General features: G+C 71.7%; 97 protein-coding genes, 1 tRNA gene and 2 pseudogenes (1 of these 100 only partly in view). 61 read left to right on the top strand and 39 right to left on the bottom strand.

The features are described from left to right. Positions 1–265: 265 nt before the first annotated feature. A pseudogene (locus tag ABZS37_RS11170) lies at positions 266–889 on the bottom strand (SAM-dependent methyltransferase); the annotation flags it as partial. Between the two features lie 304 nt (positions 890–1,193). On the opposite strand from ABZS37_RS11170, the gene ABZS37_RS11165 reads away from it, so the two are divergent. The 6 genes from ABZS37_RS11165 to nadC all read left to right on the top strand — a co-directional run bounded on the left by ABZS37_RS11165 (position 1,194) and on the right by nadC (position 7,172). Further along, positions 1,194–2,168 (top strand): Rossmann-like and DUF2520 domain-containing protein, encoded by a 975-nt coding sequence (locus ABZS37_RS11165; RefSeq protein ID WP_355167801.1) that lies wholly within the window; start codon positions 1,194–1,196, stop codon positions 2,166–2,168. Continuing rightward, on the top strand, positions 2,165–3,013 hold the full coding sequence (gene panC, locus ABZS37_RS11160) for a pantoate--beta-alanine ligase (protein ID WP_355167799.1): 849 nt from the start codon (positions 2,165–2,167) through the stop codon (positions 3,011–3,013). The genes ABZS37_RS11165 and panC overlap by 4 nt, the downstream gene beginning before the upstream one ends. A 44-nt stretch (positions 3,014–3,057) precedes the next feature. Next, the gene (gene panD, locus ABZS37_RS11155; RefSeq protein WP_355167797.1) at positions 3,058–3,486 is read left to right on the top strand and encodes an aspartate 1-decarboxylase; all 429 of its coding nucleotides are present in this window, start codon (positions 3,058–3,060) and stop codon (positions 3,484–3,486) included. A gap of 96 nt (positions 3,487–3,582) precedes the next feature. Further along, a complete protein-coding gene (locus ABZS37_RS11150) occupies positions 3,583–4,476 on the top strand; it encodes a septum formation family protein (protein ID WP_355167795.1) in 894 nt (297 codons plus the stop codon). Positions 4,477–4,584: 108 nt separating this feature from the next. Then, on the top strand, positions 4,585–6,279 hold the full coding sequence (locus ABZS37_RS11145) for an L-aspartate oxidase (protein ID WP_355167793.1): 1,695 nt from the start codon (positions 4,585–4,587) through the stop codon (positions 6,277–6,279). Then, positions 6,276–7,172, top strand: a complete 897-nt coding sequence (nadC, locus tag ABZS37_RS11140) for a carboxylating nicotinate-nucleotide diphosphorylase (protein WP_354994567.1) — start codon at positions 6,276–6,278, stop codon at positions 7,170–7,172. Before ABZS37_RS11145 ends, nadC begins: the two co-directional genes overlap by 4 nt. 19 nt (positions 7,173–7,191) lie before the next feature. On the opposite strand, the gene ABZS37_RS11135 is transcribed toward nadC, so the two are convergent. Then, entirely contained in the window at positions 7,192–8,283 is a 1,092-nt protein-coding gene (locus ABZS37_RS11135; RefSeq protein WP_355167791.1) for a hypothetical protein, read from the bottom strand. A 118-nt stretch (positions 8,284–8,401) separates the two neighbouring features. On the opposite strand from ABZS37_RS11135, the gene ABZS37_RS11130 reads away from it, so the two are divergent. Then, positions 8,402–9,160, top strand: a complete 759-nt coding sequence (locus tag ABZS37_RS11130; RefSeq protein ID WP_354994565.1) for a type III pantothenate kinase — start codon at positions 8,402–8,404, stop codon at positions 9,158–9,160. Between the two features lie 37 nt (positions 9,161–9,197). Here ABZS37_RS11130 and ABZS37_RS11125 read toward each other — a convergent pair whose 3' ends face one another. Beyond that, positions 9,198–9,947 (bottom strand): class I SAM-dependent methyltransferase, encoded by a 750-nt coding sequence (locus ABZS37_RS11125; protein WP_355167789.1) that lies wholly within the window; start codon positions 9,945–9,947, stop codon positions 9,198–9,200. An 88-nt stretch (positions 9,948–10,035) separates the two neighbouring features. On the opposite strand from ABZS37_RS11125, the gene lysS reads away from it, so the two are divergent. The 3 genes from lysS (at position 10,036) to ABZS37_RS11110 (ending at position 15,080) form a co-directional block, all read left to right on the top strand. After that, complete coding sequence (lysS, locus tag ABZS37_RS11120) at positions 10,036–11,544, top strand: lysine--tRNA ligase (RefSeq protein WP_355167787.1); 1,509 nt, start codon at positions 10,036–10,038, stop codon at positions 11,542–11,544. Positions 11,545–11,655: 111 nt separating this feature from the next. Then, a complete protein-coding gene (locus ABZS37_RS11115; RefSeq protein ID WP_354994562.1) occupies positions 11,656–12,000 on the top strand; it encodes an Lsr2 family protein in 345 nt (114 codons plus the stop codon). Between the two features lie 548 nt (positions 12,001–12,548). Continuing rightward, the gene (locus tag ABZS37_RS11110; protein ID WP_355167785.1) at positions 12,549–15,080 is read left to right on the top strand and encodes an ATP-dependent Clp protease ATP-binding subunit; all 2,532 of its coding nucleotides are present in this window, start codon (positions 12,549–12,551) and stop codon (positions 15,078–15,080) included. A gap of 214 nt (positions 15,081–15,294) precedes the next feature. On the opposite strand, the gene ABZS37_RS11105 is transcribed toward ABZS37_RS11110, so the two are convergent. Beyond that, positions 15,295–16,206, bottom strand: a complete 912-nt coding sequence (locus tag ABZS37_RS11105; protein WP_355167783.1) for an A/G-specific adenine glycosylase — start codon at positions 16,204–16,206, stop codon at positions 15,295–15,297. 96 nt (positions 16,207–16,302) lie between these two features. On the opposite strand from ABZS37_RS11105, the gene ABZS37_RS11100 reads away from it, so the two are divergent. The 3 genes from ABZS37_RS11100 to ABZS37_RS11090 all read left to right on the top strand — a co-directional run bounded on the left by ABZS37_RS11100 (position 16,303) and on the right by ABZS37_RS11090 (position 18,243). Beyond that, positions 16,303–16,815, top strand: coding sequence for an ACT domain-containing protein (locus ABZS37_RS11100; RefSeq protein WP_355167781.1), 513 nt, complete (start codon positions 16,303–16,305; stop codon positions 16,813–16,815). Further along, entirely contained in the window at positions 16,812–17,396 is a 585-nt protein-coding gene (locus tag ABZS37_RS11095; RefSeq protein ID WP_355167779.1) for a peptide deformylase, read from the top strand. Before ABZS37_RS11100 ends, ABZS37_RS11095 begins: the two co-directional genes overlap by 4 nt. A gap of 118 nt (positions 17,397–17,514) precedes the next feature. Then, the gene (locus tag ABZS37_RS11090; protein WP_355167777.1) at positions 17,515–18,243 is read left to right on the top strand and encodes a hypothetical protein; all 729 of its coding nucleotides are present in this window, start codon (positions 17,515–17,517) and stop codon (positions 18,241–18,243) included. Positions 18,244–18,249: 6 nt separating this feature from the next. Here the strand turns inward: ABZS37_RS11090 and disA are convergent, their stop codons facing one another. The 4 genes from disA to ABZS37_RS11070 form a co-directional block, all read right to left on the bottom strand. Next, on the bottom strand, positions 18,250–19,434 hold the full coding sequence (gene disA, locus ABZS37_RS11085; RefSeq protein ID WP_272613959.1) for a DNA integrity scanning diadenylate cyclase DisA: 1,185 nt from the start codon (positions 19,432–19,434) through the stop codon (positions 18,250–18,252). A 131-nt stretch (positions 19,435–19,565) separates the two neighbouring features. Beyond that, positions 19,566–21,023: a DNA repair protein RadA gene (gene radA / locus ABZS37_RS11080; protein ID WP_355167775.1), complete on the bottom strand. Its 1,458-nt coding sequence runs from the start codon at positions 21,021–21,023 to the stop codon at positions 19,566–19,568. An 85-nt stretch (positions 21,024–21,108) separates the two neighbouring features. Beyond that, entirely contained in the window at positions 21,109–21,861 is a 753-nt protein-coding gene (locus ABZS37_RS11075; protein WP_355167773.1) for a hypothetical protein, read from the bottom strand. Positions 21,862–22,001: 140 nt separating this feature from the next. Next, on the bottom strand, positions 22,002–22,841 hold the full coding sequence (locus tag ABZS37_RS11070) for a UbiA family prenyltransferase (RefSeq protein ID WP_355167771.1): 840 nt from the start codon (positions 22,839–22,841) through the stop codon (positions 22,002–22,004). Positions 22,842–22,887: 46 nt separating this feature from the next. Here ABZS37_RS11070 and ABZS37_RS11065 point away from each other — a divergent pair, with 46 nt between their 5' ends. From ABZS37_RS11065 to ABZS37_RS11050, 4 genes are all read left to right on the top strand, one after another. Further along, positions 22,888–23,661 carry a methyltransferase domain-containing protein gene (locus ABZS37_RS11065; RefSeq protein ID WP_355167769.1) on the top strand — a complete coding sequence of 258 codons (774 nt, stop codon included), beginning with the start codon at positions 22,888–22,890 and terminating at the stop codon, positions 23,659–23,661. 41 nt (positions 23,662–23,702) lie between these two features. After that, positions 23,703–24,869 (top strand): acyl-CoA dehydrogenase family protein, encoded by a 1,167-nt coding sequence (locus ABZS37_RS11060; RefSeq protein ID WP_355167767.1) that lies wholly within the window; start codon positions 23,703–23,705, stop codon positions 24,867–24,869. 94 nt (positions 24,870–24,963) lie between these two features. Further along, entirely contained in the window at positions 24,964–26,013 is a 1,050-nt protein-coding gene (locus ABZS37_RS11055) for a type III polyketide synthase (protein WP_355167765.1), read from the top strand. 24 nt (positions 26,014–26,037) lie between these two features. Then, positions 26,038–26,682 carry a hypothetical protein gene (locus ABZS37_RS11050; RefSeq protein ID WP_355167763.1) on the top strand — a complete coding sequence of 215 codons (645 nt, stop codon included), beginning with the start codon at positions 26,038–26,040 and terminating at the stop codon, positions 26,680–26,682. 130 nt (positions 26,683–26,812) lie between these two features. Here ABZS37_RS11050 and ABZS37_RS11045 read toward each other — a convergent pair whose 3' ends face one another. Continuing rightward, the gene (locus ABZS37_RS11045; RefSeq protein ID WP_355167761.1) at positions 26,813–27,505 is read right to left on the bottom strand and encodes a hypothetical protein; all 693 of its coding nucleotides are present in this window, start codon (positions 27,503–27,505) and stop codon (positions 26,813–26,815) included. 328 nt (positions 27,506–27,833) lie between these two features. Between ABZS37_RS11045 and ABZS37_RS11040 the strand changes: the two genes are divergently transcribed. The 4 genes from ABZS37_RS11040 to ABZS37_RS11025 are packed head-to-tail and all read left to right on the top strand — an operon-like array spanning position 27,834 to position 30,609. Next, on the top strand, positions 27,834–28,319 hold the full coding sequence (locus tag ABZS37_RS11040) for a CarD family transcriptional regulator (RefSeq protein WP_272613946.1): 486 nt from the start codon (positions 27,834–27,836) through the stop codon (positions 28,317–28,319). A 56-nt stretch (positions 28,320–28,375) separates the two neighbouring features. Next, entirely contained in the window at positions 28,376–29,071 is a 696-nt protein-coding gene (gene ispD, locus ABZS37_RS11035) for a 2-C-methyl-D-erythritol 4-phosphate cytidylyltransferase (protein WP_355167759.1), read from the top strand. Positions 29,072–29,084: 13 nt separating this feature from the next. After that, positions 29,085–29,570 (top strand): 2-C-methyl-D-erythritol 2,4-cyclodiphosphate synthase, encoded by a 486-nt coding sequence (gene ispF / locus ABZS37_RS11030; RefSeq protein ID WP_355167824.1) that lies wholly within the window; start codon positions 29,085–29,087, stop codon positions 29,568–29,570. 10 nt (positions 29,571–29,580) lie between these two features. Further along, positions 29,581–30,609 (top strand): tetratricopeptide repeat protein, encoded by a 1,029-nt coding sequence (locus tag ABZS37_RS11025; protein WP_355167757.1) that lies wholly within the window; start codon positions 29,581–29,583, stop codon positions 30,607–30,609. Here the strand turns inward: ABZS37_RS11025 and ABZS37_RS11020 are convergent. Beyond that, positions 30,606–31,772, bottom strand: coding sequence for a cupin domain-containing protein (locus ABZS37_RS11020; RefSeq protein WP_355167755.1), 1,167 nt, complete (start codon positions 31,770–31,772; stop codon positions 30,606–30,608). The two genes, ABZS37_RS11025 and ABZS37_RS11020, sit on opposite strands and share 4 nt — an antisense overlap. A gap of 94 nt (positions 31,773–31,866) precedes the next feature. Between ABZS37_RS11020 and ABZS37_RS11015 the strand changes: the two genes are divergently transcribed. The 6 genes from ABZS37_RS11015 to ABZS37_RS10990 all read left to right on the top strand — a co-directional run bounded on the left by ABZS37_RS11015 (position 31,867) and on the right by ABZS37_RS10990 (position 36,957). Beyond that, a complete protein-coding gene (locus ABZS37_RS11015; protein ID WP_355167753.1) occupies positions 31,867–32,736 on the top strand; it encodes a hypothetical protein in 870 nt (289 codons plus the stop codon). Next, on the top strand, positions 32,733–33,929 hold the full coding sequence (gene fahA / locus ABZS37_RS11010) for a fumarylacetoacetase (protein ID WP_355167751.1): 1,197 nt from the start codon (positions 32,733–32,735) through the stop codon (positions 33,927–33,929). Before ABZS37_RS11015 ends, fahA begins: the two co-directional genes overlap by 4 nt. Positions 33,930–34,311: 382 nt before the next feature. Further along, positions 34,312–34,521, top strand: coding sequence for a DUF397 domain-containing protein (locus tag ABZS37_RS11005; protein WP_355167749.1), 210 nt, complete (start codon positions 34,312–34,314; stop codon positions 34,519–34,521). Between the two features lie 143 nt (positions 34,522–34,664). Beyond that, positions 34,665–35,147: an SRPBCC family protein gene (locus ABZS37_RS11000; RefSeq protein ID WP_355167747.1), complete on the top strand. Its 483-nt coding sequence runs from the start codon at positions 34,665–34,667 to the stop codon at positions 35,145–35,147. Between the two features lie 101 nt (positions 35,148–35,248). Further along, a complete protein-coding gene (locus ABZS37_RS10995) occupies positions 35,249–36,505 on the top strand; it encodes a PQQ-binding-like beta-propeller repeat protein (protein ID WP_355167745.1) in 1,257 nt (418 codons plus the stop codon). Between the two features lie 101 nt (positions 36,506–36,606). Next, positions 36,607–36,957 (top strand): LPXTG cell wall anchor domain-containing protein, encoded by a 351-nt coding sequence (locus ABZS37_RS10990; RefSeq protein WP_355167743.1) that lies wholly within the window; start codon positions 36,607–36,609, stop codon positions 36,955–36,957. A 959-nt stretch (positions 36,958–37,916) separates the two neighbouring features. Here ABZS37_RS10990 and ABZS37_RS10985 read toward each other — a convergent pair. From ABZS37_RS10985 to hppD, 5 genes are all read right to left on the bottom strand, one after another. Continuing rightward, positions 37,917–38,471, bottom strand: a complete 555-nt coding sequence (locus ABZS37_RS10985) for a hypothetical protein (protein WP_355167741.1) — start codon at positions 38,469–38,471, stop codon at positions 37,917–37,919. Positions 38,472–38,613: 142 nt separating this feature from the next. After that, positions 38,614–39,717 (bottom strand): histidinol-phosphate transaminase, encoded by a 1,104-nt coding sequence (hisC, locus tag ABZS37_RS10980; RefSeq protein WP_355167739.1) that lies wholly within the window; start codon positions 39,715–39,717, stop codon positions 38,614–38,616. Further along, positions 39,714–40,694, bottom strand: a complete 981-nt coding sequence (locus ABZS37_RS10975; RefSeq protein WP_355167737.1) for an RDD family protein — start codon at positions 40,692–40,694, stop codon at positions 39,714–39,716. The genes hisC and ABZS37_RS10975 overlap by 4 nt, the downstream gene beginning before the upstream one ends. A gap of 76 nt (positions 40,695–40,770) precedes the next feature. Continuing rightward, positions 40,771–41,493, bottom strand: coding sequence for an RDD family protein (locus ABZS37_RS10970; protein WP_355167735.1), 723 nt, complete (start codon positions 41,491–41,493; stop codon positions 40,771–40,773). An 11-nt stretch (positions 41,494–41,504) separates the two neighbouring features. After that, complete coding sequence (gene hppD, locus ABZS37_RS10965; protein ID WP_355167733.1) at positions 41,505–42,710, bottom strand: 4-hydroxyphenylpyruvate dioxygenase; 1,206 nt, start codon at positions 42,708–42,710, stop codon at positions 41,505–41,507. Positions 42,711–42,846: 136 nt separating this feature from the next. Between hppD and ABZS37_RS10960 the strand changes: the two genes are divergently transcribed. From ABZS37_RS10960 to ABZS37_RS10940, 5 genes are all read left to right on the top strand, one after another. Next, on the top strand, positions 42,847–43,353 hold the full coding sequence (locus ABZS37_RS10960; RefSeq protein ID WP_355167731.1) for an Lrp/AsnC family transcriptional regulator: 507 nt from the start codon (positions 42,847–42,849) through the stop codon (positions 43,351–43,353). A gap of 114 nt (positions 43,354–43,467) precedes the next feature. Then, positions 43,468–44,877, top strand: a complete 1,410-nt coding sequence (locus tag ABZS37_RS10955; RefSeq protein WP_355167822.1) for a PQQ-binding-like beta-propeller repeat protein — start codon at positions 43,468–43,470, stop codon at positions 44,875–44,877. A gap of 124 nt (positions 44,878–45,001) precedes the next feature. Then, entirely contained in the window at positions 45,002–46,669 is a 1,668-nt protein-coding gene (locus ABZS37_RS10950) for a fumarate hydratase (RefSeq protein ID WP_354994534.1), read from the top strand. A gap of 259 nt (positions 46,670–46,928) precedes the next feature. Then, on the top strand, positions 46,929–49,910 hold the full coding sequence (locus ABZS37_RS10945; RefSeq protein ID WP_355167729.1) for a BTAD domain-containing putative transcriptional regulator: 2,982 nt from the start codon (positions 46,929–46,931) through the stop codon (positions 49,908–49,910). Between the two features lie 35 nt (positions 49,911–49,945). Continuing rightward, positions 49,946–51,355: a class II fumarate hydratase gene (locus tag ABZS37_RS10940; protein WP_355167727.1), complete on the top strand. Its 1,410-nt coding sequence runs from the start codon at positions 49,946–49,948 to the stop codon at positions 51,353–51,355. A 5-nt stretch (positions 51,356–51,360) separates the two neighbouring features. Here ABZS37_RS10940 and ABZS37_RS10935 read toward each other — a convergent pair. Beyond that, a pseudogene (locus tag ABZS37_RS10935) lies at positions 51,361–51,597 on the bottom strand (hypothetical protein); the annotation flags it as partial. Between the two features lie 240 nt (positions 51,598–51,837). Between ABZS37_RS10935 and ABZS37_RS10930 the strand changes: the two are divergent. The 3 genes from ABZS37_RS10930 to ABZS37_RS10920 all read left to right on the top strand — a co-directional run bounded on the left by ABZS37_RS10930 (position 51,838) and on the right by ABZS37_RS10920 (position 53,478). Continuing rightward, a complete protein-coding gene (locus ABZS37_RS10930) occupies positions 51,838–52,533 on the top strand; it encodes a DUF5753 domain-containing protein (protein ID WP_355167725.1) in 696 nt (231 codons plus the stop codon). Further along, positions 52,524–52,706 (top strand): DUF397 domain-containing protein, encoded by a 183-nt coding sequence (locus ABZS37_RS10925; RefSeq protein WP_355167723.1) that lies wholly within the window; start codon positions 52,524–52,526, stop codon positions 52,704–52,706. The genes ABZS37_RS10930 and ABZS37_RS10925 overlap by 10 nt, the downstream gene beginning before the upstream one ends. A gap of 172 nt (positions 52,707–52,878) precedes the next feature. Further along, the gene (locus ABZS37_RS10920) at positions 52,879–53,478 is read left to right on the top strand and encodes a GNAT family N-acetyltransferase (protein WP_355167721.1); all 600 of its coding nucleotides are present in this window, start codon (positions 52,879–52,881) and stop codon (positions 53,476–53,478) included. Here ABZS37_RS10920 and ABZS37_RS10915 read toward each other — a convergent pair. Then, positions 53,445–53,990, bottom strand: a complete 546-nt coding sequence (locus tag ABZS37_RS10915; RefSeq protein ID WP_355167719.1) for a CGNR zinc finger domain-containing protein — start codon at positions 53,988–53,990, stop codon at positions 53,445–53,447. The genes ABZS37_RS10920 and ABZS37_RS10915 overlap by 34 nt on opposite strands. An 85-nt stretch (positions 53,991–54,075) precedes the next feature. Between ABZS37_RS10915 and ABZS37_RS10910 the strand changes: the two genes are divergently transcribed. From ABZS37_RS10910 to ABZS37_RS10900, 3 genes are all read left to right on the top strand, one after another. Next, complete coding sequence (locus ABZS37_RS10910) at positions 54,076–55,041, top strand: DMT family transporter (RefSeq protein WP_355167717.1); 966 nt, start codon at positions 54,076–54,078, stop codon at positions 55,039–55,041. 13 nt (positions 55,042–55,054) lie between these two features. After that, a complete protein-coding gene (locus tag ABZS37_RS10905) occupies positions 55,055–55,768 on the top strand; it encodes an HAD family hydrolase (RefSeq protein ID WP_355167715.1) in 714 nt (237 codons plus the stop codon). 97 nt (positions 55,769–55,865) lie between these two features. Continuing rightward, on the top strand, positions 55,866–57,557 hold the full coding sequence (locus ABZS37_RS10900) for a S8 family serine peptidase (protein ID WP_355167713.1): 1,692 nt from the start codon (positions 55,866–55,868) through the stop codon (positions 57,555–57,557). Positions 57,558–57,818: 261 nt separating this feature from the next. On the opposite strand, the gene ABZS37_RS10895 is transcribed toward ABZS37_RS10900, so the two are convergent. After that, positions 57,819–58,781, bottom strand: a complete 963-nt coding sequence (locus ABZS37_RS10895) for a DUF559 domain-containing protein (protein ID WP_355167711.1) — start codon at positions 58,779–58,781, stop codon at positions 57,819–57,821. Positions 58,782–59,008: 227 nt separating this feature from the next. Then, positions 59,009–59,815, bottom strand: coding sequence for a helix-turn-helix domain-containing protein (locus ABZS37_RS10890; protein WP_355167709.1), 807 nt, complete (start codon positions 59,813–59,815; stop codon positions 59,009–59,011). A 63-nt stretch (positions 59,816–59,878) separates the two neighbouring features. Here ABZS37_RS10890 and cysS point away from each other — a divergent pair, with 63 nt between their 5' ends. Together cysS and rlmB are read left to right on the top strand one after the other, a co-directional pair. Further along, positions 59,879–61,294 carry a cysteine--tRNA ligase gene (gene cysS, locus ABZS37_RS10885; RefSeq protein WP_355167707.1) on the top strand — a complete coding sequence of 472 codons (1,416 nt, stop codon included), beginning with the start codon at positions 59,879–59,881 and terminating at the stop codon, positions 61,292–61,294. Further along, positions 61,294–62,424 carry a 23S rRNA (guanosine(2251)-2'-O)-methyltransferase RlmB gene (gene rlmB / locus ABZS37_RS10880; protein ID WP_355167705.1) on the top strand — a complete coding sequence of 377 codons (1,131 nt, stop codon included), beginning with the start codon at positions 61,294–61,296 and terminating at the stop codon, positions 62,422–62,424. The genes cysS and rlmB overlap by 1 nt, the downstream gene beginning before the upstream one ends. 58 nt (positions 62,425–62,482) lie before the next feature. Here the strand turns inward: rlmB and ABZS37_RS10875 are convergent, their stop codons facing one another. Together ABZS37_RS10875 and ugpC are read right to left on the bottom strand one after the other, a co-directional pair. Continuing rightward, a complete protein-coding gene (locus ABZS37_RS10875) occupies positions 62,483–63,079 on the bottom strand; it encodes a hypothetical protein (protein WP_355167703.1) in 597 nt (198 codons plus the stop codon). 168 nt (positions 63,080–63,247) lie between these two features. Further along, entirely contained in the window at positions 63,248–64,339 is a 1,092-nt protein-coding gene (ugpC, locus tag ABZS37_RS10870; protein ID WP_355167701.1) for a sn-glycerol-3-phosphate ABC transporter ATP-binding protein UgpC, read from the bottom strand. Positions 64,340–64,689: 350 nt separating this feature from the next. Between ugpC and ABZS37_RS10865 the strand changes: the two genes are divergently transcribed. After that, positions 64,690–64,766: transfer RNA gene (locus tag ABZS37_RS10865), tRNA-Thr, on the top strand. A gap of 73 nt (positions 64,767–64,839) precedes the next feature. On the opposite strand, the gene ABZS37_RS10860 is transcribed toward ABZS37_RS10865, so the two are convergent. Next, positions 64,840–66,063 (bottom strand): acyltransferase, encoded by a 1,224-nt coding sequence (locus ABZS37_RS10860; RefSeq protein ID WP_355167699.1) that lies wholly within the window; start codon positions 66,061–66,063, stop codon positions 64,840–64,842. Between the two features lie 189 nt (positions 66,064–66,252). Here ABZS37_RS10860 and ABZS37_RS10855 point away from each other — a divergent pair, with 189 nt between their 5' ends. Genes ABZS37_RS10855 through ABZS37_RS10845 form a run of 3 tightly spaced genes read left to right on the top strand, consistent with a single transcriptional unit; the run spans position 66,253 to position 67,784 of the window. After that, positions 66,253–66,651 (top strand): AraC family transcriptional regulator, encoded by a 399-nt coding sequence (locus ABZS37_RS10855; protein ID WP_354994521.1) that lies wholly within the window; start codon positions 66,253–66,255, stop codon positions 66,649–66,651. Between the two features lie 35 nt (positions 66,652–66,686). Next, a complete protein-coding gene (locus ABZS37_RS10850; RefSeq protein WP_354994520.1) occupies positions 66,687–67,106 on the top strand; it encodes a VOC family protein in 420 nt (139 codons plus the stop codon). A gap of 12 nt (positions 67,107–67,118) precedes the next feature. After that, complete coding sequence (locus ABZS37_RS10845) at positions 67,119–67,784, top strand: DUF998 domain-containing protein (RefSeq protein WP_355167697.1); 666 nt, start codon at positions 67,119–67,121, stop codon at positions 67,782–67,784. Positions 67,785–67,921: 137 nt separating this feature from the next. On the opposite strand, the gene ABZS37_RS10840 is transcribed toward ABZS37_RS10845, so the two are convergent. After that, the gene (locus ABZS37_RS10840) at positions 67,922–68,470 is read right to left on the bottom strand and encodes a hypothetical protein (protein ID WP_355167695.1); all 549 of its coding nucleotides are present in this window, start codon (positions 68,468–68,470) and stop codon (positions 67,922–67,924) included. 162 nt (positions 68,471–68,632) lie between these two features. On the opposite strand from ABZS37_RS10840, the gene ABZS37_RS10835 reads away from it, so the two are divergent. From ABZS37_RS10835 to ABZS37_RS10825, 3 genes are all read left to right on the top strand, one after another. Further along, entirely contained in the window at positions 68,633–71,020 is a 2,388-nt protein-coding gene (locus ABZS37_RS10835) for a M4 family metallopeptidase (RefSeq protein ID WP_355167693.1), read from the top strand. A 135-nt stretch (positions 71,021–71,155) separates the two neighbouring features. Further along, a complete protein-coding gene (locus ABZS37_RS10830; protein ID WP_355167820.1) occupies positions 71,156–71,929 on the top strand; it encodes an enoyl-CoA hydratase/isomerase family protein in 774 nt (257 codons plus the stop codon). Between the two features lie 88 nt (positions 71,930–72,017). Beyond that, positions 72,018–73,535, top strand: coding sequence for a serine/threonine-protein kinase (locus ABZS37_RS10825; RefSeq protein ID WP_355167691.1), 1,518 nt, complete (start codon positions 72,018–72,020; stop codon positions 73,533–73,535). Between the two features lie 70 nt (positions 73,536–73,605). Here ABZS37_RS10825 and ABZS37_RS10820 read toward each other — a convergent pair whose 3' ends face one another. The 4 genes from ABZS37_RS10820 to ABZS37_RS10805 form a co-directional block, all read right to left on the bottom strand. Beyond that, entirely contained in the window at positions 73,606–74,049 is a 444-nt protein-coding gene (locus ABZS37_RS10820) for an HNH endonuclease (RefSeq protein ID WP_355167689.1), read from the bottom strand. A 229-nt stretch (positions 74,050–74,278) separates the two neighbouring features. Continuing rightward, complete coding sequence (locus tag ABZS37_RS10815; protein WP_355167687.1) at positions 74,279–75,487, bottom strand: hypothetical protein; 1,209 nt, start codon at positions 75,485–75,487, stop codon at positions 74,279–74,281. Between the two features lie 66 nt (positions 75,488–75,553). Next, positions 75,554–77,107: an FAD-dependent oxidoreductase gene (locus ABZS37_RS10810; RefSeq protein ID WP_355167685.1), complete on the bottom strand. Its 1,554-nt coding sequence runs from the start codon at positions 77,105–77,107 to the stop codon at positions 75,554–75,556. A 48-nt stretch (positions 77,108–77,155) separates the two neighbouring features. Next, on the bottom strand, positions 77,156–77,644 hold the full coding sequence (locus ABZS37_RS10805; protein WP_355167683.1) for an MSMEG_6728 family protein: 489 nt from the start codon (positions 77,642–77,644) through the stop codon (positions 77,156–77,158). Between the two features lie 94 nt (positions 77,645–77,738). Here ABZS37_RS10805 and ABZS37_RS10800 point away from each other — a divergent pair, with 94 nt between their 5' ends. The 4 genes from ABZS37_RS10800 (at position 77,739) to ABZS37_RS10785 (ending at position 84,582) form a co-directional block, all read left to right on the top strand. Then, positions 77,739–79,808 carry an NAD-binding protein gene (locus ABZS37_RS10800; protein WP_355167681.1) on the top strand — a complete coding sequence of 690 codons (2,070 nt, stop codon included), beginning with the start codon at positions 77,739–77,741 and terminating at the stop codon, positions 79,806–79,808. Between the two features lie 101 nt (positions 79,809–79,909). After that, a complete protein-coding gene (locus ABZS37_RS10795) occupies positions 79,910–82,780 on the top strand; it encodes a BTAD domain-containing putative transcriptional regulator (protein ID WP_355167679.1) in 2,871 nt (956 codons plus the stop codon). Positions 82,781–82,810: 30 nt separating this feature from the next. Further along, positions 82,811–83,800, top strand: coding sequence for an ATP-binding cassette domain-containing protein (locus tag ABZS37_RS10790; protein WP_355167677.1), 990 nt, complete (start codon positions 82,811–82,813; stop codon positions 83,798–83,800). Next, complete coding sequence (locus ABZS37_RS10785) at positions 83,797–84,582, top strand: ABC transporter permease (protein ID WP_355167675.1); 786 nt, start codon at positions 83,797–83,799, stop codon at positions 84,580–84,582. The genes ABZS37_RS10790 and ABZS37_RS10785 overlap by 4 nt, the downstream gene beginning before the upstream one ends. On the opposite strand, the gene ABZS37_RS10780 is transcribed toward ABZS37_RS10785, so the two are convergent. Continuing rightward, positions 84,561–85,793 carry an APC family permease gene (locus ABZS37_RS10780; protein ID WP_355167673.1) on the bottom strand — a complete coding sequence of 411 codons (1,233 nt, stop codon included), beginning with the start codon at positions 85,791–85,793 and terminating at the stop codon, positions 84,561–84,563. The two genes, ABZS37_RS10785 and ABZS37_RS10780, sit on opposite strands and share 22 nt — an antisense overlap. 11 nt (positions 85,794–85,804) lie before the next feature. After that, on the bottom strand, positions 85,805–86,542 hold the full coding sequence (locus ABZS37_RS10775; RefSeq protein WP_355167818.1) for a phosphatase PAP2 family protein: 738 nt from the start codon (positions 86,540–86,542) through the stop codon (positions 85,805–85,807). A 77-nt stretch (positions 86,543–86,619) separates the two neighbouring features. On the opposite strand from ABZS37_RS10775, the gene ABZS37_RS10770 reads away from it, so the two are divergent. Then, positions 86,620–87,885 carry a DUF4032 domain-containing protein gene (locus ABZS37_RS10770; protein WP_355167671.1) on the top strand — a complete coding sequence of 422 codons (1,266 nt, stop codon included), beginning with the start codon at positions 86,620–86,622 and terminating at the stop codon, positions 87,883–87,885. A gap of 582 nt (positions 87,886–88,467) precedes the next feature. Here the strand turns inward: ABZS37_RS10770 and nagA are convergent. The 3 genes from nagA to ABZS37_RS10755 are packed head-to-tail and all read right to left on the bottom strand — an operon-like array spanning position 88,468 to position 91,450. Continuing rightward, a complete protein-coding gene (gene nagA, locus ABZS37_RS10765) occupies positions 88,468–89,577 on the bottom strand; it encodes an N-acetylglucosamine-6-phosphate deacetylase (RefSeq protein ID WP_355167669.1) in 1,110 nt (369 codons plus the stop codon). Continuing rightward, complete coding sequence (locus tag ABZS37_RS10760) at positions 89,574–90,524, bottom strand: ROK family protein (protein ID WP_355167667.1); 951 nt, start codon at positions 90,522–90,524, stop codon at positions 89,574–89,576. Before ABZS37_RS10760 ends, nagA begins: the two co-directional genes overlap by 4 nt. Then, positions 90,521–91,450, bottom strand: a complete 930-nt coding sequence (locus ABZS37_RS10755; protein ID WP_355167665.1) for an SIS domain-containing protein — start codon at positions 91,448–91,450, stop codon at positions 90,521–90,523. The genes ABZS37_RS10760 and ABZS37_RS10755 overlap by 4 nt, the downstream gene beginning before the upstream one ends. Positions 91,451–91,650: 200 nt before the next feature. Between ABZS37_RS10755 and ABZS37_RS10750 the strand changes: the two genes are divergently transcribed. The 9 genes from ABZS37_RS10750 (at position 91,651) to ABZS37_RS10710 (ending at position 98,496) form a co-directional block, all read left to right on the top strand. After that, positions 91,651–92,436 (top strand): DeoR/GlpR family DNA-binding transcription regulator, encoded by a 786-nt coding sequence (locus tag ABZS37_RS10750; protein ID WP_053654382.1) that lies wholly within the window; start codon positions 91,651–91,653, stop codon positions 92,434–92,436. Between the two features lie 121 nt (positions 92,437–92,557). Next, positions 92,558–93,568, top strand: a complete 1,011-nt coding sequence (locus ABZS37_RS10745) for an ATP-binding cassette domain-containing protein (RefSeq protein WP_355167663.1) — start codon at positions 92,558–92,560, stop codon at positions 93,566–93,568. After that, positions 93,565–94,581: an ABC transporter permease subunit gene (locus tag ABZS37_RS10740; protein WP_355167661.1), complete on the top strand. Its 1,017-nt coding sequence runs from the start codon at positions 93,565–93,567 to the stop codon at positions 94,579–94,581. The genes ABZS37_RS10745 and ABZS37_RS10740 overlap by 4 nt, the downstream gene beginning before the upstream one ends. 106 nt (positions 94,582–94,687) lie before the next feature. Next, entirely contained in the window at positions 94,688–95,092 is a 405-nt protein-coding gene (locus ABZS37_RS10735; protein ID WP_355167659.1) for a DUF3263 domain-containing protein, read from the top strand. A gap of 169 nt (positions 95,093–95,261) precedes the next feature. Further along, positions 95,262–95,912, top strand: coding sequence for a hypothetical protein (locus tag ABZS37_RS10730; RefSeq protein WP_355167657.1), 651 nt, complete (start codon positions 95,262–95,264; stop codon positions 95,910–95,912). Continuing rightward, complete coding sequence (locus tag ABZS37_RS10725; RefSeq protein WP_355167655.1) at positions 95,909–96,304, top strand: phage holin family protein; 396 nt, start codon at positions 95,909–95,911, stop codon at positions 96,302–96,304. The genes ABZS37_RS10730 and ABZS37_RS10725 overlap by 4 nt, the downstream gene beginning before the upstream one ends. A 22-nt stretch (positions 96,305–96,326) precedes the next feature. Continuing rightward, positions 96,327–96,980 (top strand): DUF3618 domain-containing protein, encoded by a 654-nt coding sequence (locus ABZS37_RS10720; protein ID WP_355167653.1) that lies wholly within the window; start codon positions 96,327–96,329, stop codon positions 96,978–96,980. Next, the gene (locus ABZS37_RS10715) at positions 96,961–97,845 is read left to right on the top strand and encodes a hypothetical protein (RefSeq protein ID WP_355167651.1); all 885 of its coding nucleotides are present in this window, start codon (positions 96,961–96,963) and stop codon (positions 97,843–97,845) included. The genes ABZS37_RS10720 and ABZS37_RS10715 overlap by 20 nt, the downstream gene beginning before the upstream one ends. A 141-nt stretch (positions 97,846–97,986) precedes the next feature. After that, complete coding sequence (locus ABZS37_RS10710) at positions 97,987–98,496, top strand: GNAT family N-acetyltransferase (RefSeq protein WP_354994494.1); 510 nt, start codon at positions 97,987–97,989, stop codon at positions 98,494–98,496. Positions 98,497–98,558: 62 nt separating this feature from the next. Here ABZS37_RS10710 and ABZS37_RS10705 read toward each other — a convergent pair whose 3' ends face one another. The 7 genes from ABZS37_RS10705 to ABZS37_RS10675 form a co-directional block, all read right to left on the bottom strand. Further along, positions 98,559–99,491: a superoxide dismutase gene (locus ABZS37_RS10705; RefSeq protein ID WP_355167649.1), complete on the bottom strand. Its 933-nt coding sequence runs from the start codon at positions 99,489–99,491 to the stop codon at positions 98,559–98,561. A gap of 105 nt (positions 99,492–99,596) precedes the next feature. After that, positions 99,597–101,828 (bottom strand): AAA family ATPase, encoded by a 2,232-nt coding sequence (locus tag ABZS37_RS10700; RefSeq protein WP_355167647.1) that lies wholly within the window; start codon positions 101,826–101,828, stop codon positions 99,597–99,599. Positions 101,829–101,864: 36 nt separating this feature from the next. Next, positions 101,865–102,380, bottom strand: a complete 516-nt coding sequence (locus ABZS37_RS10695; RefSeq protein WP_355167645.1) for a hypothetical protein — start codon at positions 102,378–102,380, stop codon at positions 101,865–101,867. Positions 102,381–102,418: 38 nt separating this feature from the next. Then, positions 102,419–103,180, bottom strand: a complete 762-nt coding sequence (locus tag ABZS37_RS10690; RefSeq protein ID WP_355167643.1) for an ATP/GTP-binding protein — start codon at positions 103,178–103,180, stop codon at positions 102,419–102,421. Continuing rightward, on the bottom strand, positions 103,158–103,643 hold the full coding sequence (locus tag ABZS37_RS10685; protein WP_355167641.1) for a DUF742 domain-containing protein: 486 nt from the start codon (positions 103,641–103,643) through the stop codon (positions 103,158–103,160). The genes ABZS37_RS10690 and ABZS37_RS10685 overlap by 23 nt, the downstream gene beginning before the upstream one ends. Then, positions 103,640–104,116: a roadblock/LC7 domain-containing protein gene (locus ABZS37_RS10680; protein WP_354994488.1), complete on the bottom strand. Its 477-nt coding sequence runs from the start codon at positions 104,114–104,116 to the stop codon at positions 103,640–103,642. The genes ABZS37_RS10685 and ABZS37_RS10680 overlap by 4 nt, the downstream gene beginning before the upstream one ends. Then, positions 104,113–104,596 carry the 3' end of a nitrate- and nitrite sensing domain-containing protein gene (locus ABZS37_RS10675; RefSeq protein WP_355167639.1) on the bottom strand. It continues 2,141 nt past the right edge of the window, so 484 of the gene's 2,625 nt are visible here — the last part of the coding sequence; its start codon lies beyond the right edge, outside the window — the gene reads right to left on this strand; it ends in the stop codon at positions 104,113–104,115. Before ABZS37_RS10675 ends, ABZS37_RS10680 begins: the two co-directional genes overlap by 4 nt.

Raw genomic sequence — 104,596 nt, 5'->3', positions numbered from 1 at the left:
GGCCCCCGGGGGGGGGGCCTTTTATTGGGGGGGGCCCGCGCCCCCCCCCCCCCCGCGGCCCCGCCCGTCAGGCCGGCCCCGGCCGGCTCCGGGCGGTCAGGCTTGATCCCTGCGCCGGCCGGGCTGCCCGGAAACCCGACTCGCTTCCGCTGGTCGCGTCAGTCCAGGTCGGCCTCCGGCCGGGGTCGCGGTCCGCGCTGCGAGGGCTTGTGGGGCTTGGCCACCAGGTTGTCAGCCAGTCAAGATCAGCAGGACTGACCAGCTCACCAACGGTCTCCGAACCGCTCTCGGGGTCGACCAGCACGTAGTGCCAGCCGTCTTCGGTGTGCACCGCCACGTCCAGCGGAACGTTGTCCAGCCACTCGGTAGCGATCAACAGTCCGTTGATCCCAGCAGGAATCTCGGACACCCACTCGATCTGTTCCGGCAGATGTTCCGGTCGCGGCGCCAGCTCGACGGCGGTGAACCGCACCCGTTCCGCAAGCGACGGACGGACCGCGACCGACGACGGATCGTCGGGCGACCGACGGGCGGAGGCCGTGGGAGTCAGGGTTTCCGGGGAGCCCGCCCACGCAGGGATCAAGCCCGACCGCCCGGAGTGGGTGGGCTCCCCGGAAACCCCCACCGCAAGCCCGACGGCGTCCTCGGTGGATTGCAACAGGGCATTGAGTAGTTCTCCTCGACCCGCGCCGACGTCGACCACGTCGAGCCGCAGCGGGTGGCCCAGGGCGGTGTCCACCTCTGCGACAAGGCGTAGGAGTGCGGTGGCGAAGGCTGGGGAGGCGTGCACGCTGGTTCGGAAGTGGTCGGCCGGCCCGGTACCGGCGACGAAGAAGCCGCCCGGCCCGTAGAGGGCCCGGCTCATCGCGTCCCGCCAAAGGATCGACATCAGTTCGCGCCGAGTTCAGGGTGCGTCACCGTGCCGACCCTACGGTCACCCGTTCGGGACGACATCCTCGCGTTACGGTGATCAATTGATGAGAAGCAGGTCAGAAATGATCCTGGCACCTACTTTTCATCACTTGATCAAGGCGGAAGCGCCTGGAGCGGCCCGGGAGGCTGCCGGGTCCCCTTGGTGACAAGGGGCACTTCCGTGGGTGGTGAACGTTTTCACACATGCTTGTCCCGGTTCGGTGGGCCCGGCGCATACTTGCGATCGACCGGTACCCCTTCTCGAGGACTGGATCGTGATCATGAGCGCACCGTTGCGCCCGCGTCCGGCCGCCCCGCACGGGCCTGCCGCCTCGCGGGACCGCGCCGACATCGGCGCCTTCGTCGCCTCCCGTCTGCTCACCGTCGGTGTCATTGGTGCCGGTCGGGTCGGAGCCGTGCTGGGGGCCGCACTCGCCGCCGCCGGGCATCGGGTGGTCGCGGTCACCGGCGGTTCCGGAGCCAGCAGCGCCCGACTCGCGCTGCTCCTGCCCGAGGTGCCCCGCCGCCCGGTCGCCGCCGTGGCACACGCCGCCGCCGACCTGCTGCTGATCGCGGTGCCGGACGACGCGTTGGCCGGTGTGGTGGCCGACCTCGCCGATCGGGGTGCGCTGCGTCCGGGCCAGGTGGTCGCACACACCTCCGGTGCGCACGGCCTGGCCGTGCTGGCACCGGCGGTCGAGGTCGGTGCCCGGCCGCTCGCCCTGCACCCCGCCATGACGTTCACCGGTACGCCGGACGATCTGGACCGGCTGGCCGGCATCTCGTACGGGGTGACCGCCCCGGCGGAACTGCGCCCGCTGGCCGCCCGACTGGTCGCCGACCTGGGCGGCGTACCCGAGTGGGTGGGCGAGGCGGATCGTCCGCTCTACCACGCCGCGCTGGCCCACGGCGCGAACCACCTGGTGACCCTGGTGAACGAGGCGACCGACCGGCTGCGCGACGCCGGGGTGGCTCGGCCGGAGAAGGTGCTCGCCCCGTTGCTGCGGGCTGCCCTGGAAAACGCGCTGCGGCTCGGCGACGACGCGTTGACCGGGCCGGTCTCCCGTGGCGACGCGGGCACCGTCCAGCGGCACCTGGCCCGGTTGGCCGCCACCGCGCCGGAGTCCGTCCCCGCGTACCTGGCGTTGGCCCGGCGTACCGCCGATCGGGCGATCGCCGCCGGCCGGCTCCGGCCGGCGGACGCGCAGTCGCTGCTCGGTGTGCTGGCCGACAGCGGTCGGGAGGTGGCCGCATGACGCAGCTCGTGCACACGCGCGCCGACTTGGCCGAGGCCCGGGCCGGGTTGAAGGGCACGGTCGGGGTGGTGATGACCATGGGCGCGCTGCACTCCGGGCACGAGACGTTGCTGCGCGCGGCCCGGGAACAGGCCGACCACGTGCTGGTGACGATCTTCGTGAACCCGTTGCAGTTCGGGCCGAACGAGGACTTCGACCGCTACCCGCGGACCCTCGACGTGGATCTGGAGGTGTGCCGACGGGCGGGCGCCGACCTGGTTTTCGCTCCGTCGGTGGCCGACATGTATCCGGACGGCCAGCCCCGGGTAAGCCTCGACCCGGGGCCGCTCGGCGTGGAGTTGGAGGGCGCGAGCCGCCCCGGCTTCTTCCACGGCGTGCTCACCGTGGTGCTGAAGCTGCTTCAGCTGACCCAGCCGGACCTGGCTTTCTTCGGTGAGAAGGACTACCAGCAGCTCACCCTGGTCCGGCGGATGACGCGGGACCTGGACGTGCCGGTCGAGGTGGTCGGCGTGCCGACCGTCCGGGAGCCGGACGGGCTGGCGCTCTCCAGCCGCAACCGTTACCTCAGCGAGTCGGAGCGGGCCGCCGCGCTGAACCTGTCCGCCGCGCTGCGGGCCGGTGCGCGGGCGGCCGACGACGGCCTGGACGCGGGGGCGGTGCTGACCGCCGCGCACGCCGCGTTCGGTGCCGGTACGCCGGGTGCCCGCCTCGACTACCTGGTGCTCACCGATCCCGAGTTGGAGCCGGGGCCGGTGTCCGGGCCGGCCAGGCTGGTGATCGCCGCTTGGGTGGGCGCCACCCGGTTGATCGACAACGCCGCGATCCGGCTCGCCCCCCGCCCCTGACCCGGCCGCACCACCCTCCACCACTCCCGCGAAAGGCCACCCCGATGCTGCGGACCATGCTCAAGTCGAAGATCCACCGTGCCACGGTGACCCAGGCCGATCTGCACTACGTCGGTTCGGTGACGGTGGACGAGGACCTGCTCGACGCCGCCGACCTGCTCCCCGGCGAGCAGGTGGCGATCGTGGACATCACCAACGGTGCCCGGCTGGAGACGTACGTGATTCCGGGCGAGCGGGGCAGCGGCGTGATCGGCATCAACGGTGCCGCCGCGCACCTGGTGCACCCCGGTGACCTGGTCATCCTGATCTCGTACGGGCAGATGGACGACGCCGAGGCGCGGGCGTACCGGCCGCGGGTGGTGCACGTGGACGCCGACAACCGGGTGATCGCGCTGGGTGCCGACCCGGCTGCGGCGGCCCCCGGCACGGCCGGTGACCCGGTGCCCAGCCCGCTGGCCGTGTCCGGAGTCTGATCCCGCGCGACCCGATTCCGGTCTGTCACCAGAAGGTCATTTCCGGTTACCCTTGGCGCGCTGGCGGAAGCCGGCCGGTGGCTGGGGGAGGCCGCTATGCGTGCGATGACGACCGTGTTCGCGGCTGCCGTCACAGCAGTGCTGCTGGTCGGCTGCGCCGGCTCCGGTGGCCTGGACGGTGACCTGACCGACGACTGGGCGGCGCTGCCGCCGGCCACGGCGTTCACGCCAGCCGCCGGGGTGTGCCAGGCCGCCGATTTCACCGACGTGGTCACCCTGGCCAGTTATGAGCCGGTGGACTGCGCGGGCCCGCACCGGGTGGAGACCGTGCATGTGGGGGCGTTCCCGGTCGAGCGGGCGAATGCCCCGGCGGGTGGCTCGGCGGAGCTGCGAGGCGCGTTCGCCGAGTGCGACACCCGGGCGACCGGTTACGTGGGCGACGACTGGCGGGCCGGCCGGCTGCGGTTGTCCGTGGCGCTGCCCTCCGGGCCGGGCTGGGCAGTGGGTTCCCGTTGGTACCGGTGCGACCTCACCGAGCTGACCACCGTCGAGGCGGCGGCGAAGGTGGTTGTCCGGTCGGGCAGCCTCCGGGACGCGTTGAAGGGGGCCTCCGGGCTGCGGCTGGGTTGCCAGCAGACCCGTGGTGCGGCCAGGCGGGGTGAGCAGACACTGGACCCGGTGGAGTGCGGTAGACCACACGACGCCGAGTTCGTCGGGGTGTGGCGCGCGCCGGACACGGCGTACCCGTCCCGGGACGCCGACTCGGTGCCGTTCTATGCCGCCTGTCGCAGCCTCCTCGGCCGATATGTGGGCGTGCCGGACGACGCGGAGCTGCGGTTTCGCAGCGGTGTGGTGGTCCGCCTGCCAGGTGCGGGGCGCTGGAGGGTCGGTGACCGGGGCGTCCGCTGCTACCTGTGGCTCAGCGACCGTACGGTGGCCGCCTCGTTGAAGGGCGCGGGCCCGGCTGGCCTGCCGGTCCGGACGAAGTGACCACGGTCCGACGGCCGGTGCGGGGCGGGCGGCGCCGGACAGGGTCGCCCAAAACACTCGTCCCGCCCCCGCCGCCCCGAGCGAGGACGGTTCGGGTTGACTGGGGGGATGGACCTTCCGACCGTCGACCTGCCGGCCCTACCCGAACTGCTGGCCGCGCCCGCGCCCGGCTGGGTGGAGACCACCGACGTGATCGTGGTGGGTTCCGGGGTGGCCGGGTTGACCGCGGCGCTGCACCTGCGTGAGGCGGGCCTGCACGTCACGGTGGTCACCAAGGTCAATATCGACGATGGCTCGACCCGGTGGGCACAGGGCGGCATCGCCGCCGTGCTCGACCCGACGGACACTTCGGCGGCGCACGCCCGGGACACCGAGGTCGCCGGGGTCGGGCTCTGCGACCCGGCGGCGGTCCGGGTGCTGGTCGAGGAGGGCCCGACCCGGCTGCGTGAGCTGATCCGGATCGGCGCCGAGTTCGATCGCCACTCGGACGGCTCCCTGATGCTGACCCGTGAGGGCGGGCATCGGGCGGACCGGATCGTGCACGCGGGCGGGGACGCCACCGGCGCGGAGGTGCAGCGGGCCCTGCACGCCGCGGTGCAGCGCGACCCGTGGATCCGGCTGGTCGAGCACGCCCTGGTGCTGGACCTGCTGCGAGCGCCGGGCGACGGCCCGGGCGGGCTCGGCCCGGCCTGCGGGATCACCCTGCACGTGCTGGGCGAGGGCAGCGAGGACGGCGTCGGTGCGCTGCTGGCCCGGGCGGTGGTGCTCGCCACCGGCGGGATGGGGCAGATCTTCTCGGCCACCACCAACCCGGCGGTCTCCACCGGGGACGGGGTGGCGCTGGCGATGCGGGCCGGCGCGGCGGTTACCGACGTGGAGTTCGTCCAGTTCCACCCGACCGCACTGATCAGCCCGACCGGCGCCGGAATGCCCGGCGTGGGGCACGCACAGCAGCCGCTGGTCTCCGAAGCGCTGCGCGGCGAGGGCGCGTACCTGGTGGACGCGGACGGCAAGCGGTTCATGGTGGGCCAGCACGAGTTGGCCGAGCTGGCACCCCGGGACGTGGTGGCCAAGGGCATCCACCGGGTGTTGCTGGCCACCGGCGCGGACCACGTCTTCCTGGACGCCCGGCATCTGGGCGGGGACTTCCTGGCTGGGCGGTTCCCGACCATCGTGGCGTCCTGCCTGGCGATCGGCGTGGACCCGGCGACCGACCTGATTCCGGTCGCGCCGGCCGCCCACTACGCCTCCGGCGGTGTCCGCACCGATCTGCGTGGCCGCACCTCCATCCCCGGCCTGTACGCCTGCGGCGAGGTGGCCTGCACGGGTGTGCACGGCGCGAACCGGCTGGCCAGCAACTCGCTGCTGGAGGGCCTGGTCTTCTCCCGGCGCATCGCCGAGGACATCGCGGCGGGCCTGCCCGAGCAGGTTCAGCCGGCGGACACCGGCGCCTGGCGTGGTGGAGCGGGCTGGGTGCTGCCGGCGGAGGCGACGCTGCCCCTGCAACGGGCGATGACGCGGGGAGCCGGGGTGCTCCGTTCCGCCTCGACGCTGGCGGCGACGGCCGGGACGCTGACCGAGTTGGGCGTTGCCCGGGGCCGGCCGCGGACCGCCGACTGGGAGGCGACCAACCTGCTCACCGTGGCGTCGACGCTGGTGGCTGCCGCGTACGCGCGCGGCGAGACCCGGGGTTGCCACTGGCGGGAGGACTTCCCGATAGCCGACGAGCGGTGGCTGGGCCACCTGGTCGGGTCGATAGGTGTGCAGGGCCGGATGACGCAGCACTGGGAGGCAAATTCATGACCGAGTCGACGCTGCAAGCGTTGCGGGCGGCCGGGCTGGACCCGGCGCAGGTGCGGCGGGTGATTGAGAACGCGCTGGTCGAGGATCTGGGCCCGGACTTCCTTGACGTCACGAGCGTGGCCACCATTCCGGCGGAACAGACCGACACGGCCGACCTGGTGGCCCGCGCGGACGGGGTGCTGGCCGGGATGGCCGTGGCCGCCGCCGTGTTCGAGTTGGTGGGCGAGGTGACGGGCTTCGGTCGTACCGTCGAGGTGTCGGTGGTGGCCCGCGACGGCGAGCGGGTGGCCCGCGGTGCCGTGCTGGCGACGGTGACCGGCCCGACCCGGCTGCTGCTGACGGCCGAGCGGACGGCGCTCAACCTGCTCTGCCGGATGTCCGGGGTGGCCACGCACACTCGCGCCTGGGCGGACGCGTTGGCTGGCACGAAGGCGATGGTGCTGGACACCCGCAAGACGACGCCGGGCCTGCGGGCGCTGGAGAAGTACGCGGTGCGCGCGGGCGGTGGCACCAACAAGCGGATGGGCCTCTACGACGTGGCCATGATCAAGGACAACCACAAGCTCGCGGCCGGGGGCATCACCGCGGCGTACCGGCGGGTTCGGGAGGCGTTCCCGGAGGTGCCGGTGCAGGTCGAGGTGACCACGGTCGCCGAGGCGGTGGAGGCGGTGGAGGCCGGGGCGGATTTCCTGCTCTGCGACAACATGACGCCCGAGGTGTTGGCCGAGGCGGTGGCCGCGGTGGGTGACCGGGCGGAGTTGGAGGCGACCGGTGGGCTGACCCTGGAGGTGGCGGGCCGGTACGCGGCCACCGGCGTCGACTTCCTCTCGGTGGGTGCGTTGACGCACTCGTCGCCGATCCTGGACATCGCGCTGGACCTGCGGACCGGGTAGCGGGCGGGCCGCCGGCGTCTCAGACGCTGGTCAGCGAGCTGGTGGCCAGGTTGAAGATCACCCTGTTCTCGGTGTCCTGTCGGCCGTCCAGGCCGTACTTGGCCCGAAAGAGCTCCAACACCCGGTTGTAGATCTCGGGCGGTAGCTCGTCGGCCTCTCCGATGGCGAAGATCTCGCCGGCTGCCTCGGGCCGGTCCAGCACGACGGTCAGCCCGGTCAGGCCGTGCCGGGCCACGTTGCGCACCAGGTCGGTGCCGGCGATGTACCAGTCGCCGTCGGAGCGTACGTAGAGCGCGTCGCAGGTCTCCAGGTCCCGACCAGCCTGGCGTAGGCAGAGCCGCAGCGTGAGGCAGGCCGCCAGGTCCTCCAGGGGTGCGGTCTCCCACAGCTCGGCGAACCGGTCGTCAACGAACTCGCCCAACGGTGTCGAGACGAACGCCTCGATCTGCTGGGTGTCGAAGGTGCTGCCCTGCACTGGGAAGAACGAGATGAACGCCTTGCCGTCCCAGCGGTACATCTGCACGGAGGGTGCGGCGCTGTAGACCCGGACCTGGAGGCGGGCTCGGGCCGACTCGGGTAACTCCTCGCTGAGCCGGGCGAGGTGCCACAGGTTGTTGAGGATGGCCACCGAGGCGTCCCGCCGGCGCAGCTCCTCGCCGCGCAGCCGGACCGCGGGCGAGTCCGGGTCGAGGAGCAGCACCTTGACGGCGGCGCCGTTGGCGAGCGCGGAGCGCAGGGCGGCCACGAACCGGGGCGCGTACGGGCCCTCCAGCATGCTGGTCCAGGTTTCCAGGATGGCCACGATCTCCCGGGACTGGGCGACCCGTTCGATCAGGGCGTCCCGGTCGAGTCGGGGGTGTTCGATGATGCTGACCGTCTGCAGCTCGCGGAAGAGCGGGTTGAGCACCACGTAGGTCAGCAGCGTCATGATCAGCGCGGCGCCGATGTTGAGGTAGAGGTCCCCGGCGAAGCTGCCGCTCTCCCGCAGGGACGCCCGCCATGCCTGCACGACCATCCAGATGGCGCCGCCGGCCAACGCGACCAGCACCAGCACGTGCCGTCGACGCCGGCGCAGGGTGTTGCGGCCCCGCACCCACCACGTCCCCGACATGTCCGCTCCCCGTCCGGCCCCGCCGTGGATCGACTCATGCTCATATCGCGATACGGCCAGGATACGGTCCACCGGCCGGTCCGCGCCCGCCCATACGGTCGTTGTCTAGGCTGCGTGCGTGCTGCTCTGCATCGACATCGGAAACACCAACACCGTGCTGGCGACCTTCGACGGCGACAAGCTGGTGCACTCCTGGCGGATCAAGACCGATGCCCGCTCGACGGCGGACGAGTTGGGTCTGATGTTCCGGGGCCTGCTCGCCGGGGACAACGTCGAGATCACCGGTGTGGCCGCCTGCTCCACGGTGCCGGCCGCGCTGCGGTCGCTGCGCACCATGCTCAGCCGTTACTACGCCGAAGTGCCGAGCGTGATCGTCGAGCCCGGGGTACGGACCGGGGTGCAGTTGGCGATCGACAACCCGAAGGAGGTGGGCGCCGACCGGGTGGTGAACACCCTGGCCGCGTACACCCTCTACGGTGGGCCGTCGATCGTGGTGGACTTCGGCACCACCACCAACTTCGACGTGATCAGCGAGCGGGGCGAGTTCCTCGGCGGGGCGTTCGCCCCGGGCATCGAGATCTCCTTCGACGCGCTGGCCGCTCGGGCCGCCCAGCTGCGCAAGGTCGAGGCCACCAAGCCCCGCTCGGTGATCGGCAAGAACACGGTGGAGTGCCTCCAGGCCGGCCTGTACTTCGGCTTCGCCGGTCAGGTGGACCGGATCGTCGAGCGGATGACCGAGGAGTTGGGCGAGGTGCGGGCGGTGATCGCCACCGGCGGCCTCGCCTCCCTGGTGATCAACGAGTGCCGGTCGATCACCCATCACGAGCCGATGATCACGCTGATCGGCCTGCGGATGGTCTACGACCGCAACCTGTGACCCGGCCGCCGCTGGGGGCCGGTCTCCGCGCGGGGCCTCACCGCCGCCGCGCGCGCAGAACCAGCGTCCGGTACGGCAGCTCGACGGTCTCCCGGCCAACCAGGTCGGGGTGGGTGTCCAGGAGTTCGGCCAGCTCCTGCTCGACCCGCTGCTGATCCTCCCCGGAGGCGGTGAGCCAGTACGAACGGGTGCGGATCATGCCGAGCACCTCGGCCGGGGTGAGTGTGGTGCGATGGGCGAACTCGCCCAGCTCGATCGCACCGAACCCGGTGCCGAAGTCCGCGTACTTCTCGACGAGGTTGGCGGACTTGTCCCCGATGTGGGCGATCCGGCTCAGCTCCGCCACCCAGTCGACCCGGTCGTCCCGGACGTTCCAGAGCGGGGCGAAGGTGCCGCCGGGCCGGAGCACCCGGGCGATCTCGGCGTGCGCGGGCCCCCGGTCGAACCAGTGGTAGGCCGTCCCGACGAGCACCGCGTCCGCCGCGTCGTCGGGCAGCGGCACGGCCTCGGCACTGCCCGCGAGCGCCGTCGTGCCCGGGGTGCCCTCCGCGAGTTGCGCCCGCATCCCCGGATCGGGCTCGACGGGTACGACCTGGTGGCCCAGGGCCTGCAGGGCGCGGGTCAGGATGCCGGTGCCCGCGCCGAGGTCGACGACCCGGGCAGGGGTCGCGCCATCGGTCACGGCGTCGAGCGCCCAGCGGACGGCGGCTTCCGGATAGCGTGGTCGAAACCGGTCGTAATCACCCGCCGCGACACCGAAGGAGAGGGCGTGAGTGTGATCGACCATGACGGGCAGGTTATCCGCTAACAGCCCCCGGGACGCTTGAGTACGCTCGGGCCTGACCCCCTGTATCTCCGTGACGAGGAAGCGTGCCGTGAGCGAGCAGAACCCCGTGCCAGTGGACCCCGCCGACGACCTTCCCGAGCAGATGAAGGTCCGCCGGGAGAAGCGGGACCGGATGCTCGCCGAGGGCGTCGAGCCCTACCCGGTCGGCTTTCCCCGCACCAACACCCTGGCACAGGTCCGGACGCGCTACGCCGACCTGCCGACCGACACCGCGACCGGTGACGAGGTCGCGGTCACCGGCCGGGTGATCTTCGTACGCAACACCGGCAAGCTCTGCTTCGCGACTCTCCGGGACGGCGACGGCACCGAGCTGCAGGCGATGCTCTCCCTGGACCGGGTCGGGCCGGAGCAGTTGGAGGCCTGGAAGCGCCTGATCGACCTCGGCGACCACGTCGGCGTCACCGGTGAGGTGATCACCAGCCGGCGGGGTGAGCTGTCGGTGCTGGCGCGGCAGTGGGAGATGACCGCCAAGGCGCTGCGACCGCTGCCGGTGGCACACAAGCCGCTCTCCGAGGAGGCTCGCGTCCGGCAGCGTTACGTCGACCTGATCGTCCGATCCCAGGCACGGGAGATGGTCCGTACCCGGGCCACTGCGGTACGCAGTCTGCGCGATTCACTGCACGGGCGGGGCTTCATCGAGGTGGAAACGCCGATGTTGCAACTGCTGCATGGTGGCGCGGCGGCTCGACCGTTCGTGACCCACAGCAATGCGTTGAACACTGATCTGTATCTGCGAATCGCGCCGGAACTGTTTCTCAAGCGCGCCGTGGTCGGCGGCGTCGACAGCGTCTTCGAGATCAACCGCAACTTCCGTAATGAGGGTGTCGACTCTTCGCACTCGCCCGAGTTCGCGATGCTGGAGACGTACCAGGCGTACGGCGACTACGACACGATGGCCGAGTTGACCCGCAATCTCGTGCAACAGGCGGCCATCGCGGTCAGTGGCTCGATGGTGGTGACCCACGCCGACGGGCGGGAGTTCGACCTGGGCGGCGAGTGGCGGTCGGTGACGCTGTTCGGCGTGCTTTCCGAAGCACTCGGCGAGGAGGTCACGGTCCGCACCGAACGCTCCCGCCTGGTGGAGTACGCCGACAAGGTGGGATTGGCCGTGGACCCGAAGTGGGGCCCGGGCAAGCTGGCCGAGGAACTGTTCGAGGAACTGGTCGTCCCCGGCCTGGATGCGCCCACCTTCGTGCGGGACTACCCGGAGGAGACCAGCCCGCTCACCCGGGCCCACCGCAGCGAGCCGGGGCTGGCCGAGAAGTGGGACCTCTACGTGCTCGGCTTCGAGCTGGGCACCGCGTACTCCGAGCTGGTCGACCCGGTCGTGCAGCGCGAGCGGCTGGTGGCCCAGGCGCAGTTGGGCGCCCGTGGCGACGACGAGGCGATGCGTCTCGACGAGGACTTTCTCCGGGCGATGGAGTATGGAATGCCGCCGGCCGGCGGTATGGGAATGGGAATCGACCGGCTCTTGATGGCCCTGACCGGGCTCGGAATTCGGGAAACGATCCTCTTCCCGTTGGTCCGCCCGGAGTAGTCTCGCCCGGCTCACGCCGAGCCGTAACGGCATCCTATTGACGAGGCGAGCAGCGCGGGGGTTATTGTGCTCTCGTTAGCAGGAGCGCCCTGCTCGAAAGGAATGTGCGACGTGGCCAAACAGATCATTCACAAGCTGGTCGATGACCTGGACGGCGGGGACGCGGACGAGACCGTCAAGTTCGCCCTCGACGGCGTTCAGTACGAGATCGACCTGTCGAGTGCCAACGCCGCGAAATTGCGCGACGCTTTTGCCTCGTACGTGGGCTCCGGCACCAAGGTCGGCCGGGGCGGCGTGGTGATCGGTGGACGGGCTGCCCGCGGTCGGGGTGGCGCGACCGCCGATCGGGAACAGAACAAGGCGATCCGGGAGTGGGCCAAGAAGGCTGGCAAGGACATCTCAGACCGGGGTCGTATCCCGCAGGAGATCGTCGACGAGTACCACGCAAAGCGCTGATCCGTCAGCAGCTTGGTGGCCAGCCGCCACCGTAGGCGACACCGACGCCGGGCCGGAGCAGTTCTCCGGGCCGGCGTCGCCGCATCCGCGACCGGCCCCGCCGTGCGTGTCCGGTACGGGGGTCGAGACCGCCCGCCGGGTCGGGCTGAGGGTCCGGGAAGCATTCCCGGCCCACCGACGTTGTCCACAACCAGTGGAACAGCTATCCACAGCCTGTGGACAACCTTCCCAGGGTCGGGCGCGGCGTTCGTCGCGACCGCCCGTCCGCCCTCCCCGGGCCTCCGGATCGCTTCCGGAGCCGGGATTGGGCTTCCGTCGCGTTACTCGGATTTCGCTCTGCGCGTAGCGACAGCGCTACCGGAACACCTCCTGAGCGCGGACGGTTGTGCAAAACGACGTAGAACCGACCCAGACCGAAGACACACGACCTCAGCTGAGTCGGTCAGCAACGATAGAGTAAGGAGGCACGGACGCCCGTCCTGGACGTTCGTGCACCGGCCCCGCCAAGATCTTGATCAAGGCGCACGGCACGTGAGGAGCACGAGGGCATGTTCGAGCGGTTCACCGACCGAGCGCGACGGGTTGTCGTCCTGGCCCAAGAAGAGGCCCGGATGCTCAACCACAACTACATCGGTACGGAACACATCCTGTTGGGCCTGATCCACGAAGGTGAAGGCGTCGCGGCAAAGGCCCTGGAGAGCCTCGGCATCTCCCTGGAGGGCGTCCGCCAGCAGGTCGAGGAGATCATCGGCCAGGGCCAGCAGGCGCCGAGCGGGCACATCCCGTTCACGCCGCGGGCCAAGAAGGTGCTGGAGCTGTCGCTGCGCGAGGCGCTGCAGCTCGGCCACAACTACATCGGCACTGAGCACATCCTGCTCGGTCTGATCCGTGAGGGCGAGGGCGTCGCCGCCCAGGTGCTGGTCAAGCTCGGCGCCGACCTCAACCGGGTCCGCCAGCAGGTGATCCAGCTGCTGTCCGGCTACCAGGGCAAGGAGCCTGCCGCGGCGGGCGCCGCGCCGGGTGAGGCCGCGCCGTCGACCAGCCTGGTGCTGGACCAGTTCGGCCGCAACCTGACTCAGGCCGCCCGCGAGGGCAAGCTCGACCCGGTCATCGGGCGCGAGAAGGAAATCGAGCGGGTCATGCAGGTGCTCTCCCGCCGTACCAAGAACAACCCGGTCCTGATCGGTGAGCCCGGCGTCGGTAAGACCGCCGTGGTGGAGGGGCTTTCCCAGAAGATCATCAAGGGCGAGGTGCCTGAGACTCTCAAGGACAAGCAGCTCTACACGCTCGACCTCGGTGCGCTCGTCGCCGGTTCCCGCTACCGCGGTGACTTCGAGGAGCGCCTCAAGAAGGTGCTCAAGGAGATCCGCACCCGCGGCGACATCATCCTGTTCATCGACGAGATCCACACCCTGGTGGGTGCGGGTGCCGCCGAGGGCGCGATCGACGCCGCGAGCATCCTCAAGCCGATGTTGGCCCGTGGTGAGCTGCAGACCATCGGCGCCACCACGCTGGATGAATACCGCAAGCACCTGGAGAAGGACGCCGCTCTCGAGCGCCGGTTCCAGCCGATCCAGGTGGGTGAGCCGTCGCTGGCGCACACCATCGAGATCCTCAAGGGCCTGCGTGACCGCTACGAGGCGCACCACCGGGTCTCGATCACGGATGCAGCCCTGGTGGCTGCCGCAACTCTGGCCGATAGATACATCTCCGACCGCTTCCTGCCGGACAAGGCGATCGACCTGATCGACGAGGCCGGTGCCCGGATGCGGATCCGTCGGATGACCGCGCCGCCAGACCTGCGTGACTTCGACGAGCGCATCGCCCAGGTGCGTCGTGACAAGGAGTCCGCGATCGACGCTCAGGACTTCGAGCGCGCCGCCCAGCTGCGTGACAAGGAGAAGCAGCTCCTCGGTCAGAAGGCTCAGCGGGAGAAGGAATGGAAGGCCGGTGACCTGGACGTCGTCAGCGAGGTTGACGACGAGCAGATCGCCGAGGTGCTCGGCAACTGGACCGGCATCCCGGTCTACAAGCTGACCGAGGAGGAGACCTCGCGCCTGCTGCGCATGGAGGACGAGCTGCACAAGCGCGTCATCGGCCAGGAGGACGCGGTCAAGGCGGTCTCGAAGGCGATCCGGCGTACCCGGGCCGGCCTGAAGGACCCGAAGCGCCCGTCGGGCTCGTTCATCTTCGCCGGCCCGTCCGGTGTGGGTAAGACCGAGCTGTCCAAGGCGCTCGCCGAGTTCCTCTTCGGCAGCGAGGATGCCCTCATCCAGCTGGACATGTCCGAGTTCCACGACCGCTACACGGTCTCCCGGCTGGTGGGTGCCCCTCCCGGCTACGTCGGCTACGACGAGGGCGGGCAGCTGACCGAGAAGGTGCGGCGTCGGCCGTTCTCGGTGGTTCTCTTCGACGAGATCGAGAAGGCCCACCCGGACGTGTTCAACACGCTGCTCCAGATCCTGGAGGACGGTCGGCTCACCGACGGTCAGGGTCGGATCGTGGACTTCAAGAACACGGTCATCATCCTGACCACCAACCTGGGCACCCGCGATGTCGCCAAGGCGGTGTCGCTGGGCTTCCAGCAGTCGGAGGACTCCGAGTCGACCTACGACCGGATGAAGCAGAAGGTCAACGACGAGCTCAAGCAGCACTTCCGGCCTGAGTTCCTCAACCGGATCGACGACACCATCGTCTTCCACCAGCTGCGCCAGAACGAGATCCTCTCGATCGTGGACATCATGATCCAGCGGATCGAGGGCCAGCTGCGCAACAAGGACATGGGTCTGGAGCTGACCGACAACGCCAAGAAGTACCTGGCGCTGAAGGGCTTCGACCCGGTGCTCGGTGCCCGTCCGCTTCGTCGCACGATCCAGCGCGACATCGAGGACAACCTCTCCGAGCGGATCCTGTTCAACGAGCTGACCCCGGGTCAGATCGTGGTGGTGGACTGCGAGGGCGACCCGAACGACATCGACAAGTCCAAGCTCGTCTTCCACGGCGCGGACAAGCCGGTCGAGGTTCCGGACGCTGTACCGGCCGACCTCGGCGGCACCGCCGCCGCAGGCGCGGACGAGTAGCACAACCGACAGCAAGGGGCGGGGCCCCGGTGGCGCAAGCCACCGGGGCCCCGCCTTTTCCGCTGTCCGCCCGCCCGCCGCGCGCCGCATTCGCCTTGGCGTCCGCCGTCCGCCTCGTGCAGTGATCGACTCAATGTCGGCGATGTAGCGGTGTCCTGGCGTCGGTGGGCCCCCATGTCGGCGAAATAGAGTCGATCACCGTCTCACGGGGCCGTCAGGTGGTGAGGTCAGCGACGGGGAGGGACGGGCCGTCGCCGACGAGGCGGAAGGAGTCGGCGCCAGCTGGTTCGACAAGCCCGTCCTGCACCAGGCCGGCCAGGGCGCGGGCGCGCTGCACGTCATCGGTCCAGACCTGGTCCAGTCGCTGGTGCGGTACCGGCCCGGTGGTCTCCCGGAGCACCCCGAGCAGCAGCCCGCGTACCTGTCGGTCGGTGCCCGCGTACCGCTGGGGTCGCCGGGTTGGCCCTTCCGGTGGCTCCTGCCCGGAGGCCCGCCACGCGCAGACCGACTCGACCGGGCAGGCCGTACAGCGCGGTGATCGGGCTGTGCAGATCACCGCGCCCAGCTCCATGAACGCGGCGCTCGCCAGCGCTGCCGCGGCCGGTTCGGCCGGGAGCAGCTCCTCGGTGGCGACCAGATCGGCTGGCCGGGTGACCGGCCCGGCGTCCGGCTCACCGCCCACCGCCCGGCAGACCACCCGACGCACGTTGGTGTCGACCACGGGGTGCCGCTGCCCGTACGCGAATGCGGCCACCGCCCGCGCCGTGTACGTGCCGACCCCCGGCAGCGCCAGCAGTTGCTCCAGCCGGTCCGGCACCTGGCCGCCGTGCCGGTCGACGATTGCGACAGCGCATTCCCGCAGTCGGACCGCCCGGCGGGGGTAGCCGAGGCGTCCCCACATCCGGATCGCCTCGGCGGGGGTGTCCGCCGCCAGCGCGTCCGGGTCGGGCCAGCGGGCCAGCCATGCCTGCCAGGCCGGCACCACCCGGACCACGGGCGTCTGCTGGAGCATGACCTCGCTGACCAGGATGGCCCACGGGGTGACCCCGGGTTCACGCCATGGCAGGTCACGGGCGTGCTGTTGGAACCATCGGCTGACCAGGGTGGCGAAGTCGGGTTGAGTCATGGCGCCGTCGATGATGTCACGCGGTGCGTTCCCGATGGTTGGGCGGCTCGGGCGGGGTGCCACGACGGCGTCCGACGGATCGGGGAGAATGCGCGAATGAACGAGCTCGCGATCACCGTCATCGGTCGGGACCGGCCGGGCATCGTGGCTGACGTCGCGGAGGTGCTGGCCCGACTGGGCGCGAACCTCACCGACAGCACGATGACGCGGCTGCGGGGGCATTTCGCGATGACCCTCATCTGCACCGGGCCGGCCGCCGCCGAGGTCGAGGCCGCGCTGGCGCCGCTGGCCGTGGAGGGTCAACTGCTGGCGACGGTACGCGCGGTCACCCCCGACGGCGAGGTGCCTCCAGCGGGTGAGCCGTACGTGATGGCGGTGCACGGTTCGGACCGGATGGGCATCGTCGCGGCGATGACCCGGGTGCTGGTGGACGCCGGGGGAAACGTCACCGACCTGAGTACCCGGTTGGCCGGTTCGCTCTACGTGGTGTTGGCGGAGGTCGAGTTGCCGATCGGTGTGGCCGACACACTGATCGACCGGCTGCATCGGACGGCTGCCGAGCTGGGCGTGGAGGTCACTCTCCGGCCGGCGGACCCGGATCTGTTGTGACCGGCGAGGAGAGCGGGCCGGACGTCGAGTCGTATGCCGGTCTGGGCGACTGGACACCGGAGTCACTGGCTGTGCCGGGCGAGGTGCGGGCCGTGGTGTCCGCCCCGGATCCGGTGCTGAGTCGGGCCGCTGACGAGGTCGATCCGACCGCGAAGGAGACTGTCCAGCTCGCGGCCGACCTGGTCGCCACGATGAGGGTGTCGCCGGGCTGCGTTGGGCTGGCCGCGCCGCAGGTCGGGGTGGGCGCCCGTGTTTTCGCCGTCGATGTGACCGGCCATCCAAAGGCGGTCACCGTGCATGGCACCTTCGTGCTCTGTAATGCCCGGGTGGTCGAGGCGACCCGGTGGAAGCCGGGCCGGGAGGGGTGCATGTCGGTGCCGGACCTGACCGGGGACGTGAAGCGGGCCAGTCGGCTGGTGGTGGAGGGTGACCTGCCGGGCACCGGCGAGCCGGTCCGGTTGGTGACCGACGGCTTCGAGGCGCGGGCGTTGCAGCACGAGATCGACCACTGCGCGGGGCTGCTCTTTTTGGATCGGGTGGCCGGGGCGCACGCCGTCTACCAGCGCAAGGTCTACCTCTGAGGGTGCGCCGGACGATCAGGGTGTCCGTCCGCAGTGGAAGGTCAAGCGTGTGCCTCGGTGGGGCTCCGGCGCGTCGCACCGCACCGGCGGGGGCAGCGCGGCTACGGTGGAGGGCATCATGCGTCTGACGGTCGGCCCCCTGCCACCCGCCGTGTACTGGCGGCGTCGCGCCGTCGTACTCGGAGCGGGGTTTCTCTTCCTGATTGTCCTGCTCTATTCCTGCACCGGCTCGGGTCGTTCCGGTGAGCGACCGCAGGCGGGGGCGACGCCCACCGCGACGGCGACCTCGACGCCGACGTCCCCCGAGTCGCCGGGGCCGGGTGGGCCGGTGCTGACACCGCAGACCGGTGCTCCGCCGACGTCCGCCAACCCCGATGCGACGAGTCCGAGCCCCGCGACCACCAGCAACGAACCACCGCTGGGCGCGGCCGCCGGTTCCGAGGACGACGGCACCTGCACCAACGCGGAGATCAGCGTGGTTTCGGTGGCGAGTCCAACCTCGGTCCAGCGTGGCGCGGTGGTCGATCTGGAGCTCAAGATCAAAAACACGTCGGACCGGACGTGCAGCCGGAACGTCGGCGCCGATCTGCAGGAGATCTTCATCAAGTCCGGTGCCGAGAAGATCTGGTCGTCGGACACCTGCGGCAAGGTCCAGGGCTCGGACGTGCAGTCCTTCACGCCGAACTTCGAGCGCTCCTACCAGGTTGCCTGGAACGGGCGGGACACGAGCCGGTGCGACGGCAGCGGGCTGGCCGCTGGCCCCTTCCCGCCGCTTGGGACATACCAGGTGTTCGCTCGGGTCGGCACGAAGCTCAGCGCGCCGACGAAGCTCACCGTCACCGGCTGAGCCGGGTCAGACGTACCGCTCCAGGATGGATGCCTCGGCGAGCCGGGACAGCCCCTCGCGGACGCCTCGGGCCCGGGCGTCACCGACCCCCTCGACAGCCTGTAGATCCTCCACGGTCGCGCCGAGCAGCCGCTGGAGGCTGCCGAAGTGCACCACCAGCCGGTCGACCACCGCCACCGGCAGCCGGGGCACCTTGGCCAGCAGTCGGAAGCCGCGTGGGCTGACCGCGGCGTCCAGCGCGTCGGATGCGGCCGGGTAGCCGATCGCCTTGGCCACCGCCACCAGGTCGATCAGCTCGGTGGCGCCGAGCAGGTCCAGCTCGACCAGTGCCTCGTCCAGGGTGCGCGACTTGCGGCCGACCGGGAGGTAGTCCCGGATGACCAGCGTCCGGTCGGCGTCCACGCCGGCCATCAGCTCGTCCAGTTGCAGGGCGAGCAGGCGGCCGTCGGTGCCCAGCTCCACCACGTACCCGGCGATCTCGTCGGCGATCCGGCGGACCATCTCCAGCCGCTGCACCACGGCCACCGCGTCCCGCACGGTGACCAGATCCTCGATCTCGAGTGCGGAGAGCGTGCCGGAGACCTCGTCCAGCCGGAGCTTGTAGCGCTCCAGGGTGGCGAGCGCCTGGTTGGCCCGGGAGAGGATCGCCGCGGAGTCATCGAGCACGTGCCGCTGGCCGTTGACGTAGAGGCTGATGATTCGCATCGACTGGCTGACCGAAATCACCGGGTAGCCGGTCTGCCGGGCCACCCGCTCGGCGGTGCGGTGCCGGGTGCCGGACTCTTCCGTCGGGATGGACGGGTCGGGCATCAGGTGCACGGCCGCTCGGACGATCCTGGTGCCGTCGCTGGAGAGCACGACGGCGCCGTCCATCTTGCACAGCTCCCGGACCCGCGTCGCGGAGAACTCCACATCCAGCGCGAAGCCGCCGGTGCACAGGCCCTCGACGACCTTGTCGTAGCCGAGCACGATGAGCGCGCCGGTGCGGCCGCGCAGAATGCGCTCCAAACCGTCGCGCAGGGCGGTGCCGGGAGCCATCAGGGCGAGGTTGGCCCGCAGCGGATCCCCGGTGCCACCGGCGGCTCCCGCGGTGACGCTCACGCTGATCGGGCGGGCGGGCGAGCCCACGGCGCCGGTGCGGGCCTGGGGCGGCGCGCCGGCTGGCTTGGTGGTATCGCGGTCGATCGGCACGGGCACAGTCTACGGACTGCCGTGCGGTGGGTGCTGTCGTGGTTACTGTGATGTGTCACGATGCGGCCCTTCCCACCCTTTCCCGCTTGCGACGTGCTGTCCGGTATCGCCGTCCCCGTCGACACGGTCGGTCACTCGGCGGACGCGCGGGCCGCATGGTGCAGCGCCGAACGAACGTCCGTGACCTCGGTCACCCGCATCTGCTCGGGGCCGGCGCCGGTGCTGGCCGGGCCGCAACCGGGAGGCACCAGGGCCACCTTGAACCCGAGCCGGGCCGCCTCGGCCAGCCGGCGCGGCACCGCCCCGACCCGGCGCACCTCGCCGGTCAGCCCCACCTCACCGATCGCCACCAGGTGCGGCGCGATGGCCAGGTTGAGCCCGCCGGAGGCGACCGCCAACGCGACCGCCAGGTCTGCGGCCGGCTCCACCACCCGGATCCCGCCCACCGTGGCGGCGAAGACCTCCCGATCGTGCAGGGTCAGCCGCTCGGTGCGCCGTTGCAGCACCGCGAGCACCATCGCCAGTCGTGCCGAGTCGAGGCCGGAGACCGTGCGCCGGGGAGAGCCGGCCACCGTCGCGCCGATCAGGGCCTGCACCTCCGTGACCAGGGCCCGCCGCCCCTCCATAGCCACGGTCACGCAGGTGCCGGGGACCGGCTCCGCGTAGCGGGTCAGGAACAGCCCGGACGGGTCGGCCAGACTGCTGATGCCGCCCTCGTGCATTTCGAAGCAGCCGACCTCGTCGGCCGCGCCGAACCGGTTCTTCACGCCGCGCACCAGGCGCAGCGAGGAGTGCTTGTCGCCCTCGAAGTACAGCACCACATCGACCAGGTGCTCCAGCACGCGCGGCCCGGCCACCTGGCCGTCCTTGGTGACGTGCCCGACCAGCACGGTGGCGATGCCCCGCTCCTTGGCGACCGAGACCAGCGCGGAGGTGACCGCGCGCACCTGGGTCACCCCGCCGGGCACCCCCTCGGTGCCGGTGGTCGAGATGGTCTGCACCGAGTCGAGCACCAGCAGGCCGGGCTTGACCGCGTCGAGGTGCCCGAGCACCGCCGCCAGGTCGCTCTCAGCCGCGAGGTAGAGCTGGTCGTGCAGGGTGCCCATCCGCTCGGCACGCAAGCGCACCTGACTGACCGACTCTTCCCCGCTGACCACCAGCGAAGGGCTGCCGGAGCCGACGGCCCACTGCTGCGCCACGTCCAGCAGCAGGGTCGACTTGCCCACGCCGGGCTCGCCGGCGAGCAGCACCACCGCGCCCGGGACCAGGCCGCCGCCGAGCACCCGGTCGAGCTCGCTCACCCCGGTGGGACGGGCGCGGGCCGGAGCGGCGCTGATGGTGGCGATCGGCCGGGCCGGCTCGGCCGGCATCCGGGAGCTGACCACCCGACCGGAGACGGTCGGGCCCGTCACCGTGTTCTCGACCACCGCGCCCCACTCGCCGCACTCCGGACAGCGCCCCACCCACTTGGGTGGCTGGTGCCCGCAGGCGTCGCACTGGTAGGCCGGGCGCGGCTCGCGGGTGGTGGAGCGACCACGAGCGGCACCGGCCGTGCCGCCACGCGGAGGGGTCGATCGGGAGGTGGTCACATCAGGACGCTAGCCCTCGCGTCCGACGAAAACACCCCGGCGTGGTGGTCACCACGCCGGGGTGTTTGTCGATGTGACGGTCGGGTCACTCGTGGGTCGTGCCGCCCTCGTCGTCGTAGCCGCCCTCGCGCTCGATGATCGGGGAGGGAGGTGCCGCCGGGGTGAGCGGCACCGCGATCGGTGCCGGGCCGGTGACCGTGTTGCCGTTACCGAAGTCGAAGGTCACGATGACGTTCTGGCCCGAGCGCAGCGCCTCGGTCAGACCGATCAGCCGGAGCTGCGTGGTGGCCTCGGAGTTGAGCTGGAGGTAGCTCAGCGGAGCCAGCTCGATCCGGGCCGGCTGACCCGGGGCGGCCGCGCTGGCCGAGCCCGACGCCCGCGCCGACTCCGGTGCGGACGGGGTGGCCGAGGACGACCCGGTCTCGGACGGGGTCGCCGACGGGCTGGCCGAGCCGGACGTGGAGGCCGACGGGCTGGCGGGGGCGGACTCCGAGGCGGACGGCGACGGGCTCGCCGAGCCGCCGCTGATCACCACCTCGCGGGCGCTCTCGGTGGTGACGGTGACCGTCACCGTCTCCTTCGAGTCGTTGTAGATCACGGCGTTGAGCGGAGCGTCCTGGCCGGCCCGGTAGCCCTCGGTGCCCGGGTAGTCCACGAGCAGGCCACGAACGGAGAACGAACCGTTGTTGGTCGTGAGGCTGACGCCCTGGACCGACGCCTCCTTGGTGGCGGTCTCGGCGATCTGACCGGTGCCGCATCCGGACGCCAGCAGGCTGGTCGCCGCAATCCCGGACAGCAACAGGGCCGCCCGCCGGGATCCCCTGATCGAGCGCGTCACGTCGGTCCTCCTCGTCACAATCCCCACCCGGGCCGCACGCCGGGCACGGTGGCCATACCCGCGCAGACCGCGTTCCAGCGTAGTTGGGACTGATCGAGGCCCGCACGCGGACCCGGCATTGCCACCTGCCCGGGTGCCGTTCACACCACCCGACCGCTCGCGACCAGCAGGACCACGTCGATCAGGGCCACCAGCATCACGGCCCGGAACGCGGACACCGGCCGCCGGCCTGCCCGGACCGCCGAGCGTCCGGCGTACCAGCTCAGCGGCGGCACCACGGCGGCCGTGCCGACCGCCGCCAACCCGATCGCCGACGGCGGCCCGGGTGGCCCGAGGACCAGGATCGCCGTCGCCGCGAGGAGCAGACCGGCCGCCGCCGCCCGGCTGCCGGCGGCGCCCAGGCGGTGTGGCAGGCCGCGCACCCCGGTCCGAGCGTCATCGGCCAGGTCGGGCAGCACGTTGGCGAAGTGCGCGCCGGCGCCCAGGCACGCCGCCGCCGCCAACAGCCAGGCCGGCGGGGTCGGCTGACCGGGCAGCGCCAGCACCACGAAGGCGGGCAGCGCGCCGAAGGAGACGGCGTACGGCAGCACCGACAACGCGGTGGCCTTGAGCGGCCAGTCGTAGAGCAGCGCGGAGACCAGGGCGACGGTCAGCCAGAACGCCGCCGTCGGGTTCGTGGTCAGTGCCAGCAGCGGGCAGGCCACCGCGGCCGCCGCCGCGGCCCAGGCCGTGGTGCGCCGACCGACCGCGCCAGCGGCGACCGGCTTGTCGGTACGCCCCACAGTGGCGTCCCGCTCGGCGTCCAGCGCGTCGTTGGTCCAGCCGACGGCGAGCTGGCTGGCCAGCACGGCCAGCACCACCGAAACGATTCCGGTCGGCCGGTGGCCCACTCCCCACGCCAGCAGACCGGCCACCGTGGTCACCGCTGCGGCCGGTTCCGGATGGCTCGCTCTGACCAGCCCTAACACCCTCGACGACATAAGGGAAGTCTGGTCGTTACCGAGCAGTCGTGCCACGCTCGTTGCCATGCGAGACGTGGCTGCGGCTGCGGCGTCCACCGGCCCCAGGGTGCTGCCGCGTAACGATCCGCGCCAGTACGACGACCTGGCCGGTGAGTGGTGGCGGCCAGATGGTGCGTTCGCGATGCTGCACTGGCTGGCTGAGGCCCGCGCGGCGCTGGTGCCCCCGGCGACCCGTCCCGATGCGTTGCTGGTCGATCTGGGTTGTGGCGCCGGTCTGCTCGCGCCGCACCTGACCGGTAAGGGCTACCGCCACGTCGGTGTGGATCTGACCCGCTCGGCGTTGGTCCAGGCCGCCGAGCACGGGGTGCGCGTGGTCCAGGGCGATGTCACCGCGGTCCCGCTCCCGGATGGTTGCGCCGACGTGGTCTCCGCGGGCGAGTTGCTGGAGCATGTCCCGGCCTGGCCCCGTGCGGTGGCCGAGGCGTGCCGGCTGCTGCGCCCGGGCGGCCTGCTGGTGGTGGACACACTGAACGACACGGCGCTGGCTCGGCTGGTCGCGGTCCGGCTCGCCGAGCGGCTGCCGACGGTGCCGCGCGGCATCCACGACCCCCGGTTGTTCGTGGACGCTCGGGCGCTGGTGGCCGAGTGTGCGCGGCACGGCGTCGACCTGCGGCTGCGGGGCATCCGTCCGCAGGTGACCGGCCTGGTTGCCTGGCTGCTGCGCCGTGCCCGCGCGGCGGGGACACCCGATGCGACACCTGCCGGCCGCACCCCGCGCATCGTGCCGACCCGATCCACCGCCGTGCTGTACCAGGGCCGGGGGATCCGCAAAGGATAGTCGGGTCGTGGCGGGGTATGGGACGCCGAGGAGGAGGCGATATGACGGTGCACGCGCTTGAGGCGGCCCGCCGGTTGGCGCCGCGGTTCGCCGCGCGGGCGGCAGAGCACGACCGGGACGGTTCCTTCCCAGTGGATGATTTCCGTGACCTGCGGGAGGCCGGCCTGTTCGGGCTGATGGTCCCCCGGGCGCTGGGTGGCCTGGGAGCCAGCTTCGCCGAGTACACCGCAGTAGCCACCGAACTTGCCCGGGGCAACGGCGCGACCGCCCTGGTGTTCAACATGCACGCCTCGGTCACCGGCGCGCTGGGCGCGGTCACCGAGGAGTTGGCCGAGGCGCTGGGCGTGCCGGACGAGGCGTTGGTCGCACGGGACCGGCTGCTCACGGCTGCGGCGCAGGGCTCCTGGTACGCGGTCGCGATGAGCGAGCGGGGCGCCGGTGCCCGGTTGTCCCAGCTGAGCACGGTCTACGAGGCGACCGACGAGGGCTGGCACCTCAAGGGCAGCAAGACCTTCTGCTCCGGCGCCGGGCACGCCGACGGCTACCTGGTGGCGGCGCGCAGTGCCGCCGACCAGTCGGTGGTCTCGCAGTTTGTGGTGCCGGCCGGCGACGGTCTGACCGTGGAGCCGACCTGGGACTCGCTCGGCATGCGCGCGACCTCCTCACACGACCTGCACCTGGACGTCACCGTGCCGGCCGACCGGCTGCTCGGCGGGGTGGAGGGGCTTGCCCTGGTGGTCGCCCAGCTGATGCCGCACTGGCTGGTGGCCAGCTACGCGGCCGTCTACGTGGGCGTTGCCCGGGCGGCGATCGACGCGGCTGCCGAGCATCTCAACGCCCGCAACCTGGCCGGCCTGCCGGCGGTGCGGGCCCGGCTGGGGCGGGCGGACGCGGCGACGGCGGCGGCCCAACTGGTGGTGGCCGAGGCAGCCCGCCGGGTGGACGAGGCGCCGGGCGACGCGGAGACCAACCGCTGGGTGTGGCGGGCGAAGCTGCTCGCCGGCACCACGGCCGCCGAGGTGGCGGCGTCGGTGCTGGAGGCGGCGGGCACCTCGGCGACCCGCCGCGGTCATCCGTTGGAGCGGCTCTACCGCGATGCCCGCTGCGGCTCACTGCACCCGGCCACGTCGGATGTCTGCGCCGACTGGCTCGGTATCGCCGCGTTGGGCGGCGACCCGGATCGCGACGGATCGGCACCGCGTTGGTGAGCCGGCCTGGCGGGCTTCGCGCGGGGGATGGGCCGGCCGAGGTGGCCGGTGGGACGGCAAGGGGGAGGACAGCATCTGACGAGAGGTGGGGATCGTGTCCGTACCAGTGATCGCGGGGCTCGGGGCTGCGCAGCCGCCGTCCGCTTCGCAGGACGAGTTGTGGGAGGGCTACTTCTCCCGGCACTTCTCCGGCACCACCCGGTCGTTGGCCCAGCGGATCTTCGCGAACTCGGGGGTGACCCGGCGGCAGGCCGCGGTCAACCCTCTCCTGGAGGACGTGTCGGACTGGCCGACGGAACGCCGGCTGCGCCGCTACCAGGTGGAGGCGCTGCCGCTGGGCAAGGAGGCGGTGGGCCGTGCGTTGACCGCCGCCGGGCTGGGCGCCGGCGACATCGGCCTCTTCATCGTCTGCTCCTGCACGGGGTACGCCACCCCGGGGCTGGACATCCTGCTCGCGCGGGATCTCGGTATGGCCGCGGACACCCAGCGGATGTTCATCGGCCACATGGGCTGTTACGCGGCGCTGCCGGGGCTCGGCGCGGCGAGTGACTTCGTCACCGCCCGGGGGCGACCTGCGCTGCTGCTCTGCGCGGAGCTGACCAGCCTGCACATCCAACCGTCCAGCGCCAGGGTGGACACCCAGCAGATCGTCTCCCACGCGCTCTTCTCGGACGCCGCGGTCGCCGCCGTGGTCGTGCCGGGCGGCCCGGGGTACGCGCTGCGCGAGGTCACCTCCGTCACCGACACCTCGACCGCCGACCACATGACCTGGGACGTCACCGACACCGGCTTCCGGATGGGGTTGTCGCCGAAGGTGCCGCAGGTGCTCTCCAGGCATGTCCTCGGGCTGGTCGACGACCTGCTGGCCCGGCACGGCACCACCCGCTCCGAGGTGGACGGATGGGCGGTGCACCCGGGCGGGCCGCGAATCCTCAACGTGGTCGAACGGGAGTTGGCCCTGCCTCCGGAAGGGCTGGCGGCGTCCCGGGCGACGCTCGACGAGCACGGCAACTGCTCGTCGCCGACCGTGCTGCTGATCCTGGACCGGCTGGGTCGCGCGACACCGGCGGCTCGACGCGTCGTCATGCTGGCGTTCGGCCCCGGGCTCACCCTCTACGCGGCCCTGCTCGATCGACAGGACTGAACCTCTGGTCGGTAGGCTCACCGCATGGATCCAACGGCGGACGACCGGCTGCGCTCGGCGGTGTTGTTTGGTGCTGCGGTGGCCGTCCTGGCCGTCGGTGGTTGGTGGTGGCAGGCAGCCGCCCCCACCCCGACGCCGGGTTCGGCTGGCCCAGTGTCGGCGATGCCGAGCGCCGGGCCGACCGTCAGCACCGCGATGGAACGCGCCCTGGCTGCCGGCGAGCCCGATGCGCGGGTGACGATCCTGGTCGACGGGGAGGGTGAGGTCATCAGGATGCGGGACGCTCCGAGGGTGACGATCGACCCGGCGACGGGCTCGATCTCCGACATCGAGGGCGACCCGTCCGCGCTCTTCGAGGAGGGCGATCTGCCCGCGTTCCGTGAGACGGTCTGGCGGGAGCGGTTCGAGCTCGTCCCGGGGCAGACCGTGGCCCGGCAGGCGGCGGGTGGCGACTCCCGTCAGCTGCTGCAGTACCGGTGCACCAGGCCGGGCACCATGCTGGTGACGATCTCGGGGGCCGGGCTTGCCGGGCCAGCACGGGTCGACTGTGACGGCACGATCGCCACCGCCGAGGTGCTTGCGCACGGCAGACCGTTTCGCCTGTCGCTGGCGACGGTGGGAGACAGCGAGATCGACGTAGAGGCGCAACTGGTCACCCTGCCCCGCTAGACCCCAACCCCGGTCCGTGAGGTCGGCCTCGCGATCATGCGGTTGCTGCCCCGACGCAGGGGGCATTCCACGCATCTCGACGACCGGAACTGCAAGATCGCGGGGCAGGGCGGGTGACGTGCAGCCGCGGTCAGGCGGCGAGGGCGCTCAGGTCGCCCCGGTAGGCGTCGACCGGCCCCAGGTCGGGCACCACCCGGGTCACTGTGCCGGCGCGGTCGACCAGCAGGGCGGTCGCGGTGCCGGGGCGGGCCGGTTGGCCCAGGAACGAGCGCAGCCCACCGGCGGGGTCGGCCAGTGCGCGGGCCTGCCGCTGGTTCGTGGGCCGGGCCGGGACCGTCCGCCCTCCGGTGACGGTGACCACGGAGACGCCGGCGGGCGCGGCAGCCAGGGCGTCGGCGACGCGGTCCGGGCAGGGGCAGCCGTCCAGCAAAATGATCATGGCGGGTAGCAGGCCGCGCAGCGGCACCGGTGCCTGGCTCGCGTCGACGAGGTCCAGTGCGGGCAGGGCCCGACCGGCGAGTGTCGCGGGCGGCGAGTAGGGAGCCGGGGTCGAACGCTCGGTGCCTCGGTTGACTCGTGGCCAGGTGACCACGAGCAGACCGGCCAGCGTGGTGAGGACCGCCACCAGCAGGACCAGCAGCGGCAGGCCCAGAGCCCGGTGGCCGCCGGGTAGGCCGGCGGCTCTGCGCAGCTCACGGCGGATCTGGGCGGCCTCGGCGGAGAGCGCGGAGGCGTCGTCGGGGACCACCACCCGGCCCCATTCGGGCGGCAGGCCGGGCAGGCCGTCGGCTGGCCCGTGGCCCTCTGCATCCGGCTTGCCCATCGGACCCCCTGAAAGCGTCTCGAGAGCGGAGTGCGGCTCGGTCTCCAGGGTCGCGCACCAGGGGCAGCTCCCGCTACATCTGGGCGTAGTCCCGCCGCCCGGGATACCATGGGAGGAGCGCATAGCCCTTGATCTCGACGTTCTGTTCATTCGCACCGGGCAGTCATCCGTGCGTTACGGAGCGTGTTTGAACCATCAGTTTGACCGCCTGTCAAGCTGAAGCAAGACCTCTCACAGGGCCCCTGAGCTGCGCCAACGGTCAGGACATCGGTGAGACATCGCTGCCTGATCGTGTTACCCTAGACACAGCGAAAGGGGTTTCGAACCTATGGTTTTCAGTGTCGGCGAGACCGTTGTTTACCCCCACCACGGGGCCGCACTCATCGAGGCAATCGAGACTCGGATCATCAAGGGCGAGCCTAAGAAATACCTCGTCCTGAGGGTCGCGCAGGGTGACCTGACGGTCCGGGTGCCCGCAGAGAACGCCGAGATCGTGGGTGTGCGCGAAGTGGTCGGCGAAGAGGGCCTCGGCCTTGTCTTCGACGTTCTCCGGGCTCCGCACACCGAGGAGCCGACCAACTGGTCGCGGCGTTACAAGGCCAACCTGGAAAAGCTGGCCTCCGGAAACCCGCTGAAGGTCGCCGAGGTCGTGCGTGACCTGTGGCGCCGGGAGCGGGAGCGGGGCCTGTCCGCGGGTGAGAAGCGGATGCTCGCCAAGGCCCGTGACATTCTCGTCGGCGAGGTCGCGCTGGCGGAGAAGAGCACCAAGGACGAGGCGGAGATGCTGCTCGACAAGGTGCTCACCGAGGCCTAGTCAGCACAGCATCGTCGTACCCACTTCGTAGCGAACAAACCACCGAGGACCGTGACGTGACCGCGCAGCTCAATCCGCGCGGTGACGTTGCGGTCCTCGTGCCTGCGGCGGGTGCCGGCGTACGGCTCGGCCCCGGCCGACCCAAAGCGCTGCGCCTGCTCGCCGGCGAGCCGCTGCTGGTCCACGCCGTGCGTCGGCTGGCCGCCGCACCGTCGGTGCACACGATCGTGGTGGCCGCGCCGGCCGCCGAGGTGACTGCCGTCCGTGAGCTGCTGGCCCCGGTTGCGCCGGTGATCGTGGTGCCGGGCGGCGCGGAACGGCAGGCGTCGGTGGCCGCCGCGCTGGCCGCGGTGCCCGCCGGTCCGACGATCGTCCTGGTGCACGATGCCGCTCGCGCGCTCACCCCGCCTGAGCTGGTCGAATCCGTCGCGGCGGCGGTCCGTGACGGCTGTGACGCGGTGATTCCGGTCCTGCCGGTCGTCGACACGATCAAGGAGGTCGGTGCCGGCGAGGTGGTGCTCGGCACCGTCGACCGTTCCGCCCTACGCGCGGTGCAGACCCCGCAGGGTTTCCGCCGGGCCGTGCTCAGCGCCGCCCACGCCGCCGCCGGAGACTCCCTCACCGACGACGCCGGGCTCGTCGAGAAGCAGGGCGTCGTGGTGACCTGCGTGCCGGGCTCGGAGTACGCGCTGAAGATCACCCGCCCGTTCGATCTGGTGCTTGCGGAGCATCTGCTCGCCGCCGCCGGTTGACGCGTACCCTCTGATCATGATCGTTCCCCGGGTGGCCATCGGCACCGACGTGCATGCGTTCGAGCCTGGCCGGCCCTGCTGGTTGGCCGGCCTGCTCTGGCCCGACCAGGACGGCCTCGCCGGGCACTCGGACGCCGACGTCGCCGCACACGCCGCCTGCAACGCGCTGCTCTCCGCCGCCGGCCTCGGTGATCTCGGCTCCGCCTTCGGGGTGGGTGAGCCGGAGTGGGCCGGCGCGTCCGGTGTGGCGCTGCTGACCGAGACGGCCCGTCGGGTGCGGGCAGCCGGCCTGGAGATCGGCAACGTGTCCGTGCAGGTCGTCGGCAACCGCCCCAAGATCGGGCGGCGTCGTGTGGAGGCCCAGCAGGTGCTCTCCGCCGCCGTCGGCGCCCCGGTCACCGTCTCCGCCGCGACCACCGACGGGCTCGGCTTCACCGGCCGCGAGGAAGGGCTGGCCGGCATCGCGGTCGCCCTGGTGTACGACGCGCCGGCCGCCTAAGCTCGCCGCGATGTCCAGCGACCCCGCCCCCGACCGGTCCGCCGCCGACGGCTACGTCCAGCGTGCCCAACTTCTTGCTGAGCTCGGCCGTCACGACGAGGCGGCCGGGGAGCTGACCTACGGGCTGGCTCTGCAGCCGGATGACGTCGACGCCCTCACCATGCTGGCCCGCGTGCACCTTGCCGCCGACCGCCCGGCCGAGGCGCTCACCGCCGCCGACACGGCCGTGGCCGCCGCACCCGAGGCGCTCCCGCCGCTGGTCGCCAGGGGCATGGCGTTGGCCGACCTGGAGCGTTACTCCGAGTCGGCCGTCACCGCCGACCGGATCCTCGCCCTCGGCCCCGCCGACGCGTACGCCCAGCGGAGCGCAGCGGCGATCCTGGCCGGCGCCCGCAACGGTCAGCCGGCGCTGAACGCAGCCTGGCACGGCGTCGAACTGGCCCCACAGGAGCCGCAGGCGCACCTGGTGCTGAGCCTGGTCGCCGCTCGGTTGGACCTGTTCGACCTGGCCGAGCGGGCCTACCGGGAGGCGTTGCGGCTCGACCCGCGTATCGCCGAAGCGGGGCACGACGTGGGTGTCATACGACTGGAACAGCGCCGCTGGTCGGAGGCATTGGAACACGTCGCCGAGGCGGTGACGATCAGCCCGAGCCGAATCGAATCACCGCGGACCCTCGCGTCCGGCCTGCACCGCCTGGTGCTCTACGGCGCGGGTTGGTCGCTGGTGGCGGCGGTGCTGGTCGCGTTCGCGGCCTCGGCGAGCGACGGGTTCTCCCGCATCCTGGCGGTGCTCGCCGCGCTCACCGGTGGGATCGTCGTCTGGCAGCTCGCGGCCCGGCTGCCGGGGCTGACCCGGACCGTCCTGCCCGCCCTGCTGCAGTCGGACCGGGCGATGGCACTCGCGATCTACGCCGTGGCCGCCGCGCCGGTGCTGCTGCTGGCGTACGCGGTGGTCGGCTCGCCGTGGCCGCTGGTGCTGGCCATCGCCGCCACGGCGATCGCCGAGTTCGCCGTCTTCACCAGAACCGCCATCCGCTAACCGCGACGCGCCCACGTCCAGGCGTACGCCTCGTCTTCGCAGGCGCTGGCGGCGTCGCAGAGATCCAGGGGGCGGAAGGTGTCGACCATGACGGCCAACTCGTCGAAGTAGTCCGCACCGATGGAACGTTCGGCGGCACCCGGCTGGGGGCCGTGGGTGAAACCGGACGGGTGCAGGGAGATTGAGCCCTGCTCGATGCCGGAGCCACGCCGGGCCTCGTAGTTGCCGCCGGTGTAGAAGAGCATCTCGTCGGAGTCGACGTTGTGGTGGTTGTACGGCACCGGGATCGCATCCGGGTGGTAGTCGACCTTGCGGGGCACGAATGAGCAGATGACGAAGTTGGGGCCCTGGAAGGTCTGGTGCACGGGCGGGGGCTGGTGAATGCGGCCGGTGATCGGCTCGAAGTCGTGGATGGAGAACGCCCACGGGTAGAGGTGCCCGTCCCAGCCCACAACGTCGAACGGGTGGTTGGCGTAGACGTAGCGGGTCCAGCCACGCCGGTGCCGGACCAGCACCTCGACCTCCTCGCCGTCGACGAGCAGCGGGGCATCCGGGCCGCGGACGTCGCGCTCGCAGTACGGCGAGTGCTCGAGGAACTGGCCGCGTACGGAGAGGTAGCGCTTGGGTGGGCCGATGTGCCCGGCTGCCTCGACGGTGAGCAGTCGGACGGGCTGGTCACCGGTGGGCACCAGCCGGTGGATGGTCGAGGTGGGGATGATGACGTAGTCGCCGGCGACCGCGTCCAGCACCCCGAACGGGGACTGGACCCGCAGGGTGCCCGACTCAACGTAGAGGCAGTGGTCGCCGGTGGCGTCACGGAACAGCGGTGAGGGTCGGTCGGCGAGCACATACCCGATCCGTACGTCGTCGTTGGCGAGCAGGTACTGCCGGCCGAGGATCGGGTCGGCGCCGCCGGTGTCGAGCTTGTGGGTGCGCAGGTGGCGGGGCTTGAGCGGCAGGTTCGGTGCCCGGGTGAACGCGGGTGGGGTGAACTCGTCGGCGGCCAGGATCGCGGTGGGCGCGTGCCGGTGGTAGAGCAGGGACGAGTCGGAGGAGAAGCCCTCCTGGCCCATCAACTCCTCGGCGTAGAGGCTGCCGTCGGGCTGACGGAACTGGGTGTGGCGCTTGCGCGGCACCTCGCCGACGCTGCGGTAATACGGCATCTCGCCTCCCGATATGTCCCGTCCACCGGCCAGGGGCGTCCGATAATCGGACGCTGTTGTCCGTTCCTCGTAGCGTCCCGTACATTCTTGTTCCGTGTCAACGCAGGTGCCCGCACTCCTCGACGGCCTGGTGGATGATGCCGCCGTCTTCCCTCCGGGTAGCGCCGCGCTGCCCGACGCCCTGGACGCCCACCGTCAGCACCGCACCGCCTGGTACGCCGACCTGGTCGGCCCGCTGCTGGTCCCCGCCTCGACCGTTGCCGTAGGCGACCTGAGCGGTCTCGTCGACCCGGCCGAGGGCCTGGTGGTCGGCGTGATCGGAGACACCGGGATCGGGAACCTGCCCTTCGCGCTGTCGTTCCTGGCCCCGGTCGGCGTCACCGCCCGTCAGGTCGAGGTGGCGGTCGCCAAGCGCGGCGAGGACCCGTTGCCCGGCATCGCCGAGCTGCTGCGGCTGGCCGACACGATGCCGGGCGTCGAGGCCGTCTACGCCGAGCTGCCGCTGACCTTCGGCCTGATGGGCGCGCTGGACGCGCTCGCCGCCGCCCGGGCCGACGGGGTGCCGATCGCGGCCAAGTTCCGCACCGGTGGGCTGGCCGCCGAGCTCTTCCCCACCCCGGCCGAACTGGCCGCGGTGATCTGCGCCTGCCGGGACCGGGGCCTGCCGTTCAAGCTCACCGCCGGGCTGCACCAGGCGGTCCGGCACCTGGACCCGGAGACCGGCTTCACCCATCACGGCTACGCCAACGTGCTGGCCGCGACCCTGGGGGCCGCTGACGGCGGCGGGGTGGACGCCGTCGCCGAGCTGCTGACCGTGGTCGATCCGCGCCCCCTGCTGGAGCGCGCGACCGCACGGCTGGACGGGCCCCGCCCACTGTGGGTCGGCTTCGGCTCGTGCAGCATCCTGGAACCACTGACCGATCTGATCCAGCTTGGGCTGGTGAACGGGGGCTACGACGCATGACCTGGGTGACCGGCGTTGACGGTTCGCCGTACGGGGTGACGAACCTGCCGTACGGGGTGTTCCGGTCCGACGGGGGTCAGTCGCGGATCGGCGTACGGATCGGGTCATGGGTGTTCGACCTGGCCGCGGCGGAGGCCGCCGAGCTGGTGCTGGCCGCCGGTGCGCTGTGCCGGCCCACCCTCAACGACTTCATGGCGTTGGGCCGCCCGCAGTGGACGGCGGTGCGGCAGCGGATCACCGAGCTGCTGACCGACCCGGCGCACCGGGCCGCGGTGGAGCCGCTGCTGGTGCCCCTCGACGACGTGGAGCTGCTGCTCCCGATCGAGGTCGCCGACTACGTCGACTTCTACTCCTCCGAGCACCACGCGGCGAACGTCGGGCAGATCTTCCGCCCCGGTCAGCCGCCGCTGCTGCCCAACTGGAAGCACCTGCCGATCGGCTACCACGGGCGGGCTGGCACGGTGGTCGTCTCCGGCACGCCGGTTATCCGGCCGACCGGGCAGCGCGCCTCCGCCGATGGCCCGGTCACCGGCCCATCGGTACGCCTCGACATCGAGGCCGAGGTCGGCTTCGTGGTGGGCGTACCCAGCTCGTTGGGCGACCGGGTGTCCGTCGACGATTTCGCCGACCACGTGTTCGGCGTGGTGCTGGTCAACGACTGGTCGGCCCGGGACATCCAGGCCTGGGAGTACCAGCCGCTCGGCCCGTTCCTCGGCAAGTCGTTCGCCACCTCGGTCTCGGCCTGGGTGACGCCGCTGGACGCGCTCAGCGATGCCTTCCTGCCGGCCCCCGACCAGGACCCGCCCGTCGTCGACTACCTGCGGGATGTGCCGCACGTGGGGCTGGACCTCCGACTGGCGGTCGAGTGGAACGGCGAGCGGGTCAGCGAGCCGCCGTTCGCCACCATGTACTGGACGCCGGCACAGCAGTTGGCGCACCTCACCGTCAACGGCGCGTCTCTGCGCACCGGCGACCTGTACGCCTCGGGCACCGTCTCCGGCCCGGACCGATCGCAGGTCGGCTCGTTCCTTGAACTGACCTGGGGCGGGGCCGAGCCGGTGACGGTGGGCGACGAGAGCCGCACCTTCCTCGCCGACGGCGACACGGTGACCATCACCGCCACCGCTCCCGGCCCGGACGGCACCACCATCGCCCTCGGCGAGGTCACCGGCACGGTTCGCCCGGCCCGCTGAGCCGCCCTGTCGCTTGGCCGCTGAGCGGACCAGGCGCTGGGTTCGTTGCGCGGGCCTGTCGCCGGGCCCGCCAGCTACCTGGCCCCTGGCCCCTTTGCTCTGCTTCACCCCACGCAACACTTAGGACCACCCGCTGTTGCGTCTGTTGAAGCAGAGCAAAGGGGCTCAGTCGGGCACCTCCACCCGACCCGGCGCAGGTCCGACCCTCTGTCCGTCGGGCCGTCTCGCCGGTGGGACTGGTGATCGCACCGGCTGTGCGATCACCAAGCCCCGTTACCCCGTTGGTTGACGCGGATCATGTCGTCCCGCCATCCGGCACGGACCGGGCCTCTGCCCGTCTGCCGGTGGTGGGGCAATCCCATCGCACACGGAGGTAACCACGATGCACGATTTTGCGGGAGCGATCTGGCGGACCAGCAGCCGCTCGAACGACCAGGGGCTCTGCGTGGAAGTGGCGGACAACCTGGTCGATGTCCATGGTCTGGTCGGGGTACGCGACTCCAAGGATCAGGCCGGCCCCACACTTGCGGTCAGCCCGCCGGGATGGACGGCGTTCATCAGCGCGATCCGGGCCGGTCGCTTCGAACGCTGACCGGCGCTCCGGCACCGGTCGACGACGATCGGTGCCGGAGCGACGCCCAATCGGACAGCGTGGCCTCCGGGTGGTGGAAATTCCGTCCCGGGGGTCACGTCCGGCCCTCACTCCGCGTACCGTCGGGGACACGGGAGGGTGGCATGTCGACGGTGGCGGTTACCGGGTTCATCGAGGCGCACGCTGTCGATGTCTGGCGTCTGCTGACCGACCTGCCCGGCCGTGCGGCCCGGCTGACCGCGGCCGGCCCGATCGAGGTGCTCACCCCGGGTCCGTTCGGGCCGGGCACCGCCTGGCGTGAAGAGCGCATCCAGCCGGGCGGCGGCACGCTGACCGAGGAGTTCCTGGTGGTGGAGGCACTCGCCCCGCAGCGGCTGGTGCTCTGTTCCTCCGGTGCCGGCGTGGATTACCGGATCACCTGGAGCCTGCGCCCGGTCCGGCGTCGCCGTCGGGGTTGCACAGCGATCACCGTCACCCAGGAGGCGGTGCCGACCGCGCCGTACGGTCGGGTGGTGGCGCTGCTGCTCGGCGGGCTCGCCGCCCGGGCCGTCGAGGTGGCGCTCCGGCGTGATCTCGCGGACCTGGCCGTCGCGGCCGGCGCCATCGGCTCCGTCGAAGCCGCCTGACCGCCAGCCGGTCACATCCGCCCTTCGCGCGACCGTGGCCCCCGTGACCTGAGCGGGATCCGGCCGGTTCCGCTGGGTAGGGTGCCGGGCGGAGGTGCGGCATGGGTTTCCCGAGGGGCCGGCGACGGCTCGTGATGGCGGTCGCGGCGCTGCTCGCGACCGCGGCCGTCGCGGTCATCGTCCACCGGGTGCTCGCGCCGGCAGAGGTGAGCACGGTGGCGCGGGCTGACTACCCGGCCGCGGCCCGACCGGCCGCCGGCGTGATCGGTCGACTGCCGGTCGCCCCGTTGATCGTGGACGCGAGGCTGCGGGTGTACGCGGCACACCGCCAGGTCTACGCCGACCGCCCGGTCGACGGGAAATACCGGACCACGCCCTACTGGTCGTACCGGCGCTGGCCCGCGGAGCTGACCGGGGTCGTGGCCAGCGGCAGCACGGTGGTCAGCCGCTGGTCCGACGGTCAACTGGTCGCACTCGACGCGCCGACCGGCCGGGTGCTCTGGCGTACCGACGGCCCGGAGCCCACCGACAGTGGTGCGGTGGTGCGGCGTACCGGTGCGGCCACCGTCTGGAACCCGCGCGGGCTCCAGCTCACCGACCTCCCGGACGGCCGAACGGTGCTGGTGGCCACCGGGGACGCCCAGGCGCGTGGGGTCGAGGTGAGCGGCGGTCGGGAGCTGTGGCGGGTGGACCTCCCCGGCAGTTGCCGAAGCGACGTCGGCACCACCGCCTCCGGGCAGCTCATCGGTCTGGACGCCTGCGCCGGGCCGGCCACGGTCGAGTTCCGGGACGCGGCGACCGGTGCGGTGCGTGAGCGTTGGCGACCGCCGGGTGGCCCGGACGAGCTGGTGGTGACTCCGCTCGGCTGCCGTACCGATCGGTCGGACTGCCTGGCCCTGCGGACCGCCGGGCCGGGCGATGCGGGCGGCCGGGGCTGGCTGCTGGGTGCCGGCGAGCCGGTCGCCGCCCCCGCGCTGGATCCGGCCGGCACCGTGCTGGTCGGTGAGCAGGCCGTCGTCGTGCTCGACGGGGTGGCGGTGGGTCGGTCGGCGCGTACGGGCACCGAGCTGTGGCGGTCCGCGGATCTGGGCACGGCACGGGTGCTGGCCGGGCAGCCCGGTCGGGTGCACCTGCTGACCGAGGCGAACGACCTGGTGACGCTGGATCCGGTGACCGGTGGGCAGCTGTCTCGCTTTTCCCTCAACGTCGGCTCTGACGGGACGGGCTGGGCGCCCGGGGCGGTGGCAGCCGAGGGCGGCTACGTCGCGGTCGAACGGCTCCGTAAGCCGGTCGACCCGGACGGCGACGACCGGCGCTACTACCTGACCGCGGAGGCGGTGATCCTGGCCGCCACCTGATCGTGGCGTCTCGACTCCGGGGAAGCAGAACCTCCCGTTCCCTTTGTCCATAAAGGGTACGTTTCTCACGGTTCAGGTTTCCGGTGGGAAGGGGTCGGCGCATGGGTAGGACAGCGGCCAACTACCTCGTGGGCGGCGCACTCGCCGCCGCCGCAAGTCTCGCGCTGGCGCTTCCGCCGGTGCTGAGCCCTGAGCCCGCGTCGGCACGCGGGTTCAGCGCCATCCGGGCCGAGCCGTCGACGGGCGACGGTGTCACCTTCAAGATCGTGCCGGCGTCACCGACCCTCACCCCACCCATTCCCACGCCCAGCCACGGTGGTCAGTTGCCGGTCACCGGTTCGGGTGGGTCGGCGCTGCTGCTCGCCGGGCTGGGCGGGGCCCTCCTCCTCGTTGGTTGGCTCGCCGCCCGCCGTAGGCGGGGGATCGGCGGACCAGTACCGCGAGACCGGTGACCAACAGCAGGCCCGCGATGGTCGCCCCCACGGCCCAGCCGGAGATCATCCGGGAGATGATGCTGCCCCGCTTTCCGACCTGACCCGCGTCGGGGAACTGGATCTGCGCGGTGACGCTGCGCTTCACCAACCCGCTCTCCAGGTTCACCTCGATCTTCCAGGGCCCGTTGGGCAACTCGGCTGGGAGCCGAGCGATGACCTGCCCGGAGCCACCCGGCGGTAGCGTGACGCCCTGCCCGACCGGGAACGGGCCGGCCCGACTGCCGGCCGGCCCATCGGTCAGGGCCACCGTGCCGGTCAGGTCGAGGGCGCGGCCGCCGGTGTTGGTGACCTGTACGGTCACCGACGGTTCGCCCTCGGGGCTGCGAGCTGGGCGTAGCTCACCGATCGAGAAGTCGGAGGCTGGCTCGCCGCCGGGCCCGATGTCGAGGTACATCCGGACTCCGACCCGATGGACCTGAGTGATCTCCCCGGTGGCCCGGGGCGCGGAGGTGGTGGCCGCCCAGACCACCCCGTACCGCTCGCCACGCGAGGCGGCCGGCGGCACCGTGATGGTCGCTCGGACCCGGGTCTCCCCCCACGGTGGCAACTCCACGGCGCTCTGGTCGAGGGTGATCCATGAGGTCAGCTCGTTGTCGGCGCGGCCCTCACCGAACCGGAACGCCGAGTCGTCCAGGGTCGCGGCCGACGGATACACGTCGACGCGACGGGTCTCGGCGGTGCGATTGGCGATCAGCAGTTGCCGCTTGATGGTGGTGCCCGGCGGTAGGTGGTCGACGATGTAGCGCAACGCCCGGGGGTCGGTGCGACGGTCGGTCGGGGCTTCCAGCAACCGGATCCCGATGCTGCCCTCGTTCGACCCCGCATCCGGTTCGACCGCGCCGGCCCGGGTCGACAGACCCGGACCGGCGAGGCAGAACAGGGCGAGCGCGACCGCGATGGTCGACCTCCCCCGGGGGCTACGCCACGGAATGCGTCACCGTGCCGGTGTAGCCGCCCGCGATGCTGTCCAGCGGGACGTTGACCACCAGAGTGGGGTTCCATTCGGCGGTGTTGCCGCCGGTGCCGCCGGTGTGAGTGAACGCGGTGAGCGGGGTGACGCTGGACAGCGGCGCCGCGTCGCCAGCGGCGGCCTGCCCCGGCGTGAAGGTGCCGGTGCCGGTGGTCGCCGTCGCCGGGCCGGACCAGTAGTCGATCTCCTCCGGGAGGACCGTCTCGGGCGGAGAGGCGGTGCCGGTCTGGAAGACCGTCGCCGTCACCGAGGCGATCCAGGACGCGTCGTCGGAGGCCCGGGAGTCGGTGACCGTCACCGTGCCGAGCTGGCCGGTGATGGTGCCACCGGGTGCGCCGGTGCCCAGGTCGGCGGTGGCCGGTGCGACGATGTCGAGCGTGCCGGCAAGCACCTCGAACGTGGTGGTCGTGTCGTCGGTGGGCGCCGCGGCGGCCGGCGCGGCGAGGAAGCCCACCATCGCGGCGGCAGCGGCCCCAGCGAGACAAATCTTGGCAGTACGCACTGTCTGTTACCCCGTTTTCTCGAAGTGAGCCGGCGTGGTCCTCCGCACATCCGGCTACTTCGGAAGATAGGGCACAAACCTCTCAAACTCGGACAAACAAGGCGATATCACGAGGTGGAGTGAGGCGGCGGCGAGCCGCCCTTCAGACCAGGGCAGACTCGGCCGCCGCGAGGAACGCGTCGTTCTCGGCCGGTGTGCCGATGGTGACCCGGACCCCGTCCCCGGCGAACGGCCGCACGATCACTCCACGCGCCTCGCACGCCTTGCCGAACGCCACGGCCCGGTCGCCGAGCGGCAGCCAGACGAAGTTGGCCTGGCTGGTCGGCAGGTCGGGCACGAACTTGCGCAGCGCCTCGGTGACCCGGTCCCGCTCAGCGACGACCAGGGCACAGCGGCGCTCCATCTCCTCGGCCTGGGTCAGCGCCGCGAGCGCGCCGGCCTGGGCAGCCGTGCTGGTCGAGAACGGGGTCGCCACCTTGCGGATCGCCGCCGCCACCGTCGGCTGCGCCACCAGCCACCCGATCCGCAGCCCGGCGAGACCCCACGCCTTGGACAGGGTGCGCAGCACCGCCACGTTGGGCCGGTCCAGGTAGTCGAGCCCGTCCGGCACCTCCGGGTCGTTGACGAACTCCCGGTACGCCTCGTCGATGACCACCAGCACGTCGTCCGGCACCGCGTCCAGGAACCGGTCCAGCTCGGCCCGGCGTACCGCGGTGCCGGTGGGGTTGTTCGGGTTGCAGACCAGGATCAGCCGGGTCCGGTCGGTCACCGCGGCGGCCATCGCCGTCAGGTCGTGCCCGTGCCCGGCGTCGTTGGGCACCCGCACGCTGGTCGCGCCGCTGGTCGCCGCGATGATCGGGTACGCCTCGAAGGACCGCCACGAGTAGATCACCTCGTCGCCGGGCAGGCAGGTGGCCCGGACCAGGTGCTCGGCGAGCGCCACCGACCCGCAGCCGGTGGCGATCCGGTCGGCGTCCACCCCGTACCGATGGGCCAGCGCGTCACGCAGCGCGACCACGCCCATGTCCGGGTAGCGGTGCGAGGCGGTGATCGCCTCGGTGACGGCCTCCACGACGCCGGGCAGCGGCCCGTACGGAACCTCGTTGCTGGCCAGCTTGATGGCCTCCGGCAGGCCCAGCTCCCGAGCCAGGTCGGCGGGGCTGCGACCCGGCACGTAGTTGGGCAGCGCGTCCAGGTCGGCGCGGGTCAGCCGCAGCGCCGGCTGGTGACGTCCGGAGTCGGTCATGGGGTGTCTCCCGAGGGCTGGTTGCGGTCGTTCGAGGGGGCGGAAACGGTGGTGTCGGGGACTTCGACGACCACCGTCTGCGCGCGTTTGTCGTGCAGCGCCCGGCGCAGCGGGTGGTCGAAGAGGGGGGAGAGAGCGTCGACCAGTTGCAGCACCAGACCGATCCCGGCGCAGTACCAGAGCAGGGTCGGCAGGCCCAGGCTGCTCCACCGGCTGAGCGCACGGCCGAAGCCCAGCGGCTGGTCGGCGGCGAGCGGCACCGCCCGGATCCGCATCACCCGCTTGCCGATGGTCTGCCCACCAGCGGCCATGGCGGGCACCTCGTACGCCAGCCAGAGCGCGGTGGCGATCAGCAGGATCACCACCAGGAGAAGCCCAGCCTGCTCGCCGGGCACCGGCAGGCCCTCGGCGGAGGTGTCGCCCCGCGCGGCGCGCTGGAAGAGCTCTCGCCAGTACGGCGCCCACTCCTTCGCCCATCGCCAGACGAACCAACCGTTGACCACCACGTTCAGTGCGAAGACGATGCCGAAGTCGATCAGCCGGGCGGTGAACCGGCGGCCATAGCCGGCCAGCCGGAGGCCATGCGGTCGCGGCTCGGGCGGTCGCACAGCCCAGCCGGGGTGACCGGCCGGTGGGGTCCAGCCGGGTTGGCCACCCGGTGGGGCCCAACCGGGCGGACCACCTTGCGGACCCCAGCCGGGAGGACCGGCCTGTGGCCCCCAGCTCGGGCCGTGCCCCGGTTGCGGGCCGTACCCCGGTTGTGGGTCCTGGTGTGGCGCGGCGGTCGCGGGGCCCGGGGCGGCCGACACCGCGGGCGGGGCCGGCGTGACCGGCGCGGGCGGCGGCTCGACCGGCGGCGGACCGTCCGGTGGAGTGGCGTCGGCGGGGATCGGCGCACCGAGCCAACCCTCGCCGTCCCAGTAACGCCGGGTCTCCGTGTCGGCCGGGTCGACGTACCAGCCGGGTTGCACGCTCACGCCAACGCTCCGCTTCGCTGCGCGCCGGCGCGAGGCGCCACGCTACTGAGCCTGCTGCTTCGCTCGCTCCGCTCGCTCACGAGGACACCTTAACGACGACCGTTCCAGCGAACTTGTCATGGAGGCACTGCTGCCACGGCTTGTCCCAGAGCTGCCAGAACCCGTCGATGTAGCTGCCCCCGGGGACCAGCGAGCCTGCGAGGTACTGCACCAGCCACCGCCGGCCGGCCATCCGGCGGTCCAGCCTGCGGGCTGGGTCGATCGGCACCACGCGCAACTTCATGAGCTTCTTGCCGAGCGTCTGACCGCCGCGCTTGAGGTACTCCACGTGGTAAAGCCAGTAGAGCCCGAGCATCACCACGAGGAGCCCGAGCTGGAACAGCAGGACCGGCAGGAAGAAGTCGAGGAACAACATGCCCGGGTCTGGCTCCACGAGCGTCCCGTCCGGGTTGGTCCGGGTCATCTCGCTGAACACCTGCCACCAGAGGATGAGGAAGACAGGCATGAACAGCACCAGCGACACCGCGCTAGCCAGCGCCGTGTCGATCAGCCAGGCCAGCAGCCGGTCGCCGAAACTGGCCAGCGGCTGACCACTCGGGCTCAGCGGTGGGGGCGGCGGGCCGGGTGGTCCGGCGTACCACTGCGGCGGGGCGTACCCGGGCGGAGCGTACTGCGGCGGAGCGTACTGCGGCGGCGCGGCGTACCCCTGCGGGTGTGGTCCGGGCGGCGGCGCGACGCCGCCGGTGGCGGGCTGAGGCCCACCGACCGGCGGCGTCGGGTACGACGGAGGCTGCGTCACGCTCGCAAGTGTTACAGGTTGCCGCGGGCTTCCTGCTCCCGCTCGATCGCCTGGAAGAGCGCCTTGAAGTTGCCCTTGCCGAAGCCCAGCGAGCCGTGCCGCTCGATCAGCTCGAAGAAGACGGTGGGGCGGTCCTGCACCGGCTTGGTGAAGATCTGGAGCAGGTAGCCGTCCTCGTCCCGGTCGACCAGGATCTTGCGGGCCTTCAGCTCCTCGATCGGCACCCGCACGTTGCCGATCCGGGCGCGCAGCTCCGGGTCCTCGTAGTACGAGTCCGGGGTGTCCAGGAACTCGACCCCGGCCGCGCGCATCGCGTCGACACTGGCCACGATGTCGTTGGTGGCGACGGCGATGTGCTGGGCGCCGGGGCCCTGGTAGAACTCCAGGTACTCGTCGATCTGGGACTTCTTGCGGGCGATCGCCGGCTCGTTGAGCGGGAACTTCACCTTGCGGGTGCCGTTCGCCACGACCTTGCTCATCAGCGCCGAGTAGTCGGTGGCGATGTCGTCGCCCACGAACTCCGCCATGTTGGAGAAGCCCATCACCCGCTTGTAGAACTCGACCCACTCGTCCATCCGGCCCAACTCCACGTTGCCGACCACGTGGTCGACGGCCTGGAAGAAGCGCTTCGGCTGGATGCCGGCGTCGATCATCGGCTGCCGGTCCACGATCGGGCCGCGGGCGGTGAAGCCGGGCAGGAACGGGCCGGTGTAGCGGGAACGGTCGACCAGCGTGTGCCGGGTGTCGCCGTACGCGGCGATGGCGGCCATCCGGACCGTGCCGTGCTCGTCGGTCACCTCGTGCGGCTCGACGACACTGGCGGCGCCCTGTGCGATGGCGTGCGCGTACGCGGCGTCCACGTTCGGCACCTCCAGCGCGATGTCGCTGATCCCGTCGCTGTGCTTGGCCACGTGCTCGGCACCGTCGGCGTCCGGGCGCACCGCGCCGGTCAACACGAACCGGGCCGAGCCGCTGGTCAGCACGTACTGGGCGTGGTCCCGGTAGCCCTGCTCGGGGCCCCGGTACGCCACGCAGGTCATGCCGAACGCGGTGGAGTAGTAGTGGGCGGCCTGCTTGGCGTTGCCGACCAGGAAGTGCACGTGGTCGAGGCCCTTGACCGGGAACGGGTCGCGGCTGATGTCGTGGTCGACAGCGCCGACGAGCCGGTCGATGTCGACGTCCTCGGTTGACTGGGGTCGGTCGATCGCCTGGGTCATGGTGGTCTCCCTCGCGTACCGGCCGGCCTGGTGGGCCGCCCTCGGTTCTTGTGGCGAGGATCGCTGCGCCGGCACCCGGTGGGCAACTGTTGACAGAAATGCTGGTCAGGTTGCGCATTCGGTATGGTCTTCACCCATGAATGGTGAGCAGAATGTACAGCTCGATGCGCTCGACGTGCGCTTGATCGATCTGCTCGCCGAGGAGCCGCGGATCGGGGTGCTGGAGTGCTCCCGTCGGCTCGGGGTGGCCCGGGGCACCGTCCAGGCCCGGCTGGACAAGCTGATCGAGCGGCGTGTCATCGAGGGCTTCGGCCCCGAGATCTCACCGGCCGCGATCGGGTTCGGGGTGACCAGCTTCGTCACCTTGGAGATCAGTCAGCGGCACGGCCACGACCCGGTCACCGCTCACCTCGCCGCCATCCCCGAGGTGCTGGAGGCGCACACCATCACCGGCTCCAGCGACCTGCTCTGCCGGATCGTGGCCCGCTCCAACACCGACCTGCAACGGGTCATCGACCAGATCGTCTCCTCCGCCGGCATCACCCGGGCGTCGACGATCATCGCGCTGGCTGAGCAGATTCCCTACCGCACGCTGCCCCTGGTGCGCAGCGCCGTACGGGCCGACGGAAGGGCGGCTTCCTGACCCTGTAACACCTCCGACCCCAGAAAGCGCGGCGACACGGCGGCGCGGGCGTACGGAAGATCCGTGATCGTGGCTACGGTGTGCGGTGTGGCGAAGGGGAGCGTGCGCGGTGGGCTGCTGCTCGGCCTCGCCGTGGTCGTCGCCCTCGCCGCCACCGGCGTGTGGAACCCCTTTCCGGGCCTGTGGGACTGGGTGGACCGCAGCGACCCCATCTCCGAGCCCGACGTGGTCTGGCAGCAGCGGATCGGCGGCACCCCGCGCAGCGTGACCATCGCAGGCGACGCCGTCGTGGTCGAGCAGCGCACCCGGGTCGAGGCCCGCAGCCTGGCCACCGGCACCCAGCTCTGGGAACGCAAGGCGGACTGGTCGGCGGTCGCCGGCGGCGACCGGGACGCCGTCGTCGCCGTGGGAAAACTTCTGGTCAAGGGGTACGAGCTGCTCGACCCGGCCACCGGGGCGACCCGGCGACGCGACGACGACGCGGTGGCCGTGTGGACGTACCGCAATCTGCTCCTGGACGCCCGGTGCACGGACGCCACCGACTGCACCCTGAGCGCCTGGGACCCTCGCGGCACGGCACCACTCTGGACCGCCTTCCTGCCCGGGGTGCACAGCGGCCTGCTCGCCGACAACCCGGGCCTGCGTGGCACCCGCCGGCTCACCGCCACCCGGGTCGACGACGGGGTGGCCGGGGCGGAGCCCGCACCCCCGCTGCTCGGCTTCCCGGTCGACGGCCGGGTCCACGTGGTCGACACCGCCACCGGCCGGGTGCTGCAGAACGTCGAGCCCGGCCGGGACGAGCGGCTGTCCGTGGTGGGTGGCCGGATGCTGCGGATCGCCGCCCGCTCACAGGACGGCACCTGCTACTTCGCCATCTCCGCCCGCGACCCGGCGACCGGGCAGGAGGCCTGGCAGCGGGCCGGGGTCAACCTGCGGACCGCCGACAGTGCCGGCTGCGTGCAGCGCGAAGACCCGCAGGGTGCGCGGAACGTGCTGATCGGCGTCGGCCCGGACGGCCGCGAGGCAATCATCGACGGGTACGACGGACGGCTGCTCTGGGTCGGCGAATCGGGCACCAAACTGATCGCGGTCGACGACCGTCTGGCAGTGTTCCGGGCCGCCGACAAGCGCTCGGTGGTCGCCCGTGAGCTGGGCACCGACCGGGTGCTCTGGACCCGGCCCGCCAGCGGAAAGGCCGGCGGGGTGCTCACCCCGTACGCGGCGGTGGTCGCCGACGAGAAGCCGTCCCGGTTGGTCGCGGTGGACCCGCGCAGCGGCCGGGAGTTGGCCGTCCTGCGCACCTCGGCGAACGCCCTCGCGGTCGGGTCCCAGGGCATGATCATCGGTGAGGGACGGGAGATCGGGTACGTCCGCTGGGGCGCCACCGGGGGCTCGCCCGCCGGACCGCCCGGCGACGGCGGAAATCCCCGGCCGGGCAGCACCGGCCCCGGCGGGCAGAACAACGGCGACTGCGGGCCGAAGGGAGAGCTGTGCCCCGACCCGGCCGGCGGCAAGGACGGCTGAGCGGGCCGCCCCCTGCTGATCGGCACGGCGCCGGTGCGTGCCGGGCCCAGCGGATGAGAGCGGCGTCCCAGGACCAGCCCGGCGGGTGGGAGTGATCGACCGGTCTGCCCTAGGCTTGCCGCTCATGAGCAGTGCCGCCGCATTCTCGTACGCTCCCCTCCTGCCGACCGGCCCCGACCAGACGGACTATCGCCTGGTCACCGACGAGGGCGTGGACGTCGTACACGGCCCGGGAGGCCGCCGGTTCCTCACCGTGGAACCGGCCGCGCTCACCGCGCTGACCGCCGAGGCGATGCACGACATCGCGCACTTCCTGCGCCCGGCGCACCTGGCCCAGCTCCGGGCGATCATCGACGATCCGGCTGCCTCGCCGAACGATCGGTTCGTCGCGCTGGATCTGCTGCGCAACGCGAACATCGCCGCTGGCGGGGTGCTGCCGATGTGCCAGGACACCGGCACCGCGATCGTGATGGGTAAGCGCGGCCGGCACGTGCTGACCGACGGCGGTGACGCGGAGGCCATCTCCCGGGGCGTCTACCAGGCGTACACCAAGCTCAACCTGCGCTACTCCCAACTCGCCCCGCTGACCATGTGGGACGAGCGGAACACCGGCAGCAACCTGCCGGCCCAGGTGGAGTTGTACGCCGAGGACCCGGATGGGCACCCGGACGCGTACAAGTTCCTGTTCATGGCCAAGGGCGGTGGTTCGGCCAACAAGTCGTACCTCTACCAGGAGACCAAGGCGCTGCTCAACCCGACGCGGATGATGCAGTTCCTGGAGGAGAAGCTGCGGCTGATCGGCACCGCTGCCTGCCCGCCGTACCACCTGGCCGTCGTCATCGGCGGCACCTCCGGCGAGTACGCGCTGAAGACCGCGAAGTACGCGAGCGCCAAGTATCTTGACGCGCTGCCCACCTCCGGCTCGATGACCGCGCACGGCTTCCGGGACCTGGAGCTGGAGGCCGAGGTGCTGGAGCTGACGCGCAACTTCGGCATCGGGGCGCAGTTCGGTGGCCGGTACTTCTGCCATGACGTACGGGTGGTCCGCTTGCCCCGGCACGGTGCCTCCTGCCCGGTGGCGATCGCCGTCTCCTGCTCGGCCGACCGGCAGGCCGTCGCCAAGATCACCCCGTCGGGCGTCTGGCTGGAACGCCTGGAGACCGACCCGGCGCGTTTCCTGCCCGACGTCACCGACGACTCGCTCGACGCCGAGCTGGTCGTCCGGGTCGACCTGAACCGGCCGATGGACGAGATCCGCGCCGAGCTGTCGAAATACCCGGTGAAGACGCGGCTGTCGCTGTCCGGCCCACTCGTGGTGGCCCGCGACATCGCACATGCCAAGATCGCCGAGCGGCTGGACGCCGGCGAGCCGATGCCGCAGTACCTGCGCGACCACGCGGTCTACTACGCCGGCCCGGCGAAGACCCCCGAGGGATACGCTTCCGGCTCGTTCGGCCCGACCACCGCCGGTCGGATGGACGCCTATGTGGAGAAGTTCCAGGCCGCCGGAGGCTCACAGGTGATGTTGGCCAAGGGCAACCGGTCGGGTCAGGTGACCCGCTCCTGCCAGCAGCACGGCGGCTTCTACCTCGGCTCGATCGGCGGCCCCGCGGCCCGCCTCGCGCAGGACTGCATCAAGCACGTCGAGGTGCTCGAATACGCGGAGCTGGGCATGGAGGCGGTCTGGAAGATCGAGGTGGAGGACTTTCCCGCCTTCATCGTGGTCGACGACAAGGGCAACGACTTCTTCGCCGAGGTCACCAAGCCGGTGCTCACCGTCGGCCGCCGCTGACCCGACAGGTACGCGAAGGGGCGCCGAGCGGATCCGCTCGGCGCCCCTTTTGTCGTCCGTGTTCCACCGACATCGGTGCGCCCGCCCCGCTGGGGTGGGACGGGCGCACCGCCCCCGTCGGATGTCGTCACCGACAACCCGGGTCGAGTCTGCTGGGCACCGCTGTCGATCCGCTCTCAGATCACTATCGCCTGTCCAAGGCGATCCGTGACCGCCGGACTACTCTGCTGGAAGTTGCACTACTGATGCGGGGGAGTAGATGCAGTTCGGGATCCTGGGGCCCCTGCGGGTCGGCGGTGGCGATTCCACCGTCACCGCGGGACGCGACCGGATCGTGCTCGCCATGCTGTTGTTGCGGGCCGGCCGGCTGGTGCCGGTCGACGAGCTGGTCGACGCGGTGTGGGAGGAGCATCCCCCGGCCACCGCCCGGGCACAGTTGCAGACCTGCGTGTCGCGGCTGCGGCGTCGTTTCGCCGAACTCGGGTTGGCACCGGAGACCATCGTCACCGACCCGGCGGGGTACGGCGTCCGCACCGCGACGACCAACCTGGACGCCGAGGTCTTCGCCCGGGGTGTGGAGGCAGCCCGGGCCGCGGTCGCAGCCGGTCGGCTGGCCGACGCGCGTACGCGATTCCGCGCCGCCCTGGCGCTCTGGCGCGGGCCGGCGCTCGGCGGTATCCCCAGCCGGAGCGTCCGCCGTCGCGCGCAGGCGCTCGACGAGCAGCGACTCACCGCGCTGGAGGAGTGCGTCGACATCGAGCTGCGCCTCGGTCAGGCAGCCGAGCTGATCGAGGAACTGGCCGAGAGCGTCGACCAGCATCCGCTGCGGGAGCGCTTGCGTGGCCAACTGATGCTGGCCCTGTCCTCGGTCGGGCGACAGGCCGACGCGCTCGCGGTCTACCGGGAGGGTCGGCGCATCTACGCCGACGAGCTGGGCATCGAACCGGGCGCCGAGTTGCAGGAGCTGCACCAACGGGTGCTCGCCGGCGACCTGGCCCTGGCCGGCCGGGAGACCCGACCAGTCGGCCCGGTCCGTTCCCTGCCCCGGGCGATCGGGGACTTCACGGGCCGGCACGACACGCTGGCCCGCCTGGTCAAGGAAATCGAGGAGGACGGCACCCAGATCCAGCTCATCGACGGGATGGCCGGCAGCGGCAAGACCACGCTTGCCGTACACGTCGCCACCGCGCTCGCAGACCGCTACCCGGACGCCCACCTCTTCATCGACCTGCACGGGCACAGCGAACGCCGACCGTTGACGCCGGCCACGGCCGTGAGCGCCCTGTTGCGCCAGCTCGGCGTGCCGGCGGAACGGGTGCCGGTCAACTCCGACGACCGGCTGGCGCTCTGGCGGACCGAGCTGGCCGGCCGGCGTGCGTTGGTCGTGCTGGACAACGCGGCCACCGCCGACCAGGTGACGCCGCTGCTGCCCAACGGCTCGCGCTGCCTGGTTTTGATCACCAGCCGCCGTCGGCTGGTCGGCGTGGACGAGGGACGGCCGTCGTCACTGCCCGTACTGGACGCCGACGAGGCGATCGAGTTGCTGGGTCGGGTGGCCGGTGCGGAGCGGGTCGCCGTCGAGCCCGAGGCGGCCGCCGAGGTGGCTCGCCGCTGCGGATACCTGCCCCTGGCGATCCGGCTGGCCGGTGCACGCCTGGCGCACCGGCCGCGCTGGCGGGTCGCCGACCTCGGCGAACGGCTGGTCGCCGGGGCGGGTCCCCTGGCCGAGCTGACCGCCGGGCAGCGCTCGGTGGGGCAGGCGTTCGCCCTGTCGTACGCACAGGTCACACCGCCGGCACAGCGGTTGTTCCGGCTGATCGGTCTGTATCCGGGCGCACGGCTGGACGACCGGGTGGCCGCCGCCCTCGCCGAATTGCCCCTGGCCGACACCCAGGACCTGCTGGACGAGCTTGTTGACGCGCACCTGGCGGAGGAGGTGCAGCCGGGCCGGTATCGGTTGCACGATCTGCTCCGCGAGTACGCCCGGCTGCTACTCATGCCCCCGGAGCGGCAGGCCGAACGGCGAGTAGCCCTGGAACGGCTGCTGGATTACCACCTGTCCGTCACGTTGGCGATCGCCAGGACGATCGAGGCGGCGGGTAGTCGCCGCAACATTCCAGCGAGTACGCCTGGTCGACCTGATCTGGTGGCCGTCCCGGTTTCCGAGGGGCAGGCGTGGTTCGAGGAGAACCTCGCCGGGCTCACCGCCCTCGTCCGGCTGGCCGAAGAGGAGGGCTTTCCGACTCAGTGCTGGCAGCTGGCACGAGCCTGTTGGCGGCTCAACTTCGACGGTGGGCACCTCGACGAGCTGATCGAGACCCACACGATCGGGCTTCGGGTCGCCGAGCGGCTCGGCGACGAGGCGGCGATCGCCTCGATGCTGAACTACCTCTCCTCGGCGTACTTCCGGCTGGCCCGTTTCCCGGAGGCGATCAGGTCGATGGAGGTGGCGCTCGAGCTGCGTCGGCGCCTCGGGCTGCGGGGCGACGTGCTCAGCACGCTCTGGAATCTCGGAATCTCGTACGCGGCGAACGGTGACTTCCGGCAGAGCAAGGCCAAGTTCGACGAGGCACTCGGCATGGCCGCCGGGCTGGGTGTCGCGACCGAGCTGACCAATCTGCAGAACAACCTGTGCGTTGCGCTGATCGCGTGGGGTCGGTACGACGAGGCGCTGCGCACCGCCCGGCACCACCTCCTCCTGGCCCGGCAGACGAAAGAGCCGCGGCAGTCCGCGAATGCGATCGGACATATCGGCCTGATCCGTCACCGGATGGGTGACCTGGGTCCGGCTCGTCGAATTCTGCGGCTCGCGCTGCACCTGAAGCGGAGCTTGGGCAATCGATTCGGTGAGGGCGAGGTGCTCAACGAACTCGGGGTGATTGAGCGCGCCGCGGGGCGGCCGGAGCGCGCCGCCGCACTGCACCGGGACGCGCTGGTAGCGATGATCGAGGTGGGCGACCGGATTGGCCAGAGCGCTTCGCGCAACCTGCTGGCTCGGGCGATCCTCGACCAGGGCGACGTCGCGAGCGCGCTCGACCTGCACCGCCGGGTGCTCGATGACGCCACTCGAATGGGTGCCCGCTACGAGCAGGCTCGGGCGCTGGAGGGCGTCGCCCGCTGCGTTCGGGACACCGACCCGGCTGCGGCGCGCGCACATCTGATCCGGGCGCTGTCCCTGTTCCGGCAGGTCGAGTCGCCGGACCAGCACGCGGTGGAGCGGCTGCTGGCCGAGTTGGGCTGACGGATCATCTGCGAGTCGGCCACGGGCGCGGCAGGATGGTACGCGTGACGACTCCAGAGGCGACCGGTTACCGCATCGAACGCGACTCGATGGGCGAGGTGGAGGTGCCCGCCGAGGCGCTGTGGCGGGCGCAGACCCAACGGGCAGTGCAGAACTTCCCGATCTCCGGTCGAGGCCTCGAGCCGGCCCAGATCAAAGCCCTCGCACAGATCAAGGGCGCGGCGGCCGAGGTCAACGGCGAGTTGGGCGTGATCGACGCCAACGTGGCCGCCGCCATCGCCGCCGCCGCCGCGCACGTGGCCGACGGTGGCTACGACGACCAGTTCCCGGTGGACGTGTTCCAGACCGGCTCGGGCACGTCGTCGAACATGAACACCAACGAGGTGATCGCCACCCTGGCCACTCGGGAGTTGGGCCAGGACGTGCACCCGAACGACCACGTCAACGCCTCCCAGTCCAGCAACGACGTCTTTCCGTCCTCGATCCACCTGGCGGCCACCCAGTTCATCGTCGAGGACCTGCTGCCGTCCCTGGCTCACCTGGCGTCGGCGCTGGAGGCCAAGGCGGCGGAGTTCGAGACGGTGGTCAAGGCCGGGCGTACCCACCTGATGGACGCCACCCCGGTCACCCTGGGTCAGGAGTTCGGCGGGTACGCCGCCCAGGTCCGCTATGGCGTCGAACGGCTGGAGGGCTCCCTGCCCCGGCTGGCCGAGCTGCCGCTGGGCGGCACCGCCGTGGGCACCGGGATCAACACCCCGCTCGGCTTCGCCGCCGCCGTGATCGGCAAGTTGCGCGAGTCGACCGGGTTGCCGCTGTCCGAGGCGCGCAACCACTTCGAGGCGCAGGGCGCCCGGGACGCGCTGGTGGAGACCTCGGGGCAGCTGCGCACCGTGGCGGTCGGCCTCTACAAGATCGCGAACGACATCCGCTGGATGGGTTCCGGCCCTCGTGCCGGCCTGCGTGAGCTGCGCATCCCCGACCTCCAGCCCGGCTCGTCGATCATGCCGGGCAAGGTCAACCCGGTGGTCGCCGAGGCGATGCGGCAGGTCTGCGCACAGGTGATCGGCAACGACGCGACGGTTGGCTTCGCCGGCTCGCAGGGCGACTTCGAGCTGAACGTCATGCTGCCCGTGATGGGCCGCAACCTGCTGGAGTCGATCCGGCTGCTCTCCGCGGCGAGCCGGCTGTTCGCCGACCGGCTGGTGGTCGGCCTGGTCGCGGACGCCGAGGTCTGCCTGGCGTACGCCGAAGGGTCGCCGTCGATCGTCACCCCGCTCAACCGCTACCTGGGGTACGACGAGGCCGCGTCGATCGCCAAGGAGGCGCTGGCCAAGCAGGCCTCCATCCGGGAGGTGGTGATCTCCCGGGGCCACGTCGATTCCGGCAAGCTCACCGAGACCCAGTTGGACGAAACCCTGGACCTGCTCCGGATGACCCATCCCTGACCCGCGGGGTTCGGGCCGTCGTGTGGGTTGAGTCGGTACAGGTCGGCGGCCGCGTCGTGCAGGACCGTGCACAGGTAGATGCTCAACGCGATCCGGTCGTGCGCGTACTCCTGGTGCAGGGTGAGCCGGGCGACCGGGCACGGCCAGGGCGCGGCGCAGACCCGGCAGAGCCAGAGCGGGCGCAGGGGCAGGTGCGGTCGCCGTAGCGGCCTGGTCTGGTCGTCCGGGGCGCTCCGGGTCATGGTGCGGCCTTCCTTTGGAGCTGAATCGTTTGCGGCATCACCTGCCGCATCCAAGATCGCGCTCGATCCTGGATGTATTGGTCTCCGCCCGCCAGGACCCCACTATTTCCACGATCGAGCACGCTCTTGCGGGGCCGGTCGGCGTGGCTGGGGTGGGACCGCCCGGCCGGGGGAGCGGGCGGTCCCGTGCGGCGCCGACAGACCCGGGGGACGGGGAGCGGTTCCGCACTTCACAGTCCGGTGATCAGGCGACTACGGTCGGAAGGGTTTGGCCGCGTCGGGAAGTACCTGGACCTCGTCGACCGCGCCCTGGACACCGGCGGCCTCTTCGGCCGGATGTCGACAGAGCTGGTCAGCCTGGACAAGGCCCAGGTTTGGCTGCGCGGCTGGCGCAAGATCCTCGCGGAGGCCCGTGCGCTGCGGTGGTTCGACCCGCTGCACGTTCCTGGGCTGCTGCAGACCGACGGATATGCGCGCGCCATCTTCGAGTCCGACCGCCTGCTGGACGCTGATGAAGTTGAGCGCCGGCTGACGGACAGGCTGGACAGCCAGCGAGTTCTCTACGAGAACCGGTCGCCACACCTCGTCGCGGTGGTCGATGAGGCGGTTCTGCGGCGGTGCGTCGGTGGTCGGAAGGTGATGTGCGAGCAGCTTCTGCACCTGGCACAGTCGGCGACTGAGCACCCGAGGGTTCAGCTGCATGTCGTGCCGCACACCGCCGAGGAATATCCCGGCCTGAACGGGCCGTTCATCCTTGCCACGCTTGCCGACCACAGCGACCTTGCCTACCTCGGTGGTCAGACAGGTGGTCAGGAACTCGACCGACCAGCCGATCTGCTCCGTCTGCAGTGGACCTGGGAAGCGACCCTCGGGCAGGCCTTGCCACCGCAGGAGTCGATCGAGTTGCTGAGGGAAGTGGCGGAGTCGTGGAGTTGACCCGAGCCCGATGGCGGAAGAGCAGCCGGAGCGGTTCCAACGACCAGTGCGTCGAGGTGGCTACGAATCTGGGGGACGTGGTCGGGGTGCGAGACAGCAAGGACCCGGACGGGCCCGTGCTCGCCGTCGACGCGTACTCCTGGCGGCTCTTCGTGGTCGCGCCCCCGCGCTGACGCGACCGCCTCGCGGGCGGCGGCGGTCCGGGTTCCCGCGCAACTTCGCCGAAGTTGCTGTTTCGGTGCGGCCTGAGGCAGCAGTTTCGCCGATGTTGCGCGGATCTTGCGAGCGGCGGCGGCCCCGGGTAAACGGCTCGACGGTGTCGCCGGGCGGCGGGATGATCCGGCCATGGGTGGGGATGACGCGGCGCTGCCTGCGGGGACTGAGCGGTTGCGGTTGCGGCGGCTGACGGTGGCTGACGCGGACGCGTTGGTCGAGCTGGACAGTGATCCCGAGGTGATGCGGTTCCTCACCGGTGGCGTCGCCACTCCGTTGGCCAGTGTTCGCGATGAGCAGTTGCCGAGGCTGCTGGCCCAGTACGACCGGCACCCCGGGCTGGGGCGCTGGGCAGCGCTCGACCGGGAGACCGGTGACTTCCTGGGCTGGTTCGCACTCGACCCGTCGGCAGACGGCACCGAGGCGGAGCTGGGCTACCGGCTGCGCCGCTCGACGTGGGGGCGAGGGCTGGCCACCGAGGGTTCCCGGGCGCTGGTCCGGTACGCCTTCGACACCGTCGGGGTGCGGCGGGTCTGGGCCGAGACGATGACGGTCAACGACCGGTCCCGGCGGGTGATGGTCAAGGCCGGGCTGCGCCACGTGCGTACCTTCCACCTCCAGTGGGACGACCCGATCCCGGGCACCGAGCACGGCGAGGTGGAGTACGAGTTGCGGGCCGAGGAGTGGTCAGCCGTCGGTCAGGAGCGGCCGGCCGCCCGACGGGCGCGGTAGGCGGTCACTGCGGCGCGGTTGCCGCAGCCGGCCTCGCAGAACCGTCGCGACCGGTTGCGGGAGAGGTCGACGACCACGTTGTCGCAGTCCGGGTACTCGCAGATCCGCAGCCGGCTCAGCTCGCGTGCGCGGACCAGGTCGGCCACCGCCATCGCCGCCTCCACCGCGATCCGGGTGGCCAGCGGCGCGTCGCGGGGCACGGCGTGCAGGTGGTACGGCTCGTCGTCGTGCTCAATGAGCTGGGGCAGCGCCCGGTGTTCGAGCAGCAGGCCGTTGACCACCGCGACGATCTCGGGCGGCTCGGCGTACCAGATGCGGCGCAGCCGAGGCCGTAGGTCCCGGACGGCGCGCAACTCCGCGTCGGTGTGCTCGTGCCGCCCGCTGTAGGTGTGTCGGAGGAAGAACGCGTCCAGCGCGGCGATGTCGGGCAGCAACTCGCCGTCCCGACCCGCGGTGTTGACCAGCGCGGCAGCGGCGATCAGCGAACATTGGGTGTCATGAGCGAACAGCAACTTGACTCCTGTCACAGGTGCCGCCTAGCGTAATCGGCACAAGAATAGTTTGCTCATGACACGGTGCCATCCCGAGGAGCGCGACATGCACTCACGACCTGCCGCCGGTGCCGGGCTGGCGCTGCTCTCCGCAGTCACCTTCGCCACCTCGGGCACCTTTGCGCGATCGCTCATCGACGCCGGCTGGTCGGCCGGGTCCGCGGTGATCGCCCGGGTCGGCGTGGCGGCCCTGGTGCTGGCGATCCCCGCCCTGCTGTCGCTGCGGGGCAGGTGGCATGTGCTGCGGAGCAACGCCGCAGCTATCGGGATGTTCGGGCTGCTCGGGGTGGCGCTGGCCCAGGTCTGCTTCTTCAACGCCGTGCGTTACCTGCCGGTCGGTGTCGCGCTGCTGCTGGAGTACCTGGGCGTCATCCTCGTCGTTGGCTGGATGTGGCTCCGGCACGGGCAGCGTCCCCGCCAGCTCACCGTGGCCGGGTCGGTGGCCGCCCTGGCCGGGCTGGCGTTCGTGCTCGATCTCGCCGGCACCGCCGACTTCCACCCGGTGGGCGTGCTCTGGGGTCTGGGCGCGGCATTCGGCCTGGCCGGCTACTTCGTGCTCGCCGGCCGGGTCGATCCTCGGCTGCCCTCGGTCGCCATGGCGAGTGGTGGAATGGCCGTCGGTGCCGCCGTGCTGCTCCTCATCGGGCTGGCCGGCCTGCTGCCGCTGCACGCCACCTTCGGCGAGGTCACCTTCGCCGGCCAGTCCACCAGCTGGTTGCTGCCCATCGCGGGGCTCTCCCTGGTGGCCGCCGTCATCGCGTACCTGGCCGGGATCGCCGGCACCCGCATCCTCGGCCCCCGGCTGTCGTCCTTCGTCGGGCTGACCGAGGTGCTCTTCGCGGTGCTGATCGCCTGGCTGTTCCTGAACGAGCTGCCCACCGGCTGGCAGCTGTTCGGCGGCGCGCTGATCGTCGCCGGGGTCGCGCTGGTGCGCCTCGACGAGCTGCGCGGGTCGCCGTCGCCGTCCGCGCCTGTTGCCCCTGAGCCCGTGCTGGCGCTCGACGGTCGGTGAGACAGTGGGCACCGTGCCGACCACTGTGGTGTTCGACGCCGACGAGACCCTGCTGGATCTGCGCCCGGCGGTGACCGGCGGACTGGTCGCCGTCCTCGACGACATGCGGCGGCGCACCTCGGCGGCGGCCGGGGTGACGCTCGCCGAACTGGAGTCCGACTGGGGCGCGGTCTTCGGCGAGTTGCGGGCCGCCCCGGTGGCGGAGATCCGCCGCGCCGCGCTGGCCCGGTCGCTGGCCCGCGCCGGGCTGGACGACCACCTGAACGAGGTCGCGGCTCTCTTCTTCGCCCGCCGGTTCGCCCTCACCCGACCGTTCCCGGACGTGCCGCCGGCACTGGCCGCGCTGCGCGACCGGTACACCCTGGGCTTCGCCACCAACGGCAACAGCCGCGCCGAACGCTGCGGGCTCGTCGGTGAGTTCGCCTTCGAGGTGTACGCGCACGAAAACGGCCTGCCCAAGAAGCCCGCCCCGGAGTTCTACGCTGCGGTGGTCGCGGCGGCCGGGGTGCCAGCCGGGCAGATCGTGTACGTCGGTGACTCGTGGGAGCACGACGTGGTGGCGCCCCGGCGGGCCGGCCTGCGATCGGTGTGGTTGAACCGGCACGGCCTGCCTCGCCCGGTCGGGTTCGTGCCCGATGCCGAAGTGTCCAGCATGGCCGACCTGCCGGCCGCGCTCGCTCATCTGCCTATCGATGCCGGTGGTGTCCGCGTCGAACTGAGCGGATGAAGGAGAGATTCACCGCCATAACGGGCGCTCACCTGGCGTAAACCCGCATGTTGTTGTGTGATGGCTGCCACGTCCCTCAACGAGAGGATCCGATGTGGTGAGCACGCGCTTCACCGCCGGTGCTGTCGCGACCGCGGCAGTGCTGGCACTTACGGCTTCGGGGCTGGGTGTACCGGCCAGCGCCGCGCCGAGCAACTCCCGCACCTTCACAGTCGTCGCCGAGGACGGCGTCGCCGCCGACACGGCGGTCGCCGCTATCCGAGCAGCCGGCGGCACGGTGGTGTCCCGGTCCGACGAGGTCGGCATGTTCCAGGTCACCAGCGACCGGGCCGACTTCGCGGCCAGGGCGATCGCAGCCCCGACGCTGATCGGTGCCGCCGAGCAGAAGGCGATCGGCCGCAAGCCGAAGCTGGACCGGGTCGAGCAGGAGCACCTGTTGGCCGCTGCCGGCGCTGCTGCTGCTGGTGCCGCTGCCAAGAAGGGCGCCAAGCTGGACCCACTCGACGACAAGCTCTGGGGCCTGGAGATGATCCGGGCCGACAAGGCCCGCAAGATCGAGCCAGGTGACCGGCGCGTGACCGTCGGCGTACTGGACACCGGCGTCGACGCCAGCAACCCGGACATCGCGCCAAACTTCAACTGGTCGCTGTCGCGCAACTTCGCGCCGGACCTGACCGACGTGGACGGCCCCTGCGAGGTGCCGAGCTGTCTCGACCCGGTCGGCACCGACGACGGCGGGCACGGCACCCACGTGGCCGGCACCATCGGCGCCGCGGCCAACGGCTTCGGCCTCTCCGGTGTTGCCCCGAACGTCTCGCTGGTCGAGCTCAAGGGTGGCCAGGACTCCGGCTACTTCTTCCTCGACCCGGTGGTCAACGCCCTGGTCTACGCCGGCCGATCCGGGATCGACGTGGTCAACATGTCGTTCTACGTCGACCCGTGGCTCTACAACTGCACCGCCAACCCCGCCGACTCGCCGGAGGACCAGGCCGAGCAGCGGGCCATCATCAAGGCGATGAAGCGGGCGCTGGTCTTCGCTCACAACAAGGGCGTCACCCTGGTCGGTGCGCTCGGCAACGGCAACGATGACCTGGGCGCACCCCGTACCGACGTCAGCAGCCCTGACTACGGTGCCGACCCGTACCCCCGGCCGATCGACAACGAGAGCTGCTGGGACCTGCCCACCGAGGGCCCGCACGTGATCGGTGTGTCGTCGGTCGGCCCGTCCGGCAAGAAGTCGGACTTCTCCAACTACGGCACCGAGCAGATCTCCGTCGCCGCCCCGGGCGGTTGGTTCCGGGACGGCTTCGGCACGGACACGTTCCGTACCGACGCCAACATGATCCTCTCCTCGTACCCGAAGCACGTGCTTCAGGAGGAGGGCTCGGTCGACGCCGACGGCAACATCGTCGCCGGCTTCGAGGACTCGGTCTTCAAGCAGTGCAAGGCCAACGGTGAGTGTGGCTACTACACCTACCTGCAGGGCACCTCGATGGCGTCCCCGCACGCCGCCGGTGTCGCCGCGCTGATCGTCAGCCGGTACGGCAAGCCGGAGCGCCGGGGCGGCTTCGGGATGTCGCCGGACCTGGTCGAGCAGCACCTCTACCGGACGGCGGCCGAGCACGCCTGCCCGGAGCCGCGGCTGCAGCAGTATCGCAATGAGGGCCGGGACGAGACCTACGACGCGTACTGCGCCGGTGGGGTCAACTTCAACGGCTTCTACGGCTACGGGATCGTCGACGCCTACGCGGCGGTGAAGACCCCGCTCAAGCCGAACGCCCGCCCGTAAGGCACCGCCTCGGGGCCTGGTCGACGATCGTCGACCGGGCCCCGCTGGCGTTCCCGGGTCATCAGCGTCGCGGGCTCGCTGGCGTGCCCGGGCCCGTTGGCGCTCCCAACTGGTCGGCGCTCCGGGCTGGCGGTCCCGGGCCCCGCTGGCGTTCCCGGTTCCTCCCCGGCCATGATCGACTCCGGATCGCCGACATTGCGTTATCCGGCTCCTGGGATGCCGCCACGTCGGCGATCTGGTGTCGATCAACTCTTGAGGTGATCACCTGCGCCAGCCGCGGGAGATCAGGGCCGACCGGACTTCGCTCAGAACGGCCGGGAAGTCGTTCTGCAGCCGCCGGCTGGTCACGTGCAGCACCAACCAACCCGCACCGACGAGCAGGTTGAGCCGTTGACGGTCGCGGTGCAGTTGCTCGGGGTCAGAGTGCCAGCGGCCGTCGTACTCCACGGCCACTCGGAACTCGGGCCAGGCCAGATCGGGGTGCAGCACGAGCCCGCCAGCCAATTGGATCGGGTGCTGGGCAACCGGCCGGGGTAGCCCGCCCAGCACCAGACGTACCCGTAGTTGCGACTCGGGCGGCGACTGCGCGCCCGGATCGGCCAGATCGAAAACCCAGCACGCCCGTCGGCCACCCGGCCGGTCCGCGTTGGCGGTGCTGACGGCGGTCAGCGCAGCCCGGGTGGTCAAGCCGCTCGCGAGCAGCGAGTCGACGATGGCGACCGCGCGCAGCGGGTCCAACCAGGCGGCGGTCTCCCACGCCGCAGAGGACGGATCCGTGCGGCGGAGTGTGGGGTTGCTCCGCGTGCCGGGTAGAGCCGTCATCGGCGTGGGCGGCGGTAGGTCCGCAACCACACCAAGGCCCGGGGTCGCAGGAACGTCGGCACCGGCCAGGTGCACGCGTAGGCCGCGTTGAGAGTCGACGCGGCCGACCCTCGGCACCAGAACGTGCACGTCGTCGTCGAAGCTGGCGGCGTGCTCGATGCCATGGAGATAGGCCGAGGAAGGCCCAGCGATCATCGCCCCCGGCGGCAGCCGCATCGTTGCCGCCCGGCAGGCCAGCCCGTGGTCACGATCGAGGCGGGCGTCGGCGTACACATCGTGCCGAAGGCGGACCCAGGACGAGCCGCGTAGCTGGTGTCTGGTGACCAGGCCTCGTCGGATCACGTCGGAACCGCGAAAGACCTGCCAGACGAGGGCGGGAGGCCGGTGGGGGCGAGGAGGCATGCGGCCAGCGTCCGACCCCCGGCATGGCGTCCGATACCCCTGTGGACAGCGCCCGACGGTCACGCGTCCCGCGCCTGTGGACGACTGCCAGGCACCCCGATCGAAGTGCTATACGGCGAGATCATCACGACGTCGGCGAGGTGGCGCTATCGATCGGCGCGGATGCCGCACTATCGGCGATGTGGAGTCGATCAAGCCGGCGCCGCGGGTGGGAGGGTGTCCGGGAGTCAGCGGAGGGCGGTGGCGATGGCCGCAGCGGCGGTCAGCACCTGGGGGCCGATCGTGCCGACGTCCAGCGGGGCGAGCGCGACCACGCCGACGCTGGCCTCCAACCCTGCTACGCCGAGCACAGGCGCGGCCACCCCGTACGCCCCGGCCTGCAACTCCCCGCTGCTGCTCACCAATTCCGCCACCCCGGCTCGACCGGCCAGGATGGCCCGGCCCGCCGCGCCCCGGTCCAGCGGATGCCGTGCCCCGGCCCGGTACGCGACGTGGAACGACGTCCAGCTCGGCTCGACCACGGCCAGGGCGACACCCTCGCCGCCCTCGACCACGGTCAGATGCGCGGTCGCGCCGGCCTGCTCGGCGAGGCGGCGTAGCGCGGGCAGCGCACCCTCGGCGAGCAACGGCTGAGCGCGTCGGGCCAGGTGCAGCAACCCGGCGCCGAGGCGCAGCCGGCCGTCGCCGTCTCGGCGCAGCATGCCGTGCCCGGTCAGCGGGCCGACCAGCCGGTAGACGGCCGCCCGGCCGACGCCGAGTCGGTTGGCGGCCTCGGTGACGGTCAGTCCTCCCGAGGCGTCGGCGACCAGGTGCAGCAGCCGTAACCCTCGGTCGAGGGTCTGCGACGTCTCCCCGACCCGCCCGGCGACGGCGTCGGCCTGCCCCGTGACGGCGTCGGCCTGCCCCGTGACGGCGTCGGCCTGCCCCGCGACGGCGTCGGCCTGCCTGCCAACCGCGTCGGCCTGCCCGGCAACCGCGTCGACGGCGGCGCTGGGGTTGGCCGGCGGTTCGCCGGAGCGTGCGGTCGCATCCACGCCTGGCAGCGTACGACCAGGCACCGGCGGACCCGGACAGGCACGGACAGCTACCCTTGTACGGTGACGCTACGCCTGTATGACACCGCCACCCGATCGGTGCGGGACTTCGTCCCGCGGGAAGCCGGCAAGGTGGGGGTCTACCTGTGTGGTCTCACCCTCCAGGCCCCGCCGCACATCGGTCACCTTCGCTCCGGTGTCAACTATGACGTGCTGCGCCGCTGGCTGCTGGCCGCCGGCTACGAGGTCACCTTCATTCGCAACCTGACCGACATCGACGACAAGATCCTGGTCAAGGCGGGCGAGCAGGGCCGACCGTTCTGGTCGATCGCGTACGCCAACGAGTTGATCCTCGCCGAGTCGTACCGGGCGTTGAAGGTGTTGCCGCCCACCTACGAGCCGCGCGCCACGGGGCACATCCCGGAGATGCACGAGCTGATCACGAAGTTGATCGCCGACGGGCACGCGTACCCGGCCACCGACGGCTCCGGCGACGTCTACTTCGACGTGGCGTCCTGGCCGGCGTACGGCTCGCTGTCGAATCAATCCCCCGACGCGATGCAGTCGGCCGGTGACGCCCCCGACCGGGGCAAGCGGGACCCGCGCGACTTCGCGCTCTGGAAGGGCGCCAAACCGGACGAGCCGGCGGACGCCTACTGGCCGTCGCCGTGGGGGCTGGGCCGCCCGGGCTGGCACATCGAGTGCTCGGCGATGTGCTGGCGGTATCTCGGCCCGGAGTTCGACATCCACGGCGGTGGGCTGGACCTGACGTTCCCGCACCACGAGAACGAGCTCGCCCAGTCCCAGGCGGCCGGGCTGCCGTTCGCCCGCTACTGGGTGCACCACGGGCTGCTCAGCATCGGTGGGGCCAAGATGGGCAAGTCCGCTGGCAACGCGCTCGGCCTGGCATACGTGGACTCGCTCGGGGTGCGGCCGGTGGAGCTGCGCTACTACTACGCCGCCGCGCACTACCGCTCATTGATCGACTACTCGGAGGATTCGCTCCGCGAGGCGGCGACCGCGTACCGCCGGATCGAGGGTTTTGTGCAGCGGGCGGCTGAGCGCGTCGGTGCCGGGCAGTTCGGTGAGCTGCCGGCCGGCTTCGTCGCGGCGATGGACGACGACCTCAACACGTCCGCCGCGCTGGCCGTGCTGCAACAGCACCTTCGGGACGGCAACACCGCGCTGAGCACCGGCGACGATGTGACCGTCCGCACCACGCTGGCCGTGGTACGGGCGATGCTGGATATCCTCGGGATCGACCCTCTCGACCCGGCCTGGACCGGTGGCGGCCGCTCGGACGATCTGCGTGCCGTGGTGGACTCCCTGATCGCGCTGGCCCTGGAACAGCGCGCGCAGGCCCGGGGCCGCAAGGACTGGGCTGCCGCCGACGCGGTACGCGACCAGCTCAAGCTGGCCGGCGTGGTGGTCGAAGACACCCCCCAGGGACCCCGTTGGACTATTGGAGAGCAGGACTGATGGCCGGCAACTCGCAGCGCCGTGGCCGGCGACTGACGTCGAAGGCGGGGGCCCCCAAGGGCACCGGCGGCAAGAACAAGGACTCGTTGGCTGGGCGGGGGCGCACCCTGCCCGCCGATGAGCGGCCGTGGCACAAGGGCTACTCGGGCACCGAGAAGCTGCCCCAGCGCACCGCCTGGAAGCAGGACAAGGAGCGCCGCGCCGCCTCCGAGGAGGGGCGCGCTCCGAAGATCGGTCAGCCGGGCAGCAAGGACACCACCTGGGGCAGGGGCGGCGGTCGGGGCGTGCCGGTCGGCCGGGGTGCCACCGGCGGCCGGGGCGGCAAGCCCACCGGGCGGTCCGGCCCTCGGGTCGCACCGGGGCGCAAGTCCAACCCGAGCAAGGACACCCCGGAGCTGTTGGTCGGGCGTAACCCGGTGGTGGAGGCGCTGCGCGCCCTGGTGCCGGCGACGGCGCTCTACGTCGCCCAGGGCATCGACACGGACGACCGGATCAACGAGATCATCCGGACCGCCGCCGACCGCGGCATCGCCAACCTGGAGATCAGCCGGGCCGAGCTGGACCGGATGACCGGCGGGGTGCTGCACCAGGGCGTCGGGCTGCAGGTGCCGCCATTCGCGTACCAGCCGTTCGAGGACCTGGTCGCCGCTGCCCTGGAGCAGCAGGCTCCGCTGCTGGTCGCGCTGGACGGTGTCACCGACCCGCGCAACCTGGGTGCCGTGATCCGGTCGGCCGCCGCGTTCGGCGCGCAGGGTGTCTTCGTACCCGAACGGCGGGCCGCCGGGATCACCGCGACGGCCTGGCGGACCAGTGCCGGCGCGGCCGCGCGGGTGCCCGTGGCGCAGGTGACCAACCTGACCCGGTCGCTGAAGGCGTGTCAGAACGCCGGCTTCATGGTGGTCGGCCTGGACGCCGACGGCGACACCGACCTCTACGACCTGGAGGCCGCGGTCGGGCCACTGGTGGTGGTGGTCGGTTCCGAGGGGCGCGGGCTTTCCCGCCTGGTCGGGGAGACCTGCGACCTGACCGTCAGCATCCCGATGATCTCTGAGGTCGAGTCGCTCAACGCCAGCGTGGCCGCCGCGGTCACTCTGGCCGAGGTCTCCCGTCGGCGGGCCGCCGAGCTGTAACAGCCTCGACGCGGCCCCTTCCCCGCTGGGGGAGGGGCCTTCGTCGTGTCCGGGGCTGCTAGATCTGATGAGTCCAGGCGACGAAGAGCAGCGCACCGGCCAGCGCGATCAGCAGCACGGTCGGGATCAGCCAGGGCGCGCGCCGCTCCCCGTCGAGACCGCGGGTCAGCCGCTGGTGCACGGCGGCGATGCCGATCAGCGCGGCCAGCGCGGCGGCGGACAGCGGCAGGCCGACGAGGAAGTGCGCCAGCCACGCGCCGGCCCGGGTCGGACCACCCCAGGAATGGTCGTACGGACCGGGGTCCACCACGCCGTACAGCACGCCGCGCAGCACCATCAGCAGTGTGACGCCGAGCGGCAGCAGTGCCATGGCGCCGAGGAGCAGGCTGAACAGCGCGTGGCTGAACACCGCGGCCAGGCCCGGTCGCCGGCTGGGCGCGGCGGTCGGCGGCGCCCCGAGCAGCCCGGTGCGCAGGGCCCGCCAGCGGGCGACAGCGGCACCGGTTCCGCCCACCGGTGCGCTCACCAGCGCGAGCAGGGCGACCGGCACCAGCGTCGCGCAGTAGGCGAGGCTGCGGCCGGCGAGGCGGGCCGTTCGGTACGGCCGGGAACGGGTGGTCGGCGCAGCGGCGGAGGTGGCGAGAATGGCGGGCACGGCGTCTCCTCGGGTTCGGGTTGCCGTGACGGTACGAGCGGGCCTCGCCGTGCCGAGTCACTCCCGAGAGCCACCTTCGCGCTGGCTCCGCAGGGGCAGAGCCGACCGCCGGTACGACGACAGGGGCGGCCCGCCGAAGCGGACCGCCCCTGTCGGTACGGCGTTACGTCAGATCCGGCCGCCGGTGGTGGCGTGGAAGACGTGGCTGCGACCGACGGCCGGCCTGACGAACACGGTGTCACCCATGTTCGGCATGTTGCGCCGGTCGGTACGGACGACGAAGCGCTCCGAGTTGCCACCCAGTGCGGCGTGGCCGTAGACGTTGGCGTCCGAGCCGAGGTCCTCGACGAGCTCGACCACGACCGGCATGCCGCCCTCGGTCGGGCTGACCAGCTCGCAGTCCTCCGGGCGGAAGCCCACGGTGACCTTGCCGTCGCCACCCTCGGCACGGGCCGCCTCGACCTGCTCCCGGGTCAGCGGGATGTGCAGCTCGGCGAACTCGGCGCCCTTCTCGTTCAGCGGAACGGTCTTGATGTTCATGGCGGGAGAGCCCATGAAGCCGGCGACGAACACGTTGGCCGGGGTGTCGTAGAGCGCCCGCGGGGTGTCCACCTGCTGCAGGACACCGTCGAGCAGCACCGCGACCCGGTGACCCATGGTCATGGCCTCGACCTGGTCGTGCGTGACGTAGACCGTGGTGACGCCCAGCTTGGCCTGCAGCGACGCGATCTGGGTGCGGGTCTGCACGCGCAGCTTGGCGTCGAGGTTCGACAGCGGCTCGTCCATGAGGAAGACCTGCGGCTCGCGGACGATCGCCCGGCCCATCGCGACACGCTGACGCTGACCACCGGAGAGCGCCTTCGGCTTGCGGCCGAGGTATTCCTCCAGCTGGAGCAGGCCGGCCGCTTCCTTGACCCGCCGGTCGATCTCCGACTTGGAGGTCTTACGCAGCTTGAGGGCGAACGCCATGTTCTCGTACACCGTCATGTGCGGGTAGAGGGCGTAGTTCTGGAAGACCATCGCGATGTCGCGGGCCTTCGGGGGGAGGTGCGTGACGTCACGCTGGTCGATGTAGATCGAGCCGGCGTCGACGTCTTCCAGACCGGCGAGCATCCGCAGGCTGGTGGACTTGCCGCAACCAGAGGGGCCGACCAGAACGAGGAACTCGCCGTCGCCGATCTCAAGGTCCAACTCGTTGACGGCGGGACGCTCTTGGCCCGGGTAGACCCGGGACGCCTTGGAATAAGTGACCGTAGCCATGGTGAAGCGCTTCCTTTCACCGGCAGGAACGTGCCGGACGATCCGAGTGAAGGAGCGACCGGCACGTGTCCGTGCCGGTCAGCGGACGGCGGCTCGGTCGCGAGGGCGCCGGGCTGTCGTCCGTGTCACTGCACGGTAAACGGGTTTACCCGCCCTGCCAAGGCGGGGAGCGTCTCACGCAACCCATTGCCTACGCATTCCGGTCACTCCGGCACGGTCGGACATCAATCGACGCGCGGCCTAGCGACGTCGAGGCGTACGGGCGTCGGGTTGCTGACGTTTCCCATGCTCGGGAGGCCTCGCGAGCGGGATATCCGGACGTCAGTCGCTATGCTGACCCCGACGCACGCGCCCCTGTAGCTCAGCTGGCCAGAGCACTCGCCTTGTAAGCGAGATGTCGCCGGTTCGATCCCGGCCGGGGGCTCCAATTTCATCAGGCTATTCCCGATGGGCACAGCCGCGAGTCGACCGGTTGACAGCAACGCTCACCACGTGCTCGTTCATCGAACGTGGTATCTGTTCATGTCCGGATGGATTCCGGGGTCGGTTTCCTGGCTCAGGACACCATGCCCGGTCAGGACGGCATCGGTGCGCTGCTGGGGCACCGCAGCCGCTTCCTGCGGCGCCTGCGGTGCGGACGGGACGCGGCGCGGGTAGAGGTTGCGCAGGAACCTCTCCACCGGGTGTTCGACCCACCGGTAGCAGGCCCACGCCAGGGCGATGCCCAGCACCGCCCAGACCAGGAGAACCTTGAGGTTCGTCCAGCTTGCGGGGCTGGTCTTCACCGTGCCCATCAGCCAGTAGATGACCGACAGGTGGACCAGGTAGAAGGCGTAGGACCAGGTGCCGAGGGCGACCAGTGGTTTGCTCCGGAAGACCGAGGGCCGCCCGGAGATGTCGCGGATCGCTGCCGCGAGCACCACCAGCACGCAGGCGGGCACCAGACCCTGCTGCGACCAGTGCGCACCCCACCAGCCCTGCTGCGCACCCCACCACAGCAACAGCACCGATGCCGGCACCGATGACAGGGCGAGCCACAGGTTGACTCTCGGCCGCCATCCGCGGAGAAGTGCGGCGGCGGTGATCATTCCCAGCAGGAATTCGATGAATCGGATCGGCGGGAAGCGCAGGAACCAGGAGAGCTGGATCCAGTACTGCTCCGGGTCGATCAAATCCTGGACGATGAACCAGTAGGCCCACTCGATGGCCATGCCGATCGCAGCGAGGATCGCGAGCGCCGGCAGCCGCAGTCGCAGCAGTGGCCGGATGACGAACGGGAAGAGCAGGTAGAAGAAGGCTTCGCAGGCGACCGACCACGCCACCGGGTTGGCGACGAGGTGGGCCGCCGGGGGGAACCACGACTCGGTCAGCGACAGGCTCAGCAGGGTGCGCTTCCAGGAGTCGTGCCAGCCCTGGTCGAAGGCCACCCAGGCGATGACGGTGCTGACTGCGAGCGCGGGCCAGACCCGGGCGAACCGGCGCCAGTAGAACGTCCCGGTGCTCACCGCGGGGGAGAACGACCAGGTCAGCACGAAGCCCGAGAGAACGTAGAAGAACGTGACCCCGGCGTCACCGAATCGGAAGAAGTCACCGAGCCTGATGTCATAAACCGTTGGCAGCTTGATGATCTGGTTCGCGTGGAACAGGAATACGGCGAACGCGGCGAACCAGCGCAGCCCGGTCAGTGATTCGACCCGGGGCATGCGGTCTTTGGGAGAACTCATCGTGATGTGGCACCTTTTGGGGCATCCGCCTGACCGGGGGTCGGCTGGCGCTCCCGGCATGATGCCAGGTTTCCGCGGCCTTGGCGGACCACAACCGCCCGGCCGTTGCGAGCGCGGCGCCGCCCAACGGGTCTGGCGGCGGTCGGCGGTAGCCTGGGCCTGGCAACGAGCGGAGCGGGACGGGGGCGGATGAGTCGCGCGGTGGAGGAGTCGAACCGGGCGATGCTGCGTGCCCGGGACGCGATGGACCGGGCGTACGCCGAGCCTTTGGACATCCCCGCGCTGGCCCGGATCGCGCACGTCTCCGAGGCGCACTTCATCCGGACCTTCCGGGCCACCTTCGGCGAGACCCCGCACCGCTACCTGCAACGTCGCCGGGTCGAGCGGGCGATGTCGTTGCTGGTGGACACCGGGCGGGACGTCACCGAAATCTGCTTCGCGGTCGGCTTCAGCAGCCTGGGCACGTTCAGCCGGACGTTCCGGGAGATCGTCGGGGAGTCACCCACGAACTTCCGCCGACGCGCCATGCCAACCAACGTGCCGTCGTGCTTCACCAAGGCCTGGACCCGACCCAGCAGTTTTGGATAAGCAGCAGGTCACGGTCCACGTCTAGCGTGATTGCCATGACGATGAACGCGATCAGCCGCTCCCAGATCTACGTCCTCGACCAGGACGAGGCACTTGACTTCTACGTGAACAAGCTCGGCATGGAGCTCAACACCGACCAGGACCTCGGCTTCATGCGCTGGCTGACGGTCAACCTGCCCGGTGACCCGGAGCGCGAGATCCTGCTGGAGAAGCCGGGTCCGCCGGCGATGGACCCGGCCACCGCGGCGCAGGTCCGGGAGTTGCTCACCAAGGGGGCGCTGGGCGGCGCGCTCTTCATGACCACCGACGACGCCCACAAGACGTACGCGGAGCTGGTGGCGAAGGGTGTCGAGATCACCGACGAGCCGACCGAGCGCCCGTACGGGATCGACTTCGGAATTCGGGACCCGTTCGGTAACCGGATCCGCGTCGGCCAGATGTTCCCCCGGGCGTAGGGGAGCGGACCGATGAGCCAGGCCGCACCTTTCCCCGTGGTACGACCGGCCTCCGTCGGTCGGGACCGTGCGCTGCTGGCCGGCGGTGTGCTCGCTGGCCCGATCTTCGCCGCTTCGGCGCTGCTCCAGGGGTTCACCCGGGACGGCTTCGACTTCCGGCGGCACCCGGTCAGCGTGTTGAGCACCGGTGAGCTGGGTTGGATCCAGATCGCCACGTTCCTGGTCACCGGAGTGCTCTGCGTGCTGGCGGCCGGGGCGCTCCGGCGCTCCACCGACACCGGTTCGGTCTGGGTGCCCCGGCTGCTCGCCCTGTACGGGCTGGGCATGGTGGGGGCGGCGATCTTCAGCGCCGACCCGGCCGACGGGTTCCCCGTCGGCACGCCTCGGGGCGCCGGCCAGATCAGTTGGCACGGCGGCCTGCACTTCCTGGTGGCGGCGGTCGCCTTCGTCTCGCTGATCGTGGCGATGGTGGTCGCCGGTCGCCGTGCCGCGCGGCGTGGGTCGAGGGGTCGGGCCGGGTTCAGCCTGGCGACCGGGGCCTTCTTCGCGGTGGCCTGGGTGGCGCTGATGGTCCGCCCGGCTCCGGCCGTCATGGTGGCGTTCGGCATGGCGGTGACGGTCGGTTGGGTGTGGGTGTCGGTCACCTTCGCGCGAGCGGCATCCGGCCAGGTCGACTGAACCGGCTGCCGTCACACCGGGAGGCACGGGTATTTTCCCGTGCCTCCCGGTGTGTTCAGGTTCGCCGGCCAGGTCAGTGAGGGAGCCTCCGTGGCCGACCTGCCGCCGGAGTTGCGTGGCACCGGCCTGCCCTCGGACTACCTGGTCTGAGTGGCCCGTAGCAGCAGTTCAACCAGAGCCCGCGTGGCCGGCGGCGGGGTTGTCTCGGTGGGGCAGTCGACGTAACCGGTCTCGATCGTGCCGACGGTGAGCTGGTAGCTGAACGCGTCCGCGCAGGCGCTCGATGGGGTCGTTTGACGCGCCTCGGCGGCCAGCCGGGGGTCGGCCGCCAGCCCCGTCAGGCCGCCGAGGTCGGCAGGGTTGAGGCGGCCGGTACGCCGGCTGCCGGCCCGGTCCACCGCGGTCCACTGGCCGTCCGGCTCGACGGTCACGACGTCACCGCGGCCGGCGAAGCCGCCGGAGCGCTTCAGCATCACCCGGCTGGCCGCGGCGCTGACCGTGGAGGCGACCGTGGGGGCGATGGTTGCCGGCGGAGCATCGGTGGCCGGGGCGGTCGGGGTCGTGCCGGGGGTGCTCGGCCGCTGGTCAGGGGTGGTGCCGGCCCCGTCGGTGCTGGTGCAGCCGGCCAGGAGAGCGACCAGTAGCGCGATCGTGACGCCGGTTGTCGAGGCGGGTCTCATGTCCATCGGACGCGCTGAACCGGCCGTTGGTTCCCTTGTCAAGACCCTCATCCGAACGGCCATTGTCGATGTCCGGGAGCCGTCCAGGGCTTCTCTTTTCTTCAACACATGGCTATATCTACATGCGTGACTACCCGTGTCACACTCTTTCTCCTTTCTGGAGGGCACGTGAAACGACCCCTCGCCGCTGTCAGCGCAGCGCTGCTCACAAGCGGCCTGCTGGCCTGCGTCGCCACATCGGCGCATGCGGCTCCGCCCACCGCCCCCGCGCCGGATGCCTCCGCCGCGGCCCAGGCGGCGACCGTCCTGCAAGCGAACCCCGGCGCCGTCCAGGGTTCGAGCGCAGAGTCCTACCAGGTGCGAAGCACCAAGGTGGACGCCACCGGCGCCACGCACACCCGCTACACCCGGACCTATCAAGGACTGCGGGTGTACGGCGGTGACTTCGTCATCCACGCCACGCCGAGCGGCACCTACGCCGGCAGTTCGGTCGGTCTGGCCGCACCGCTGACCCTCGGCACCACGGCCAAGGTCGCCTCCGCAGCGGCGAAGAAGGCCGCCCGCGCAGGATTCACCGGCACGGTCGAGGCGGTGGGCGCCCCGGAGCTGTTCGTCGACGCCAGCTCCGGCACGGGCCGGCTGGCCTGGGAGACGGTGGTCAGTGGCTGGCAGCCCGACGGGCAGACCCCGTCCCGGCTGCACGTGATCACCGACGCCACCACCGGCGCGGCCGTCGGGTCGTACGACGAGATCGAGTCGGTGGTCGGCAGCGGCCAGGGCATCTACACCGGCGCGGTCAGCATCGACACGACGCTCTCCGGCAGCACGTACCAGATGATCGACCCGACGCACGGCAACGGCCGCACCTGCGACATGAACAACGGCACCTCCACCTGCACCACCTTCACCGATGCCGACAACGCGTGGGGCACCGGCGCCAACTCCAACCGGCAGTCCGCCGGCGTGGACGCCCACTTCGGCGCGGCGAAGACGTTCGACTACTTCAAGAACACCCACGGCCGCAACGGCATCTTCGGCAACGGCACCGGCGTGCCGAGCCGGGTGCACTACGGCAGCAGCTACGTCAACGCCTTCTGGGACGGCGCCCAGATGACCTACGGTGACGGCTCCGGCAACTCCCGCCCCCTCGTCTCCCTGGACGTGGCTGGGCACGAGATGAGCCACGGTGTCACCGAGGCGCTGGCCGGCCTGGTCTACTCCGGCGAATCCGGCGGCCTCAACGAGGCCACCAGCGACATCTTCGGCAACATGGTGGAGTTCTACGCCGCCGCGCCGAGCGACCCGGGCGACTACCAGGTCGGTGAGAAGATCAACATCAATGGCAACGGTACGCCGCTGCGTTACATGTACAACCCGTCGCTGGACGGCTCGTCCGACAGTTGCTGGTCCACCAGCACGAAGAACAAGGACGTGCACTACTCGTCCGGCGTTGCCAACCACTTCTACTTCAACCTCGCCGAGGGCACCGGCGCCACCGCGTACGGCACCTCACCGGTCTGCGGTTCCGCCCCCGCGGTGACCGGCATCGGCCGGGCCAAGGCCGAAAAGATCTGGTACCGGGCGCTGGACGTCTACTTCACCTCCAACACGTCGTACGTCAACACCAGCAACCCGGCGAACACCGCCCGCGCCTACAGCCTGCGGGCGGCCACCGACCTGTACGGCAGCTGCTCCACCGAGTACAAGGCCGTGCAATCCGCCTGGACCGCGGTGAACGTGGCCGGCAGTGACTCGACCTGCTCGACCGGCAACGACTTCTCGGTGTCGCTCTCGCCGACCGCCGGCTCGGTGAACCCGGGCAGCTCGGCCTCCACCACCGTGGCGACCGCCACCACCAGTGGTACGGCACAGACCGTGACGTTCTCCGCGTCGGGCCTGCCCAGCGGGGCGAGCGCCGCGTTCAGCCCCACCTCGGTGACCTCGGGCGGCTCGTCCACCCTCACCATCAGCACCTCGGCGAGCACCCCGCCGGGCACCTACTCGGTCACCGTGAACGGTGCGGGTGCGGTCACCCGTAGCGCCACGTACACGCTGACCGTGAACGGCACCGGTGGCGGCTGCACCGCGCCGGGTCAGAAGCTGGCCAACCCGGGCTTCGAGTCCGGTGCGACCGGCTGGACGGCCAGCTCCGGCGTGATCACCAACTCCAGCAGCCAGGCGGCCCGCACCGGGACGTACAAGGCGTGGATGAACGGGTACGGCAGCACCCACACCGACACGCTCGCCCAGTCGGTGAGCCTGCCGGCCGGCTGCGCGTCGTACGCGCTCACCTTCTGGTTGCACATCGACTCGGCCGAGACCACCACCAGCGTCGCGTACGACAAGCTCAATGTGCAGGTGCTGAACTCGGGCGGGACGGTGCTGGCCACGCTGGCGACCTACTCGAACCTGAACAAGGCCACCGGCTACAGCCAGAAGTCCTTCTCCCTGGCCGCGTACGCCGGCCAGACCGTCAGCCTGAAGTTCACCGGCACTGAGGACTCCTCGCTGCAGACGTCCTTCGTGGTCGACGACACGGCGCTCACCGTCTCCTGACCTGACCGATCGCCGAAAGGACCCGGCGGCCACCCCTCGACGGTGGTCGCCGGGTCCGCGCCGTTATGGTCGCCGGACCGGCGCACGCTGCCGGCGGGCCAGATCGGCGGCGTCGGACAGGTGGCGCGGGAAGGGGTGGACGTGTCGGACGCGGAGTTGACCGTCGAGGTGACGGGACCGGTGGCGACCGTGGTAATCCACCATCCCGCCCGGCGCAACGCGATGACCGCCGCCATGTGGCGCCAGCTCCCCGAACTGCTCGACCGGTTGGAGCCCGACCCCGACGTCCGGGCGCTGGTGCTCACCGGCGCAGGCGATGCCTTCTGCGCCGGCGCCGACCTTGGCGACCTGTCCGAGCTGCTGGACGCCGGTGACGCCAGCATCGCGGTGGCCGCCGAGGAACGGTTGGCCCGCTTCGCCAAGCCGACCGTGGCGGCGATCCGGGGCGCCTGCGTGGGCGGTGGCTGTCAGCTCGCGGTCGCCTGTGACCTGCGGATCGCGGCCGACGACGCCCGGTTCGGCGTACCGCCGGCCCGGCTCGGGCTGGTCTATCCGGCACCGACCACGCGCCGGCTGGCCCGGCTGGTCGGCCCGTCCGCCGCCAAGCATCTGCTGTTCACCGCCGACCTGATCGACGCCGAGCGCGCCCTGCGGATCGGCCTGGTCGACGAGGTACTGCCGGCCGACCGGCTCGCCGCGCGGGTGGACGACCTGACCGCGACGATCGCCCAGCGGTCGCCGCTGAGCATCGCCGCCGCCAAGGAGATCGTCGACGACCGGGCCGGCCCGGCCCGGATCGCCTGGTGGCATCGGAAGGTGGCGACCAGCGGCGAGGCCCGGGAGGGTGTGGCGGCGGTCGCCGAACGCCGTACGCCCCGTTTCGCCTGGCAGCCGCCGACCGCCGACTGAGTCCGTCTCCAGCAGTCCACGGCGTCGTATCGGGCTGGTTCGATACCCGACTGGTGCGTCATGGTGGTGATACGGCAGTCTGTCAGTCGTGCAGCGTGATCAGTTGCTTGCGGGCCGCTACCGGCTCCTGGAGCGTCTCGGTAGTGGCGGCATGTCGACGGTGCACCGGGCGTACGACGAAGTGCTCGAACGGGACGTCGCGGTGAAGGTGCTCGTCACCTCGGATGCCAACGCCCGGCAGCGGATCCGGGGCGAGGCCAAGGCGGCAGCCCGGCTGTCGCACCCGCACGTAACGAGCGTCTACGACTTCGGCGAGTCCCCGGTCGACACCAACCAGGTCCCGTTCGTGGTGATGGAGCTGCTCGACGGCCACACTCTCGAACAACGGCTGACGGCCGGGCCGCTGCCGCCCCGCGCGGGTCTGCGGGTCTGCGCCGAGGTGGCCTCCGCCCTCGCCGCCGCACACGCCCAGGAGTTGGTCCACCGCGACATCAAGCCGGGCAACGTGATGCTCACGCCCACCGGCGCCAAGGTGCTCGACTTCGGCATCGCGGCGGCAGCCGGCGAGTCGGAGATCGACTTCGAGGGGCGGCTGCTGGGAACGCCGGCCTATCTCGCCCCGGAACGACTGCAGGCCGGTGAGGTGCTGCCAGCCTGTGACGTGTACGCCCTTGGCCTGTTGCTGCGCCGGGTGCTCACCGGCCGGCTGCCGTGGCATGCCGAGGGGCAGACCGGGATGCTCCGCGTGGACCCGCACGTCGAGCCGGACCCACTGCCCCAGATCGACGGCGTGCCGCCCGAGGTGCACCGGCTCTACCGCTGGTGCCTGGCGCGCGACCCCGCCGACCGGCCACCGGCCGTCGAGGCGGCCCGCATCCTGCTCGTCGCCTCCACCGCAGTGGCCGCCGTCAGCGGAACCGCGTCCGGTCCGGCTGCCGTTGCGGCCGGACCGGCGACATGCGCCGTCGAGCAGACGGACACCGCGACCGCCGATCCGGCGGAGCCGACAAGCGGTACCGGTACCTCCGGGCGGTGGTCGCGGCGTCGGCAGCGGGTCATGCTGGCGGTCTCCGGCGCGGTGATCGCCGCGGTGGCGATGGCCGGGTCGCTCGGCGACTCGAGCAATCGTCGGCAGGGGCAGGATGTGCCATCGATCGGCATCGGCCCGGGCACCACCTCGGTGGGGATGCCACGCGTTGATGAGCCGGCCGCCGCGGTCGACCCCCGACCGTCCGCCGTCCCGTCAGCCAGGAACACTGCGTCCAAATCCCGGAACGGCCCCCCGACCGGTCCGGGCGGGACAGGTGCCCCGGGCCCGACTGCCACCATCCCGCGACCGACCCCGAGCGGGGTCGCGCCGACGCCCACCCCTTCTGGCGGTATGCCGGTGGACGCCCTCGGCGGGACGGTCACCGTCCGCTGCCTCGGGGCTTCAGCCGAGGTGGTCGCGGTGACACTCGCGCCCGGATACGAGGCGGCGGCGTACGACCCGGGCCCGGCGAAGCGGATCCAGGTCGAACTGACCTCCGCCGAGCATCGCAGCGAGATCCGGGTGCACTGCGCCAACGGCCGCCCGAAACCGAAGGTCAAGGAGCGCGCCGCCTGACCGGGGGCCGGCGGGTGCCGCGCCGGAGGCGTACCCCCGACACGGCCCCCCGTTCCCGCCGGCCGGTCCGTCACCGCCCCGCCAGCGCCGACCAGCCCGGGTTCACCGGCTCACGGCGCAGCGGCATGCCCGCCTCCGCTGGCGTCCGGTCGCCCTTGCGCTGGTTGCAGCCGTAGCAGGCGGCAGTGGTGTTTCGCCAGGTGTTCCGGCCGCCGCGCGAGCGGGGCAGGATGTGGTCGATGGTCGACGCCGGGCCACCGCAGTACGCGCAGCACCGCTCGTCGCGGCGCAGCACGCCAGCCCGGGACCAGGCCGGCCCGGAGCTGAATCGCCACCGGGTGACCACGTAGCGGACGAGGCGCACCACCCGGGGCATCGGGAAGACGCCGATCACCTGATCCGGCTCGGCCTCGTGGATCTCGGCCACCCGGCGGCAGAGCATCCGGACTGCGTGCTGAACGGTGACCCGGTGCAGCGGGCCGAGGTCGGCGTTGATGACGAGGACGGCGTCCACCGGGATCTCCCTTCAGAGCGATGACGGACGAACTGCTCCGGACAGCGAGGAGCCGCCCGGTCCGGCTGTCGGACGGGCGGCTCGGCGCGTACGGGAACGCGTCAGTCGGGCCGGCCCGCCCGGGGACCTTCCGCTCGGCAACCGTCGCCGGACAGCGTCGACGAGGGCACGGTGGTGACGTGCGACATCGTCATGAGCTGCTCCAACGGGTGTGGTTGACCTTGCGCGATCACGGTAGGTCGATGCGGGAGGTGCGGGCAACGTATTTCGATCGGGCGGCCTCCCCGGCGCGGCGCTGACGGCGGGTCCGGGGAGCGGCTTTCGCCGGGACCTGGGCGGTGGTCAGTGGCCGGTTCAGCCGCAGGGCCATCCGCGCGGTGAGTTCGCTGTCCAGCAGGGGCCGGTTGACCTCGCCTGCGACGATCAGCGCCGGCCCGGAGACGGACCGCCAGATCGCGGCCAGTCCGGCTCCGAGGCCCACCAGGGCGACGGTGGCCCGGGTGGTCGGTGAGCCGGCGGCCGCGGCGGCACTCACGCCGACCACCGCGAAGAGCACCAACAGCAGGGGTACGAGCACCGGCCAGAAGATGCCCCGTGCCGCCTGCGCCACCAGTCGCCGGTCCCGGATGATCAGATTCCTGGCGATCACCGCGTAGTCCTCCTCATCGAGCAGGTCGCGTGGGTGCAGGCCGCCGGTGAGCACGTCGCGCCAGAGGTCACCCTGACCGCGCAGCGCCCGGCTCAGCTCGGCGGGCGCCGGCCCGGTCTGGTAGCCGTGTCCGGCCCGGTCGACCGCTGTCGCCCAGGCGGCCAGCGACCGGCGCACCACCGCGGCCGAGTACGGCGGCAGCACGCTGGCCAACTCGTCCAACCACCGGCTGATCTGGATCTGCCGGCCGCCGAACTGCCTCAGCAACTGGGCGGCGTCGCCGGCTCGGACGGTGTCGGCCACTGATCGGCCCAGCCGGTAGGCCAGCCCGACGCGGTGGTTGGTGGCCATCGCCCAGCGGAGTACCTCCACGTTGAGGTCGTCGAGGGCGAGCAGCAGCGGCACCGGGTCGGCGGCGTCGGGTCGGCCCAGGTCGGGGAGCAGGGCCCGGGCGGCAGACGTGTCGGGCACCGGCCCGCTGTGCCGGGTGAGTTCGGCGATCTGAGCCAGGGCGACGTCCACCCCGTCGAGGTACATCCGCATTCGCCGTTGGGCGGACATTTCGGTGAGGTTGGAGAGTTTGGCCGGCGGTACGGCCGGGCGGGCCTCGACCGGAGCGCCCAGCTCCGCGTGCTGCCCGTGGTGGTAGGCGTCCGCCATCCACCAGCCGAGCCGTAGTGCGGTGACGACACAGGCGCGTTCGTCGCGGATCAGCGGGTACGCGTCGTCGCGGCCGATCTCGTCGATCGATGGATGGTTCTCCGCGCCGGCGCGGTGCAGTGGTGACATCTTCCGCTGCCCTCCCGCCCGGTCATCGACGGTTGATCAATCGAGCGTACGGCAGCGTACCGATGGTTATGTAGGGTTTTGTCGCTTTGGTCCACCGCGACGGGCCAGCAGCCCGCGCGGCCGGATCGAGCGCACCGCCTCTGCCGCACCACCCTCGGCGCGCAGGATGTGGTTCGCGGCGATGATGCCGGTGGCCGCGGAGCGTTCCATCAGGGCGCTCGGGAAGTCCGTGGCGATCCCGTCGCCGGCCAGGTAGAGGCCGGGCGCGTCGGTGCGTACCCCCGGTCGCCAGGCGTGGCTGCCCGGAGTGAACGCCGGTGCCTGCGCCTCCACCCGGGCCCGCATCTCGCGGACCCGCAGGTCGCCGGCCTCCGGCCAGAGCGCGACCAGCTCGCGGCGCATCCGCTCGGCCAGCTCCTCGGCCGGCACCCCCGCTTCGCAGGCGTACGCGTGCAGCTCGATGACCGACCCGCCGGTCTGCCGCGCCCAGCGCCGCGACTCGTTCTCCAGTCGGTGATAGAGCGTCACCGAGTCCAGAGTGGGCTGCCGGGACACACCGTTGAACACCGCCCGCTCGGCGGCCACGTCCCCGTCACACCAGTACCGCGCGACCGCGTACGGCGGGCCGGGAGTGCCGAAGGTGGGCATCCGCGCGGCCAGCTCCGGTGCCTGCTCGACCAGGTCGGGGGAGGCCCTGACCAGCGCGGCCAGCGCCGGCGGGTCGACGGCCAGCACCACGTGGCCCGCCGGGTGGCTGCCGCCGTCGGCGGTCGACACCCGCCAGCCGTCGGCGTCGCGGTGCACCCCGGTCGCGGCGGAGCTGGTGAGCACCCGGCCGCCGTGCTTCTCCACGTGCCGGGTCAGCGGCTCCCAGATCGCGGTGGCGTAGTCCTCGTCCGGGCAGTCGAACGCCAGCCCCTCCGGGTTGCCGAGCAGGTAGAAGTGGAACTGGGCGACCATCTCGGCGGCCGACATCTCGGTCTCGTGGTTGAAGAACGAGTGCGAGAAGACCTCGAACAGCATGGCCCGGGCCCGGTCCGGCAGCCGCAGCGACGCCAGCAGCTGGTCGGCGGTGGTGTCGTCCAGCTCGGCGTAGGTGCGTACCGGGTCGTAGCTGAGCAACGGCAGCGCGGCGTCCCGGTCCATCAGTCGCAGGTCGCCCAGCCGCAGGCTGGGGCTGCGCAGCAGCAGCGCGAGCAGGTTCGCCGGCGGTGCGGGCGGCAGCCTGCCGAACTCCTCGGTCGGCCACTGCTCACTGAGGATCGGGTAGCCCGGAATGGGCTTGAGAAAGCCCAGGTCGGGGTCGATCCGGCGCAGGATGGACCGCCAGTTGTAGTACTGCCGGAAGAACGCGTGGAAGCCGTGCTCGTTCTGCTGGCTGCCGTCGGCGAGTGCCTCCGGCCAGGCGCCCAGTCGACCGCCGAGCGTCGGTGCCGCCTCCAGCACCGTGACCGCCACACCCCGCTCGGCCAGCACCACCGCCGCCGACATGCCGGCGATGCCGCCACCGACCACCACCGCCGCGGTCGGTCGCGGCACGCGGTCGGCGCCACCGCCGCCCGGGTCCACCTGGTGCTGGCGTACGCCGATGAGCCGTCCCATCACTTGCGACAGCGCCATGAGCACCTTCCCGAGCCGACAGAGTCTCCAGTCTGCCGCACCGAACGGTCAGTCGCTGGGTAGGCAGCGACGGGTCCGGTCGGAGTCGGGCCAGACATATTCCAGGTCCCCCGGAACGTCGTCGCCGAAGATGGGGCGGTAGTGCGCGGGGTCCTTGCGCAGCAGCGACGAGCGGTGGCTCAGGTGCAGGTCGTCGCGGCCCAGCCAGGGTGGCAGCTCACCGGCCTCGGCCAACTCGATCTGGGTACGCACGACGCCCGGTCCGCAGGCGGCGGCGAGGTCGACGGTCATCGTGGTGGCGCAGGTGTCGGCCCGCCCCGGCTCGGTCCAGACCGCGCACATGTCCAGCCCGTAGCGGGTGAGCGCCTCCTCGTACCCGGCCCACATCTTCACCGCCGGGTGGTTGCGCCAGCCGTACCCGGGTCGGGTCAGCCCGCGCAGCACCTGGATGGCCTCCACCCGCTGCTTGCCCAGCCGCTTCTGGTCCAGCGTGCGGGCGCTGGCCAGGAAGTCCGGGTACGGGAGGAACGTCTGCATGCCGCTGCTCTACCCCTCGCCCGGGCCGACATGCCTGGTCGGGGATGATCCGGACGGGGTCGCCCACCGTGGTGGTCCTGACTACGATCCGGGCATGGCGGAGCCGTGGCGGGACCGGGCGCGACGGGCGGTCGAGTGGAACTGGCGGCTTCGGTCGGCTGGTGATCCGCGCCCGCACTACGTGATCTGTGGGCGGGACGCGCTCGCCTACTACGTGGCCCGGGCGATGCTCGAATCCGAGTTGCCGGCGGGTGGGGCCCGGGTGACCGTCGTGGTGCCCGAGCGTTACCGCAGCAACGGCCCGGACGTGGCGGGGTTGCGGGGGGTCCGGGTGGTCCGCTCGGATCGCCTGGACGTGGCCACCTTCGAGGCCGCCGGTCTGGCCGGAGCGGCCGGGTTGGCCCTGCTGCACCAGGACGATGTCGGCAACCTGCATGCCGCGCTCTGCGCCCAGGCCGTCGACCAGCGGGTCCGTCAGGTGCTGCGGATGTTCAACGGCACCCTCGCTGACGGCGTGCGCAAACTGCTCAAGGCTCCGGTCGAGGTGCTCTCCGACGCCGAGATGGCCGCGCCCGCGTTCGTGGCCGCCGCGCTCGGCGAGGTCGACCCGAGTTCCTTCCAACATCGGGACAAGACGCTGCGGGTGGCGCGGCGGGCCGACGTCCGACCGCAGGATGTGGTCTGCGCGTTGGCGCACTTCAGTGAGGCGCAGAGGGTGGAGCTGCTGCCGCTGGAGCAGGCCGGCGCCGACCTGGTGCTGGCCGAGGCGACCGGGCAGCCACCGGGCACCGAGGTTGCCGCCCGTCGGCTGGTCCGGGCCCGTAAGCGACGTCGTCCGGTCGCGGTGCTGCTGCGCGCGGTACGCGGCTTCGCCACCCGCAAGATCGGCATCGCGGTGATGCTGGTGCTCGCGCTGATCGCGGTGCTGGGGGCGCTGATCTCCCGAGCCGAGGACGTCACCCCGTTGGAAGCGTTGTACCTGACGCTGGTCACCACCCTCAGCGGCGCCGACCCCGACACCGACAAGGCGGCCGACGCGCAGATCATGCAGGTGGTGCTCAACCTGGCCGGGTTGGCGCTGATACCGCTGATCACCGCCGTCGTGGTGGACGGCATCGTCAACGCGCGGCTGGCCCTGCACACCGGCCGGGTGCAGCCCGCGCGGGTCGGGCACGTCGTGGTGATCGGCCTCGGCAACGTCGGCACCCGGGTGATGGCGCAGCTTCGCGAATACGACGTCGAGGTGGTGGCGATCGACAAGGATCCGGAGCCGCGAGGGGCTGCTCTGGCACGCCAACTGGAGGTGCCGCTGATCGTCGGCGACGCCGCGCTGCCGGAGACGCTGGTCGCCGCGTCGGTGGCCGACTGCCAGGCGCTGGTGGTGGCGTCCACCGACGACGTGGCCAACCTGGAGGCGGCGCTCGCTGCCCGCGATCTCCGTGACGACCTGCGGGTGGTGCTGCGGTTCTTCGACGGTGACTTCGCCGAACGGGTGGAGGAGACCTTCGCCCTCGGTGTGTCCCGGTCGGTCTCCTACCTGGCGGCTCCGGCCTTCATCGGGGCGCTCACCGAACGCGCGGTGATCACCACCATCCCGGTCGACCGGCATGCGCTGCCGGTCGCCGAGGTGCCGGTCGCCGCCGGCTCCGAGCTGGACGGCCGACCGCTCGGCATGGTCAACCGGGACGGGCAGGTCCGCCTGATCGCCCGCACTCCGGCGGGTGGCGCCAAGACGATCTGGTGGAAGGATCTCGACCCCCGACAGGTGATCTTCGCGGGCGACCGGCTCACCGTCGTCGCCCGCCGACGCGGGTTGGACTGGCTGACCAGGCAGTGCGCCCCGCCCGCCCCGGGGAAGGTGCCCATGCCGCACGGTCACGCCGGTTCCATGCCCCGGCCCGTGCCGACCCCGCCCGGCGCCGTTCGCCCCGCAGGGCCGCCGTCCGTCCCCGGCGAGGAGCACGCCCTGCCGCCCGGGCCGACCGATCAGCAGGTCGCCGCCTCTGCGCCCGGCGCGGCCCACCCGGTGTCGGCACCCGTGTCGCCCGCCGTCGGAGGGGTGCCGCCAACCCAGGGCGGGGGCATCGGGCACCGGCCGGTGGAGCCGGGCGACGACGCAGGCGTCCAGGACGAACCGGACTCCACTGCGGCACGATCAGGCTGACCGTTCAGCGACTTCTCGGGGATGGTGGCGGTTCCGGTGACCTCCGGGTCCCGCCAGACCGGGCAGCGGGAACAAGCTGGTCGTGAGCGACAATCGGTGTCATGCGTTTTCGCATCCTTGGGCCGACCCAGGTGCTGCTGGCCGACGGGCGCGAGATCCCCGTGGGCGGTCCGCGGCTTCGCGCGCTGCTGGCGCTCCTCCTGCTCGAAGCGGGCCGGGTGGTGTCCGCGGAGCGGCTGATCGACGGCCTGTACGGCGAGCATCCGCCCCGGGGTGCGGCCAACGCGCTCCAGTCCCAGGTGTCGCGGCTGCGTCAGGCCCTGCCCGCTCACCAGAACCCGGTCGAGTTCCACCCGGCCGGTTACCGCCTCGCCGTGGATCCCGGCGATGTCGACGCGTACCGGTTCGAGCGGCTCGCCGAGGCGGGGCGCAGCGCGCTGGCCGGCGGCGACTGGCCCCGCGCGGCGACCGTGTTGCGCGAGGCGCTGGAGCTCTGGCGCGGCCCTGCCCTGGCCGATGTCCTCGACGCGGCCGGCGCACCCGCGCAGGCGGCACGGCTGGACGAACTGCGGCTGGCCGCCATCGACGATCGGATCGAGGCGGACCTGGCGCTGGGCGCGCATGCCGCGCTGGTCGCCGAGTTACGGGAACTGGTCGTCGCGCACCCGTTGCGGGAGCGGTCGCGGGGCCAGCTCATGCGCGCCCTGTCCGCACTGGGCCGGCCGGCCGAGGCACTGGCCGAGTTCGAGGGCGCCCGGAGCACGCTGGCCGAGCAGCTCGGTGCCGACCCGTCGGCGGCGCTGGCCGCGATTCACCTGTCTGTGCTGCGCGGCGAGGAACGCCCGGCCGTGCTGGGGACAGCCGAACAGGCACTGCCGAGCCAGCTCACCACGTTCGTCGGGCGGGAGGAGGAGCTCAAACGCGTTGGGGAATTGCTCGGCGAGCGAAGGCTGATCACCCTCACCGGCCCGGGAGGAGCGGGCAAGACGCGGTTGGCGATCGAGGCCGCGGGCCGTCTCGACGGCGAGGTCCGCTTCGTCGAGCTGGCTGGGCTGGCCCACGGTGCGGACGTACCGCAGGCGGTGCTGAGCGCTCTCGGCCTGCGCGATGCGGGCCTGCGCGCCCCGGCCGAGCCCGGCCGCCATCCAACCGACCGACTGGTCGAGGCGCTGGCCGAGCGGCGGCTGCTGCTCGTGCTCGACAACTGCGAGCATGTCATCGCCGACGCGGCCCGGCTGGCCGCACGGCTGCTGAGCGCGTGCCCGGCGCTGCGCGTCCTGGCCACCAGTCGCGAGCCGCTCGGGCTGGCCGGTGAGGCGTTGTGCCCGTTGTCCGGGCTCACCCTGCCGCCGCCCGACGTGTCGGTGCTGGACGTCGACGACTACGCCGCGGTCAGGCTGTTCGCCCAGCGGGCCGCCGACGTCGCGCCCGACTTCACCATCACGCCGGCCACCGTCGAGGTGGTACTGCGGATCTGCCGTAGCCTCGACGGCCTGCCGCTGGCGATCGAGCTGGCCGCCGCACGGCTGCGGGCGCTGCCCGTCGCCGAGGTGGCCGCCCGTCTCGACGATCGGTTCCGGCTGCTGTCGATGGGCAGCCGGGCCGCGTCGCCGCGACACCGCACGCTCCGGGCCGTGGTCGAGTGGAGTTGGGACCTGCTCGACGACGCCGAACGGCGGCTGGCCCGCCGGCTGACCGTCTTCGCCGGCGGTGCCACGCTGGAGGCGGCCGGGCGAGTCTCCGGCCTGCCCACCGCCGAGTTCGTCGACGCGCTGACCGGTCTGGTCGACAAGTCCTTCGTGGAAATGACCGGCGGTCGTTATCGGATGCTCGAGACGGTCCGCGCCTTCTGCGCCGAGCGTCTTACCGAGGCCGGCGAGGCCGACCAACTTCGCCGCGCCCACGCGGCGTACTTCCTTGAGTTCGCCTGGATCGCCAGCGACCACCTGCGGCGAGCCGAACAGTTGCACTGGTTGCGACGGCTCGACGCTGAGCGGGACAACCTGCATGCGGCGCTACGCCGTGCCACCGCGGCTGGTGACGCGTCCGAAGCCGCCGGGATGGTCGCTGCCCTGTCGTTCTACTGGTGGCTGCGCGGCATGCGCGGGGAAGGGGCCCGGTTCGCCGCCGACGTCCTCGACGTGCTCGGCTCCAAAGCGCCGCCGGGTCTGGTCGAGGAGTTCGCACTCTGCGTCTACAACGCCTCGCTCGCCGGTTCTGGCCACCTGCCGTCGCTCGGAACGCAGGGGTCCGTGATCCGCAGCCTGGAACGCCCGCCTCGACAACCGTTCCTCCTGTATCTGTCCGGGATCTCGACCGGGCCGCCGTCCGGCGGAGCTGAGCACGTCGACGAGCTGATGCGGGAGCTGCGGCGGCTGGTCGGACCGGACGTATGGATCAACGCGCTCGGCGCGATGGGCAGCGGCTCGGCGCAGATGTGGGGTGGCCAGGGGGACCGGGCCAACACCACGTTGGTCACCGCACTTGACGGCTTCCGAAGCGCCGGGGACCGGTGGGGGTCCATGATCACACTCGGCGCGCTCGGTGAACTCGCCGCCTGGCAGGGTGATGCGGAGGCCGCGGGCGCTCACATGGATCAGGCCATGGGATTTGCCGAGGAACTCGGATCGGCCGTCGACCAGGCCGACATGTTGCGTACCCGGGGCGAGATCAGGCTACGCGCCGGTGACCTCGCCGGGGCGCGCGATGATTTCGCCGCTGCGCTGCTCCTCGCGCAGCGCAGCGGTGCACCGGAGTTCGTTGCTGCGGCCCGGCTCGGCCTCGCCCAGGTGGCACGGCTGCACGGAGATCTCGTCGAGGCGAGGCGGTTCTGCGACGAGGCGTTGGCCGGCGGGCTCACCGGCTGGTACGTCGGCGAGGCCACGCGTTCGGAGATCATGCTCGTCCTCGAGCAGATCACCGAAGCGGAGAAAGCCGGGCCTCACGCGCCGCCGTCAGCCGACGGTGCGTGACCCGTCAGCGCCCCAGGCAACCGTGGGGGCATGACGACATTCGAGGTGGTCGCCGAGGGTCTGGGCAAGCGGTACGGCCCAACCCGCGCGCTTGACACGTTTGACCTGACCGTACCGACCGGCACGGTGTACGGACTGCTGGGACCGAACGGCGCCGGAAAGACGACGGCCGTACGAATCCTTGCCACGCTGCTGCGCTTCGACACCGGCAGGGCCACCGTGGCCGGGTTCGACGTGCTGCGTCAGCCGCACGAGGTGCGTGCCCGGATCGGGCTGACCGGCCAGTACGCCGCAGTCGACGAGACCCTCAGTGGCCGGCAGAACCTGGAGTTGTTCGGCCGGCTGTTCCGGCTCGGCCGACGGGCGGCCCGCCAACGAGCCGGCGAACTGCTGGAACGGTTCGGGCTCGAAGAGGCGGCGGGTCGGTCCGCCGGTGAGTATTCGGGTGGGATGCGCCGTCGGCTGGATCTCGCCGCCAGCCTGATCCGTACGCCGCGCGTGCTCTTCCTCGACGAGCCGACGACCGGCCTGGACCCGCGCAGCCGCAACCAGGTGTGGGACCTGGTCCGCGCCCTGGTCACGGACGGGACCACGGTACTTCTCACCACGCAGTACCTGGAGGAGGCCGATCAGCTCGCCAATCGGATCTCGGTGATCGACGCCGGTCGGGTGGTGGCCGAGGGGTCCCCGGACGAGTTGAAGTCGATGACCGGCGGTGACCGGATCGAGGTGGTGGTGCGCGACGCGGCCGACCTGGTTCAGGCTGCCCGCATCGTCGCGCCGATCTGCGGCGCGGAGCCCGAGTGTGATCCGGAGGTTCGGCGACTCAGCGTCCCGGTGGCCGACCGGGTCGCCGGGCTGGTCGACGTGGTGCGCGCATTGGACGAGGCGGGAATCGCGGTCGAGGACATCGGCCTGCGGCGCGCGACGCTGGACGAGGCGTTCCTGCACCTGACCGGGCACCGGCCCGACGAAGCCCGCCAGCCCGCTGGCGCTGGACGAAAGGTCGACGTGGCATGACGGCAGCGATCGCAGATGGCTGGACGATGACCAGGCGGAACATGATCCACGTGATCCGCGCGCCGGAGGAGTTGATCCTCTACTTCTCGCTGCCGATCATGTTCGTCCTGGTCTTCGGGTACGTCTTCGGCAGCGGCATGGAGGTGCCGGGTGGCGGCAACTATCGGGAGTTTCTGCTGCCCGGGGTCTTCGTGATGACGATGCTGTACGGCCTTGGCGCCACCGCGAGCGGCGTGGCGCTGGATCTCAGCCGAGGTGTCGTCGACCGGTTCCGGTCGATGCCGATGGCACGGTCGGCCCTGATGACCGGCCGCAGCGCCGCCGATCTGCTCCGCGCCCTGCTGGAGATGTCCACCCTGTTGGTCTGTGGCCTGCTCGTCGGGTGGCAGTGGCGACATGGCGTCGGAAAAGCTCTGCTCGCCGTCGGGCTCCTCCTGCTGCTGCGAGTGGCGATCACCTGGATCGGGATCTACCTGGCGCTGCTGGTCCGCAATCCGGACACCGTCGGCGTGATCGTCTTCCCGGCGGCGTTTCCGCTCACCGCGATCTCCAATGTCTTCGTGTCGCCGGAGCTGATGCCGCCGTTCATCGGTGCGATCTCGGAGTGGAATCCGCTGTCGGCCACCGTCGCGGCGATCCGCGAGTTGTTCGGCAATCCGGGCCTGGGTGGCGACTCCTGGCCGGCGGAGCACGCGATGCTGTTGGCGGTGGTGTGGCCGGTGCTCCTGATCGCGACGTTCGCTCCGCTGGCAGTGCGCCGCTACCGGCGGCTGAGTCGCTGACCGGCGGCGCCGACGGCGAGCACGCCGAAGCCGGCGAGGACGCTGCCCAGCGGCAGGTTGACCGCGAGCAGCAGGCAGCCGACCAGGCCCAGACCGGCGAGGACCCGGGCCGGCATCCGCCGGTCCGGGTCCCGGCCCAGGGTGAGCGCCGCCGCGTTGGTGATCGCGTAGTAGACCAGCACCGTGCAGCTGGAGAAGCCGATCGCCTGCCGTACGTCGCCGAGCGCGACCACCACGATCACCACGGCGGCCACCGCCAGCTCGGCGCGGTGCGGCACCTGGCGTACCGGGTGCACGGCGGCCAGCGCGCCGGGCAGGTCGCGGCGGCGGGCCATCGCCAGCGTGGTGCGGCCGACCCCGGCGACCAGGGACAGCAGCACCCCCGTGACCGCGATCGTGGCCCCGGCACGGACCACCCACGCCAGGCCGGGCAGCCCGGCGGCGGTCACCACGTCGACCAGGGGCGCGGCGGAACCGGCCAGCCGCTCGGCGCCGAGCACGCCGAGCGTGACCACGGCCAGCACCAGGTAGATCGCGAGCACGACCCCGAGCGCCAGCGGCACCGCGCGGGGAATGGTCCGCTGCGGGTCACGGACCTCCTCGCCGAGCGTGGCGATCCGGGCGTATCCGGCGAAGGCGAAGAAGAGCAGCCCGGCGGCGGTGAGCACGCCCCGGGCGGAGCCGCCGGGGTCGGCCAGCCGATCCAGGTGCACCGGCCCGCCCACCACCCCGACGACCGCGACCAGGGTCAGCACCGCGAGCACCAGCACGACCAGCGCTCTGGTCACGGTGGCCGTCTTGCCGATGCCGCGCAGGTTCACGGCGGTCACCGCGAGCACCGCGCCGACCGCGACGAGCCGGGCCTGGCCCGGCCACAGGTACGCCCCGATGGTCAACGCCATCGCCGCACAGCTTGCGGTCTTGCCGACCACGAAGCCCCAGCCGGCCAGGAACCCGGCGAACGGCCCGAGGCGCTCCCGGCCGTAGACGTAGGTGCCGCCGGACTCGGGGTAACGGGCAGCCAGCCGCGCCGAGCTGGTCGCGTTGCAGAAGGCGACGAAGCCGGCCAGCACCAACGCGGGCAGCAACCCGGACCCGCCGGCCGCCGCCGCGGCCGGGCCGAAGACCACGAAGACGCCCGCGCCGAGCATCGAGCCCAACCCGATGACAACCGCATCGGGTACGCCGAGCCGCCGCGCCAGTTGATCCACGGACCGAAACCCTAGGTGTACGAGGTGAACGGCCGGTCCCATGCGCGGAGCCGGCCGGGGAGCGGCACATCGTCCCAGGGCACCCGGTGCAGCAGCCGGTCCAGGATCAGCCCCAGCAGCAGCCCGGCCACCGAGTCGGTCAGCCAGTGCCAGCCCAGGTAGGTGGTGGTGGTGAGGACGACCAGCGGCGGCACGATGCGGATCACGGTGATCAGCCGGCCCGGCAGTTGCCGGCCGAAGCTGCGAGCCAGCGGGGCGAGCAGCAGCGCGATGACCCCGTACCAGACGATCGCGTTGGCGACGTGCCCCGACGGGTACGACTGGGCGAATCGCACCGGCAGATCGACGTGGAACAGCGGCAGGGTCTGCTCGGGCGGCAGGAACGGTTCCTTGATGCTGGCGCTCGGTGCGGCGCGCGCGGTCCACACCTTGAACGGGCCGATGGTCAGATAGGTCAGCGCGAACGCGACCACCGGCGGCAGGATCGGCCGCACCGACCGCAGCCGAACGGCCAGCAGCACGCCCAATCCGGCCGCGATCAACGTCAGCGGAGTGCCCTGGCCGAGCAGGTTCAGCACCCGGGCCACCCAGTAAGCGGCGGTTGGTCGGTGCCCGTCGGCCCAGTCGGCGATCGCCCGGTCCAGCCCGAAGAGCTGGTCCGCGGCGAGCGCCACGGTCAACCCGACCAACCCGACCAGCAGCAGCGCGTCGAACCACCAGCCGGCCGGGCGGACTGGCCGTAGCCGCAGGTCACGTCGTACCGCCGTGGGTTTGAGCACGGGACCACGCTACCGGCCCGGCGCGAGACCGTGGCGTCCCGCGCTGTGTGCCCAGCCACGATGAGAGGCGATGCGGAGGGCGAGGCGTCATGCTTGTGCCCGTGCGGATCACGTCTGCCCTCGTGGACCCGGCGCTGCTCGACCTGCCCTGGTCGACACCGCTGGAGGAGTGGCCTGCCCAGCATCTGGTGGCCCTGCCGCAGGGCATCTCCCGACACATCGTCCGGTTCGTCCGGCTCGGTGAGTACGTCTATGCGTTCAAGGAGACCCGCGAGCGGATCGCCGAGCGGGAATACGACCTGCTTCGGGCCCTGGAGCGGATCGACTTTCCCTCGGTCGAGGCGGTGGCGGTCGTCGCCGACCGGCAGACCGAGGACGGGGAGCCCCTCGAGTCGGTGCTGATCACCCGGCACCTGCAGTTCTCGCTGCCGTACCGGGCGCTCTTCTCGCACACCCTGCGGCCGGAGACGATGAGCCGGCTGCTCGACGCGCTCGCCGCCCTGATCGTGCGGATGCACCTGACCGGCTTCTTCTGGGGCGACTGCTCGCTGTCGAACACGCTGTTCCGGCGGGACGCGGGCGCGTTCGCCGCCTACCTGGTGGACGCGGAGACGGGCGCGCTGCACAACTCACTCTCCAACGGGCAGCGCGGTGAGGACCTGGAGATCGCCCGGGTGAACATCTTCGGCGAGGCGCTGGACCTGCAGGCAGCCGGGCTGCTGCACGAGTCCATCGACCCGGAAGTGGTCTGCGAGGAGGTCGTGCAGCGCTACGAGCGGCTCTGGCACGAGATCACCTACGAGCAGGCCGTCGAGCGGGAGGCCCGGCACGACATCGAGGGTCGGATCCGCCGCCTCAACGAGTTGGGCTTCGACGTGGCCGAGGTGGCCATGTCGACCATCGACGACGGGCGTTACCTGGTCCGGCCGAAGGTGGTCGACGCCGGCTACCACACCCGGCGACTGCTGCGGCTGACCGGTCTGGACGCCGAGGAGAACCAGGCCCGCAAGCTGCTCAACGACCTGGACGCCTACCGGGCGGAGAGCGACCTGACCGACGAGCAGCAGGCAGCGCACCGGTGGCTCACCGAGGTCTTCGAGCCGGTGGTCCGGGCCGTCCCCGCGCACCTGCGCCGCAAGCTGGAGCCGCAGGAGCTGTTCGCGCAGATCATCGAGCACAAGTGGCTGCTGTCCGAGCGGGCCGCCCGGGACGTCGGGATGCGCCACGCGGTCCAGTCGTACCTGGCCGACGTGCTGGTCCACCGTCCCGACGAGCAGGCCGTCCTCGGCGTCGAGGTGCCCGCTACCAGCTGACCCGGTCCAGTTGCCGTGTCCGTCCCTGGCCAGTCACGCTGCGCCGGCAGCACCTTGCCGCGTAGACCACGGCGGTCCCCATCGTCGGCACTCGGAGGCCGGGTGGGTGTGGTTGCTGCCTTTGGAGCTGATGTCGCAAACGATTCACCCGCGGGCCAGCCGGGCCAGCCGGGCCAGCCGGGCCAGCCGGGCCAGCCGGGCCAGCCGGGCCAGCCGGGCCAGCTGGGCCCATGGCCCGTTGGCCCATGGCCCGTTGGCCCATGGCCCGTTGGCCCATGGCCCGTTGGCCCATGGCCCGTTGGCCCATGGCCCGTTGGGTCGTTGGTCGTTGGGTCGTTAGTCCGCTGGGCCGGGCGCTGCCGACCGGCGGGCCGGGGGCCGCTGAGCCGCTAGGCCCGTTGAGCCGCTGGGGACGACAGCGTGATGTCGTAAGCGATTCAGCTCCAAAGGGGCTGCGGTGTACACGTCGGGCCGGCCGGGACAGTGCCGATGACCGATCTCGGCCGCAGACGCCGCACGGCGCAGACGCCGCAGACTGCGACACGCTGCGGCACGCTGAGCGCGCGGAGCAGCGGCCGAGTGTTACTCCACCCAGGAGCCGCCGCGCAGCACGCGAACCACGTTCAGGTCCTCGTCCAGCACTACCAGGTCGGCGCGGAGGCCGACCTGAATGGCGCCCAACCGGTCGCCCAGGCCGATGGCCCGTGCCGGGGTGGTGGCCACCATCCGTGCCGCGTCGGCGATCGGGATCCCGGCATCCACGGCGTGCCGCAGCGCCGCGTCCATGGTCAGTGTGCTGCCGGCGATCGCGCCGTCGCGGGCCAGACGGGCCACTCCGTCGACCACCGTGACGGCCTGGCCGCCCAGCTCGTACTCGCCATCGGGCATCCCGGTGGCGGCCATCGCGTCGGTGATCAGCGCGGTCCGGTCCGGGCCTGCGGTCGCGGCGGCGAAGGTCAGCATGCCGTCGTGCAGGTGCACCCCGTCGGCGACCAGCTCGCAGATCACGGTGGGCGCGTCGAGCAGGGCCACCACCGGGCCCGGCTCGCGGTGATGCACGGGCCGCATGCCGTTGAACAGGTGGGTGCCGACGCTGGCGCCGGCGGCGACCGCGGCGCGGGTCTGCTCGTACGTGGCGTCGGTGTGGCCGACCGCCGCCACCACCCGCTGCGCGGTGAGCAGCTTGATCGCCTCCAGTGCGCCGTCGCGCTCCGGAGCGAGGGTGACCATCCGGATCGCGCCCCGGCCCAGCTCGATCAGCTCGGTCAGCTCGTCGGTCGACGGATCGCGCAGGAACTCCGGGTTCTGCGCGCCACAGCGGGCGGCGGAGAGGTAGGGCCCTTCGAAGTGGACGCCCGCCAGCACACCCTCGTCGACCAGCGGGGCGAACGCCTCGGTGGCAGCGCGCATCAGCGGGAAGGGCGCGCTGACCAGGCTGGCCAGCAAAGTGGTGGTGCCATGGGCGAGGTGGAAGTCCGCCGCCGCCCGGGCCTCGTCGGCATCCCCGGTGGTGAAGGTGTGCCCACCGCCGCCGTGTGTGTGCATGTCGACGAAGCCGGGCAGGATCCAGTGCCCGTCCCGGACCGACGGGTACTCGGCCACTGCGGTGATCCGATCCCCGTCCCACTCGACGCAGCCCTGTCGGATGACACCGGTCGGGGTCACCACTTGGCCGTTGACCCGTACGGTCATCGCTTCTCCTGATGGTTAAGGACGCCCACGGCGTCCAGGGCGAGCAGGGCGGCTCCGAGGCAGCCGGCCTCGTCGCCGAGGGCTGCCGCGACCAGCCGCGGCTCCCGGTGGAAGGTCATCCGCTCGTGCAGCGCCGCCCGCAGTGGGGTCAGCAGCCGGTCCCCGGCCTGGGCCAGGCCCCCGCCGAGCACGATCGTCGCCACGTCGAACAGTGCCTGCCCGGTGGCGAGGCCGTCGGCGAGCGCCTCGACCGCCTCCTGCCAGACCTGGCTGGCGAGCGGTTCGCCGGCAGCGGCCCGCTCGGCCACCTCGGCCGCCGTCACGGGAGCGTCGGCTGTCTCACGGGCCAGTTCGGCGTAGCGGCGGCCGATCGCGGAGGCGGAGGCCACCGCCTCCAGGCAGCCGGGCCGGCCGCAGCCGCAGCGCGGGCCGTCGGGACGTACCAGAACGTGGCCGATCTCCCCGGCGGCGCCGTGGGCGCCGACGACGTGCGCGCCGTCGACGACGTGCGCGGCGGCGATGCCGGTGCCTATCGCCACGAAGAGCACGTGGCCGGTGCCGCGGCCGGCGCCGAGCCGGGCCTCGGCGAGGCCACCGGCCCGCACGTCGTGGCCGAGCGCCGTCGGCAGGCCGAGCCGCGTCGCCGCCAGGTCCCGCAGGGGTACGTCCCGGAAGCCCACGTTCGCCGACCAGACCGCGACTCCGCGCGCCTCGTCCACCACCCCGGGCACGGCGATTCCGACCGCGATCGGGGTGAGCCCGTCGGCGCGGGCCTTGTCGGCCAGCCCTTCGGCCACGTCGAGGATGGTGTCGACCACGGCGGCTGGGCCGCGCGCGGCGTGGGTGGGGTGCCGCTCGGTGCTTACCGCGACACCGTCCGGCCGGACCAGGGCGCACTTCATGCCGGTGCCGCCGACGTCCAGAGCGACGACCACGCGTTCGCTCACGCCAGCACCACTGACCGGGTCAGGTGCCGGGGCGCGTCCGGGTCGAGGCCCCGGCTGGTCGCCAGCGCGACCGCGAAGCGTTGAGCCAGGATCAGGTCGGCCATCGGGTCGACCGGGGTACGACCGGCGGACCAACTGCCCAGCACCGTGCGCCAACCGTGCGTGCGGCTGTGCACGAAGGCGGCGCCGGTGGCGGCCACATCCTCGGGCAGCCCGTCGGGCAGCTCGCCGAACGCCCAGACCAGCCGGCCGGGCGCGGCGATCGAGATGGGCCCGTGCCGGTAGTCCATCGCCGGGTACGCCTCGGCCCAGAAGGTGGCCGCCTCGCGGCACTTCAGCGCTGCCTCCTGGGCCAACCCGACAGTCCACCCTCGACCGAGGAAGGTGGCCTGCTCGATGGTGGCCGGGTCGATCGGCAGCGGGGAGCGCACCGCCACTTCGGCGTCGGCGGCGAGCGCGGCCACCGGGTCACCGAGGTGGGCGCGGAGCAGGGCCAGCGCAGTTGTCGCGAAGCGGGTCTGCACCACCGACCGTTCGTCGGCGAAGGGCATGGTCACCGCGGCGGTGGCCAGCTCGACCGCAGGCGACGCCGGGTCACCGACGATGACGGTGGTGGGCGTCCGTCCGCGCAGCGCGGCGAGCAGCTCCAGCACCTCCGTGGTGGTGCCGGAGCGGGTGATTGCGATCAACCGGTCGTAGCGGCGCCCGGCGGGGAACTCGGACGCCTGGAACGCGTCGGTCTCGCCCTGGCCGGCCTGCTCGCGGCGGGCCGCGTACGCCATCGCCATGAACCACGACGTGCCGCAACCGACGACGGCGACTCGCTCGCCGGGGCGCGGGAGGTCACCGTGGACGACGCCGGCCAGCTCGGCCGCCTCCCGCCAGCAGTCGGGTTGGCTCGCGATCTCCGCGTCCACGTACGCCATGGGAAACTCCTCGCAGGGGCGACCGGTGCGCAATACGGCTCGTTAGACCCGTGTTTCGCGCGTCATTCTGCGCGAGCGCGGGTGGCCGTGGCAACCGACCGGCCGATCGCGCAGGTCAGTCTTTTGCGCAAGCCTAGTTTTGCGCACTAGTGTGCACGCAATCAATCACCGTCCGTGCAGTCACTGGGAGGGCCCCCGAGGTGGACCGGTACGCCAGATGGAACGCGCTGCTCGAGATGTTGACCGACAACGGCCGCGTTAGCGTCGAGGCGGCAGCCGAGCGGCTGGACGTCTCCCAGGCCACCATCCGGCGTGACTTCGACCAGCTCGCCCAGCAGCAGATGATCACAAGGACGCGGGGCGGCGCGGTCGCGAACGGTGTCTCGTACGACCTGCCGCTGCGCTACAAGACGGCCAAGCACTCCGCCGAGAAGCAGCGGATCGGCGCGGCTGCCGCGGCACTCGTCACGCCGGGCACCGTGGTCGGGCTGAACGGCGGCACCACCAGTACCGAGGTGGCGCGAGCGCTCGCCGTCCGGCCGGACCTGAACACCAGTGCCGAGGGTGCCCAGCTCACGGTGGTGACCAACGCGCTGAACATCGCCAACGAGCTGCTGGTCCGGTCTCGGATGAAGGTCGTGGTGGCCGGCGGGGTGGTGCGCCCGAAGTCGTTCGAACTGGTTGGCCCGCTGGGCGGGGCGTTGCTGCGCGAGGTCACCCTGGACGTCGCGCTGCTCGGCGTCGACGCGATCGACCCGCAGCTCGGTGCCGCCGCCCACCACGAGGGGGAGGCTGCGATGAACAACCTGATGGTGGCCCGCGCCAAGCGCGTGGTGATCATCGCGGACTCGTCCAAGCTGGGGGGTCATGCCTTCGCCCGGATCTGCCCGGTCGAGCGGGTGGAGACGCTGGTGACCGACTCCGGTGCCGCCCCCGAGGTGGTGGACGCGTTCCGCGCTGCCGGCGTGCAGGTCGTCTGCGCCTGAGCGGTCACGTTGCGTCGATGAAATAGCCCGTTCGGCGCGTCGATGCATACCGCGTATTGCGCGAGCCTGCATACCGCGTATGGTGTCGGCTGTCACGCCCACCCATCGGGGGAGGTGCAGCTTGCCAGCTGTCCTGGAGATCGAAGGTCTACGTAAGACGTACAAGAGTCGTCGACGCGGCACCCGCAACGCGCTTGACGGCTTCGACATGCGGGTCGACGCAGGGCAGGTGCACGGCTTCCTGGGCCCCAACGGGTCAGGCAAGACCACCACTCTGCGTACCCTGCTCGGCCTGATCCGGCCCGACGGCGGCCGGATGGCGCTGCTCGGGCACGAGGTGCCCGACGCGCTGCCCACGGTCGCCGGCCAGGTCGGTGCGATCGTGGAGAGCCCGCAGTTCTTCCCCCACTTCTCGGCACGGGACACGCTGTCCCTGCTGGCCGGGGCGGGCGAGGTGCCGGCCAGCCGGGTCGACGAGGTGCTGGAGCTCGTCGGGCTGCGCGACCGGTCCGGCGAACGGGTCAAGACGTACTCGTTGGGCATGAAGCAGCGGCTCGCCGTCGCCTCGGCCCTGCTGAAGAACCCGAAGCTGCTCATCCTCGACGAGCCCGCCAACGGCCTCGACCCGGGCGGCATCCGGGAGATGCGCACGCTCATGCGCAACCTCGCCGAATCCGGGATGACTGTGGTGCTGTCCAGCCACATCCTCGGCGAGGTCCAGCTGATCTGTGACTCGGTCACCATCATCTCGCTGGGCCGGCGGGTCGCCTTCGGCCCGGTCGACGAGGTGCTCGCGCAGCACTCGTCCGATGCGGTCCGGATCCGGTTGGAAGCGGTCAGCGACCTGCCGGCGGCCACCGAGGCGCTCACCCGGGCGGGGATCCGGGTCACCGCGCACCCGGACCACCTGATGCTGGTCGGCGTCGACAAGCCGGCCTCGGTGACGCGGCTGCTCGCCGAGCACAACCTCTACGTCAGCGAGTTGGCTCCGATCGCCGTCGATCTGGAGAGCGTCTTCCTCGAACTGACCGCCACCGCGCCGGTACCCGGGCAGAACCGCCAGGTCGACGAGTCCATGAAGGTCGGTGGGGCGGGTCAGCCCGGTGCCACCGCAGGAGGGTGGGGCGCGTGAGCCTCTTTCGTACGGAGCTGCGCCGGCTCGCCAAACGGCGCTTCACCCGCTACATGACGCTGCTCGGCCTGCTGGTGCTGGCCGCGGTGGTGGTCGGGGTGTTCTTCACCAACCAGAAGATCGATGCCGGCCAGCTCGCCAAGGCCGAACGCCAAGCCGACCAGCAGTACCAGGAGCAGGTGCGCTGGAGCGAGCAGGAGCGCGTCGCGTGTGAGCAGGCCAAGACAGCCGGCACGCCGAACGACGGCCGCTATCCCGACGACTGTTCGGTGATCACCGCACCGTCGCGGGACCAGATCGAGGCGCAGTGGTTCCTGCCCTCGACGTTCAACTTCCGGGACACGTTCGACGAGACGCTGATCCCGTTCGCGGCGATCCTCGCGCTGGTCGGGTTCGTGATCGGCGCGTCCTTCGTCGGTGCCGAGTGGAGCACCGGCGGAATGATGAACCTGCTGCTCTGGCGTCCGAAGCGGCTCACCGTGCTGCTCAGCAAGCTGGCCGCGCTGCTCACCGGCATCCTGGCGGTGACGCTGCCCGCCGCGGTGCTCTGGTTCGCCGGGTTCTGGGCGGTCGCGACGTTCCGGGGCAGCACCGAGAAGGTGACCTCCGGGGTCTGGCAGTCGTTCATGCTGACCGGGGTGCGCGGTGTGGTGCTGGTGTTGGTGCTCACCACCATCGGTTTCGCGCTGGCCTCGCTGGGGCGGCACACCGCGATGGCCCTCGGCGGTGTCGTCGCGGTGATGGTGGTCGGCCAGTTCGGGCTCGGCATCCTGCTGGCGATGGCGAGCGTGCGGTTCGCCGAGGCATGGCTGCTGCCCACGTACGCGCTGGCCTGGATGACCAAGAAGGTCACCTTGCAGGATTACAACGCCTGCAACGCGACCTACTACGGGGAGTGCAAGCCGGCCACCCTGGACATCACCTGGCAGCAGTCCTCCGTACTGCTCTCCGTCGGAGTGGTGGTGATCCTCGGAGCGGCGCTCTGGGCGATGCGTCGCCGCGACATCTCCTGACCACAGCGAAGCGACGCGGCCGGCCCGGCCGTCGGGATTCCCGACGGTGCGCGGCCGGCCGCGCCGGCTGCTGCGACCCTGGTCGACCCTGGTTAGGCTGAGCGCCATGCCCGCCGACACCACCCCGACCGCCCCCGAGCCGTCCACCGAGGCTCACCCGGGCGTCGCGGCGGCTGGTGGCGGGCCCACCGTCCCGACTCCGCGGCCGGCACCATCCGTCGAGAGCACCGATGATCTCGCGCCGGACGACGGGGACGACGCCGAGCCCGCCGCGCCAACGGCCCAGCTGAGCGCGCGGGAACTCGCCATCCTCGCCTTCGAGCAGCAGTGGTGGCGGCACGCCGGTGCGAAGGAGCAGGCCGTCCGGGACACCTTCGGGGTCTCCTCGACCCGGTACTACCAACTGCTGAACGGGCTGCTGGACAACCCGGCCGCGCTTGCCGCCGATCCTTTGCTGATCGGTCGGCTTCGCCGGCTGCGTTCGTCGCGCGCCCGCAACCGCCGCCGCTGACGGCACCGCACCCCTGCTGGGGCATTCGGCCCGTTCCTCCCGTTGACGCCTCCGCTTCCGCTCCTCCCGCCCTGCCATTGGCCCTACCGCATGCCGGCTGGCCAGGCGGGTAGGCAGGAGGCGTTCCGAGGTCGCCACGCCACCTCGGATTCAGGAAGGGAGCGGGGGTATGACGGCAACGAACCAGAGCGGATCTCCGAGCGGTAGAGCGCAGCAGGCCCGACAGGAGGCCTCCCGAGTCGGCCAGCAGGCCACGCAGGCCGGGGGCCAGGTCGCCCACACCGCCGCCGAGCAGGGCGGGCAGGTGGCCGCCGAGGCGCGACAACAGGCCCGGCAGTTGACCGGTCAGGCCACCGGGCAGCTTCGGGAACAGGCGCAGACGCAGCAGCGGCGAGCCGCCGAGGGCCTGCGTGACCTGGGTCAGAACCTCAGTTCGATGGCCGAACGGGACGGCGACTCCGGGTTGGCCGGTCAAGCGGTACGCCGGGTGGCTGACGCCGCCCAGCAGGCCGCCGGCTGGCTCGACGAGCGTGAGCCCGGCGAGGTGCTCGACGATGTACGCACGTACGCGCGGCGCCATCCGGGGACCTTCCTCGCGGGCGCGGCGGTGGCCGGGCTGCTGGTCGGGCGGCTCACTCGCGGCCTGACCGCTCCGGCCTCCGGTAACGGTGGAGGTGGGAGCGCGGCCGGCGCTTCGCGGGCGCCGCAGGGCGCACCGTCGGAGGACGGTCAGCAGCCGTACGTGGGGACGGCACGGGCGCAGAACGTCTCGCCCGCCGATCGACCGGGGCGGGACCTGCCCGGTGGGGTGGCCCCGTGAGCGCCCCCGAGAAGGAACGGACCCAGGCTTCGGTCGGCGAACTGCTCGGCGATGTGACCCGGGACATGTCCACCCTGGTGCGCAAGGAGGTCGAGCTGGCCAAGGCCGAGCTCCGCGAGGAGGTCAGTCAGGCCGGCAAGGCCGGCGGCATGTTCGGCGGCGCCGGGGTGGCCGGGTTCCTGGCAGTGCTCTTCGTGTCGTACGCCGTGTGGTGGGGGCTGTCCAACACGATGGACCAGGGGTGGGCGGCGCTGATCGTCGCGGTCCTCTGGGCCGCCGTGGCCGGTGGTCTCTTCATCAACGCCCGGACCCAGCTGAAGCGGGCACGTGCGGTTCTGCCCCGGACGAAGCAGACTGCCCGGGACTTGCCGGACGCCCTGCGGGGTCGGTGAACGAGTCGGGAGGTAGCAGGTCATGTCCAGTGATCCGGATCGGATCCGGCGGGAGATCGAGACCACCCGCAACGAGTTGAGCAGTGACGTCGACGCGCTGACCGGCAAGGTCAACCCGCGTCGGATCGCCGGTGACCGTGTCGGGCAGGCGCGCGGCGCGTTCACCCGAGCGAAGGAGAAGGTGATGGGCAGCTCGAACCACATGGCGCAGGAGACCAGCCAGCGGATGTCGCACATGACCGACTCCGTACGCGACGAGACCCGATCGCTCGGGCACCAGTCCCGCGAGGCCATGGACTCGGTGCGGGGCGAGGCGCGCTCGCTCGGGCACCAGTCCCGCGAGCGGGCTCAGGGCAACCCGATGGCCGCCGGCGTGGTCGCCTTCGGCGTCGGTCTGCTGGCCGCCTCACTGATCCCGCCGAGCGGGCGCGAGCGGCAACTCGCCGGACGAGCGCGGAACATGGTGAGTGAGCACTCCGATGAGCTGCGCGAGCAGGCGAGCCAGGTTGGCCACCAGATGCAGGACAACCTGCGGGAGCCCGCGCAGCAGGCGGCGCAGTCGGTGCGGTCCAGCGCCCAGCAGGGCGTGTCCGCGGTACGCGACCAGGGCCGCTCGGCCACCGGTCACATGCAGGGGGAGGCGCATGCGGCCGCCGATGACCTCCGGCAGCGCTGACCCGGTCGGCGCGGCGGGGCCGGTGCGGATGATGCGGGCAAGCTCCGCGTCCGCACCGGCCCCTGGCCGGCAGGTCAACGAGGACCTGGTCTTCCGTTTCGGTCCGCTGGTCGGCGTCCTGGACGGCGCGACCGTGCCGGAGGGCTTCGACACCGGTTGCGTGCACGGGCCGGAGTGGTACGTCCGGCACCTGGCCGCCCGGCTCGGCGTGGCCGAGGCGGTCCGCCCGGCGGCCCGGCTGACCAGCAACCTGGCCGCGGCCATCCTCGCCGTCCGCGCCGACCACGGCGGGCAGTGCGATCTCGACCATCCCGGAACCCCGTCCAGCACGGTCTGCCTCCTGCGTGACTGCGGGGACCAGGTCGACTATCTGGTGCTGTGCGACAGCCCGCTGGTCCTGGATGCCGGCGGCCAGGTCAGCGTGGTGACCGACAACCGGCTGGACGTGGCGATGGCGGAGCTGCGGGAGACAGTGGCCACCGTGCCAGGCGGCGCGACGGACCCGGTCACGCGGTTCCGGCACGCCGTGGGCGTCCAGCGGGAGCGGATGAACCGCACGCACGGGTACTGGGTGGCGGCCTCCGACCCGGACGCGGCCTTCCACGCGGTGACCGGGACGATGCCCCGGCGAGGCCCGGCGGCGATCCGCAGGGCGGCACTGCTCAGTGACGGCGCGTCCAGCGCGGTGGAGCAGTTCGGGTTGACCGACTGGGCGGGCCTGCTGGACCTGCTGAGTGCCGACGGGCCGGGCGCGTTGATCGATCGGGTGCGGGACGCCGAGCGTGACCACGCCGATCGGCTGCGCCGGCACAAGCCCACCGATGACGCGTCGGTGGTGTTCTGCGAGTTCGACCCGGCGATCTGAGCGGCCGATACCCCGGTCGGGTGACGACAGAGCGTGATGTGGAACACCCCGGCCGACCGACCGGCCGGTACCGCTGTCCGGACCGCCAGTGGATGCCCAATGGGGTGGACTTCGGCCGATGAGGGCGGCAGACTGCGGCACGTGGCGGGTGCGGTCCGGCTGGAGCCGGTGGACGAGCAGAACCTGGAGCCGTTGCTCTCCGTAGCGGCTGCCGAGGCGGAGCCCGGTGATGTCATGCCTCCGGTCGAGGCTCCCGCCGGCTGGTCGCTCGCCCGCCGCGAGGCGTTCCGGGAGTTTCACCGGGCGAGCTTCGGCGGGCTGGACGGCGCGACCCGTTCGCAGATGTACGCGATCCTCGTCGGCGGCGAGGTGATGGGGATGGTGCGGATGACGCGCTGTGACGAGCCCGGCACGGTGGAGACCGGAATGTGGCTCGGCCGCTCGGCACGTGGACAGGGGATCGGCGCGGCTGCCCTGCGGGAGTTGTTGAATGCCGCCGCTCGGGCGGGCATGCGGGCCGTGGTGGCAGAGACGACCCGGGACAACGTTGGTGCCGTGGCCGTGCTGGAGAAGTGCGGGGCGAAACTGCACGAGGAGGGCGGCAAGGTGCGCGCCGAGATCTGTCTGGATTCGACGCCGCCCGCGCTCTGAGCCTCCTGTTGCGCCGGGGGCCGGTCGGCGGCGACCGCGGGGGCCACCGCCGACCGAACAGATCAGGCGGGGACCCGGACGATGTCGTAGTCGGTGCTCGGCGTCGACTCCACGTCGAACCGACCGTTCACCACGTACAACGCCGAGCCGAGCAGGTCGCCGGTGGCCGGCACCCGCAGCTGCGGGCCGGTGATCTCCCGCTGCACGACCCCGGCGGTGTAACCGGCGTTCATCCGGACCACCGCGATGACGTTGGTCAGGTTCCGGATCACGTAGAGGGTGCGCCCCCGCAGCACCAGCCCGTCGGCCCGCTCCACGGAGTAGCCACCGAGGTCGACGAGGCGGCTGCCGCCGGTACGCGGGTCGATGCGTACCAGCCGGCCGGGCAGCATCTGCGCGACCAGCAGATCGCCGTCCGGCAGCGCCACGATCCCGTTGTGGTACGCGTCCGGCGTCGCGGCCGGGCCGGTGAGCTGCAGGACCCGGAAGGCGGTGGGGGCCGGCAGGCGACCAGCCGGGCCCAGCGGCACGACATACAGCACCTGCCGCGCGGAGTCGGTGAAGTAGACCGCCCGGTCGGTGATCACCAGGTCGTTGACGAAGCTGCCCCGCACGTCGGTGAACTGGTAGTGGGCCAGCTTGGCGCCGGTGCCGGCGTCGTACACGCTGGCGCCGCCGCCGGAGAAGTCGGCGGTCCAGAGTCGGCCCTGCTGGTCGAGCTTGAGCCCCGCCTTGTCGGTGCCGGGTGTGCCGGGGATCAGCACGGAGCCGCGCCCGGTGCGTAAGTCACCGCGCCACACCGCGCCATCCAATATGGACCCGACGTACACGGTCGTGCCCCGGCCGATCGTCAACCCCTCGGGAGTGAAGCCGTTGGGCAGGGCGATCCGGGCCGGGAACAGCTTTGCCGGGTGAGCCGCCGCCGGTGAGCCGACCGTGGACAGGGTCGCCGCCGCCAGCAGCGGGACGACGAGAAGAGAGAACAGCTTGCGCAAGGAGCACCGCCTGACGTCTGAGTGGACAACTCCACTGAGGAAGATGACGTCCTAGGAACCCCCTGGGCGCGGCGAAAGGTTGACTCGCCGCTCAGCTTTCTCTGCTCACGACCGATCGGCGGCGTACGCGGCCAGCCAGGCGACCTGGGCCGGGTCGAGCGATGGGCGTACCCGTGCCCGCGCGCTCGCCACGTGCCCAGCGGTGACCGTGGCGGCGGCCAACGACTCACGCATCGCGGCCAGCGCGGCCTCCCGGATCAGCGCCGCACAGTCCGCTGCGGAGAAGCCCGTCAACTCGTCGCCGAGGGCCGCCAGGTCGACGTCCGGTGCCAGCGGCACCTGCCGGGACGCGGCCCGCAGGATCTCCGCACGGGCTGGCCCGTCCGGCGGTGGAACGTAGACCAGCCGCTCCATCCGGCCGGGCCGCAGCAGCGCCGGGTCGATCAGGTCCGGCCGGTTCGTCGCGCCGATCACCACCACGTTGCGCAGCGTCTCCACCCCGTCCAGTTCGGTGAGCAGCGCGGCGACCACCCGGTCCGTGGTGCCCCCGTCGGTGGCCTGGCCGCGTACCGGCGCCAGCGCGTCCACCTCGTCCAGGAAGATCAGGGTGGGCGCCGCCTCCCGGGCCCGGCGGAACAGCTCGCGGACCGCGCGCTCGCTCTCGCCGACCCACTTGGAGAGCAGTTCCGCGCCCTTCACCGACAGCACGTTGGCCCGCCCGGACCCGGCCAGGGCGGTGACCAGGTACGTCTTGCCGCAGCCCGGTGGCCCGTAGAGCAGCACGCCGCGAGGCGGTTGCACCCCGAGCCGAGCGAAGGTGTCCGGGTAGGTCAGCGGCCACAGCACCGACTCGGTAAGCGTCTGCTTGACCTCGTCAAGGCCACCCACGTCGTCCAGAGTCACCGAGGCCAGATCCAGGGTGGATGCCGCCATCGTGGTCGGCCGCACCACCTCCAGGGCGGCGGTGAAGTCGGCCATCGACACCGTTGGCGTCTCGGCGGCCTTCTGCCGCAGCGCCGCGCGTACCCCGGCCTCCCGGACCAGCGCGGCCAGGTCCGCCGCGACGAACCCGGGGGTACGCGCGGCCACCTCGTCCAGCCGGACGTCGTCGGCCAGCGGCACCTGCCGGGTCAGCACGGTGAGTTGTTCGCGGCGCAACGCCGGGTCGGGGAGCGGGATGCTGATCCGCAGCGACAGCAGGTCGGGCGCGCGCAGTGTGGGGTCGACCGCCTCGGGTCGGCCGGTGGTGCAGACCACGGCGACACCGGCGCGGATGCTCTCCGCGAGCACCTGGCGGAACACCGTCGCCACCGGGCCGGGATCGTCCGCCGGTGCGAGCGCCTCGACGTCGGTGACCAGCAGCACCGCCGGCCCGCCGGCTTGGGCCGCAGCCGTGGCCGCGGCGCGTAACCGGTCGGCGGCGGCCTGGTTGGCCAGGGCAGCCACCTCCGGTGCCCAGAGCGGGTGGACGCGGGCACCGACCCGGGCGGCGACGGCCCGGACCAGCGCCGACTTCCCGGACCCGGCCGGGCCGACGAGCAGCACCCCCAACGAGATGGTGGTGCCCAGCCGGCCCAACACCTCCCGGTGGTGGAAGCCGAGGTCGAGTAGCTCGGTCAACTCCTCGGCCTGGGCCCGCAGACCGGGCAACTCGTCCACGTCGGGTGCGTCGTCAGGCGGAATCACCGCCGGGGCCCCGGCGGCCGTCCCGCGTGGCCGGGTCGCCGCCGCGTCGGCCGGGGCGGCGGGCCCGCCGTGGGTGGCCTGGCCGTGCTCCCAGGCGACCACCGTGTCCATGGTGACCAGCGCGCCGGCGGCCGACTCGACCGCGACCACGGTGAGCAGGGTGCTGGTCCAGGCAAAACCGACCGTGTTGGCGAGGCTGCGTCGAGCGGCCTCGACCAGGCTGCGTACCGAGGCGTCCGGCAGCACGTCCTGTGGCAGCAGCGACACGTCGTCGCCGGAGGTGAGCACCTTGCCCAGCAGGGCGAGCCGCAGCATCTCCGGGCTGACCGCCGCGACAACCTCCACCGGCCCGGTCAGGATGACCCGGCTCGCGGGGACGAGCGGCACCGGAGTCACCCGCACCTGACCGCCGTCACGCAGGCCCAGGTTGCCCAACGTCAGGTCGTCGGCGTACAGCAGGGCGCTGCTCGCACCCGGCGCAGCCGCCGCCACGATCCCGGCCGTCTCCCGGCGGCCGGCGAGCCGGACCGGGTCGCCGGGACGCAGCCCCAGCGCGGTCAGCGCCTCCGGGTGCAGTCGCACGATGCCTCGTCGGGCGTCCAGCGCGGCCGGCCGTAGGCTCGCGGTCAGGGTCAGGTCGGGTTGCGCCACTGCCCGACCGTAGCCGCCAGCAACCAGCCCCGCCGGTCAGCGCCGCGGATCCAGCCCGTCCAACAGCGACGGGTCCCGCCGGATCAGCTCGGCCAACCGGGCCGCCGGGTCCGGGGTCAGCCCGTCCGTGCCGGGCACCCAGGCGGGCACCGTCCGGCCGGACAGCGGCCAGGCCGGCGGGGGGTCCACCGGGGCCGCCGGGGGGACCGGCCCGACCGTGACGTCCGGCCCGTCCCAGGACACCCGCAACGGGTACGTCCGCCCTTCGTGCTCCACCTGCACGGTCACCGCCAGTCCGGGGTAGGCGCCGACGGCCTGACGGACGGCCTCGGCCACCTCCTCGACCGGACCCCACCCGGCGACGTCGCCCGGGGCGTCCGCCCCCGCGTGGCGGGCGTCGTGCCGGCCCGGCCCGGCGTTGCGGGCGTCGCCGCGGCTGAGCCCGGGTTCGAGCGGCAATGGTGCGGTGTCGTCACGGTCGTTGGCCCGTCGGCGCAGCGCCTCCTCACGCCGGGCCAGCCGGGCCAGCGTCTCGTCCAGGTCGCCCCTCACCAGATCACCCCTTCCCGCCACGGCCGGAGCCGGTCGGCTCAGGCCCTCCTGTCCCGGGTAGCACGGTCCAGCGCACGGTCCAGGACGACCAGCAGGGCATCCCGTACCGAGAGCCGGTCCCGTGCGTCGAACTGCACCAGAGGGACATGGTCACCGATGGCCAGCGCCCAGCGGATCTCGCCGAGCTCCAGGGCCAGCCGCCCGTCGAAGGCGTTGACCCCGACCACGAACGGCAGCCCGGCCCGCTCGAAGAAATCGATCGCCGGGAAGCAGTCGTCGAGCCGGGCGCTGTCGACCACCACCAGCGCGCCGAGCGCTCCCCGGGCGAGGTCGTCCCACATGAAGCCGAACCGGGCCTGTCCCGGTGTGCCGAACAGGTAGAGCTTCAGGCTGCGGTCGATGGTCACGCAGCCGAAGTCCATCGCCACCGTGGTGGTGGTCTTGGTGGACCGGGCGCCCGGGTCGTCCACGCCGATCCCGGCGGTGGTCATCTCGGCCTCGGTGGTCAGGGGCGCGATCTCCGAGATCGCACCCACGGTGGTGGTCTTGCCCACCCCGAACCCACCGGCGACCAGGATCTTGACCGGGATCGGTGGTGCGGCCGGCTTACGGGCCGGTGCCGGCGTCGAACCCGTACCGGACGAGGGCCGGTACGGCGGCGGCGGCGCGGTCGGCGGCGGGCCGGTACGCCCGACTATGGGCCCGGTGCCGAACGACATGCCGTAACGGGCGGCGGCGCTGTTGCCGGCGACCCCGCCGAGCGGGGCGACCGGCCCTTCAGGAGATCGCACGAAGTCCATCAATCACTCGCAGGATGAGGTCGGGGTTGAAGGCGTCGTCGGTGTCGGTCACGTGCACGTCCAGGTGTCCGGCGGCCCGTAGGTCACCGACCAGGACCCGGGTCACGCCGAATTGCAGCCGGGTCCGGGCCGAGATCTCGGCCACCGAGATCGGCTCGGCGCAGAGCGCGATGATCGCCTGGAATTCCGGTGCCAGCAGGGCGCCGGGCGGGCCGCTCCACCAGCCGCTGTCCGCGCGGGCCGTCACCTGTGTCTCCAGCCCGATCGCCGGGTCGGCACCCGCCACCCGACCGGAGGTGAGCACGAACGGACGGGGACCGGCCGGCCGAGCACCGTCCGGTTCGGGCTCCGGCAGCCCCGGTGCCGCCGTGCCGTCCCCGGTCGGGGGTGGCGTGCGCAGGTACGGGCGGATCCGGACCGTGGGTTCCGGGTCCGGATCCTCGCCGGCGACGTCGGGGGTCACTGCTGGACGGCGTTCTTCAACTCGACGATCAGCCGCGGGGTCAGGGCGCCACCGGCCCGCCCGGCGAAGAGCGTCATCTCGTACGCGACGGTGCCCAGGTTGGCCGACCGGTCGGCGACCACCCCGAGCACGGAACCGCTGCTGATCGCGCTGATCAGCAGGTAGCCGTCGGCCATGTCGACGATCACCCGGTTCAGGCCGCCGAGCGCGTACCAACTGGCCGCCCCACCAGCGAGGCTGGTCATCCCGGAGACCACGGCGGCCAACCGCTCCGCGTTGGACCGGTCCTTGATCGCCGACATGGCCATCAGCAGGCCGTCCGACGAGACCGCGATCGCTTCCAGGACCCCGGCGGTGCTGGAGGTGAAGGAGTCCAGCAGCCAGTTGAACGTGCGGGCCTCCGGGCTGAGGTCCCCGCTTGCGCCGGACTGGCTCTGGTGTTCGACGTTGTCGTGCAGGAAGGGGCTGGTCACCGTGATGATCCTTCTTCGTTCCGGCGGTCTGGGCTGACTTCGCGGAGAGCGCGGGCGACGCCCGCCTCGAACTCCTTGATGAGATTGCGGACCTCGGCCGGGTCACCGAGGTGCGTACTGAGCGGCTGGCAGGCCGGTACGACGGTGAGGTTCGCCCCCGGTACCCGTCGGCTCAGCCGGGGCTGACTCGGTCCGGCCTCGGCCGGGTCGCCGGCACCGGCCACCGCGAGGCCGACGCCCCCCGGCGTGGTAGGCAGGTCGACGGTCACGCTCGGGTCCACCCCAGCCGACCCGACATCGGCCGTCGGGTCGGTGGCGGTCCCCATCGACCTGCCATCGCGGCCCGGTGCGACCTGCAGTTCGGCCCGGCGTACACCGGCCTGGAACGCCTCAACCAGCGCGCGGGCAGCGGCCGGGTCCGCGCCGGTGGCGTCCACCGGCCGGGTCGGTGCGGCGGTGGCGTGCAGGCTGGCCCCGGGC

Origin of the sequence: Micromonospora sp. NPDC005413 (genome assembly GCF_040606435.1) — a bacterium.
Lineage (GTDB): Bacteria > Actinomycetota > Actinomycetes > Mycobacteriales > Micromonosporaceae > Micromonospora.
Note: the sequence above shows the minus strand (reverse complement) of the source record. Positions and strands in the feature narration are given on the sequence as shown.

Excerpts from the sequence above, each read along its gene's own strand:
- ABZS37_RS10715 (WP_355167651.1), top strand. The coding sequence starts at position 96,961 with ATGACCTCCGGCAGCGCTGACCCGGTCGGCGCGGCGGGGCCGGTGCGG.
- ABZS37_RS11050 (WP_355167763.1), top strand. The coding sequence starts at position 26,038 with ATGGATCCAACGGCGGACGACCGGCTGCGCTCGGCGGTGTTGTTTGGT.
- ABZS37_RS11145 (WP_355167793.1), top strand. The coding sequence starts at position 4,585 with ATGGACCTTCCGACCGTCGACCTGCCGGCCCTACCCGAACTGCTGGCC.
- ABZS37_RS11090 (WP_355167777.1), top strand. The coding sequence starts at position 17,515 with ATGCGTCTGACGGTCGGCCCCCTGCCACCCGCCGTGTACTGGCGGCGT.
- panD (WP_355167797.1), top strand. The coding sequence starts at position 3,058 with ATGCTGCGGACCATGCTCAAGTCGAAGATCCACCGTGCCACGGTGACC.
- ABZS37_RS11005 (WP_355167749.1), top strand. The coding sequence starts at position 34,312 with ATGCACGATTTTGCGGGAGCGATCTGGCGGACCAGCAGCCGCTCGAAC.
- ABZS37_RS11150 (WP_355167795.1), top strand. The coding sequence starts at position 3,583 with ATGCGTGCGATGACGACCGTGTTCGCGGCTGCCGTCACAGCAGTGCTG.
- ABZS37_RS10755 (WP_355167665.1), bottom strand. The coding sequence starts at position 91,450 with ATGGCGTACGTGGACGCGGAGATCGCGAGCCAACCCGACTGCTGGCGG.
- ABZS37_RS10845 (WP_355167697.1), top strand. The coding sequence starts at position 67,119 with ATGAGCCAGGCCGCACCTTTCCCCGTGGTACGACCGGCCTCCGTCGGT.
- ABZS37_RS11025 (WP_355167757.1), top strand. The coding sequence starts at position 29,581 with ATGTCCAGCGACCCCGCCCCCGACCGGTCCGCCGCCGACGGCTACGTC.
- ABZS37_RS10785 (WP_355167675.1), top strand. The coding sequence starts at position 83,797 with ATGACGGCAGCGATCGCAGATGGCTGGACGATGACCAGGCGGAACATG.
- ABZS37_RS11105 (WP_355167783.1), bottom strand. The coding sequence starts at position 16,206 with ATGACTCAACCCGACTTCGCCACCCTGGTCAGCCGATGGTTCCAACAG.
- ABZS37_RS11040 (WP_272613946.1), top strand. The coding sequence starts at position 27,834 with ATGGTTTTCAGTGTCGGCGAGACCGTTGTTTACCCCCACCACGGGGCC.
- ABZS37_RS10850 (WP_354994520.1), top strand. The coding sequence starts at position 66,687 with ATGACGATGAACGCGATCAGCCGCTCCCAGATCTACGTCCTCGACCAG.
- ABZS37_RS11020 (WP_355167755.1), bottom strand. The coding sequence starts at position 31,772 with ATGCCGTATTACCGCAGCGTCGGCGAGGTGCCGCGCAAGCGCCACACC.
- panC (WP_355167799.1), top strand. The coding sequence starts at position 2,165 with ATGACGCAGCTCGTGCACACGCGCGCCGACTTGGCCGAGGCCCGGGCC.
- ABZS37_RS11000 (WP_355167747.1), top strand. The coding sequence starts at position 34,665 with ATGTCGACGGTGGCGGTTACCGGGTTCATCGAGGCGCACGCTGTCGAT.
- ABZS37_RS10990 (WP_355167743.1), top strand. The coding sequence starts at position 36,607 with ATGGGTAGGACAGCGGCCAACTACCTCGTGGGCGGCGCACTCGCCGCC.
- ABZS37_RS10790 (WP_355167677.1), top strand. The coding sequence starts at position 82,811 with ATGACGACATTCGAGGTGGTCGCCGAGGGTCTGGGCAAGCGGTACGGC.
- nadC (WP_354994567.1), top strand. The coding sequence starts at position 6,276 with ATGACCGAGTCGACGCTGCAAGCGTTGCGGGCGGCCGGGCTGGACCCG.
- hisC (WP_355167739.1), bottom strand. The coding sequence starts at position 39,717 with ATGACCGACTCCGGACGTCACCAGCCGGCGCTGCGGCTGACCCGCGCC.
- ABZS37_RS10940 (WP_355167727.1), top strand. The coding sequence starts at position 49,946 with ATGGTACGCGTGACGACTCCAGAGGCGACCGGTTACCGCATCGAACGC.
- ABZS37_RS10855 (WP_354994521.1), top strand. The coding sequence starts at position 66,253 with ATGAGTCGCGCGGTGGAGGAGTCGAACCGGGCGATGCTGCGTGCCCGG.
- ABZS37_RS11135 (WP_355167791.1), bottom strand. The coding sequence starts at position 8,283 with ATGTCGGGGACGTGGTGGGTGCGGGGCCGCAACACCCTGCGCCGGCGT.
- ABZS37_RS11070 (WP_355167771.1), bottom strand. The coding sequence starts at position 22,841 with ATGTCGTCGAGGGTGTTAGGGCTGGTCAGAGCGAGCCATCCGGAACCG.
- ABZS37_RS11065 (WP_355167769.1), top strand. The coding sequence starts at position 22,888 with ATGCGAGACGTGGCTGCGGCTGCGGCGTCCACCGGCCCCAGGGTGCTG.
- ABZS37_RS11100 (WP_355167781.1), top strand. The coding sequence starts at position 16,303 with ATGAACGAGCTCGCGATCACCGTCATCGGTCGGGACCGGCCGGGCATC.
- ABZS37_RS10920 (WP_355167721.1), top strand. The coding sequence starts at position 52,879 with ATGGGTGGGGATGACGCGGCGCTGCCTGCGGGGACTGAGCGGTTGCGG.
- ABZS37_RS11165 (WP_355167801.1), top strand. The coding sequence starts at position 1,194 with ATGAGCGCACCGTTGCGCCCGCGTCCGGCCGCCCCGCACGGGCCTGCC.
- ABZS37_RS10860 (WP_355167699.1), bottom strand. The coding sequence starts at position 66,063 with ATGAGTTCTCCCAAAGACCGCATGCCCCGGGTCGAATCACTGACCGGG.
- ABZS37_RS10840 (WP_355167695.1), bottom strand. The coding sequence starts at position 68,470 with ATGGACATGAGACCCGCCTCGACAACCGGCGTCACGATCGCGCTACTG.
- ABZS37_RS10815 (WP_355167687.1), bottom strand. The coding sequence starts at position 75,487 with ATGTCACCACTGCACCGCGCCGGCGCGGAGAACCATCCATCGATCGAC.
- fahA (WP_355167751.1), top strand. The coding sequence starts at position 32,733 with ATGACCTGGGTGACCGGCGTTGACGGTTCGCCGTACGGGGTGACGAAC.
- ABZS37_RS10945 (WP_355167729.1), top strand. The coding sequence starts at position 46,929 with ATGCAGTTCGGGATCCTGGGGCCCCTGCGGGTCGGCGGTGGCGATTCC.
- ABZS37_RS10995 (WP_355167745.1), top strand. The coding sequence starts at position 35,249 with ATGGGTTTCCCGAGGGGCCGGCGACGGCTCGTGATGGCGGTCGCGGCG.
- ABZS37_RS11060 (WP_355167767.1), top strand. The coding sequence starts at position 23,703 with ATGACGGTGCACGCGCTTGAGGCGGCCCGCCGGTTGGCGCCGCGGTTC.
- ABZS37_RS10720 (WP_355167653.1), top strand. The coding sequence starts at position 96,327 with ATGTCCAGTGATCCGGATCGGATCCGGCGGGAGATCGAGACCACCCGC.
- ABZS37_RS10910 (WP_355167717.1), top strand. The coding sequence starts at position 54,076 with ATGCACTCACGACCTGCCGCCGGTGCCGGGCTGGCGCTGCTCTCCGCA.
- ABZS37_RS10795 (WP_355167679.1), top strand. The coding sequence starts at position 79,910 with ATGCGTTTTCGCATCCTTGGGCCGACCCAGGTGCTGCTGGCCGACGGG.
- ABZS37_RS10690 (WP_355167643.1), bottom strand. The coding sequence starts at position 103,180 with ATGGACTTCGTGCGATCTCCTGAAGGGCCGGTCGCCCCGCTCGGCGGG.
- hppD (WP_355167733.1), bottom strand. The coding sequence starts at position 42,710 with ATGACCCAGGCGATCGACCGACCCCAGTCAACCGAGGACGTCGACATC.
- ABZS37_RS10800 (WP_355167681.1), top strand. The coding sequence starts at position 77,739 with ATGGCGGAGCCGTGGCGGGACCGGGCGCGACGGGCGGTCGAGTGGAAC.
- ABZS37_RS10730 (WP_355167657.1), top strand. The coding sequence starts at position 95,262 with ATGACGGCAACGAACCAGAGCGGATCTCCGAGCGGTAGAGCGCAGCAG.
- rlmB (WP_355167705.1), top strand. The coding sequence starts at position 61,294 with ATGGCCGGCAACTCGCAGCGCCGTGGCCGGCGACTGACGTCGAAGGCG.
- ABZS37_RS10805 (WP_355167683.1), bottom strand. The coding sequence starts at position 77,644 with ATGCAGACGTTCCTCCCGTACCCGGACTTCCTGGCCAGCGCCCGCACG.
- ugpC (WP_355167701.1), bottom strand. The coding sequence starts at position 64,339 with ATGGCTACGGTCACTTATTCCAAGGCGTCCCGGGTCTACCCGGGCCAA.
- ABZS37_RS10960 (WP_355167731.1), top strand. The coding sequence starts at position 42,847 with ATGAATGGTGAGCAGAATGTACAGCTCGATGCGCTCGACGTGCGCTTG.
- ABZS37_RS10950 (WP_354994534.1), top strand. The coding sequence starts at position 45,002 with ATGAGCAGTGCCGCCGCATTCTCGTACGCTCCCCTCCTGCCGACCGGC.
- ABZS37_RS10810 (WP_355167685.1), bottom strand. The coding sequence starts at position 77,107 with ATGGCGCTGTCGCAAGTGATGGGACGGCTCATCGGCGTACGCCAGCAC.
- ABZS37_RS11125 (WP_355167789.1), bottom strand. The coding sequence starts at position 9,947 with ATGGTCGATCACACTCACGCCCTCTCCTTCGGTGTCGCGGCGGGTGAT.
- nagA (WP_355167669.1), bottom strand. The coding sequence starts at position 89,577 with ATGACCGTACGGGTCAACGGCCAAGTGGTGACCCCGACCGGTGTCATC.
- ABZS37_RS10895 (WP_355167711.1), bottom strand. The coding sequence starts at position 58,781 with ATGCCTCCTCGCCCCCACCGGCCTCCCGCCCTCGTCTGGCAGGTCTTT.
- ABZS37_RS10735 (WP_355167659.1), top strand. The coding sequence starts at position 94,688 with ATGCCCGCCGACACCACCCCGACCGCCCCCGAGCCGTCCACCGAGGCT.
- ABZS37_RS11110 (WP_355167785.1), top strand. The coding sequence starts at position 12,549 with ATGTTCGAGCGGTTCACCGACCGAGCGCGACGGGTTGTCGTCCTGGCC.
- ABZS37_RS11045 (WP_355167761.1), bottom strand. The coding sequence starts at position 27,505 with ATGGGCAAGCCGGATGCAGAGGGCCACGGGCCAGCCGACGGCCTGCCC.